The following is a 114,002-nucleotide window of genomic DNA, read 5'->3' on the forward strand; positions in this document are numbered from 1 at the left end:
GGCCGTACATATGACCGCAAGCGATCCGGAACACCTGAGAACTTCAACCTTGCAACCACGGGGCCGTCCACATATGGGTCCCGGGTCTCACTGACGTTCGCCCGGGATGACAACAGAGGGCGAGGCGAAGCCTTGCCCTCTACACGCGTCGTCCTTTCGGATGAGAGCCGCGAGGACAACAGGGACTGAGGAGCGAATGTCGCTTTACCTAAGTTCGGCATGACCACCGGGAACAGGAGCGCCATCACCTCGCTGCAATCGCCGGTGACTGGTATAAGTTCCGCGCACGGGCGGATTCTTTCAAGAGGGACATAGATGCGGGCCAGAACCATTCTTGTTGTCGATGACGATCCGCATATTCGTGACGTGATCTGCTTTGCGCTGGAAAAGGCCTCCTACCTTTACGAGGTCGCGGCGGACGGTGAGGCGGCGGTGCGCAAGGCGGCGGAGTGCGATCCGGCGCTGATCGTGCTCGACATAGGTCTGCCGGAGATGGACGGGCTGGAGGTGTGCCGGAACATACGCAAGAGTTCCGAGGTGCCGATCCTGTTCCTGTCGGCGCGTGACGAAGAGGTCGACCGGATCGTCGGGCTGGAGATCGGCGCGGATGACTATGTCACCAAGCCGTTCAGTCCGCGGGAGCTGATCGCCCGCATCGGGGCAATCCTGAAACGATACAATAACGGCGGCGGGACGCCAGTGCCGGACGTGCTGAGCCGGGGCAGGCTGGAGATGGAGCGGGAACAACACCGGGCCGTCTTTGCAGGTGCGCAGGTCAACCTGACGGCGATCGAGTTCAACATCCTGGCCATGCTGCTCGCCCGACCGCAGTTGGTGTTCACCCGCGAGCAGATCCTGCAAGGGGCTTACAAGGACAACATCCACGTGTCCGACCGGACCATCGACAGCCATATCCGCAACATACGCGGCAAGATGAGTGCGGCCGGTTGTGACGATGCGATCGAAACGGTCCACGGGGTCGGTTTCCGCCTCGGGGCGTGCGTTTAGATGTTCCAGTCTTTCCGGGATAAGTGGCGGCCGCCGCTGAGCATGATCGTTGCCACCGTGCTCGGCATCATGCTGGTGGTGCCGCTGGCGGGCATCGTTTTCTTCCGGGTCTACGAAACGGAACTGATTCAGGCGACGGAAGCGGAGCTGATTTCCCAGAGTGCCGCGATTGCGGCGGTCACCGCCGAGCGGCTCACCGAATTGGGCGGGGCGGAGCTAAAGACCGGTGCCGTTGTGCCTCTTCACAGGGTGCGGTCTTATGAGGACGGGGATTCGGATAGCCCCTGGGCGGCCATAAGACCGCAACTGGACCTGGCGAAGACCAGGGTTCTGCCGAAGCGACCGGGGCCACAGGCGGCCGATACTGCAGCCGATCCGACCTATGCGGCCGTGGGCCGTTGGCTCGACCCGGTCCTCAGGGAAACCCAGAGACGGACGCTGGCCGGTTTCCGGGTGCTCGATTTCAACGGCACGGTGATCGCCGGACGCGGCGATATCGGGCTTTCCTTTGCCGAGGTGCCGGAAGTGAAAACAGCGCTTTCCGGCCGCTACGGCAGTGCATTGCGCGAGCGCGTCGTCAACAATCCGCAGCCGATCTATTCCATCAGCCGGGGCAGTTCCGTTCGGGTGTTCACGGCCCTGCCGATCGAGATCGACGGCCGGGTTGCCGGTGTGGTCTACTCCTCGCGCACGCCGAGCAACATCTTCCGGGAGATGTACCTGAAACGGGAAGCGGTGCTCGGGGTGCTGGCCTTCGTGCTCGGTTCCACGTTCCTGGTCGGCTTCATCTTCCTGCGCGGAATTGCCGGGCCGATCCGGGCACTGACGGCCCGCTCGCTCAGGATCGGCAACGGCGACCGGGATGCGATCCGGCCGCTCGCCATCCACGGCAACCGGGAAATCCATGCGCTGTCGACCAGCCTGCTCGACATGTCGCGCAAGCTGTTCGAGCGCAACGACTACATCAACACCTTCGCCACCCATGTGTCGCACGAGCTGAAGTCGCCGCTGACTTCCATCCAGGGAGCGGCGGAACTTCTGCTCGACGGTGGCGATACGCTTTCGGAAGCCGAACGGGCGCGGTTTCTGAAAAACATTCTGGAAGATACGGAACGCGCCTCGCTGCTGCTCACCCGGCTCAGGGCGCTGGCGCGGGCCGACAGCGTGGAGATCGGTGGCAGCTGCCGGCTGACGCAGGTTCTTGAGGGTATCGGCGGACGGTTCGAGGGGGTGGAGATTGTGTGTCCGGTGGAATGCACTTTGCCGCTTTCGGAGGAAAACGCACGGATCGTCCTTGAAAATCTGATCGACAACTCCGCCCGTCACGGGGCAAGGCGGGTCTCGTTCGAAGCGGTTCGGACGGAGGAAGGACTAACGCTTCTCGTCCGCGACGACGGTGCCGGCATATCGGAGGGCAATCGGGACCAGATCTTCGACTTGTTCTTCACCACAAGGCGCGAGGAGGGCGGTACCGGCATGGGCCTGGGCATCGTCCGCGCGCTCCTGAAGGCCCATGGCGGGACGATTGATTTGGATTCGGGGGGGAAGGGGGCGTGTTTTCGGATCGTGTTGCCGGGGTGAAAAGGCCTCCGCATGGGGACTGAAAGGAGATTGTCTGGTTTTGGCTGCGATAAGGCGTCAGCCTCCGTTGGCAATGCTTTCAGCTCCTAACGTGTACTGTCTTTCACGAGCAATACTGACAAACTGAAGCCTTGACTGTGCATGTCGGCAAAGCCGTTGGTGAAGTCGAAGAAATAGAACATGTCAGGTATCGCTTCTGTCGATGTCCAGAACGCCGCTCCTTCGCCGAAGTCGGAATCGGCAATATTGGGAAAAGCAACGGCGTCAATCTTCGGACCTTCGCACGTCTCGACGAGGAGGGTTTCCAATTCTTCTCCGGTCGGGACGCGCCAACCTTCCCCTTCCTTCCTCGCATAATCAAGCGCCTCGTTCAGCCCGAGGCCGCGCGCCTCTCCGGTACAAATCTTCGCTCCTGCGTCCCATCGCATTCCGATCGCGCATCTTTTCCAGGTCAACCCATGTTCCGGGTTCGTCGCCTCATCACCCTGCAAAAGAAAGTTGGAGCCATTCCCCGTGATGCAGGCCGCATGGGCATTGGGGGGAAGGAGAAGTGATAAAAAGAGGGCTGATATGACTCTGGATCGCATGCAGATCTGCATCCCTAAACTGGCTTGCTTGAAAGTCTGAAATTGTTCGATGCAGCCCAATAAATTTGGTTTGTGGCAGAACTCGGCTCATCTTCCACGAATTCGCAAACCCTGAGCCTGCTAACTCGCTGTTCTGCGCCTTGCGCACCGTTTGCCAGGGCGTAATGAACGGCTGCTTCGAAGGCGCAAAGCTGTCGTTTGAAAAGCTCGCTTTTGAACGCTTTCCGGCTGACAAGGCAAAAGCCGACGGGGAGGCTCGCACCCGCCCCTTGCGAGGCTTTGCAACCCTGACTCGCCAGCCCGTCAGGGGGCTGACCCTATGAGCAAGCGACACATCATCAGTGTCGCATTTCCAATCGGCCAGATGTGAGTCCTCAGGAGGTTGTTCATTCGGGCCGGAGCGAGGAGACCGGAGTTGCCAAAGTTGTGGGTTATGGCGGACAAGCTGCACAACCTGCAAGTCGCGCCTCTGGCAAGACCGGCTTCGGGGCGGACTGCGGCACTCATATCGGAGGGTTCCTCGACGCTCTCGTGCCCGGCTGTTAATGTGCGGTCGGAGAACGCACCAGACCTCACGGGACACTTGCAAAGCCCATGACACAGCAGAACGACGACGGCGCGCACGGAATCACCGGGCGTTGCTATTGCGGCGCGACGACGATCAAGGCGCCGGGGAAGCCACGGACCGTTGCCTATTGCCATTGTGCGGATTGTCGGCGCGTTTCCGGTGCGCCGGTTGCCGCGTTCGCGGCTTTTGACGAGGGGGCGGTGACGTTCAGCCCGACCGAGGGGCGCAAGGTGGCTGTCAATCCCGGGGTGGAACGCACATTCTGCCCGTCCTGCGGGTCTCCGATCACTGGGCGCTACGATTACCTGCCGGGCCAGGTCTTTGTCTCTCTCGGTATTCTCGATCAGGCAGACGGCCTGGCGCCGGAGCTTCACGCCCACGCGGCGGAACGCCTCAAATGGCTGCATATCGACGACGATCTGGAGCGTGTCGGGGCAAGTTCGCGGGAGCAACTCGCGCAATCGTGACGATCGCCATGCGGACGAAGCCTTTCGTTCGACGGTTCGTCTCCCATATGAACGGAACTTTACCGCACTTCCATCTTCCCAGGCCTCCCGGTTCCTCCGATGTCCCGTTCCATGTCCGAAATCGCTTTTGTCCGGCTGACCGAGGTGTCGCCCGATGAGATTATCGCTCATATGTCAGACCCGCGTGTCGGCGAGCACATGCCGCTTCTGAAAGGCGCGTGGGACCGGCAGGCTTGCGATACCTTCATTGCGGCCAAGGAGGCGTGCTGGCACCGGGATGGCCTTGGTCACTGGGCGATCCTTCGGCACGGCTTCTATGTGGGATGGGGCGGGTTTCAAAGAGAAGGCGACGAATGGGATTTCGGCCTGGTTCTGAAGCCTGAAAGTTTCGGATTCGGGGCGCGCATTGCAGCCAAGGCACTCGCTTTTGCCCGCGGCGACGACCGCATACCCTTCGTCACATTCCTTCTGCCGCCGTCAAGAAAACACTGGCGCTGGCTGGACAGGCTCGGTGCCGTCTTTGTCGGAGAGGTTGATTATGACGGCAGTACCTTTCTGAAATACCGACTGGATACGATGTAACCGCTCGCCGGTGGCGGTCAGGTATCGGCATTCATGGCGTCCTCCCAGAGGGTGCAGCGGTTTTTGCCCGCGGTCTTGGCGGCATAAAGGGCCTTGTCTGCGCGGTCGATGGATCGTTCCACCGGGACGCGCGGCTGGAGACCGGCAACGCCGAAGGAAGCGGTGACGTAAATGGGATCATCGGCGCCCACAAACTGAGGCACTTTCGCCAGTGTGTTGCAAAGTCGCTTGATGACGGCCAGTCCGTCGACATCGGTCGTGTCGGGAAGGACGATCAGAAATTCCTCGCCGCCATATCGGAAGACGGCATCATAGGGCCGCAGGTTCTGTCCGATATGGCGGGCGAAAGAGATCAGAACCCGGTCTCCGGCAGGATGGCCGAAGCGGTCGTTGACGATCTTGAAATTGTCCAGGTCCATCATGGCAAGACAGCAGGCCTGGACGCCCCGCTCAACAAGCGCCTGGTGTTCGCGCAGTTGGGAAAGCATATGAGTGCGGCCGGGTATGCCGGTCAGAGGATCGATGGCATAGAGCGTGTCGTCGATATCCTGGCGAAGCGTGGCGATTTCCATACGGAGATTCTTCAAGGCGCTGACGAAATGCTGGTACTCCTTATGGGATACTCCCTCCCGGGCAGCCAATGCGCGTAGCATGTTCCGGGCATGGGTGTGCATACGTTCGTGCTCGGCACCCAATTCGCGGAAACCCGGCCGTTTGGCAAGGGCGGTCGTGACGTCGTTTCCGGAAAAGTACCACTGGCCGAGTCGACATCGGTGGTGGGCGTCTTCGCGCAGGTCATCTCCGTCCGGCGGCAGGCCGCAGACGAGCGTTCCGATCAAGGCGTCGAACCATTGCTCGTGATTGTAGGCGCATCGGTCGATCTCCGCCGCTGCAGCGCGCAGGTCCTCTAAATTGAGACTGTCAATCGCCATAACCGTCCCCTTCGATGGTTTCGGGAACAATTATTCTGGCAGGGCGATCTCTCCGAAGTCTTAAAACGGCATCGGCGCCATCCGACACAATCTCCAAGACGAACAGGCGGGGTTTCTGAAGGGTGGAGCAATTGCTGCATCGTGTGCGGATCCTGGCCCCTAGACAGGACAAGCCGCCGACAGGATGCAAGTTGCCGTCGGCGGTTCCAAGATGAACCTGAACCGGAAAGGTTGACTGTCATGAATTCTCTTCTTGCCTCGCTCGCCCTGAGCCTTCCGTTGGCCCTGGCCGCTGCCGCAGCACCGGCGGTCGCGGCGGAAACCCTGCCGAGCTTCGACAAGGCCCGCACGGCGGTGGTGATCACCGATCCGCAAAACGACTTTCTTGCCGAGGACGGCAAGCTTTACGGGCTGCTGGCCGACAATATGAAAGAGCTGGACACGGTCGCGAATATCGAGGCCCTGATGAAGGCGGCGAAGACCGCGAAGATGACAATGGCGGTAGATCCGCTGGTCTATACTCCTGGCGATGTGGCGTGGAGCCGTGCCGGCGCCCTGCAGCGCCAACTCCTGGACATGGGCGCGTTGCAACGGGTTTCGGCCGAAGCCTTCGAAGGTTCGGGGGCGGATTTCTATGCACCCTACAAGCCGTATATCCACGACGGCGAAACCATCGTGGTGGCGCCGCACAAGATGTACGGACCGGAAAGCAACGATCTGATCTATCAGCTCAGGGCACGGGGGATCGATACCGTGGTTCTTGCCGGTCTCGTCGCCAACCTGTGCGTGGACTCCCACATGCGCGCGCTGATGGAAAACGGCTTCAAGGTCTATGTGGTCAAGGACGCGGTCGCAGCACCCGGAGAAGATGCCTATAACGCCGCGCTGGTCAATTTCTCCATGATCGCCAATGGCGTGCTGACAACTGCGGAAGCGACACAGGCTTTGAGCCGCTGAAGGCCGCCGATGCCGGACGGGGGCCTCAACTCGGCACGGCGACGACGGGCCGGCCCTGTGGCGGGTACCGTCTCTGCGCAACGTGGCCAACACCGCGCCTTACTTTCACAACGGCTCGGTTGCGCCCCTCGAAGAGGCGATCCGTGTGATGGCAGCGACACAGCTTAACAGGAGGCCGGAGGCGAAGCCGAAGGGCGAGGTGCCGCCAATCACCTGGGACCCGGCCACCCGGAAGGTCACGCCCTACCGTCCGAGGGTGTTGACGGCAGCGGATATCGATGCGATCGCCGTATTTCTGCGCGGCCTGTCGGTCGGTGGGGGCGCGACAGGCCAGGCGGCCGAGTTTAAGTCGCGTGCAGATGTGGCGACCTCCTTGGAAACTGATTCAAATTTATCGGCTAACCGTCTGTATTGAAAAGTAAGTTAGTGCGATGGGCGCGTTCTCGCAGCCCATTCGAGTGCTCGATCGTATCGAGCGGTCCGCCTGTTGCGGATTACGGGGAGCGGGACGCTTGCCACCACAATGAGGTCCTAATCCGTCTCTAATCCTGTACGTCTTCTCAGGAGGAGCGGGATGAAGCGGCGGGTATTTCTGATCGGATCCGGTGTCCTTGCTGGCGGTGGCCTTCTAGCGGCTACGGTGCCTTCCTACCGGATGCAGGCGGCGGTTCAGGTTGCGCAATCGACGTTCGCCGGACCCTCTGCCCCTCCGGAACCTGAACCTGCTGAAACCGGCTGGCAGCAACCGGAGCCCTGGGCGGCAAAGCTGATTGCCGCGGCTGAAAGCCAGATCGGAGAGACGGTGACCTATGATCCCTCCTATGTTTCCCTGCCGTTTCCGAATGGCGATATCCCGCGCGAGCGGGGCGTTTGTACCGATGTGGTCGTGCGCGCCTATCGCGATGCCTTCGGCTTTGACCTTCAAAGGGAAGTCAACAGGGACATGAAGGCCCATTTTGCTGCCTATCCGACAATCTGGGGGCTCAAAGACCCGGACCGGAACATCGACCACCGGCGGGTGCCGAACCTCCAGGCCTTCTTCAAACGACACGGGGCGGCGCTGGCTGTCAGCGGCAATCCGGAAGACTATCAACCGGGCGATGTCGTCTCACAGATGCTGCCCGGCAATCTGCCTCATATCGCGATTGTCACCCATCGCAGGTCGAAGGACGGAGCAAGGCCGTTGCTGGTTCACAATATCGGCGCCGGCACGCGGCTCGAAGATCGGCTGTTCGAGTTTCAGATCTCCGGGCATTACCGGTTCAATCCGGTGGTTTAGTCTGAGGCGGGTCGCCGGTATGTTGTTGGCTTCCCTCTCCTGGCAACTAGAACCAGCAGCTCTGCTCCAGATCCATCACCTGGATCGAAAGCATTTCCCAGTCGATATCGGCCTTGATGGCCGCGAAGGCCGTGGCGTTATGAGCGTCCATGAAAAGATCCACGAGCTCTTCGTAGCCGACAAGGTCGCCGTTCTTGAACGGATTGTAGTCTGGATCGACACTATGGAATTCCGTCCGGTCGAGGGTGAGACGACGTGACTTGAAATAGGCCGCAACCGTGTTGTCCATTAGCAGAAATGCGTCGAAAAGATCTTGGAAGGGGGGCCTCAGGACCGTGTCGGTTTCTCCGGCCTTTCGTTGAATGATATAGAACGGCCCGCTGCAGGCATCGATGTTGCCCGGTTCGAGCGTGGCGATTGCCTCGATCGTAGTGTTGGTGACAGCCGGCGCGGGGGTGGAGAAGGCCACGACTGCCAGAAAGAGCTTAGTTGCTCGTATTATCGAGCGGATTGTTTTTCGCATTTTTCCATTTCCGATAAAGCAGGAAGAGCAACCAGGAAGCGGCGGTCTGGATAATGGCGCCGACGAAACTGTGGGGGAGTTCGTCGGTAAATCCCGTGGTGATGTGAATGTTGCCCAGTATGGCGGCGGTTATCAGCGTAGACACGGTGATCGCGATGATCGCGCGCAGATAGACCGGGCCAAGCCGGGTGGAAAACAGGCAGACAAGGCAGATGATCATCCCGACCGGGTCGAGTAGCTTTGCGGCGGAAAATGCGAGAAAATACAATGGTTCCCCCTCGGGTTCTTGTTATTCGACCGGACGTATGACGCTCAGGACCTTGGCGATGATGCGGACTTCGGCGGCTTCCTCGCTGTGGTCGTTGAAGATGATCGGATCCTGAAAGCGCGGATCATTGGATTCCGGCCTCAGCTCGATCCGGTTCTTATGACGGACGACACGCTTGGCCGTACGCTCTATCGTATGGCCGCCGTCCCTTGAGCGTTCGACGACAGCGACGTCGCCGGACTTGAGTTCAATGCCCGCCTGCATGAAGTCGAGGCAGAGGATGAGGTCGCCGTCCCGGGCGATCCGGTTCATGCTCTCGCCGCGTATGCGCAGAAGATACTGGGCGTTGGGCGGAAACCGACAGTCACCACCGGCAAGGGTGGACTCTTCCGATTGCTCGGTCTCGAACAGACCTGCTTCCATCCACAGCCCGGCTGCGACTTCTCCCTTGATTTCAAGAGCTTTTGGACTGGTTCTGGTGGGGGCTATATCGAATTCGGTGACGAGGGTGGGGGCAAGGTCCAGGATCTGCTCGCGGGTGATCGGCGGATCGCCCTGGCCTTCCAGCACGGGCAGCAGCTTGGCGACGAAATCCGCCGGCAGGGACGGCTTCACGAAATCGGCGCTGAAATAGCGCTGGATGGACGAGGCGTTGCGATAGCCCATCCGTCGCGCGATTTCCCGTAGCGAGAGGCCGCTCTGATCCTTGAGGGCGGTCAGACGGGCCGGAATATCCGTGTCTGCGTCCATGGCATGCGTGCACCTTTTTCCAAACAATGTACGTAATTAACAGAAAAAACGTATGGTGTCTACGTTGACATAGGAGAAGCGTAAATGTACGAAATTACGTACAATCTGATCGGCAGGTGGTAAATCTGATGCTGGATAGCCTGGGTATTGAATAATTTCTCGGGAGTTAGCAGAGATTGCGAGTTGGAGGTCTGCGTCCAAAGATGGATGGGTTTGCGTCAATGAGATAGGCGAATTGCAGTTCCGATCGTACGAATATGCGTAATTTCTTTGCGGCGGTCAAGCAGTGGGGCTGTTCGAAAGCTTTCGCTGCAACTGGCTTTTACAAGGAGTGCAAAATGAACGAGGCATGCACGGCCGAAAAGTCTGTCGTCGGTAGGGTGTCGCCGTCACAAGGCGCAATGGTCCTGGAAGGATGCGATGACAGTCTCCAGTCCGAATGCCGGGAACGTGAAGCTTCGGGTTTCGCGTCTCTTCAGTTGAACTTTCAATTCGATTTCCTTGCCGCCCTGAAGCGCGCGGACGATTTCGCGCGTATCGCTGTCTGCCGGTGGGCCGAGAAAGATCCCGTCGGCGGGATTCGGACTGATGTTCAGCGCGCCGACTTTCCTTCCATCGAGGGACAAAGTGGCCTTGAGCGGTTGTTGCGGGACCGTATCGTCAAACGGGGCGAAGACGACCGTCCACTCGTTTTCTCTGCACTGAAATCCAAAGGTGTTGCCCGCGGCATTATGAGACCAGGCGGAATAGACGCCAGGGATCGACGCAAAGCCTTCCTGGCCGTCTCCTATCCAGTCCGTTCCCAGAGAGGCCCGCGTCCATGCTGGCCAGTTGCAGGCATTCATCAGCGGCGGGATAGCATCCGCAAGCTCCTCGATCGCGTATTCGGCAAGGAAAACCGGATCTGCTTTGTCTCCCTGCCAGATCACAAGGCGTTTGCCATACGCCAACTGCAGGATGAAGTTCTGGGCGTCGCTGCCATCCCTACTAAGGGTCGTACTCCCGCGTCCATACTGAGCGAAAAAACTGCCGGTTCTTGTGTCATCGATCGCGTAGTCCAAGAACAGTTGTTCTCCGATCCGATCCTCCGGAACCTCGGGCGGATAACGGAGCATGACAAATGTCTCCATGCCGGTACAAGACAGGTCGAGATCCGAAATAACACCGCCGAAAGCCTTGACGTTCGGCCCAAGGGCGCGGGTGGAAAGAAGGACGGATTTTCCATCTTGCGACCGGGTGACATTCCAGTTTCCGTTGCGGGGCTGCAGTGCCTTTCCGGGCGCGCCAGAAAGGCTGTCGTAGCAGTCAAGGCGCGCGGCATTGTCCTGGATCGTGGCGCAATCGGAGCGTTCCGAACCGGCTGCGAAGACGGTTGCTGGCCACAGCAAGGCGACCAGCGCGGCGATCACCAAAATACTCCGCATTCGGAAACTCCGAAGTTGATTCGATCTCAATCATACCGCCGTGGTTGCGTGCATGCGACCGGGATCGGGCATTTTCATGCAAGGAAGACTGACTGGCGAAAAGACGAATATGGGACGCGCTCGTCCTTTTCGAAGGCGGCCTGAATGGACTTGCTTAGGTTGCTCGCCGTCATGCCCACAGGAGTGGACCTTGTGCTCGCCGTTTATTGTTTCACCTGGGGACTTGCGCGCCGGAGCCGCAACGAAGGTTCGGACAAGTGGGGATGCGAATGACGGAAATCCAGGACCAGATCGAGGAAGCCCGGCGACGGGTGGAGATCTGCCGGCGCCGAGCCGAACGAGCCGGGGCTGGGATAGAGGCCGAGCTTGCCCTGCAGAGCGCGCGTAATCGTTTGCTGACGATGGAACTGCGGGTGCTTCAGCGGGTGGTGGCGTCGCAAAGGAAACTCTGCAGGGGGCCGGACGGACCACTTGTGGCGGCGGAACCTGCAAAACCTCAAAAACACAGGCGGATGAGCGCCCGGGAGCGGGCCGAAGCCGCCTTCGCGAAACTTCAAAAAGGAGGTGCCTGATGGCTTCAGGAGGACATGTGGACCGGATTGCCGGGGAATTCGGCGTCCATTTCATCAGCTTCGAGCGGCGGATCACCGGGGCACACCAGTCGAAGGCGCGCCGGACCTGCCATACGCTTTTGAAGAAGAACGGCGAAGACCACCTGCGCCTGGTGTTCGGTCTGATCAATGCGGGGAAAAACCGGGGCAACTGGTCTGCCCGCTGCTTCACCGCCGTCTCCTGGCTGGTGCTGAACCGGTCGGACCTGGCGGATCGGGCCGATTTCGTCGCTCTGTTCGATCGTATCGACCTGGACGCCTTGCAGGCGGTCGCCCGGAAGACCGACCCGAAGGCGCCGACCAAGGCGATGACCGTGCTGCTTTCCTACGAGATGGACCGGCTGGCGGCGGGAGGCGAGATGGCGGCCTGAATGCGCGCGGCCAGTATTAATTAAACACGACAATGGAGAGATCGATTTGACCATATGGACCCCGGAAACCGTGCTGGCCCGGCTGATCGAGGCGGCGGAGGTGATCGCGATTACCACGCGTCGCGACGGGCACAAGCGGCTGCGGACACTGTGGCCGGAGTGGCAGCGCGATTATGCGGGCAAGATGCGCAAACCCCGGCGGACGGCAAGCCCGGCGGAGGTGGCGCGCGCGGAGGAAGCGATCACCTGGTATGAGTTGATCGAGGATCAGGAGAGCCGCTGCGCGCTGCAATTCCAGGTGCTGAGTGCGGCGACCGGCGTCAGCTTCTCCAAGGTGTGCAACAATTTCGGCTGGAAGCGCACAACGGTGATCAGCCGCAACTCGATTGAACTGAAACGGCTTTCGGAAAAGCTGCGTCTAGACCGCGTTCCCGTGCAGGCCCCGGACCCTCGACATCTTCGTCAAAAGGGGGCAAAACCCGCACCTATCAACGGTACCTTGGAGAAATGCGCCACGCACTGGCGCAACTTCGAGCCGGGGCCATTCGATCCGAAAAACTTCGATCCGGCCTGGGCGAAGGCGCAGGCGGAGAAGCGCCGGCGCAAGCTGCTCGGGGCGGAGATCGAGGAAGGATCGGGGACAGGGTGAGTGAGGAGACCCGGACGCCTTAAACCATCCGTTTGATTGAGAATGCTTCTTATTCTGAGGTCGATCTCACTCAAACGGAATGGCGTACATCCGGCCAGCTTCGATCAACATTGGTGCCATCAAAAACAGCGCGCAAACCTGGAAAAGCATTCCAAGGAGCAGCATTGATCCGCGCGGCAGATCATCGCCCGCGGAGCCAACGAAAATGCCAAACATCGCGCCGGCGAAGAGCTTCAAGCCGAGCGCTGCCGTCATAAACCCGAGCGTGAGGGCGAAGACGTTCAAAGGCGCAAATGGCTCGATGAACAAATATTCGGTGAGAAACATGGTCGCGATAATCCCCAAATAGATCGCCGTTCCCGTGCGCGGAAGAAACGCGATCTTGAAGGCCTCGCCCATTCTCATCTGATCATAGCCTCTGCATTGGTGACTGATCGAGGGATCAACTCAGCTTTATATTGACATATAGGTACCTTTTCCAAGGCTGGAAATATTTTCGACCGGAAGCGCACAACGGTGATCAGCCGCAACTTCGTTGAACCGAAACGGCTTTTGCCAAGGCTCTGTCTAGATTGCATTTCCATGCATTCCGCAACCCCTCGACACCTTCGTCAAAAGGGGGCAGAACCGCACTCATAAACGGTATCCTGGAGAACTGCGCCACTCGACAGGCCGATCTGGAGGCAGGGCTCGATAGGCTGCAAGCTTTCGGCTCAAACAACCAGGCTCATGGAATACTGGGTCCCAGCCTGCGCTGGGACGACATCTGAGTGGCGGGCAGGGCAGTGCCTCACACGTTTCGCTCTGGAAATGAGGTGGCCCCGGCTCGAGGCCGGGGAGACGGCCGAGGGGGAGGCGTAGGCTTCGGTATTCTTCTCTTCGGGCGAGAAGCAGCAATAGCAATCTGAAGGATCGCTTCGGCGGTCCTTTTTTATTGGAAAAGGGAAACAGGTCATGCGGGCCAATGAGAATGAGATCGAGCAGATGATCGAACGGGAGATTTTTCATCATTATCCGGGATCGACGGTGGTCGGTTGTGTGCTGGTGACGGGCTTCGGCTACCAGGCGCACGGGTTTTCCATCGCGGGCGACCCGGACGGGTTCGATCTGGAGCGGGGCATGGAGATTGCCCGCAGGAACGCGCGTGGCCGTCTCAACGGGCTCGAGGCCTATTGCCGGCTGAAAGAAAAGGCGGAGATCCAATGAGCGAGACGATTGACTTCAGCGTGACCAGCGACGGCTGGACCGAGGTGGCGAGCGGGTCGGAATTCGTGACGGTGGCCACCAACGGCCGGGAACGGTTTGCGGTCCATGTCGGGAGTGCTGCACCGGCGCTGACGGCGCCGTTTCTGGAAGGCGCGCCGTGCGAGCCGGTTTCGCTGACCGGCCTGGTCGCGAGCGACAAGGTCTATGTGCGGGCTGCGACCAGCCCGGCGCGTGTTGTGGTCCTGCGGAGCTGATCCATGACCGGTCTTGTTTTCGGCCGGCCAGGACCGGCCATGGGACTGCGGTTCGGACCGAAGCGCAGCCGTTATGTGGCGGACGCGCCGGCGGATTTCCGATTTACCGATGTTCTGGCACGGGTGAATTACATGCAAGTGCCCGCGCCGGATGCAGTGGCTTCGGCCTTCACCCGTACAAACACGCGCTACGGTGAGGATGCGTTCGGAACTCTGGTGCCGTTTGCGGCGGAAGAGCCAGCGATCCTCTCCGGCGTCGGATACTGTCACAATGAGGGTTGGACCAACGAGGTGGTCGATCCGATGGCCGCCGGCGCGGCCGTCGGCGTGGTCGGTTCCGGCGGGAGTCTGCCCACCGGAAGCGGGACCGGCAATATAAGTACAGTCGAGGTGCTTTCCGTCGAAACAAGAGCCGACGGCCTGACCTGGGTCACCGTCAGCCTGACCAAGGGCACCGTAGCAGCGGTGACCTATCCGCGCCTGTGGTTCGTAGCCAATGTCGCGAGTTCGGCTGGGGACGACTGGTCTGCCCAGGTGCGGCTGAACCTCATCTCCCATTCGGGCGCGGCAGGGGCGATTCAGGCGCAGCTTGAGGGATCTTCGGATTTCAGGACCCTGGATCTGATCGACCTTTCTCCCGGGGAGCAGAAGGTTTTCCTCTCCGGGCAGAATGACGGCACCTCGGCTGTGGTGAAGTTCCAGATGGGGGTCAATCTCGAGGTCGGGGAAAGCTGGAACTGCGTCTTCGAATATGCGCTGCCGCAACTGACGAAAACGGCTTATCAGATGCCACCGGGTGTCGGCACGACAGCGGCTGACAGGATGATTTTCGACGCGGCTGACATAGGTCTCGGGGTCAATCCGTCGGTAACCGGGTTCACTGTGGTCTGGCGCGGCACCTTGCGGGCGAGTGCAGCGGATTACGCCCGGGCCTTCGAGGTCGCCTCTGACATCGACAATCGGCTGGCCCTGGCAAAGAACGCTTCCGATCAGTTGACCATTCTCTATGCCGTTGGCGGTGTCTACGGGTCGGCAGGTCTGGCAGCAGGGCTCGGCCAGGAAACCACCGTTGGCGTCACCTGGCGAGCGGATGGATCCATGACGATCGCCGAGGCCGGACAGCTGCAATTGACTCGAACGGTCACGCCATTTGAGGCGGTCATCAGTACGCTCAGTGCCGGCTGCGGCAGGACGGGCGCGGATCTCTTCAACGGCGAAACAGGTCGGTTCCTGTGCCTTCCTTCTGCAATCGACGATGACGAACTGGCTGCTTTGGTGCAACGGGCGGCGGCATGAGGGTTACATTCCTGAATGGGTGAAGAGATGTCAGAGCCTGAAGGCTACGACGATACGGGCAAATGGAAGACGTCCAAGGCGCGCAAGGAGGCCTGCGCGCGGTTCTGCGACCATATCCGTCAGGGGTTTTCCATGGACTGTTTCCCGGAGGCGAGCGCCCGAACGATCCGCCATTACGCCAAGGCCTATCCGGAAGATTTTCAAGCGGAAAAGCTGGAGGCCGCAGCCCGCGAGGGACTGCTGGTGTGGGAGCAGCTCGGACTTCAGGGGGCGAAAGGCGAAATCGCGAAGTTCAGCGCCACCGCCTGGATGTTCAACATGAAGAACCGGGCAGGCTGGCGGGACCGGCAGGAGACGCGTTCCGAAACGGTGGCGGCCGACCAGACGCCGGCGAAACAGACGGTGAAGCCACGACCGACCGGAGAAATCGCCTTGTCGATGATGGCGCTGATGGCGCAGGCCGAATACGAACGGTGGACGGATGGCGACGACGCTTGAGGCATTGATCGCGAAGATCGACGCCATGGCTCCAGGTGACCGGCTGGCGCTGCAGACGGGGCTGGACGAAGCGGGCGTGCTGGACCAGTTCGCCCACTGGCAGCCGCAGGAAGGGCCGCAGACGGAAGGGTATTTCTCGCTCGCCGACCTGACGCTTTACGGAGGGGCGGCGGGGGGCGGCAAGACCGACCTGATCGCGGGACTGGCGCTGTTCGCACACCACAAGGCGGCGATCTTCCGGCGTAACCTGACCTCGCTGAAAGGCCTAATCCTGCGCATGAACGCGATCATGCGCGAAGCTGGGCTCGGCCGGATCACCGGCGCGCCGCCGCGCTGGATCGGGCCTGACGACCGGATCATCGAATTCGGTCATCTGGGCATGCCGGGCTCGGAAGAGGACTGGCAGGGCGTCGACCACGACCTGAAGGCTTTCGATGAGGGCGCGCAACTCGATCCGCGCAAGATCATCTTCGTGCTCGGCTGGAACCGGAGCACACGGCCCGGTCAGCGCTGCCGGGGGCTGATTGCCAGCAACCCGCCGCTTGGTGGCGAAGGGGATTATCTGCTGGAGTGGTTCGGCCCCTGGCTGGACCCGTTGCATCCGCTTTACGGTGCGGCTCAGCCGGGCGAGTTGCTGTGGGCCGTCTTTATCGACGACGGGGATGCGATCCGCACGGTCTGGGTGGACGGGCCGGAGCCGGTGGAGATCGAGGGCGAGTTCCGGACACCCAAGAGCCGGACCTTCATTCCAGCACGCATGGGCGACAACAAGTACCTGGGCAAGGACTATGAGGCCCAGATCGACCAGATGCCGGAACCGATGCGCACCGCGCTCAAGACCGGCGATTTCGTGGCCGCGCGTCAGGATCACGACTGGCAGGTGATCCCATCAGAATGGGTGGAGCTTGCTTTCCAGCGCTACGACCAGGGTGTGGATGCGGGCCTGCCCATGGACGTGATCGGTGTCGATGTCGCTCAGGGTGGCAAGGACAAGACGGTGCTGGCGCCGCTTCACGGGCGGCGGTTCGAGGCCAATATCGTGCGCCGGGGCGCGGACACCCGCGACGGGGCGGAAGTCGGTGCGCTGGTGATCCGGGAACGGCGCGACGGGGCGCTGATCGTGGTCGACTGCACCGGCGGCTGGGGCGGCGATACGGTCGGGTTTTTATCTCGCGAGAACGGTGTGCCGGTGGAAAAATGCGTGTTCTCGGAGCATTCGGGAGAAGCGGCGGCCGACAGCCGGATGCCGTTCTATAATCTTCGGGCCCAGCTTTACTGGCGTTTTCGCGAGGCACTGCATCCGACCAGCGGAGCGGGGATCGCGATCCGGCGGTCGAGCGTGGTCAAGGCACAGTTGACAGCGTCGCGATGGCTGGCACGCGGCAACAAGATCCTGATCGAAAGCAAAGAGGACATCAGAAAGCGGACCGGCGCGTCTCCTGACGAGGCCGACGCGATGGTGATGGCATGGGGATGGCGGGACAGGGCAATGCTGAAGCGGGCGGTCAAGATGCAAGCGAAAAGCCGGAGCGCGCCGATGGAAGACCCGCTGGCCGACTGGTGATCCGCGATTTGTGCGTGCGCGATGCGTCTTATATCGCGGCCAATATGCGGGCCGCGGACCTGCGCGAGATCTCCTGCCTGTGGAAGCACTGGGACACGCGGGCGCTTGCCATCTGTGCCATGGAGCATTCGGTGCCGGGCATGGCCTGGTCGGTATGGCTGAAAGGCCAGCCGGTGGCGGCCTACGGCTTCAGCTATGTCTCGCCGTTCGACCCGGACCACTGGCAGGCCTGGGCGTTCGGAACCGAGCGCTTCCGGCGCGCCGTGCCGGTCATGACCCGGCATGTCAATTCCATCAGGGACCGGGTCCGCAAGGACTGCCGGCGGATGCAGGTCGTCACCCATACGGAGCATGACATCTCACATCGCTGGCTCGAAAGCCTGGGCGCGCGGCGGGAAGGGGTGCTCAGGGCGTATGGGCGGAATGGTGAGGATTTTGTCGTTTATGCGTGGGTGCGGGGCGAGGAGAGTATTTAGGCGGTATCTTCCATTTCCCTCTCCGCCTGAAAGAGGGAAATGGAGTCTCAAATGGCTGTGCAGCTTTGATTTAACTGAGAAAATCAAAATCAGAAGGATAAAGTGCACTTCGGTTCTACTGCCGCTGAAACTCTTCAAGACTTAGTTGGCAAATTCTAATCGCTTAACCGGGTCAGGTTAGCAGTGAAGTTAACTCCAGGAGCTTGCGGCGAAGTTCCTTTGCAGGCGATAGAATCTCCGTTTGACTGTCCAACTAAATTGATTGTGACTTTATCAATGCCAAATACTGAGACGATGTTTCCAATTTGCGTATGTCGATTTGTCACAACAGTAGCGGTCATATTGTCGCCATCGACGTCATAAGTGCCGGTGTAGTACAGCCCGGCATCTCCGCCCCAAATCTTGCCGTCTCGGGCGTAAATAACACCAGTTCCCACTCCAGCTTGGGTCTGAAAGTGTACGCTATAAAGTCCGTTGCGCATGTTAATTCCTCTCGATTGAAGCGCAATTCTAGTACCCTTATAAAGGGTGTTGGTCAAATGCGTACCAGTGATAATTGCCGTTGTCAGCAGGTGTTGACCCATACGGAGTATGACACTTCACACCGCTGGCTGGAGAGCCTAGGCGTATAGCATGCAGGCCAGCCGCATGGCTGACGAGCATCACCACAATAGCAACGTTGCGCTTGCGGGACGCACGCTGGGCTTAGAAATGACTCATGCGGTCAATCGTGTATGGAAAGGGTATTAGCAGCGGAGTAGTTGAGTAAATGTAACAATCATTGGTATATAGCGTCCTCAACTTCGCTTCAAATCGATTCCATTTAGAAAATCGCATGGCACATTCACAAAATCCGCAAGTGCCACCCAAGCGTGGGCCGCATTATAGGGTGCCATGGAGGTCTATCGATCCCAAAAACGTGATTGGCCACACAAATTATCTAAATTTGCTAGGTCAATACAAAACTGCCGAAAAAGAGGCAAAGGTAAAAAGAGATCGGTATGATCGTGCGAAAACTAAATTCGATGTTGATGCAGCTTTGGAAATAATTGATGAGTGCATTAGCGATGATGCAATAGACCGCGTTATTGATGACTTAGAAAGAACACAAAAGCCACCTAAGATCGCGTTTCCTCATCCTGAATGGGACGCAGGAACAGGCGAATTTAATCCAAATTCTCGTCCGACTAATGCGTTGCCGTTTGCATTTGCTCAAGTCTTGGCTGAAATCTTAGACTGTGAAGTTGACCTAGAAATCGGTCAAATCGCGAGACCTGGACGGAAAAAATTAACGAATCTTCAGAGATTCGTCTGGCAAGCTAAGTTTGAGGGTGACGTTAGCGAAGAGCACGCCTATATCCTGGCTGACGATATGTTCCATTTCGGTGGAACGCTGGCCATGCTACGAAGTTACATCGTAGAGAATGGTGGAGTAGTGATTTCGGCTACATCGCTAGCCACAAAAGATGGAGCGCATAAGCCGTTTCCAGTTGAAGATAACACGTTAGGCGTGCTTAGATCACTTTATAGTGCCGATATCGATGAGTTTTGGCGCGAGGAGATAGGACATGAGACAGTTTGCCTTACTGAAATTGAAGGCGCTTTTCTCTCCGAATGGGGGAGCAAACTCCCCGACCTCGCAGATGGGGACACCTTACTTCAGCGACTCCGAGAAGAGATTAATAAAACAAAAGCGACGTGAGGCCCAAGAGGTCGTAAAAAATGCTACACGCGAACGTGGATATAAGGTCCACCCGCGAATTTTAGAAAAGAAAAAAGTCAGCGCGTAGCCGGTACACGGCTACCGCAATACCACAACTGCAACCTCTTTCCATTTTTCTCAGAAGAAGCGCGCCCTTGAGAACGATCGTTCCCTAGGACACGAGAGATGTTGTTTGTAAGCCTGACCATATGCTTATGGTCGTTCGGGTTTTCTCCCCGCATTTCCGCAATTTTGAGCGCAATTCGGCGGCTTGTTACAGGTTCTGTAGCGGTTCTGAGTATGGTCGATACAAGTTTGCCTATTTCTCCACGCTGGTACTTCCGGTTTCCTGCGCTCGCTTCCATGAGAGCATCGTAGTTAGCTTCGAATCCTAAAAGCCTAAGGGATAACGGTCAATTGCAGCGATGTCATGACCGGCGGTAGCGAGTTGGCTACTCAGTTCGCGAGCCTCGTGGCATTACTCAACGCGCGTAAATAACTAGCCTCGAATGGTCTGACTGTAGGATTTGGCTTCAGAAGGCTTCATACGAAGCATTGTAGAGAACCGGCGAACTTGGTGCTCTTGATACATAAGGCCGTCCGCTCTCGGTCGTCATCCCCAGTAAACGAAGCGCGATCGGTGATCCAGTAACCCGGAGCCTCTCGGTTTCAACAACTGACTTCACGGAATACTGGGTCCCGGGTCTCACTGACGTTCGCCCGGGATGACAACCCGGGGCGGGGCAAGGCTGTGCCCTTTCCGGCCCCCTTTCCCACTCAACCATTTCAATATGCGAGGTGAACCATGTGCCTGTTTGGTGGCAGCAAGTCGTCTACGGTGGAGGAAACGCCGCCGCCGAGGAAACCGGATCCGGAGCGGCAGGCGGCGAATTTGCAGAAGAACGAGGCCCGGCGGCGGGCGGCGGCCTATAATCGGACCAAGACGACGCTGACCAGTCCGCTGGGCGTGTCCAACTATGGCCAGTATTCGCGCGGCGTGACCGTTCTGGGTGGCGCGTGATGGGTGTCGTCGACGATCTGAAACGAGAGCTTGCCGCCGCTCGCGGCGAGCGCCAAGGCTACGAAAACGACTGGCGCGACTATGTGGACTATACCGCGCCGGACCTGGACCGGGCGTTCAACAGCGTCTCCGGCGTGCAGGTGTCGGGGATGGCGGCGTGGAAGCGGTCGGCGGCGCGGGAACGCTCGCGCAGGCTTTACGACGGCACCGCCGTCTGGCTTTTGGACCGGCTGGTGTCGGGCATCGAAAGCCTGACCATGCCCAAGGGCTTCAACTGGCACGGCATCGGCTTCGACGATCCGTTCGCCGCCGAGCCGACGCCGGAGGAGCAGGAATATTTCGAGACGCTCCGGGATCACCTGTTCCGGATCCGTTATTCGGACAAGTCCGGCTTCGCACTGGCGAACCGGTCGTCTCTGGTATCGACGGTGAAACTTGGAACGGGTGTTCTTTTTCCGGCGGAAAACGAAGCGCAGCTTGCCAGCATCCGCACCCCGGTCTTCTACCGCTACGTGCCGCTGCACGAGGTTTATCTGATCGTCGACGCGCAGGGTAATGACTGCGGTTTCTTCCGTGTGCGCTCGTTGAAGGCCTGGCAGGCGGCGAAGGAATATGACGGCCAGCTGTCGGAGAAGGTGAGGGCGGACGCGGAGGATGCGAGCCGGCGGAACAACGATTATGTGTTCGTTCATGCGTGCGTGCGGCGGGAAGGTGGCTATCCGGGGGCGGCGGACGTCAGGCGCTCGCTCTACGAAAGCATCCATTTCGAACAGGACAGCGGTCATATTTGCCGTCAGGGCGGGTTCTTCGAATATCCGCTAGTGGTGCGCCGCTGGGACCGGGACAGCCTGTCGCCCTACGGGTCGCCGCCGCAGGCGAAGATGATGGGCGATATCAAGTCGCTGCAGAGCCTGGTGAAGGACAGTCTGGTCGCCAGCGCCCAGGCGGTGCGGCCGCCGCTGGCGACCCACAAGAACGAGCGGCCTCTGGATCTCAATCCGGGCCGGGTCAATCCGGGGCTGATCGACGAGCAGGGGCGCAGGCTCTACGGGGCGATGATCGACACGGTGAATCCGGGAGCGGCTTTCGGCGAGATCGACCGCATCCGGGAAGCGCTCAGGCTCGGGCTTTACGGCGACCTGTGGCAGACGCTGCTGGACGGCAACGGCCGCACGGCGACGGAAGCGACGATCCGGGCCCAGGAGAAGGCGGACATGATCGGTCCGTTCACGACCAACATCCAGGCCGGTCACGGCGTGCTGTTCGACCGGGAGATCGGCATTCTCGGCCGGCGCGGAGCCTTCGAGCAGGGCTCGCCGCTGGCGCCACCGGAAAGCGTCGCGGAGACGGAAATCTCGGTGCGGTCGACCGCACCCATCGACCAGATGCGCGAGGCAGGTCATTTCGAGGGGCTGGCGAGTTTCCGCCAGTATCTCAACGGGGCGCTTAGCACCAATCCGGAAGCGGCCGACTGGCTGGACGAGGACGAGGAGCGCAAGCTGGCGCAACGCTCGCTCGGCCTGCCGCAGAAACTGCTGCGCCGGCCGGAAGAGGTGGAGGAAATCCGGGCGCAGCGGGCCCAGCAGCAGGCGCAGCAACAGCAACTGGCCGCCGGCGAAAGCCTGGCCCGTATGGCAAAGGACGGTGCGCCTATGGCCAAGCTGCTCGCGGAGCAGGGCGGCGGTGCGGGGGCCGGTCTGGAAGAGGCGCTCGCGGCCGCCCAGGCGGCGGGCGGTGGCGCGCAGGCGGGCGGGCCGGGAGGCAGCAATGTGGCATAGCCTCAAGCGGCGTGTGCGCGGGCGGCAGGCGCAGGCACGACAGCTGGAACGGTCCTATCGGGCCGTTTTTTTATGCCCGGACGGTGAGACGGTGCTGGCAGACCTCGCCGCGGACTGCGGCATGTACCAGGCGCCGCCGGGCGACGTGACGCCGGAACAGCGGGCCTATATGGACGGCCGCAAGGCGCTGTTCGCCCGCATTCTCGCCTGTATTCGCCTGCCATCGGAAGAACACGCCGCGCTGCAGGAAGCGGCGCGGCTGGAAACCCTCCCACTGAACGAGGACGATTGATATGGACAGAACCACGGACGGAGAACCGGAGATCGGGGACGCGCAGGGCGGGAGCGGAGAGGCGTCGTTTTCCGGTGGCGTGATGGGCGGCGATCGTGTCGATGACCGGACCACGGAAACCGGCGCGGAAGGGATGATTTCCTTACCCGGCGAAGATGCGACGGCGGAGGAACGCGCCGAATTCTACAAGGAGATTTCGGGCACCTGGACGCCGGCCGACGGCTACAGGTTCGCCATACCGGACGGACTTCCGGAGAGTTTTCCCTATGACCAGGACTTCGCCCGCGAGGCGGGGGACTGGTTCAAGGAAGCCGGCCTTCACCCGAGTGCGGCGCAGGCGCTGCACGACAGGTGGGTCGGCAAGATGGCGGAACTGCACCAGCACGAGGTGCAGACCGCAAGCGAACGTGCACGAGAGCAGGCAGAAGCGGTGGAACACGCCCACCGGGCGCTTGTGAGGGAGTACGGCGACCCCGGCAGCGACGGCTACAGGAATGCTGTGGCCAAAGCCGACCGGGCCATGAACGGGCTGAAGGCCGAGGGCATCGACGTGACCGGCTGGTTTGCTGAAAAAGGCATTCTGTCGGACGCGGATGAACGCGGACTTCAACAGGTGGCGGACCCGGTCGCGATCCTGCTGCTCGCCTTCCTCCACGACAAGGCCTTCAGGGAAGACGGCCTGACCACGGAAGGCAGCGGCAACGCCAGAGGCAACCCGTTCGATCTCAAGACCACCGACATCGGCCGGCAGACCGAGATCATCCGGTCAACACCGGAACGCGCCAAGGCGCTGATCATCGCTGCCGGCCGGGATCCCAAGAAATTCAATCTGTGAGGCCTGAACCATGGCATCGTCTACCATCGCGGACATCATCGAGCCGCGTGTCTTTACCCCCTATATGCAGGAAAACCGGCCGGAAAAGCTGGTCATGATGGAGCGGTCCGGCATCCTGTCGGCGCCCGACGAGGCGCTTGCCTCGCGCTTCATGTCCGGCGGCCGCAAGATCGAGGTTCCCTACTGGAACGACCTGGACCGCAACGAGCCGTCGATCATCAATGACGGCGACACGGCCATCACGCCGGAAAAGATCACCGCCGACGACCTGATCGCCTACAAACACCGCATGGCCAAGGCCTGGGCGTCCAAGAGCATCACCGGCATGGTCGCCACCGGCGATGCCCGATCGCCGATGGAACAGGTCGCCAGTAGGGTCAATTCCTACTGGTCCTGGGTCAAGGAAATGCACATCATGAACATCGCTACGGGCGTGATCGCCGACAGCGTGGCGAACCACAGCGGCGATATGGTGTTCGACGTCTATCAGGACGTAGCGTCGCCGGCGGCCTCCAACCGCATCTCCTCGGCGGCGGTGAACCGTGCCCGGCTGACCATGGGCGACGCCATGGAGAACCTGCGGGCCATCGGCATGCACACCCATGTCTATGCCACGCTGCTGGACGACGAGAAGATCGACTTCGTGCAGCCTTCCGACCTGCCGTTCCAGATCCCGACCTACATGGAGATGACGGTGTTCTACTCCGACTTCTTTCCCGTCAGCACGGGAACCAATTCGGACAAGTACACCTGCTTCCTCTACGGCGCAGGGGCCTTCAAGCATATCGACGAGGTGCCGAGCGAGCCGACCATCTACGGCAATATGGGCACGGAAATCACCCGCGATCCGAATACCGGAAATGGCGGCGGCGAGGACCAGCTGATCACCCGCCGCTACGAGCTGTTGCATCCGGCCGGGATGTCGTGGACCTCGGCGTCCATGGCGGATGCCAACGGAGCGACCTTCTCGGAGCTTGCGACTGCGGCCAACTGGACCCGCAAATACATGCGCAAGAACATCCCGATCTCCGCGCTGGAAGTGAACGTCTAAGGTTCTCAGAGGGGTGGGATCGAAATACCCCTCTCCATTTGGTTGAGGCCAATTGGATAACAGAGCACGGCCTTGTCCCACGCACAGTTGTCATCCTCGCGAAAGCGAGGACCCAGTGCGCCGTGCCCTTTCGGTTCAAGCAACCAGCCTCACGGAGTACTGGCTCCCGGCTCTCCGCTTCGCTGCGGCCGGGATGACAATTGGGGCGGAGGAGACGCAATTTTCTCCGTCCGTCATGCCATGACTTGATCATCGCATCCATGCCGTTGCCGTGACCCACGCGGCTGCTTTGCTGTGTGGCACAGGAACGGCATGGATCCCGGATCGGGGTCCGGGATGACGGTCTGTGGGTAGAGGCAGCGCCCCAGATCATTTCTTTAGACGGGAACTGCCTCTCCAGCCTTCCTTTCGATTTACGGAGACACCAATGATCAAGACACAGCATGAGCGGCACATGGATCGGCTGCGGAAGAATGTGCATGCGGATCTGGCCGCGCTGATGCCGGAGAAGACCGCACGGGAGAAGAAACGGGAGGCGGTGAGGGATGCCGTGTCTTCCGCCTGGAACCGGCGGCAAAAGCGACAGGGCGCAGCCGCTGCGGCAAGCAGCCTGCCGGAAGGCTGGCGCAACGAGCACTGGAAGACGTTGCAGAAGCTGGCGGAAGACCTGACCGGGCAGAAGGCGGAGACCAAGGCCGAGGCGGTCGCGATCCTCGAGTCCTGCGAGGCCGGTCAGGCAAGCTGAGCCCGGCGGCGCGAATTCCATGAAAAGGTGAGAGAGAATGGCAGGCACGGTCAATACCGATGTCGATATGGCGAACCTTGCCCTGGCGCACCTGAAGGAGCCGGGCATTCAGGCCTTCGATTACTCCAGCAAAGCGGGACGCTGGTTCAACGCCAATTATACGGCCAAGCGGGACGTGTTCCTGGCAAAGCACGATTGGGACTTTGCCATGAAGCTGACGGCCCTGGCAGCGGATACGCAGGCCCCGCCTTTCCGCTGGGACTATCAGTATTCCCTGCCGGCGGACTGTTTGCGGGTGCCGCAGCAGACGGAAGAGGGCGGACGCAACGGCCGGTTTCTGGACTATGAGGTGATCGGCCGGAAGCTGATGAGCGATGTCCAGGCGCCGTTCTACCTGCGCTACGTGCGCCGGGTGGAAAGCGAGGCGGAATTTTCGCCGTTGTTCGTCGATGCCTTCGCCTTTTTCCTGGCGGGAAGCCTCGCCCATGTGATCACCGGCAAGAACAGCTTCGCCCAGACGTTGCTGCGGCAGGCTGAGATGGCACTGGATGACGCGAGCCTGAGCGATGCGATGCAAAGCAGCGTACAGCCTGCGGCCGAGACGGGGATTGTGACCATCCGATGAGCTATTACCTTCAGGCGACTTTCAGCCGGGGGGAGCTGGACCCGGAACTGGTGACCCGGCCGGACCTGGAGCTGTTCCGGGCAGCCCTTGCCGAATGCGAGAACTTCATCACCCTGAAACGCGGCGGGTTCCGCCGGCGCGGCGGCACCCGGTATGTCGGCGAGGTGCGAGACAGCGGCGCAGGTGCCTGGCTGATGCCGTTCGAGTTCGGCAGCGGACAGAACTATATGCTGGAGGCGGGAAACCACTATTTCCGTGTCTATACCAGCGTTGGCCGGGTCGTCTCGGTGGAAGTCTCGACGCCGTACAGCCTGTCGGTGCTGCCGGACCTGAAGTTCGTGCAGTCGACCGACACGCTGTTCGTCACGGGCGGTGGCATTCGGCCTCATGCGATCAAGCGCTACGGCGAGACGTCCTGGGCAATCGAGCCGATGGATTTTCACGATGGTCCCTATCTCGAGGTCAATATCAGTTCCACCAGTCTGACGCCGGCAGGCAAGGGCAACCCGGTGCCGACCATGACCAGCAACACGGCGCCGTCCGGCGTGGTGACAAGTTCGGGGGCGCTCGCGGATGCCTACAGGGTCTTCAACGGGGATCCGGACAAGGTCATCCTGTCCACCGGCGGGATCGGCTGGGTCGCTTACCAGTTTCCGGTCAATGTCGTGATCGACGGATACATGCTGCAAGCGCCTTCGGATAACGGCAAGAACGACGACATGCCGGCGCAGTGGGCCATCGATGCGTCAAGCGACGGCAACACCTGGTCGGTGCTGGATACCCAGGATGCGGAAGCGGACTGGGCGTCGTCCGAGTGGCGGTCCTATTCGTTCCCCAATAAAACCGCTTACAATTTCTATCGGTTCCGATTCAACAAGGGTGGGGGATCGACGTCCGACGACGCGGCGATCGCGCAGCTCGTTTTTCACCAGGCGGCAAGCGACCAGACGCCGTTCGACCTGACAGCCTCCAATACGGGCGGCATCAATGGAGGCGATGGTTTCGGCTCGTCAGACGTGGGCCGGCATATCAGGCTGCGCGGCAGTGACGGTTTCTGGCGCTGGGCGAAGATCGACAGCGTGTCTTCGTCGACCGTGGTCAAGGTGCGACTTTACGGACAATCCTTGATCGATACCTTTGCGATGGGCATTTGGCGGCTCGGGTCGTGGTCGGACCGAACCGGTTGGCCGGGGGCCGTTGGCTGGCACAAGAACCGGTTGGCCTTTGCCAGCACCGCCACGGAACCGCAAACCGTCTGGGAAAGCCAGACGGACGATTTCACCAACTTTGCCGTTTCCCAACCGCTCGTCGCCTCGAACGCGGTTTCGGTCGGCATCCTGTCCGGCCAGGTCAACCGCATCAACTGGCTGAACGACGATGATGATCTGCTGGCCGGAACCTCCAAGGCGGTGCGCGCCATCGGCAGGGCCACGTCCCAGGATCCTTTCGGACCCGAGAACGTGGACCAGAAGCCGGAAACCAATTTCGGCGCCAACGGCATCCAGCCGATCAAGGTCGGATCCGTGCTGCTTTATTTCGGGCGCTACGGCACGGATATGCGCGAGCTTGCCTATGACCTGCAGGCGGACGGCCGGGTGTCACAGTCGGTCAGCGAGACCCAGTCGCATCTGTTCCGGACAGGCATTACGGGCGCTTGTTACCAGCAGTACCCGGATTCGATCATCTGGCCCTGGGATCGGCAAGGTAAAGCCATCGGTTTCACCTATGAGCGCGAGCAGCAGGTCTTCGGGATGCACCGGCACGGTTTCGGCGGGGTGGTTGAGTGCATGGCTGTCATTCCGGGCGACGGTTTCGACGAAGTCTGGATGATCGTCCGGCGTGTGATCGGCGGTCAGACCAAACGTTACATCGAGGTGATGCAGAAGCCCTTTGTGGGCGGGCTGATCGAGGATGCCTGGCATCTGGATTGCGCGTTGCGTTATGACCATACGCCTGTCAACACGGTGTCCGGCCTGGACCATCTGGAGGGCATGGATGTGATCCTCTACGCGGATGGGTCCGATTACGAAGGAACCGTGTCGGGCGGTACCGTCAGCCTGCCGAACGGGCGGACCGCGTCGAAGATCCTGATCGGTCTGGACGTGACGGCGCGTGCGAAGACGCTACCGCCCCCGGTCAACGCCCAGGACGGAGCTTCCGTCGGCCGAAAGATGACCGTCGACGAAGCAAAGATATCCGTTTTCGAGACCGGGGTGCTGCGGGTCGGGGCGGAAACGACCCATGTGGATGCGCAGATCTTCTACCGCGCCGGCGACACGTATGGCGAGCCGGCGTCGCTGCGCACCGGCGTCGTGGAGGCGGATGTGGATCTGCGCTGGGAAGATGGAGGCCAACTGGTCTTCGAGGCCAGCGGAGGCAAGCCCTGCACCGTTCTGGCGGTGAACTACAATCTTTCAATGGAGCCATGACCCATGTGCACACCGGCAATAGCCGTCGCGGGCGCGCTTCTGGGCGGCGTCGTCCAGGCGGCGGGAATGCAACAACAGGCGAATGCCCAGGCGGACGCGGAGGAACGCCGCGCGAAATTTGCCGAAAGGCAGAAGGAAGTCAACCAGACCCAGGCCTCGTTCGACCGCAAACGTACCCAGCAACAACTGGCGCGCATCCTCGGCAACAACCGTGCGGCGGGCGCGGAGCGCGGACTGTCGCAGGCCGGTTCGCTGGTCGACGTGACGGACGACAATATCCTTGAAGCGGCCCAGGACCTGGAGGCGATCCGGTTCAAGACCGAAGGCGAGCGGGACAATCTGACCTATGAGATGCAGTCTGCCCGTGCACGCGCGGACTCGGCCCGGCGGGCCGGGCGCCTCGGCGCCTTCGGGGCTGTTCTGGGCGGGGTGACCAGTGCTGCGACAACGCTTGGGAAGGCTTATTACTAGAAGCCTCTGGCGGGCGAAGGCCTGCGTCCCCCACATTCGGTAGCCGGTGTTGCCGGTAAATAGCAAAAGCCGAAGAAATGACAACTGCGCGCGGAGCAAGACTGCGCGCCGTACCCGCTGTCTGAATTCCAACATTATCCAAATGCCCCGACGGGCACCGAAACGAGGTTTTCAATGGCAACTCTTGCTCGATTTAGCGGGACACAGCAACTGCCGGGCGTGCGCCGGCCGCAGGTGATCGCCGACACGGCCGTCGGCGAAGCGACGACGGGGCTGGGTCAACAGATCCAGAAGTCGGCTGCGCAGATCGGGGAACTGGCGCAAGCTCGCAGCGAGGCGGAGGATCGCCGCGAGGCGGAAATCCGCGCGGCCCACCAGTACCAGATCGATCATTTCGAAGGCACCAAGCGGTTGGTCGCGTTCAAATCGTCCTTGCCCGAGATCGAGGCGAAAGCCTTGAAAAACGTGAAGCCTGGTGGCGCAGGCTTGGCAGCCGGAGTGGTGGAGGCCTACGACAACGGGGCGAAGCAGGTTATCGCCAATACGCCGCCATTGGCGAGGCCAAGAGTTCAACAAAACCTGGAAGCACAGCGCCCCCTAGTGATTGCGCGTGCCAAGAAGACCGAACGAGTTCAGCGGGTTCAGCATTACCGGGACGGTGTTGCCGAAGTGACAGCTACTGTCAAAGCGTCTGTTACGGCCGATCCGGCGAGTTATGACGCTGCACTCGATGTTTGCGTACAGACGATCTCCGAAAGCGGACTGGCGCCGACTGAAAAGGATATGCTGATTGGGTCCGTGCAGCGGGAAATGCAGCTGAAATTTGCGGAAAGCCAGCCGGCGAAGGAAAGGGCGAAGTATTCCGGTGAGGTCAAGGAGGATGGCGGTAGCTTCCACGAACGCTACATGGACAATCTCAAAGCTGTGACGAGGGCGGCGGTCGGCGAGGAGGCCTGGGCCGCCTTGTCTCCCGGTGAGCAAGCAGCGCTTGTTTCGATTACGGGTAGTGAGAATGTAATCCCGGAGAGTGTTCTTACGGCAACCTTGTCTCTCGAACCGGAAAAGATCGCCACGGCGATAGAAGGCTTGAAAGGCGAGAATGGTGGAAAGAATAGCGACCGAAGGCAGCAGGAAGCCGATCTTGTTCGCGGTGATCATCCTGTCTCGAATGGGTCGCCCGATGAGGACAGTGAGCGGTTTTACACGCGTTACTCGGAAAATCTTGAAGCTGTTGCGAGCGCGGCCGTTCGCGAGGAGACTTGGGCTGCCTTGCCGCCGCCGGTGCGGATGGCACTCGTATCCATTGTCGACAGTGAAGGTCAAATTCCGAGCGGCATTCTTGCGGCGGTTCCCTCCCGTGATCCCGAAAAGATCGCGGCGGCGATTGAGAGCCTGAAGAACGACAACGGCGGAAAGAATGCGGATCGCCGGCAGCGGGAGGCCGATCTTGTTCGCAGTGGGCATCCCGATCAGGATCTGCCGCCGGAAATCCGGGAGCGCACCGATGCACTGACCCCGAAAGACAGGGCTGAAATCAGTGAGCAGGGGCGGCGCGATCAAATGAAAAACGCGTCGGACAAGCAGGAAAGTTTCAGCCGGCGAATATTGGAGAGCCCGCTGGACGTCGATCCCGACGAGTTTCGCGACGATCCGGATCTCAGTGAAGGACAAATAGGAGTGTTGAACCGGCTCTATGAGCGGGAGATGGATGAGCAAGCCAAGAAGACGGAAGCGTCTCACTGGTTTCAACTGGCAGGGAGGGCAAACCCCTTAGATGAAGATGCACGGGAAATGGCGGATTTCTGGTGGAAGGCAGAAGCTTCGCATGCTGAAGACCGGGATGCCCTCGCAAACTCAATCGTTACCGACAAAGGCCTCATCCCCCAATCGTATGTGAACGATATCAAGGCCGGATTCAGTAGCCAAGACTGGAGAAAGGTTGCCTGGGCCTATCGGCGGGCATCGGAACTTTACGATCTCGACAGGTTGGCGGTGGAGGGCAATGCAGATGCAGAAGTCCTGATTGAAGCGGTCAGGAATTGGCGCTTTTACACCACTGAAATGGGGCTTTCAGCTGAGGAGGCTGCGCAGCGTCTGATCGAACTCCGTGATCCGGAGGCAGGACCAAAGCTAAGAGCATTTCAGAAATCTTCAGTTGTTAAATCTGAAATCAATAGTCTTACTCTTGATCGTCTCGAACTTTTATTCGGATCTTATAATAAACTTCTGTCTGTTAAGGGCACTCCCGCCGAAGTGAGGCTCGGTATTACTCCTGAGCGTGCGTTCGAAGCACTCAAAGATTACAGGAAAATGTTTCTACAGGCGATTCTTGAGACCAAGGGTGATATCCCGCAGGCTCACATGCTGACTATGAGCCGTTTTTCAACCGTCTGGAGGCCAACCAAGTTTCCACCGCCTGTTGACAAGGCATTTATCCTTGACCGGACCGGTTTCAAATACCCCGCCGAATGGGCCTATGCGGATTTCGGCGATAGCTACGCCTATCTGAGTGATGCTGCCGAAAGCAGGCTTGCCGAAATGGGTGTCGAATATAAGAGATACGGCATCGTCAGCAACAGGCACACATTTGAAGACGTACGTCTGGGCCGAATAAACGCGGATGGTTTCGGGCCGCGCATGACGCTGATGTACGAAGATAAATCTGGAATACATGTCGCGCCAGGTGATTTTCGCGTCAATATTCGAGATGCGATTGATAAATACTCTCCGACTTTTCCCGGGCGGGCCGGGACGGAAAGCGCTTCGGAATATCAAGCCCGTCTGGGGGAATTTTCCGACTTCGGGAAATTGGCTCAGATTTCCTATAACAGCCCGAATATAAGCGGAAATTCTTCCAAGCAAACTCCTTCCGGCTATTCGCTTTTAGATCAAGCGACATCGCGCAAGAATGGTTTTAACGGAGCAGCTTTCTATAACCCGTCAAATAATACGCTTGTTGTTGCGATCGGAGGTACAAATCCATGGAATCCGGTTGATGGGGGACAAGATATACTAGGTGTGGCTACAGGTGGCGCGACCAGCCAATATTTTCCGGCTTTGGAACTGACAAAAAAGTCCATCAATACCTTGAAGGAACGGGGCATCCATAGTCCGAATGTCGTGTTCACCGGGCATTCGCTGGGCGGGGTCTCGGCACAGTGGCTTGCCCAGTCTTATCCCAATTCAAAGGCTGTTGTATTCAACTCGCCCGGAATTGGGGGCGCATGGGGCGACATATTTGGTGCTCCCGGTTCGTCTAATCCGAATTCAAAATATAATTCAAATGTAACTTACGTTTACTCGGAGAAGTGGGGGCGGGCTGCTCCCATACATGCGGTGGGTGTTCATGTGCCCGGCAGTAAAACGATAACGATCAAAGGTACGTCTGGCCATGAACTCGGCAACCTTCTTGAAGCTATCGAATCCTACAGACTTCAGTATGGCAAGGCACATCCGTCGCCGGATAGGGCGCGAAAAGCAGATCGGTTGCGTTTGCCATTGAAGCCGGGCGGAACTGCCCGCGACGGCGGTCGATTTGACTGAGCGTGCCCAGCAGACTGCGGTCCGTGGATGCCGGATAAACGCGGACACGTCTGCCGGCGATGCAGCGAGGGTACTTGGCCGGCAAATCCAGCAATTCGCATTGCAGATTGATGCATTGGTGCTGCTCCGCAGCTAAAGGGGAAACAATCATGTCTCCGGAAGAGAACGGCCCGGGTTCGGTCGGTCAGAATGATCATGCGCTGTGGGATATGAGCGTGCCTGTCGGCGGGTTTGCAGAGGCACCTGGTTTTGGAAGAACGCCTGACGCAAGTTTGTTGCATGGAGGCGCTCCTGACACATGGCCCGCATCCGAAGCCCCGGATTTCGACAGTCATGAAGACAACCATGCGGATTCCGGGTTTGAGCGGATGAAGCGGTCTTTGCTTGAGAGTTACCAGGACTACCCCGAAGCCCGAAAGCGACTCATGAAAGCCCGCAGCTTTGAGGGACTTTATGTCGCCAAGGCCGATATTGATCGTGAATTGCTGGATGACAAAGTCAGGGCAGCATTCGGCTTGTTCTCGGCCCCGGATGTTATCGGAGGGATTGCGGATAGGACAGCTTCAGCACCTGCCGAGATCTTTTTTCAGAGTGGTGAGGAGCCCGATAGCTTCTTCGGGAACGCCCAATCGAAAACTTTCGGCAACAGGTTGGACGCGGGTGCGCCAGGGGAGACTTTGCTCGCAAACCGGAAACTGCGCGAACCGGGCGATCGCATAGCCAACATTAACGGGTCGGTTCTGGCCAGTTTCCTGCTTGGGGGCGCGGAGGCAAATATGCTGTCTCCTGAAGACCTGAGCAGGGTTGCGAAACGCTTCGATGAGGCGTTGGACCCGCTGGCGAAAGGGCGGTCACGCGGACGGGCTCCGTCTGAAACGGTGAAACCGGAATATGCGCGTGTCGGCGATCCGAGTGTGGAACGCGCCCTGGAGAAGACCGCAGCCGGCCTTCGGAACGGTCGCCGCGAAGCGGTGGTGCCGGCGCAATCGGCTGCGGCCAGGAAAATTTCACTTCAACTGACCAGCAGCGAAGCGGCCGCGAAAGGGGAACTCGAGGGACGTGCCCTGGGACAGGCCGCAGCAACTGCCCTGGAGCGACATCAGGCTCGACAAGCGGATTTTTCCCTGGGCTTGTGGAAGCTTTACGAGGACCTTTCGCAGAAGGACCAAAGCGTTATCTGGGACCGGTTCAAGGCGGATGTGACCAAGGCGTACCGCGGCGGTAGTGCAGGATCGGCCGGCAACGAGTTTGTAACACGTGCGGCCAGGGCGCTGAACGATATGGTGGTCGAACCTGCTGTCCGGCAGATGAAAGACTTGGAAATGATTGCGAGGGATACGAGCCCCGGCCTTTTATCCCGTGTCATAGACCTGACAAAGGTGATCGCGGGAATGGAAGTGTTCCGGGACATTGTCAGCGAATGGGCCAGCAATGCGATCAGCAATCAGATCCAGAACATCATCGACCCTCGATCCGATGAAGACGAAGTTGCGCCCCCGCATTCCTGGAACCGGGATGAGGAGTCGGGTTTTCTGAACGCCGCGGACAGGGCGGCCTATGTCGACGAAGTCGTCGACGGCATCGTCGGCAATGTGACGGGGCGGGCGCCTTTCGAGGGGCCGGACTGGGTGGTGCCGGTGACGCATGGTCCGCTGAAGGGACGGCTGTTCGACATTCCCGATGCGCTGATCGACGATTTTCTGGAACACGATGTGGAAGTGATCGCGGATACGTTCACCCGCAAGACCGCGCCGGAGATCGAGCTGACGCGGGCCTTCGGCAGCGCCGGCATGGAGACGGCCTTTGCCGACCTCAAGGCCGATTACGATCTCAGGATCGCGCAGGCCGGTTCCGACGAGGAGCGGCAGAGCCTTGAGGGCGAATACGAGCGCGTGTCGAAAATGCTGGCCGATTTCAGGGAAGGATTGCGGGACAACACCCGCGTGGAGCAGACGGCTTCGGTCTGGAACAGTGCGACGCGGGCGGCCCGTGCGCGGAGCAACGCCGGGTCCAGCGGTGACGGGATGTCCGGCCCTCTTGCCGAGGTGGCGCATATGGTCGCCGGGCGGGGCGTGACGGGCTTCATGAAAGATGCCCTGCCGGACCTGGTGTCCGGCGCCAGGGCAGCCCGGATCACCCGGCAGGATGCGCGTGACTTCTCGGCTATTCTGGAGACGGTCGCGAAGGCGCGCATGGCAAGCCTGACCGGCCTCACCAATCCGTTCGCGACGAAAAGCGCTGCGGAGACCCTGGCCGACAGCCTGGATGACCGGTTCTCGCGCGGAAGCGCGATCAACTGGTGGAACGCCACGATGAAGGATGCGCTTTCCGTTTACACCATGAACCGGATCGCAAAGACCGTCATAACTGCCAGCGAGGGGGCCGCCAGCGAAGGCGCCGGCAGCCGTGCCGGCGAGGACGAGACCCGCGCCGACTTTGGCACGCTTTCCAGGCGCCGGCGCGGGTATATGGACAGGCTCGGCATCGACGAAAATATTGCCATTCAAATCGGGGACCAGACCCGCAAACACGGCGCACGGGAAAACGGCATCTGGGGCCTAAACCTGGCGAAATGGGACGATGCCGGAGCTCGCCGGGTCATGCTTGACGCCATCGCGGAAGAAGTCGACCGCGTGCCTGCAAGGGACGGCGGATCAGACATGCCGCAGTGGGCGCGGTCGAACCTGGGGCAACTGGTCATGCGGTTCAAATCCCATCTGCTCGACGCCCATCAGGGCGTTCTCTTCTCCCGCCTCTCCGGGCGGCCGAAGCATCTGGCGGAGTTTCTGACGACAGGAGCCTCGATGGGGATGTTGAACGTCTATCTGGATCACATCGCCGAAGGAGACTTCGAGGGGGCGAAACGGTTGATAGAACAGCCGGAGGACTGGATTGTGGATGGGCTTGGTCGAGTTGGTGTTTTGCCGGTGTTGCTCGGACAATAATGATTAACAGAAAAGAGGTTCAAGATAATGCCCAAAGAATTTGCCGGGTTCCTTGTCGCTGCATTCGTCATGATCCTGGCGGGGATTTCTTACAAGCTGATTACCAAGAGAGAAGAGTTCAAAAAGCTCAGAGATAGCGGCCAATCCTTGAGGTTAAATATAGCTGTTCTTTTATTTGCCTTTTTCAGAGAAGAGGATGACGAGTTAAAAAAAGCTCATGAGAAACTTGCAATTATTGGAATTCTGCATGTGATATTGGGGACGGCCTTTGCGGTATTGGCTGGCGGTATTGTCAATTACTATCGTGGGGAATTCTGATCGTGATGCGGAAGGTTCCAAGTTTATCTTCACTCATTGATCAGCTGGATGGACCGGTCACGAGACAAGTCCTGTCGGATCTCGCAAGGCAATTACCTGATGGTTACGCCTTAATCTACGGGAAATCCATCGGCTTTGATGCGAAGGTGGCACCAATTGGCGTTGAGGGCGCGTGGACCGGTGCGTACTTTCCAGATGGCACAATTGAAAATTTGTCTACTGGGAGCGTGACGGCCGGCATAGACGGCTTGCCAGTGAGCTCCTCCGCCGAGATTGGGATTGCCTGGGTCGGAGACAAGGGCGTTAAGGCCCTAGAAGGGCTGTCATTGACTCTTGAAGGGGGGATAGTAATTGGAATTGGCGCTACAATTCCTATCTCTTGGGAGAGCGCTTCGTATGCATTGAACTTATATTCAGCATTGCATAGTGGTAATCTATATGCATTTTACAATATTTTTAAAAATTACCCGGAAGGAAGCTCAATACAAATAAGTTCAGGCTTGCAAGGCGGCGTGAGTCTGAAGGCCTCTTATACTCTTCTTGGCGAAGAGTTACACGCGAAGTTTATAGGGTCACATCCCTATGAAAGTTTCGACAGTTCTCAATACAATGCGATGCTTGATTATGTTGCGCAATCGGGGCAGCCTGCGACAATCGGCTGGGACTTCGACTATGACGGTGTCCAATATTCCGTCACGCAGAAGGTGACCCCGATCGGCGAAAAACGTGGGATCATTACCGCCAACATTCGAACAAAAATCTTCGACGTCACGCACAATAAGCAATTTATTTATCCCGGACAGTTTGAGGCATTTGGGCTTCAGAAGAACGAACGTGTATCTTTGCGAAAAGACCGTGTGAATGAGCGCCAAACGTACGTGGAGCAAATTGTCCCTGCTGATGGGGTGGATGGTTCGGAAGATGCCAATGGGACGAAACCCCGGACAGGCACATCGGAAGCATTTGATCAAGGCAAACCGATTGTCATTCCCCGGTCGACGTTCAATCTGTTCAGCGATCTCACGATGATGACCACCGCGGCACTTGAGCGGGAGCAGCGGGAGAACCGCCTAGCCTACAATGACCTGACGGACGGTGAGGCTTATCGCGTTCTGACGGATGGGGCCGGGCAGGCTGCCTCCAGGTTCGAGCCCGGGAACCGGCCCGACTTGGACGTGGCGCAGACCGGCGATGATGTTACGCTGCATGGTGGCGGCAGGTTCGTGCCGCGGGGCAGTTCAAACCCGCGCGATGAGGTGACCGAGAGAGCCATACCCGAACCTAGGGTCAAACCCGAAACTAACCGCATGTTGCCCGACCGGAGCATTCCCGTACCGACTGCCAAACCCGACCTGTACGGTATTCCGCCTGATAAGAACATTCCCATCCTGCGAACCAGGCGGGATCTGACGGCTGGGCATTAAGACCGGTCCCGCTTAGGTCGCCGTCTTTGCGATCACATCCACTGCGGCCAGCCCGCAATCACCTTTTACCCCGCTGCGGCGGGGTTTTCTTATTGGACAGGACCCTCATGACAATTGGCGTTTTGACGGCCGGGCGCGCGCAGATCGCGGGCGACGGCGTGACGGATCGTATTGATCTGGATTTCCAGTTCATCGACCAGAACAACCTGGAAGTCATCCACGTGGACGGGAACGGCAAGCGGACCGAATGGATCTACGGGCTGTCGCCGGGGGCGTGGTCCTATACCGGGGGCAACTTTGCGAACGGAACCGTGCATTTCACCGCGACGGATCTTCAGGGCGGGGAGCAGCTGATCGTCTCGCTTACCAGCAGCTACAGCCAACCTTACGCCTTCGACGGCGGTGAGATCGATCCGGCGGTGATCGAAAGGGCGCTGGACCGCAGCGCGATCGACATGCAGTCGGTGGCGAACCGGGCGCTGTTCGAAACGAACGGGGTCTATGACGTTGCGGGCACGCCCGTGACGGGGCTACCGGATCCGCAGGACCCTCAAGACGCGGTGAACAAGCGGACGCTTGATGCGGTGACGCCGGTTCTCAATGGCCTTGCGGCGAGTGCCGCCGCCAGCGCTTCGGAGGCAGCAAGCTATGCCGCGCTGGCGGACACCGCCCTGGCCGATGCAACGGACGAGGCGGCGGCGGCAAAGACGGAAGCGGACCGCGCCGCGACCCTGGCGGCCGGCATGGACGCCTATCGGGACGCGTTCCAGACCTACGGATACCTGGCGGACTGGGGGACGATCGCGGAAACCCCCGGCGACATTCTTGACTATGGAGACATCACGGCATGAGCACGCGCATTCAAAGACGTGGCGGTACGGCGGCGGAACACGAGAGCTTCATCGGCGCTCCGCGCGAAATCACGGTGGACACCACCAACCACAACCTTCGCCTCCATGACGGAACCACCGCCGGCGGACATCCCGTGGTCATGAAACGGGACGCGGGGGAGCTGGGGGGCTTCAGGAACAAGATCATCAATGGCGACTTCGAGATCTGGCAGCGGGGGGAAACCGGGTTTGCTTCCACTGGATACTGCGCCGACCGGTGGTACTGGCGGCCGTCGACCGGAGGAACCGGAACGGTTGTCAAGTCTGGTGTCAGTCTCGGCGGCATCGCCGAAATACCCGGCTCTCCGAGACACTATGCCTATATCAACCAAACGGTTGCCGGAGCGGAGACCTGCTATATCGAGCAACGCATCGAAGGGGTGGAGACACTTGCCGGACAGGAAGCAACCGTTACAGCCTATGTGAAACCCGATGCGGCGACCGATATTGGCGTTAGCCTGGTTCAGTTCTACGGGACCGGCGGAACACCATCCGGGCAGGTTTATACCGAGATCCTGCCCGCTGCATCATATCCATCAGGCAGTTGGACACGGATCCAGGTCCGGTTCACGCTTCCCTCTGTTTCTGGAAAAACGCTCGGTTCGGACGGCAATGACTATGTGGCGCTCCGGTTCAATTTCGACCCTACCGTGGTTTTCACGGTGCGCATGACCCATGTGTGTCTCATCAAGGGCGATGCGACCACGGAAGACGATCCTTTCGAAGCGAGGCACAAGCAACAGGAGCTTGCTTTGTGCCAGCGGTATTACTGCAAATCCTATGAGATCGATACGGCTCCGGGAACGCTCACGAGTATCGCCAGCCTTATGCTAAGGAACGTAGCCGGGACGAATGTGCAGGGCACGTTTGGTTTCGTACAACGCTTCCCGGTTGCTATGCGTACTCTGCCAACGCTCATTGCTTACTCTCCCCAGAATGGGGCCTCTGGGTTTGGGTGGGACGCGGCGAACAGTACGAACATCACTTATGGGTTCAGTTATGCCTCTGCGGTCGGATTCAACCTCGAAAATAACTCCGGTTTCGCCGGAGGGAACGGCTACTCACTAGTTCATTGGACGGCAGACGGGGAGCTATAGGCATGGTAAGGATTTAAAGTTCCCTGGGTCCGGCTCGATCTCTGAGGCCGGGTTGTAAAGGCAGAGCTATAGCTATCGTGATCTATTCGATAAAAATGGCAAAGGACGCTGAGGTTTTTTGGAGTAAAATTCTAGCCCCCATTAGCTTTTATTCGGGAAGATGTAGAGTCGGTCCTTATGCATCTTTCTGGGTGAATTCGGGTGACGGATCATCCCAAGGGATTCTAGAAAAACGGAAGCCTCGTTGACAGGACGCCCGAAGTTTTTCTCCTCGTTCCCAGCCTGCTCGACAAGAACGGCAGGCCTACAGCGGAGTAGGGTTTCCTTGGCGCCACTCACAACTGGCCCCTCAAAGCCTTCAACATCGATCTTGATGAAGTCCACATCATTCAGGTTCAGGCTATCGATTGTGATCTGCTTGATGGGACCGACTTTACGATATTTCTTTGTAGCGAGGTGTCCTGATTCGACATGAGAGAGTTGGCCAAATTTTGTGTAGAGGGTGAGATAGGTTTCTCCGATCTCTTCACCGACCACCATCAGTTTTGCCTGAGCATCCGGATATCCGACCAGGTTTCGTTTTAAGGCCTCATACAGATCCGGGGCGGGTTCGAACGCCTGCACAGTTTCGAAATGGTTTGCGAGGACAGTTGCGGTCGTCCCGATATTTGCACCGACATCAAGTGCACAGCGGAGTTTTGGAAGTAATTCGATGACCTGCCGAATCTTTGTGGAATCTTGATCTGGCACTCCTTCGATAAAATTTAGCTTTGCATATTTGTGAGCCTCAGTGAGCGGTACCCAGAATCCGTCTATGAGGGAAATATGGCGGAGATTTTTACGCCGAAATAGATGATCAATCACTGCCCCAAGGACAGAAGTGCTTGTTGAAACAGCTACCTTTTTAGTGCTCAAAATTCGGACTCCAAGTCTACTTCTCTGCTGGGATAAAAACCAACCGTAACCTCGACTTACAATAACGTCGGGAAACAATCCAAGGCAAAACTGTGCTGACCTCCAATTGCCGGATGATGCTCCGGCGTTCCTGGAGCATCCGCTTGATGCTGCTTGTCGTGCTTCAGTCCAGTGTCGAGGCCTTCCTGCCGTTGCTAAGCGGCTTTTTTCATTCCGCCCGGCCTGTTTTTCGCGCAGTTCGGCCTAACAGACGGATGGGCGTTTGTGGTCCGGTTGCTTGCGCAGAAGGATTTCCGCGATGAGGACTAGAACGTGTCTTGCCAGTGCTACGGCGACCGGAATAATTGCTTTTGTCAGGGTCCGGAAGCGGCCCCAGATGACCGTTGATAGCGCACCGATGTGGGGTAACATTGGTGTGCTTTATGACATTCCTGCGCAGCGTCTTGTCTAGGAATGGCGAGGGTTCAAACGCATGAACAGTGTCGAAAAACTCAGAAAGTCGCACAGGGGTCAGGCCGATATCTCTAGTTCAAACAAAGTGATTGCCTAATTTTTCCAACCCGTCAGATGATTAGCCGATTGGCTTGTTGTTCACGAGAATGGAGTATAATTCAGTCGCTTGAGGGCTGGTTCGAAAAACCTTCTAAATTTCGCATCAGCGCTTTTGCGGAAGAAGAGCTCTTTCCGTAACCCGCCACTAACCTCATATCCGAGATCAAGCAGATACTCGATGATTCTCGCGACGTAGATGTATTCGTCAGATGTGCGCCGGCAACATTCAATGCAAAGTACAGGAGAGTTACGCTCAAGCGTCTTGCGGGCGCCGCGGAGCGCCTGCAGTTCGTGGAATTGGACGTCAATCTTGACGAAATCCACGTCAGCAAAATTGAAATCGTCGAGCTTGGTAAATTTCGCTGTGGTCGTCTTTGTGTATTTCACGCCACTACTGAAAAATGAAGCGCTTCCAATGGCTTCTTCATTTACATAAACGGTGTTCGTGCCTCTTTTGTCAGATAAGCCGACCTGATGCAGTGTGTAGTTGTTCTTGTCTGCAAGATTTAACTTCAAGCACTCCGCGTTGTCTTCGTACATCTCGAAACAATCAACATGCGCAAATCGATTGCATAGGTCCCGCGACCAGAAGCCGACACATGCGCCCATATCGATAGCCCGGCGAAATGAGGTCACCTGAGAAAGTGCCTGGTCGCGCTGTTCCTTCTGATACTCGCCGTTTGCCGAAGCTTCCTTGCCGGTAGTTAGGACTTCTTCGAAGTGAATCTCATTCTGAGGGAGAACCCAGCCTTTTACGGTCTTCGTAGGGATCAACTTTTGGGCTCCGGATGCTGAATTTGAAGTAGCCGGAAAGCTACCTGCAACCAATGCTTACCGCAACCTTTCCGAAAAGGAACTTCCTTTGCTGATCCCTAATTGGCGGATGGTGCTCCGGCGTGCCTGGAGCATCCGCCTGATGCTGCTTGCCGGGTTCTTGTCCGGCGTCGAGGCCGCCCTGCCTTTGCTGGGCGGCTTTTTTTTCATTCCGCCCGGCCTGTTTGCCGCGTTGTCCGGCCTGACGGTCGGAGGGGCGTTTGTGGCCCGGCTGCTTGCACAGAAGGATATCCGCGATGAGGACTAGAACGCGTCTTGCCGGTGCCGCGGCAGCCGGTGCGATTGCCTTTGTCGGGGCCTGGGAGGGTCTCCGGATGACGGCCTACAGGGATATCGTCGGGGTGCCGACGGTGTGTTACGGCGAGACACGCGGTGTGCGCCTGGGCGATCGGCACAGCAAGGCGGACTGCGACGCAATGCTACTTGCCTCCCTTAGACGCCACGAGGCGGGGATGCGCAGGTGTCTTAAGGCGCCGGACCGCATCCCGGAGAAAAGCTACATCGCGTTCGTGTCGCTCGCCTACAATATCGGTGTCGGGGCCTTTTGCCGATCGACGGCGGCCCGAAGGCTGAATGCCGGGGATGTGCGCGGCGCCTGCGACGCCGCGACCTGGTTCAACAAGGCCGGTGGGCGCAGGATCAAGGGGTTGGTGAACCGGCGGGCCGCAGAGCACGATCTGTGCATCGAGGGGCTGAAATGATGGCGGGTGTGATCCTGCGCATTCTTTGGCACTTCCTCAGCAGCCGGGCCGGCGTTGTCGTTCTCATCGCAACAGCCCTGTTCTCCTGGCACACAGTCGACAAGACCAGCGCTGTCCGCCGTGCCGTTGCCGATTATGTGGCCGATGTGGAGCTATCCGCCAAGAACGCGGAACTGGCCGAGCTGAAACGGCGATCGGCCGTTTTTGCATCCGCCAATAAAATCCTTCTCGACCAAGTCGCCCAAGCAAACGCAGATGCGGAAGCCGCCTACCAGGAGCTGGAGCATTATGTTTCAACCGTCGCTGACGATTGCGCTGTTGATGGCGCTCTTCTTGGGCGCCTGCGCCACCGATAAGGAGCGTGCAGAGCGTGCGGGTGCCGCTCTGGGCACCTTTGAAGCCCAGAAGGTAAGGCCCAACCTTCCGGACGATTGCCGTAAGCAGGAACGCTCCGGCGTACGTATGGGCGAACCGCTGGACACGGCCCTGATCCGCACCGACCGGGCGCTCGGCCGGGCCAACGCCCGCGTGAAACGCTGCGCCGACTGGCATGATCAGGTTGGCGCGGGAATTGATGAGGGGGCCAAATGACCGAAGAAGACCTACATGACATTGCCCGCAATGCGGGCAGGGAAGGGGCAAGGGAAACCCTACGCGCCCTGGGTGTCGATGCGGACCATCCGCTGGAAGCTCAGAAGGACATGCATTTCCTTCGGGATCTGCGCAAAGGCACCAAAAGCATCAGGGGTAAAGCCATCAACACGATCGTCGGGGCGTTGGCACTGGCCGGTTTGTACAAGATCTTCGACGGTTTCCGGTGGGGACCGTGAACGGAATGGTTCGTATACTGGAATACCCGGACCTTGAGCGCAATTCGAACTCCGCACCCTTCCGATCTTCGTTCTTCGGGAGGTGAAATTGCCTGAAACCGCTTGGTGGAAAATGCCGGCTGACTAAAAAATACGCCTTGATCTGCGAGGCTTTGCCGCGTACACGAACCTTACCGGAGAGGTGGCCGAGTGGTCGAAGGCGCTCCCCTGCTAAGGGAGTAGACGGGCAACCGTCTCGAGGGTTCGAATCCCTTCCTCTCCGCCATTTCCTTTTCATCGTCATTCATGGCGGCTAACACCTTGAACGGACTGGTGGTTTTCGCGGTTCGAAAACCTTGATTCCGGGCATATGGCAACGGGGCTGCGAAGACCAGTTTTAAGAGGGTCTGACGGTGGGCCTGATGTGGTGAAACCCAGAGATTCCAAGGGCTTGCAAGGAACGTCAGAGCGGTTCGAAATTTTTCATCGAAGTTCTGTCCGATGTCAGGCTTTTTCGTCAGGTTCTCGGCAATCAGCGCTTTTTCGGCTTCCAGCTTTTCCAGCTTGGTTTCATAGGCCTTGATTGCGGAGGGGCTGGTGGTCTCGATCAGCCTATCCGTCAGTTTGCCGATTGTCGTGCCGATGGCCGCAAGCGCCCGCTTCTGCTCCTGCCACTTTTCCTTGAAGCGCTGAAGGCGATTGTTCCACTGATCGTGGAGCATGAAACCAACTATGGTGAAGACTTCTTGCGAAGGCTGCATCTGCTGGATCAGGGCTTCGAACTCCCCTTCCAGAACGTCACGGCGGATGGACTTGCGGCGCTCGTCACAGTCCTTGTTGAAGCATTCATAGTACGCGTAGCGCTTGTTGCGGCCCTTGGCCCAATAGGCGGTCAGGGGATGGCCGCAGCAATCGCAGGTAACAAAGCCCCGGAGTGGAAACTCTTCGGCGGCGTCGGCACGGGCCGGGGCGTGACTGCCTTCGTTGAGCCTTGCCTGAATGCTCTGGAACGCCTCCCATGAAATCAGGGCTTCATGCTTGCCCTTCATCAGCGGCACATCCCAAGGCTTGTACTCGTAATAGCCCGCGTAGATTTTGTTGGTCAGTAGGTTCTTGATCCGCTGCGGGTGGATTTCACCGTTGGTGTCGCGGGCGAAGATCGGGTGCGGCTCTAAAAAGCGCTTTACCTCCGCCTGGGTCTGAAAACGTCCCGTGGCGAAGCCTTCCAAAGCCTCCTGAATGAGGCTGGCATTGGGCTCGTCCCGGACAAGAAACTTGCCGCTGTGACCCTTCACGCGGGCGTAGCGATAGCCTGTCGGGGCCCAGAACGCGAAATAGCCGTTCATCAGGCGGGCCTTCATGCGGTGGCGCACCTGCTCGCCGTTCTTCTGGCGGTGGTGCTGCGCCATGCTGGCGACGATGTTTTCGAAGAGAACGCTATCGGCATCCTCGCCGAACTCGATGGAGGGGCTTTCCAGCCGTGCTCCGACTGACCCGAAGGCATTGCGCAGCTTGCGGTGGACTTCCGTGTCGCGGGCAAGCCGGGAGACATCGTCGATCAGGACGACAGGCTCCGCCGAACGGTGCTTGCGCAGCCAAACCATCATCTCCTTAAGGCCCGGACGATCCGCAAGGCCCCCGGATACGCCTTCATCTTTGAAGACTTCGGCAACCTCATGATCCTTATAGGCCGCAAAGTCGCGGCAGCGGCGCTCCTGGGAGGCCAGGCCGTCGCCCTTCTTCATCTGGGATTTGCTGGAAACGCGCGTGTAAATGACGGCAATGCTCATAGGGCCTCCTCTTTTATTGTTGTTCCTTCCGATACTAAGGCAAGCGCCTCCTCGATGGCATCAAATGCCTGTTTCGTGATGGCCAATTGCAGGGGGTAAGTTGGCGCGGCGATGGTCAGATCGATCAGAGCCTCGGTCATGGCCCAGAGATCGCGGAGCATTTCGTCTTCTTGTTCTCTGGGGAGGTTCAAGGGGGCGATGTGAGCGCGGTAACGCTCAAGGTCAAAAGTCATGAGAAAGCCTTTCCCGCGCGGCCCTGCCTTGCCGCCGGGCCGCACGTAATGCGGTTGAGTGGAAATGAATAAAAAAATGCGTCCGCTCCCCCGCGTGGGCTCATCAAAGGCCGAAGGCGGGCGAAAATCCGGATGCACTTGTAGGAATACTGTCTCATTTCTAGCAGGGAAATTTGAAATAGTCAATAAAAATGAATAACTTAACATAACTACGGCTATTCCTGTTCGCGCTTCCTCCTCAATGGCAGCGGTAGACGCAGGTTTCCCCGGCAATCACAATTTCAGAGAAATCCATCTCCAGATCGCGGGCAATCGCATCGTAGTCGATGTAAAATTGTAGAGGCTCCGGTATCGGCCCGAAAATCCCTTCCTCGACAAATTGCTCGGCCAATTCGCGCATGCTGGAAACATAGAAAATATCTACATCCGCGCCGTCCGGATCGCTCAGAACGCTTTCAAGGTCATAGCCACAGTCACCAACGGCAATGATCAGCTTTTGCTTGTCTTGCTTGTCCAGATCCTCAATGGCTTCGAAGAAGCTTTCCAAATTGGCCTGATTGACACCGAAAGCCTTGGCCAGTTCGGAGTCGATTTCCTCGCCATCGATGAATTGGATTTCGAATTCCTCGACGGGTTCCCCATAGCGGTTCACCGCCTTGATTGCCTTGTCCTGATAGTCCTCAAAAGTCTCGAAATAAAAGCCAGATGCTGAGATGTCATAGGGCTGGGCAAAAAGTGTCGTCATGTCATCCTCCAAAAATAAGAAATGGGTTGCGCTTGCAACCCTGCTTCCGGCGAGGATGGGATACGGGAGAGATGTGCAGACGTGGCGGGCCGGGCTGCGGGGAGAGCGGATCGTACCGATCTGCGAAAACGCGGCCCTGACCGTCCCAGTAGGCTGCATATTGAGGGGTAAGGGCAAAGCCCTTCGACCCGATTCCTCTTAAAACATCAGGGATCGAAGCCGAATGGCCAAGATCGGCAAAGACGAACTTGGTTCACGAGAGCTCACCTGGTTGCCGCTTAAATCCAAGAACCTGCTTTTCTATATGCTTTTCTTCGCCAAGACGGTCACAAAATTCTGCAGCTTAAAAATTATCTTTAAGAACTTCTAACAGAAAACAATTTTACTCGACTCAGCTAGAGTAAGGCGGTGTATTTCCTAATTTTTCTGAGCACAGTTGGTGGAACCTCGTTAGCTTGCCAGGTCCTTCAGCTTTCACTCATGTGTTGTAAATCCTTCAAAATACAAGTTTTTACTGAACTTCTTGCAATCAGTCACTGATTGCGAAATAGTTATTAAAAAGCAAATACATAAACTAAAAGGTATGGCGGTTTCATGCGCCAAACTGGACCAAGATCGCATGACGAACAGACCGTATTTCAACAAATCGATTATGGAGCTGGAAAAGGCTTTTAAGGACAACCGCAGTGATCGAGAAACGCTCAATCGCTTGGTTCACGAACTTGGTTTCCGCAGCACGCAAAGAGCTCTTGCTCTCAAGATGAAAGTCGAGGCTGCGAATACTGGCCAACTTTCCAAACCTGCCACTCAAAAGACAACTCCCAAGCAAGAAAACAAAACAAAACAGCACGAACCTGTGCTGCCATTCGACGATCCTCCAAAGCCCTCCGAAACCCTCAAACCGCCTGAACCAATCAAGTCTGTTATCAAACCCGTGGCCAAGCCACCGATCACAAATGACGCGCAAGATATTCTGCGCGCGTGGACGGCTTTGGAGGTGTTGTCACCGCAGGGGTACAGACGAGAAACTGACTTGGTCGCCGGTGATCGCAAAAAGATTGCCCGCTTCGACGAAGCGCCTCTGCCATGGGAGCTGGGAGAAAAGTCTCTCCCCAAAAAGCGGCTCTATTACGAGCTGATCCTCGGGGCGATAGAGCTGGCTCCCGCTGTTGAATCGCTCCTGAAAGTCTATGCGGATAAGCGTCCCGATAAACCCAGCATGCGGGGGCATAGTCCGGTAGCCAGCATTTTGCTGGACAAAGACGGAAGGCCACTTGAAGAGGACACCGGTGCGGCGATTTCAAGCTTCGCCTGGGGCGTGCCTATCGCCTTGCAGGGTGATCTTAAAAAACTTGCCGACTGGCCAGCGCAGGAAAAACTCCTGATGGCTGCCTTCCGGAAGATTCTGATCAAGTATGATCGGAATAATGACGTGATACCTCTCACCAAGAAGCACATTACCAAACTATTCGATCATCTCGTCAGCGCATTGGACCTTGGTGGTCATGCGGTGAAAGCGCCTTATTTCGCGTTGCGGCGCTATGAGTTTTTTGCCAGCAAGACGCCACCCGAACCGGGTTTGCTGAATTCGTTCTTCTTGGAGGATTTGGCAGCTGCCCGCGTGTTGGCACAAACGGGGAATTTGCCCGAAGCGCTTCAATATTACCTTGGCATCAAGAAACCATCGCATCGCACCAACTTGCTGGAAGACGATGCGGGTCTACAGGACTTGTTGCAGCCCGCATTAACGCCGTCCGGCAAGTGGCCGGGCAATGGCCGCTTTCCGTTGGCTTTGTTACAGCAAGCGGCAGTCAATGCTACAAATGCCGCGCGTCTTAAAACCAGTATCCTCGCCGTCAATGGTCCGCCTGGCACTGGTAAGACAACATTGCTTCGCGATGTTGTGGCAGCGCGGATCATCGAACGCGCGGTGGTGATGAGTGAATTCAATCGCCCATCACAGGCGTTCACGCCAACCAGTCAAAGCCTTCAACGCAGCGGAGCGAAGATCACGCTTCATAAGCTGGACGAGCGTCTCAAAGGTTTTGAGATGGTTGTCACCTCATCGAACAACAAAGCCGTCGAGAATGTCAGCGCAGAACTTCCCGCGCTGGACGCAATCGCGGCGGACGCGCCCGAACTCCGATATTTCAAGAGCGTTTCGGACAACGTCCTTGAACGTGAAACGTGGGGTATCATTGCCGCTGTCCTAGGCAATTCATCAAACCGCTACCTGTTCTCGCAAGGTTTCTGGCGAGATGAAGAGAATGGTCTATCCACCTATCTCAATCATGCCAGCGGCGTACCGCAGATTGTATCAGAGCCTCAAGGTGGCGGCCGTCCTCCGCTAAAGCGAAACCGTCAAATCATCGACTGCGAACATCCACCATCGAACAACCGCGAAGCTCAGGCGCGGTGGGAAAAAGCCCGCTCCACCTTCAAGACCAAATTTGATGCTTTCAAGCGAACGCAAAGCAACCTACAAAAGCTTCATGTGCAGCTCGTCCGCCTGGCGCATGTCGCAACCGAAATCAATAATCTCGCTTCAAGGCTACCTCCTCTTGAAGTAGATACGCGGACCATAGAAAACGACTTCGCGACTGCTCGAAACGAGCAACAGGAAGCTGAAATCCAGATCAGAGTTTCCCGGCAAGCGCAGGCTTCACATTTTGCATTACGCCCTGGCTTTTTCGCGCGGTTGTTCAGAACGGCTCGCTTCCGAGCTTGGCACGGCGAACAGCAAAGCCTTTCAAAGAAAGCCTACGGCGACCAGCAGCTATTTCAGAACCGCAAAAAAATTTCCGATGATCTTGGCGCCGAGCTGGCTACGAAAAAAGAACTGATCGCACAGACACAAAAATCTCTGAACACGCTGCGCGCTGAAAAATCCGATCTTGAGGCAAGCCTAAATCAGGCGCGCGCAGAGATCGATGTACCTATTCCTGATGCTGGCTTCTTTGCCGGAGCGCATGAAGACATTCAAATGGCCAGCGTCTGGTTCGATAAGGCCGCGAGCCGGCAGCGCGATGATGTATTTGAGGCTGCTATTCAACTGCATCGCGCCTTCATTGACAGTGCAGCCGATCCGTTGCGACAAAACCTCTCTGTTTTTGTCGAGACTTTCGGTACACGCTCACTCGGCACACCGCAAAAAGATGCACTGATCGCCGACCTATGGTCATCTTTCTTCCTGGTCGTGCCGGTGGTCTCGACGACATTTGCATCGGTCAACCGGATGTTCTCACGGCTGCCGACGGAAGCCTTGGGATGGCTTCTGGTAGATGAAGCAGGACAAGCTGTGCCGCAGGCCGCCGTTGGCGCAATGATGAGGACAAAGCGTTCGGCTGTAGTTGGCGACCCGCTTCAGATCGAACCTGTCGTTACGCTCCCGAACAGCCTTACGGAAGAGATATGCGCCTTCTTCGGCATTGACCCGCTAAAATACAATGCGCCTGAAGCTTCCATACAGACGGTGGCGGATGCGGCCAGTATGTATTGTGCCAAGTTCCCGATCGGCAGCGGCCACCGCGATGTTGGCGCGCCGCTTCTTGTACATCGGCGCTGCGACAGTCCAATGTTCGATATCTCGAACGAGATTGCCTATTCAAACCTGATGGTGCAGGCTAAAAAACCGTCAAACGCAAATCCGGTCCTTGGCTACTCGTGCTGGGTAGATGTTGTCGGCAAACCCGGTCCTGACAAGTGGTGCGCTGATGAAGCAGCAGTGTTGATAGACATGCTGCAAAGGCTTCGCGCGAGCGGAGCTGAAGCGGATCTCTATGTTGTGACGCCTTTTGTCATCGTGCAGGATAATCTGCGCCAGGAACTCCTTAGCAGCGGTATTTTGAGCGGTTGGGTCGACAGACCTGATGCTTGGGTTTGGGAACACGTCGGAACAGTTCATACCGTTCAGGGGCGTGAAGCCGGAATCGTCTTCTTCGTCCTTGGCGCACAAGCTTCCTCACAAAATGGTGCTCGCAATTGGGCCGGCGGCAGGCCAAATCTCGTCAACGTTGCGGTTACCCGTGCAAAAGCTTCGCTGTATGTGATCGGCAATCGCAGCCTTTGGAAAACGGCGGGAGTATTTTCGGTGCTGCACAGGTATCTTTCTGATTAACTATTTTACTTTGGGCAGAAAAAACTATGAAAAAAAATATTGCCGGAGGAGCCGCCACAGCCAGTGGGATAAATTATCAGGCGGCAGTCGCGGCTCTCGGGTTAACTCATATTGCAACTGGAAGATGGCTGCCTTGGCTTGGCAATCTTAGCACCGCACTACCGCTTGCGTTGTCCGCGGAGACCAGTGGCGGCGGGGATGATTTTCGAATTGACCTTTCCGACAAATCCCATCTGGAGGTGCAGGTGAAACGGGGCCTTGCTCGTGGCGCTAAGCTTTGGTCGGCCCTAGAAGCCTTAGCTAAGAGCATTGTATCAGACCCTTTAGAATTTGGCCTTCTTATTGTTTGTGACAGCTCTTCGCAGACGATTAGAAAGGAGTTGTCTCGCGATATTATTCGTATGGGTGACGGCCGATTTGACAACCTGAAAGGCATTTCACTCGAGTTCAAGCAAAAGCTTGAAAATAGTGGATTGAAAGTAAGAGACGTATGTTCGCGGCTTCGTGTAGTGACTGTAGACGCCACTGAACTCACTTCCCCAAGCGTTCAAACAGCTATTCGGGACTTGGAGGATATTTGCAAGGATAAGAAAAGTGCGGAAAGTGCCTGGTCCGCTTTATATATCGATAGCGGAAAGATCATCGAGACCAAAGGTCGACGGGATCTTATTTCCATTGGTCGCGTATTGGGCACAAATGCAATCGATCTCGGGCGTGATAGCTCCCAACCTGTTTCATTTATCGCATCCGTAGCTCAATGGATAGTGACTAACAATTCTGATCTAATTATTCCAGGAATGACCCGCCCGCTAGCTCTAGAAGAAGCTTGGATTAAGACCAGTGTAAAAGTACAAGAAGCTCCAATTAGCCAAGCCACTTCCGACCTTGCGGAGGCACTGGAGCGCTATCACGGCTCGGTAGAGGCTACGCGTAATGATTCCTCATTTGATATAGAATGGCTCGGGCGATTTGTGCCGCACCTTGTATTGATCGGAGGGCCCGGCGCAGGGAAATCAACTGCAGCCAAAGTGATAGCACGAAAATATGGTCTCGACGGCTTCCCCGTTTTAAGCCTTCGCCTGCCCCGACTAGCTACACGTTTGCAGCGCGGAGATGGCCTCTGGGAAGCGATGCTCGCTTTAGGTTTGGATGGCTCAGGTGTGAACCGCAATGATGCTTCTCCGACTTTTCCATGGGTAATAATCGCGGACGGATTGGATGAATGCGGCTTTCAAAAAGCTGAAATTGCTGCAGAACTGACGAAGTTTTCAAATAGCCACCCGCACATCAAGATTATCGTCACTACCCGTCCCATAGGTTATGATGTTCCGCACTTTCATGCTTGGCGTCATTATCGAATGCTAGCCCAGGACGACAGTAATGCGGGACAAGCGCTCAGCGACTTGGTTGGATTAATCAGCAACGGTTCGGTAACTATTCCGGGACGTCTGCATAGGCTCGATGGCGTGCCGAAGGATTTATCGAACGCGATCAAGCGAACTCCACTGATCTTAGTCTTGAGCGCGGTGTTACTAGCAGATGGGCGGCCATTTCAGAAGAACCGCGCCGCTCAGTACAGTGCGATTATCGAGCGTATTCAAAAGACAAACGCGCCGCGCGCTGATGACGGCGGCATGTCTGAATCTGTACTTAATTATGTTCTCAATCTCATTGGCGAACATTCGATTGCATTTCCGTTGAGTGATTCAAAAAGCACCACAGAGTTCGTGACTGGCCAGCTGAGCGTTGCATTGGGAACAACAGAGTTGAAGGCTCAGGATTTTGTTCAGAAGGCCGTGGAGTATTGGACTGATGTAGGTTTATTGGAAAGGGTCAGTCACGGAGATCAAGAACTGCTGACCTTCATTCATCGCACCTTTGCAGAGTTTTCCTCAGCGAGATTTCTCGTCGAAAGCATTAAAGATTCCCAAAAGCGCGACGAGTTACTTAGCGAGCGCATGGCTAATAGCAAATGGGAAGAGGTTGTTGAATTTGTAAGTATGCTCGGATGGGGAGATGCAGTGGTCTCTCGACTACTCGCCGATTTTGAAATTACGTCTGTCTGCGCTCCAAAGGTTGCGCAATCTCTTCGTATAGCGGCCTTCGGAAATCAGAACCTGTCAAACGAGGTGTTGTCTCTAGTTTTTCAACACTCATCTGAACTCAGTATGACCGGTCGGCGAGATCTAGTAACGCTTATTGCAACACCGTTAATTGATGCCGCTGCCCGTTACCAAGACTATACGAGGTCGATCGGCCAATCACTTGCCAATTCGCAATTCATTTGGAGCCGACTGCTGGGGCACAGTCTTTTGCTGGCTAACGACCCGTCTCCAATGGAGGTTGCCAATGCACAAGATGAATTATTACAACTGCGAGTCACGATAGAGGAAGATAAGCCAGAATTAACAACGGGTTTTATCGCGATAGATAAACCATCTCCCGTCGGACTAATTGAAGCCTTTGTAGTTAGGCTTATCGACCAACTGGCTCTTACCCTTCCGAAACCTGAGCTCATCGAAGCAGTTGCGCCAATTGTTGAGCTGAGGGACAAGTACAGCCTTGGATTTTATGAAGCTATCAGCAAATGTTTTCAGAGACATGAGATTCATGAGCAGGTAAAAAAGGCTGATTTTGGGATCTCCGGCTTTGATAAGAACTGGATCGAAAATTTCAGCACAGGGTTCAAGGACAATTTGCTTGGGGTTTTTTCCCCAATAACTAGCCTTCTGACAGTAGGGCAAAGAAAGGTAATTATTCCTTCAGTAGAAGAAAACTTTTTGTATGTGAGTGCTATTTTGCAGATCACAGGCTTCTGGAATATGACACTTCATGAGGTCGCGGGTGCAGGGTCAGGTGAACTTGCGGCTGCCGAGCAGGAGACAATGAGATGTTTTGTTCATGCTGCTGGTATTCCCTTGGATAGCCTCGTTTCAGAAGTGGCAGCATTAGAAAACCAAATTAAGCAACAGGCCGACCTTTCCGCGCGTCTGTTTGAGAGAACCGTTCGCGTTGATTGTGACCTTCCCGATTGGCACTCAATCGCCACTCCACCTGCTGATCTGAATAAGCTGGAAAAATGCGTCCGCGAAAGTTCTTACTGGATGGCGCGAATAGCAACTGCGCTTATTGAGGATCAAGCTACTGAGAGCGAACGAGAAGAAATAACACGGCGGGCTTTAAGTGAAGACGGCTATTATGCAGTGGCACTTGCTTCTCATCTCGCTTTATCTCTTCCGAAAGATAAATCTTTGGTGGTCTTGATGGAAGCTGCAGGTGGCGAGCGAAAACATGTAGGCCCAGTTCTTGACGCTCTCTCAAAGGTCACCGTATGGAATAAGTCATTACTCGAAGTATGCCGCATTCATCTGCTTAGTGCTGATGTCGAAAATGCTGCAGCAGCCGCAAGCCTGATGTTAGAGATAGCGGCGCCACAAGAGCCTTCGGTTATTGAACTTTCACGTGAGGGCTATGAGTACTGGCTTGAGCATGAGGAGCCATACCCTGTGAAGGGTGGAACGGTCCCGACAAGCCCGCGTGATAGTTTAGTAAAACTTGTTGAGCTCCAGTCGTGGTCTGACAAAGATATCTTTCAGGCAATTACTGACCCGAGAACAGATGTTAGAAATTTCTCTGTTCAAATAATGATTAAACAGCTCGGCAATACAAATTCTGCACGATGCCTTTTCGTTGAATTGTGTATCAACGAAAAGCTTTCACAAGATACGGTTCGAACTGTTCTTAAAAGCACCCCGCCATTCAATGAATATGAGGTCAAGGAACTTTCGAAATTATTGAAAAACAAAAGCCCGCGATGGCGATATGTGGGGCTGGAACTACTGCGCCCAGAATATATGAAATCACATGAAGCGCTAGCGGTTATTGATGAAATGGTTGATGAGACTGTTCCTGAAATAATCGCTGGACTAGAACAGGCTCGGCAATGGGCTAAAAATCAGGCTGCATAATCTGATGACTAGGGCCTCGTGTAATCTACGAAAAGTTTTTTGAAGGGCGTTCAACCAGCCTGGCGATTGTGCATTTGGCACCGGTGGAGAGGCATACTTCCAAGCCCTGCGAGTAGTTTCAAGGGGCGCGATAGCTCTTTGATCGGGTTCAGCGTCGATACGCTGGCGCTCATCCAATCTGCGGAAGGTTGGTCATGGGGTCCAGTGGGAGCACGACGGCTCCCTGGCGGAGATGAAACGTCCGGTCGTTTTGCTGGCGCTTGAAAGGCTCGATGCCTGGAATGCGTCAATAGCCGGGAGGGATGCAACGGGAGGCGCGCAGCGGGCCTCCCTTGCCAAGATGTGGAGACGGCAGACTCCACACATCTTGCATACCGCGTGAACCACCGGAGAACGCACATCTCGCATACCGCGTGAACCACCGGAGAACGCACATCTCGCATACCGTGTGAACCACCGGAGAACGCACATCTCGCATACCGCCCTTTAGGGCACAACCGCGTTAACGACCTCATGCCATGGTGTTACGCTGCCAGAGAAGCGTAACAGAGAATAGCGCAAGAAATCAGGTCAGCTCCGGACGGACGCTCACAATTAACCAATCCCAGCAGTAGGCCTACAACTGTCCACTTCGGCGCTAAAAAGTAGGCGAAAGTCAGATGGCCTGCTATGTTGCGCAATCGAGGCGTGCATATTAAGAGTTTAATTTTGAGTGCTTTGGGGGAAGCAATTTAGTGAAACACAAAATTCCGGCTCACGTCCGAAAAAACATGGAAAAAGGCAGATTCCAATCTACTGTCGGGAGTTCGATCAGAAGAGTTTTTCCTGAAGGAACTGCAAAATCTTTGGTATCTGACCCGAGTTGGCACTTACCACCGGGGACACCGCAAGATATTTTTGCGGCAACGGGGCTATTATTGGAAGACTCGGGTGCGTTGGCGTTTTTTGGCGCGGGACTTAATCGCTCCCATAAAGAATATCCGAAGCTTTTTCTAGATAGCAAAAGCTCAAAGGAAATGCAGGAGATTGGCAAGAAATGGTCACAATTCGTCGAAGAAATACCAAATGAAATTTCCATTCTATGGGAAGATCTATTCAATTATTGGGAGTTTCCCTTAAACCATAGAGCCTATAAATTCAATAAAGAAAGAAAGAGAAACGACCAATACTGGTGGCTGGTCGCTTATAAACTTTTTGTAATTTCGGATACCGCTTGTAATGGCATTGGATTTACGCCTTTTGACTTAAATGAAAAAACTTTTGCGGGTAATTTTTGGCGCTTGCGTGTACAGGAAATCAATCAACGCAAGAAGTTAAATGGCTTTGCGAAAAATGTTGAGCTGCAAAGCTCTTTAGCACCCCGAGCGGATCCGGACGTTGTGTGCGTCCAACCCAAGTCGCTTGTCCCGACCTTGGGTGCGGGTACAAGAGTTTTTTCTAGGAACTTGGCATTGCTTAGACCTCGCGGTCTCGTGCGTACTCAATGGTCGGTGCAAACGAGTGTGGCCACTGTGGAAACCGATCCGGGCTTGAATATCTTAGTAATACCCTTCCCCTATGACTATGAAAAAAATGAGTTCGATCTGTTTCGGCTAAACGACGAAACAACTGAAAGATCCATAAATGTATTTCGGCTCAAACAATCCTGGCTCGAACGTGAAAAATTCTCAAAATTCCTTTCAGTTTGCTCTGAACTAATTCGGGAGTGCATTGATGAGCATGGCAAATCTGTTCATGCTATCGCATTGCCTGAGTTGGCTCTCAACCAAAAAAGCTTCGAAGAGTTTTCCGTATTGGCTAAGAAAATGGCTCCCAGCCTTGAATTTATTATTTCAGGGTCAAGTGAAAACTGCGAACCACAGCCTAAGAAGGGGAACTACATCTGGATAAGGAAGTATGTGGCAAGAAAGGAAGGAAGACACAGTACGGAAGATGGATTTTTCGATATTAGTCAATCGAAGCACCATCGTTGGAAGCTCGATGGTGGGCAGATCCTAGACTACTCGTTTGAGCATGGGGCCGACGGCGGATTGTCTGAATTGGAATCGTATTGGGAGAACTTTTCTGGACGCGCTCGAGAAGTCAACTTTCTTGCATTTCGACAAAACTCGGCTTTTTGCGGCGTAGTCTGTGAGGACCTGGCCCGAAGTGAGCCCTGCCACGAGATTATCCGTTCTGTGGGTCCTAATTTGTTGTTTGGACTGCTTATGGACGGCCCCCAAATTGAGCAGCGCTGGGGAGCGAAATATGCATCGCTCTTCGCTGCTGACCATGGCTGTGCTGTAATGACTATAAGTTCACGCGCATTGGTCGCCAAAAGTCAGGAAAAGCGGGAAACAGATAAGAACTTCTCGGTGTTGTATTTTCGCAGTCCTTATATGAAAAATTCGCTCCCATTTGAGTGCCCCGATCCAAACTCCGCTGTCTTTCTGAGACTTGTGCCTGATACGAATGCTAAACCAAGGCTCCTTATCGATGGCCGTGAAAAAAGTGTTGTTGATTGGGTACTGGACCGCAATTTCCATCCAAGGATAATAAAGAGCTCTAGAGGAGCATAGGATTGGAATAATTTTCTAATTTTTCTTTTTTATTAAAAAGTATTTGGAATTTTTTTTCACCAACGTTAAGATAAAGTTTGGAACTTTAGTTGTGCAATTTACGTTTAATTAGCGGGCCGTATGCACAATACGGAGGCTTCTGCGTGTGACTTGTCAAAGTGCGGATTTCGCCTAATTTCACACCTATATGCCTCTGGGGCTCGAATGAAGCTCGCTGAATATGAGGACAACATGCCGTTATCATTTAATGATGTATTGATGGAACAGATTTCCGAAACAGTTGTTGAGCTGGACATCGAAAACGATGTAAAGCAAATTGTGCTTGATCAAAAGCGCAGAGGTTTTTCCACCGAAGAGATAAATGAATTTATGTTGCGCTCCTATGGATTGGAAGTAGACTCTGCTTCGTATGAATTAGAGCCTTCCAACACTCTCGATTTGACACCAAGCAACTAACAAAGTTGTCTGAGGAATTTTCAACTTTAGCTGGCACGGATATCATCCGGTGTCAGTTAGTCGAACCCCGTCAATCGCACAAATTTAACCCTGCCATTCTGATCGCTGATCCCGCAAATAGGCGCCGTTTTTATAGCCGACTTTTTGAACCACTGCGCGGCAATCTCGGCCATATCTGCGTTAGGCAGGGCGTGTTGGGATGGTGTGCATATGCTTGGCAGTCATTTCTAGCGTTGATTCAACGTAGAAATCACCTTCCATACTAAGATCCTTCAGAGAAGAAGGCATTTGACCTAATGGCTTTTGGAACATTTTTGGTCGAATATTGCTATTTTTTACAATTCTTATTCGATTGAAAGCGGGAGTTATAAAGTCGATTAGATCCAGTTTCATGCGAAAGACGCAGAGCATATCGGTAATGTCATCGCGGCGTTTTTCGGCCCTGGCGAGACACCCGCTCTGCCGATTGGGGATGCGGCGGACGGGCGCCTCATGGGGAAGACCTACTGCCACATACGCCTTGCGATGGCTCGGTCTTCGGGGCCGATGGCGTTGACATAGATGGCGGTGGTGGAAAGATCGGCGTGACCGAGCCAGGATTGCAGTCGGGTTTCCGGTACGGCGGTGATGATGGCGTGAACGCCCATCGTGTGGCGCAGGCCACGGGCGCAACCTTGAACGCCGGAAATCCCGGCTTCTTCCATTACAGTGCGGACCAGCCGCCAGCCCTTGGTTCTCCCAAACGGCCAGAGCAATGTGGTTTCGGGATCGTCGGCGTTTTGTAAGGTGCGCAGGCCGTGCGCTTCGTCCAGCCGAGCGATGAAGCTGCGGGGAACAGGCACAGTACGGAAGTGCCTCCCTTTCAGCCTTCCGCGCTTCTTGGCGCTGCGGATTACGATGAAACCGTCCTCAAGCTGAACCTGCAAGGCGGCCATAGACAGCGCTTCGCAGGGACGGCAACCCGTCCAGTAGATCATTTCAACGAAAGTGCGCTCGGCGGGCTGTTCCAGAACGGATAAAGCGGGATAGAACCGTTTGCGCTCTGTGGGGGTCAGATATTTCCGTTCGCCCGTGATTGTGTAGAGGCTCATTCCTTTGAAAAAGGCATCGCTGGCGGTCATGGCGGTTCACTCCTCGTACCCCGCCGGAAAGTAAAGCTCAGCGCGGGGAACAGTTTAGATATTTTTGTTCCAAGGTCCCATACCTCTCTGTGTTTCAATGGCTTGGCGGATGTTCACGCCTTAACCCATGCCACTAAACAGCCTTTATTGTAAGCAATCATCAAGTAAATTCAATGAGAAAAACAAAAATATCTATTTTGTTCTCTGAATTCATTCAAAAAAAATGCAAAATCGAGAGCTGTTATTGCTTTGGTAATTCTGTATTCATTGTGTTATTCGAGCCTGTCTTACGCAGAAGACATTTTCAAAAGCTCGGAATTTCTGAAATGGCCTGAAGGTAGCCGTGCCTCCTATATCAATACGACTATCGGTACATTAGGGGCCGTATCTGCCTTCAATGATGAAATACAGGCCAAATGTATTGGCGAATGGTATTTCAAACACCGGAAGGAGCGCGAAGCTGAGCTCTATGAGATCATGCGCAAGTATGACGAATTCCATCCTCGAGGTGTCATTATCGCGGTCCTGCAAAAGCAGTGCGGCTCTTTCACTTATTCTAGTCGCTGATATGGAAAAGAGAGCGGTCATGGGTCGTCCATGACAGCCATGCACTATCTCACTAGTCGAACTTTGGCAGCTCGACGGCCATAGTGTTGCCGGGCTGCTCGGCAATTTGCGGCAGCTCATGTTGAATGGCTTCCGGCATAGGCTCAGCTAACTTTTCCTGAATTTTCATCAGATCATCGGCGGAGAAATCCGGGTCTTTCATTTGGTTCTGCATGTCGCCGATTTCGGTCTGATATTCGCGGATATCCAGAACTGTTTTATCGCTTGCCCGCATAGGGTCACGCAGTTCCAGAAATTCCTCGCGGGTTAGTTCATGGCCCTTCCACTCGATCTGCGCGGCCACATCATCATTGATGCGGTGATCATGCTCATCCCAGACGATGCCGCGTTCATCCCGGAAGACATGTCGTCCATCATCCAGAACATAGGCGCGCTCTAATCCGTGCTCATAAGCGGCCCGGTCGCGTGCTGCGGCTTGCTCGGCCTTTTCCAGGGCGGTTTCAGCCGCCTGCGCCAACTCCTGCAAGCGATTTTGTGTTTCAACATAAATCCGGGAATATTCGGGATTAAGCAGGAGCATTTCTAGCGTCGAAAGCTGATGATGGCCTTTCCCCTTCCGTCCTTCGCCGCGAATGGCATCGCGTGTTTCGGCGCTCAGGAAGCGTTTTGTTCGGCCATTGTCGTAGCCGCCGAGTTCGGCATTGAGATCGTCGATGTCTTGCTGGCGCGCTCGATCTTTCTGCGCCTGTACGATCTCGTTAAACTCGCCCAAATAATCCACCATCAACAAATTTCTTTATAAATTTCATAGCCTTAAAATATTTGTTATTATACCATTTTTTAATTCAAGGTTGCAAACTTTATGGGTAGATGACGATTTCTCATGAAAATTCTATGCTAGAATGGAAAAGGCAAAGAGGAGCCTGATGGAACCGATAAACGTTGCCCTAGTACAAGAGCGCCTTATTTATCTTTATAATACCAAATATGATCGCGGCTCTATACGAACTATTTTACGGGAGATCATCAATTCTCAGTCGACATCATATGAAATCATTGAGAGTAAGATTCCTGAAGAAATTGAGAAGGACCAATACGATAATCTATACGATCTGAAATATGACGCTTTTAGATCATTCTTATTTAAAGTAGCAACCTTTATTGATGAGGAAAATATTCAAGAAATCAAAAATTTTCTTATCGAGAAAAATGTTTTGCACGCCAAGGAACTAGAAAAACTTCCGAATAACCCGTTTTTTACTGCTAAGAAACCTCCGAATCTCACTCCGACAGAGATGCGAGAGATGCTAGAAGCGTTTCCGGTGGGTGAATTCTGTCATTCTGAACGGAATGACGTATCCTTACAGTTGAGTGAGCTTGTCTGCGTTCGTCCCAAGCGCTCCAATCAGTTTAAAGTAAGGCATATTCGAGCTGAATATGATCAAAGAACCAATGAAGATGAGAGCAGTTTTCAAATTAGGTTGTCCCAAGGACGTTGCGATAGAATAGAAAAGTATTCAGGAATTCTGTTTGTTTCTGGAAAGAATACATACTCTCTGGTCGAGCGATCCAATGCGGACCTCACGCTCGATATGGCCTCCGTCAACATAGAATTGGAAACTGAAGTAATAAAACTTTCCTACATAAGGGGCAGCAATTATCGATTTTTCCCCTTAAGCTCGCAATCAGGAGAAAACTTAAAATGCATCAAAGCTTTGATAATTAAAGCAAATCAATTCTTATTTGATAATTCCTTCTATAATATTCATAATATTTCTAGTTCAATTGATATTAACATTGGTTTTATTATGAGTATTGAGAATGATTTTCTTAAAGCGGCATCTGAAGATGATGTCCCCGGTTTAGTGAAATGCCTGCTCTCGGGAGTAGATGCGAATTGTCGTTCAGAGGAAGATGGAAAGACCGCGTTTCACAAGGTCGCGCTTAACCGTTCATATGTTTCATTGATGCTATTGCGGCCTGAGCAAGATGACATATCGACAGTACGAGAAAATATTTTGTCGTCGTTTGTTCCCGAGTTTGGAAGCCTTGAAGAGGTTGAGCACAAGTGGTTGGAGGCTATTTCCTCGATAAACCCCTTGGTTTTGGACAAAGACGGATATTTGCCGTCCGGAAACGTACCGTCTATTCGTCCATTTGATGGTTCGACGGACGGACAAATAGGGTATGACTTTGCGAAACGCGTGATGAATATAGAGGCACGTGTTGCCGATGAAGCCGGGGTAGACTATTTCGATTTTGCTTTGTCAGGGAACGACATGCCCTGGCCATCACTTCAAACCTAACGAGCATGAATCGCATAAACCGCCCAGTGCGCTGGTTGAGAAAAATCAGCTACTGAGCTTCCCCCTTTGAAATCGCCCTCCAATGTCATTTTTTTGGTAGGCCTCAGTGTGAGGACGTTGCTTTCCGGGATATTGGCCTTGGGCTCTGCGGTAACGGCTCCCCTCCTCATATTCCTTTGCAGTAGGGTCAATGCAGTCGGAATACGCTGAGGGTTTTCGGAATATTGGTCTGCCAAGTTTTCTATGGTTTTTGCCGCAGTCCCCACTGTTACAGGCCAATAGGTTGCCGCTACGGATTTTGCTCCAGCCCAAAGGAGACCCGCAGCAAGCCCATACGCTTCGTTCTCCTGAAATACTTCGTATATGCCACTCTCACACGACCCCAGGAAAACGGTAGGATTGTTTTCCAGCTCCAGCTTGTAAATTTCTTCGAGCATCAGGCGCTCTTGATTAGACAAGATAAAATAAGACGTGGCAGGCGCGGCTTGCTCGCACCTGGCATGACAGAAAAACGATGCCAGCGAGCATTTCCGAAGAAATCTGACAATTTCGTTTTTGGAAGCGTTTTCTCTGCAAAGGTCGACAAATCCTGGCAACTTATTTGCTGGATTCGTTTCAATTCCAAGATCGCCTGTGGGATTGGTTATTCCAAAGCGCTTGGGGCTATCATCTGGCGCCGCTCCAAATTGATAAGAATACTGCGTTTGCTGCTTTGGCCGGAAATTCTCGTGGGCCATTGTGTCAGATACGGTGACAGTCCAGTGATCTGAGAAACAGTTCCATCCCTCGCGCTCAGAATAGGAGCCTGCCGACTGAAGAGGCAAAAGTCCTAACAAGCCTGTCGGTAAAAGGTGGACATGTGTATCTGGTTCTATTCCCAACTCAATCAGGCTCTGGTGGATTTCTGCCATTAGAGCATCCCAAAGCCAATTAAGGGTTTGAGCTAATACTGCGTTCCAATTTTGAAAAGCCGCTTCAAATTCGTTTCCGACTGCTGTGTTGAGGCTGGTTGCAAATTGATAATATTCATTCAAATAACTCTCTGCACCAAACATATTATTCAATAGAAATTTACTATCAAATTTATCTGTTGAGTAGGTCTTTATATGGTTCTCATCACCCTCTCGCCAAAGGACTGTCCAACTAACTCCAAAATCACATATTGAAATACTGATATTGACCCGCTGCAACGTATCGCTGTTTAAGGCCAGCTGACCTGACAATGATCTCTGGACGAAATCGCTATCGCTGGAGTTTTGTGTCGCAATATATTTCCAAAACAGTGAGCGAGTGCTTTCTGCGGCCAATACCGCTTTGTGCGGCTCGTCCAGTTTGGAATAGCAATACGCTGACAGATCGCCTATGCGCTCAGCATGATTGGCATAATTCCGTATGTCCTCCTGAGTTTTGCATGTACTCAGATAAGTAGCCTGAAACGTTACGAACTTTTCAAATAAATCCGTGGCAGCCTTCCAATTATTGCGCGCCATGTTCGCGAGGATCGAAGCACGGACAACTGAAAGCCGCGCCTCAAACGGAGCGTTCGGGAAATCCATCAAAGCAGATGCACTTGAAAAAGCTATCTTGGAGAAATCCTCATCGGAGGGATCAATAATGACGCCGCTAGCTGCTGCCTGGGCGAGGGACTGCAATAAGGTTTGCCTCAAAGTTACTTGATTTTCTTTTATTTGCGACGCGGTGGCGATAAGCATGCTACAGGCATCTTTAGTCAGAGATATGTTTTCTGTTTTCTCTCCGATTTGGGCTTTGAGGCGTGCCAGTTCGATTTTTGAATCAATCCCTAGTCGGAAAAACCGTGGCGCCCACAGTAACAACAGAGCTTCAAGATTTTCTATAGCTCTTTGAGAGTAAGAAACATCGACCCTATTCCAAGGCAAGCCATTAATCAGGCGGCACGTTTGTGCATTTAGGTAATATGCTCTAAACTTGATGAAATCATTCTCGAGAATCTGGCTAATATTATTCTTTCTACCTTCAACATGGGTAATTATTCTCTCAATTATTCTCTTTATGTCCGTTAAATTTTTCTCCTGTCCCCTATTGTATATTTCTGAGTTTAACTCCCAGTCCAACACATGGAGGCTGGCCTCGCATAGGGATAAGTTCAAAATCAACTGTTCATCTTCTGCAAGCTTTAGCTTCAGTACGTTCCGGATATTACTTTGCACCTTCTCGCATAGCCCTTTTCGAGTGCGTGGCTGCACCCGAGGACACGCTCCTAAAAGGGCTGTACTCTGCGTAAAACTGGACCACGCAAGGTCCGTTACATTTTCTACAGGGTCAGTGAAAAACTGGTCCCTTAAATCTTGTACATAGTTCGATTTTTCGAGCAGAAAATCGACAATTTCAGGATTGTCGTGGTTGAGTGCCGCCTGAATTTCCTCAGCGGTTTTTACCAGTTGCAAACGGGCCCAATATACAGGCGACCACTGTTTGAATTTCTTCGACAAAAAGTCCGTAAGCATTTTGAAAGGCTCCCGAGCTGAACCGGAGTGTGAAGAGCGGTGAGCAAAGTCACGGGAGCAGCACAAGGTGGTCGAGTGACAGGTGCCCCACTAGGCCTGAGTTAAAAATCTCATTCTTGAAATCTAAGGTTGCCGAGTCCGGAGCAAATAGCCTTTTAACTCCGGAATCAAGGCCTCCAGCGGTGGGATATTGAAGCCGTCAACGCGGCTCCACCCCGGGTTGATGTGATTTGAACCCGTGAGGGCTGGCCAGTTTCTCCATAGACTTGGAGAAGCAAGGAAATGACATTCCTTCCTTATCAGAACAAAGGCACCGCACTAGACGCCAACAAATTTGGAGCAATCATCGCCCTGAAGGACAGGGAGCTACTTCTGAGAAGCCGCTACCAATGTCTTGCTCAGCGCTCTGCTGCGGTGCCGATCAGCAGCCGCGAGTTTCCGAACTGGATGGCAAGCGTCATCTTCGATTTCAACGATGACATCCTGTGGCCGAATGGCCGCGAGTTCGAAGTCGGTGACGAAGATATCGACAAAGCCTTCAACAACGACGGGTCGTTTCGCTGGATCAGGTCGTTTCGCAATCGGGCGCATATTCCTCTCAAGCAGATTCCGCACAGGAACCTGATCCCTAGGCTTCGGTTGATTGATCTGACATTCCAGATCGCCGACCGAATGGAACTTCTTCCATAAGCCTGCCCAGCGAAGCGAATTAAAACCCGCACTCTCACTTCAGAAGCCCGGCCTTCGGGCTTCTCCTTTTGGAAAGGAGTGATCTGATGTGGAATGGATCAAAAACCAAAGGCGAAAGGAACCAAGCAGCCCAGTCGATCATCATGAGTTCGGCGACCGGGCTAGCCAACGTGGTGGCTGTGATCGTCACCTTCTTTCTGACGCCGCTCGCCTATGACGTGACCGGTGTCTGGGTTCGCCAGTTCACTGCCGCCCATTATGCCCCGGACCTTGTGGGTCTTGTCGACTTCCTTTGGGGGGTACTGCTTGTCGCGGTCATCTTCTTCGTATCGCGCATGACCACGGGCACACTAATCATCATGGGGGCTATCACTTTCATCGCCCGTTTCATGGCGGGATAACGGCGTCCAACAGTCGAATAGAAAAGCCGGGAGCGCTGGTGCGTTTCCGGCTTTTTGCTGTTTTCTTTGCATCGTGCTTTTGAAATGGCGTATAGTTTTCAAATGTTTGAATATTTGATTGCACGTGAAAAAGAAGAAATGCTGCGGGTCAGCTCCCGTGCTCTTTCCTTCCCCGATGGACAGTGCCGGAAGATCGAAGCATTCCGGTTGGTGTGGACATGGTTCGACCGTGTCGTTGCCTGCTCCTGGGCCCCGGACGAGGATGAACTATTGGAGATGACGCTTAACTGGGCCGATGAAAAGTCTGTTCCAGTTGAGGAAGCCCTCGGGCACCTGCTGGATTACTTCGTGCGGACCAGCGAGGAAATGGGCATGGACATTACCGACGATACGCTCAAGCTCTCTGTCGCCCGCCAGCAAATGGAACGCTTCCATGAGCGCAAACAAAAAAGATAGGGGCGGACCCCTATCTTTTGAAAAGTCATGAATAGCGGGAGCTATCGGCTGCGGTCGAAATCGACTTTTGCCCTGCCACGCACCATAGCCTTTGCCCGATCTTGTCGAAGGTTCTTCTGCGCGCTGCTAAAGGCATTTTGAATTTCCGTTATTCTGCTTTCGCGTGCCGCCTCGATCCTTTGTTTGACCGTCACTTCAGTTTGGCCGCCGGGGGTGAGGTGATGTTCCACCACGGGCTTCGGACGGCCCGCGATCAGTGCATCACGCTCTCCCTTTGTGGCGATGGGACGGACAGGCCGCGCCGGAGCGCTGCCCTTCGTCGTATCCGTCATCTTTCCTGCTCCTTGCTATCGCGGGATTGGGAATTGCCGCCACCTTGCTTCATAGCATTCACGCGCTCCTGCGGGGTTCGCAGGGTCACTTTTCCATCCACGGGAACGGAATCCAGGATCAGGTTGAAGCCCTGACCGTCCTTGTGAGGGAAAGCGGACCCGACCCGGTTAAAGTAGGATTTGCCACCGTCCTTCTCGCGCACCTGATAGGCAATGTGACTCGGTCCGGCAGATTTGCCGTTTTGGTCGTCGCTCATGTCAATGTCTCCGGTTCAGATTTGAGGCTTAAAGCCTTCGACATAAGACCAGAGGCCATTCCGGCACTGGGGGAAATCTCGGACAGAATACGGGGCGGGTTCGGTGATCACCTTTGCCCAACCCATGCCGAACCATTTGGCAATGCGTACGCGGTCGGTGGGCGGATGATAAGGATTGGGCAGGTATTTTCCGGCCATTTCCTTTCGGGTGAAATATGGATATTTGTTCGCCCGGATCGGCGGCAGGTCTTTGCCAGAGATGAAGATGATTTGCTCGTCTTCCGGCATATCCATGATTTCGTCCGCGCTCATCAACGGGCGTTGCTGTTTGGTCCGGCTTGTCGACGCATGGCTGTAGTGGGAGATTTTGTGGGCGACCTCCATCGGGTCGGCACCGAAGATAACCTGTGTCAACGCCTCCTGCCTTTGCAAACGCGCTTCGCTTTGTTTTAGCGTGTCGTCATAGCTGAGTGTTTCCGTGCCAAGCATGGAGGAAATCAGCCGTGCGGTTTCGTAGTCCCTCACGCCGAAAAACTGGCGCATCTGCGCCGACCCCAGAAAGCCTTGCAAGGCCGGAGCGCCGTAGTTCCGCTGTATCTGGCCGATGTCTTGAAATATTGCCCAAGTGCGAATGCCAGCACCCCGACCGTAAGTGTAAGAACGCAAGAGAGCTTCGAAGTGCCCCAACTGGCCTGCTTCGTCGACAAGGAGAAGAATGCGGGGGCCGGAGGGGTCGCGGGACTTGAGCAACATGATCACCGTGAAAAACAATCTCAACACGGGCGACCAAAGCGAGAGATATTCCGCCGGAACATTGAAGAAGATTTTCGCGACCCGGCGGGGGTCGCTCAGAACGGACAGGTCGAAGCCATCTCCTTCCAAGGCCGCTAGGAGTGCCGGGTCATTGAGGAAGGCCGTGTTGGCATATATCTCTCCAAGGATGGAACCGAACTCCTTGGGGGTGTCCTGCTGCTTCACCAGCATTTCTCCGGCAATCCGGCGAACATGCGCAAAGTGCGATGCAAGCATGCTTTCGATATAGGATGCCCAGGCTTGCGGGTCGGCCTCAATCTTGTTGATGACCCGAACCATGGCAGGCAGGGATACTTTGCCGTTGCGCTCGACTTCATACGTGAGAATGCCGCCAAACCATTCCTGCGCTCTCAGCTCGAAATACCGCCCGTTGCTGGAATGCGATGCCGGGATCAGGCTTTCCGCGATAAACTGGCAGTCCGCATGGAAGTTCGGAGACCGGATATCAAGAATAGCGAGCGGGTTGCAGCTCTGACCTGGCAATCCCGCGATGCCCATGGGATTCCAATTATAGGCATGCTCGCCGTTGGCCGTATGCGCGATCATGGAAATTCTGGAGATTTCCCCGCGCGGGTCGAGGATCGCCATCCGCTGCCCACGTGAATTGCAAACGGCATAGGCCAGATCATCCCGGAGTTTCCCTGATCCAGCCCCGCCGATGGTGATCATTGGCGCATCGCCGTCGAGATACAGGGACCGGGCACCGAAATATCCAATCTGCGGTCCTTTTGGATGGAATAGCCCCGCTCTGCGTAATTCATGCAGCTCTGCCCAATGAGCGCTACCAAACCGGAATTCTTCATTGAAGGGGGACATGTAAACCTCCTTGTTTAGCTGAAACAAAAAAGGGCGCTCGAAAGCGCCCTTTACTGAAACGTATCGATGTTAGCCTGCGAGGTTTCCCAGAACGGCAAGAATGATGAAGATCACCACGATGCCCCCGAACAGTGCCCCCCAGTCAAACGGCGGCTTCGGCTTCTTGCGATAGATGCCGTAGCTGCCGCCGCCGACGCGTTCGTACTCGTTCTTCTTAGCCATGACCAAGCTCCTTTCAGTTGCGCTTCAGGCCTGAAAAATTTCGTTTTGTGCCTGAACCTGAGCTTAGGTTTATGGGATTGCCTTCTTGGCTCAGGGCGTAGGTTCGGAGGCAACCCGGAAAAAGTTCCGGAGGCGATTTTCTGGACGGCTATCGCTCTCTATCGGGGCCTCTATCCGACCGCGACCGGGTATTGCCTGACCGGGTACGAAGACGCTCCAGCCGATCTTCCATTGATGGCGGCTTTGTCTGTTTCGGCGGGTGCTGCGCCCGCTGGAAAGCTGCATTCGCTTCGCCTGTCCGGTCGTGCATTGGCGTATTGAGCGTAGGACGTTCGATTGGAGTCTCGTTCCGCTTCGGCGGTTCTGCCTTTAGGGCGGGCGGTGCCAATTCCTGCGAAGGTGTGCGTTGCATCTCACGATAACGCCGTTGGTCGTCGCGAATGTCGGCAAGCTGGCTCTTGTGCCGATCCCGAAGCGCCTTCAATTCAGTTTGCAGTTTTCTGCGGTCCTGCATCTGTTGGAAGATCAGGGCGTCTTGCTGCTCTCGGTCGTGCCGTAGGGCTTCCAACGCCTCGGCTTCGTTCTGCCGCTGGATTTTCGCACGCTGCCCGGACACGCGTTGCCATAGACCTTTCAGGCCCGAATTGATCCGCGCCGATCTTTCCCGCGCTTCCTGCTCGAAACGAAGCCTCTGGCCTTTCTCAAGGCGCTGCCGCTCCGCCCGGTGCTGAGCAACCATCTTACAGCGCTGCTCGTCCAGACGCTGCTTTTCCTTTTCGTTGTGGCGTTTGGCTTCCTGCGCATGGCGCTGAAACGCGCCGCGCATGTCTTTGGCGGTTTGGACCTTGGCTTCCTCGACGCTCGGAAGGTTTTCAGGCTCGCCAAGCTTAGCCCGGACCTCTTTCGCCTTCTTGCCTGTGTACCGGGCAATGGACAGCACTTCACCTTCATGAGTCACAGCCACATGGCCGCGCCGATCCCCCTTGGCAAGGGTTAGGCCGCGCTCGCGCAGAGCATGGTTGAAGGTGGCGGCATTGTCACTGATCGCCCAGGCATCCTGAATGGCGGTTTTAATCTCGCGGGCGTCTTTGCCCATGCGTTTGCATTGCTGCCATTCGGCCAGAGAGAAATTACGCGGATCGCGCTCGCTGCCCTTGGCCAGTCCCGCAGGCATCTTCCAATCCTGCTCCAGATGAATATCCCGGCTGATCCCCATCAGCTTCGATTTGTAGTGGCTGAGGTTTTTTGCGGTCATGGTATCCGCATCGATCCGGGACCAGACGCAGTGTGCATGACGTCTGCCGTTCTTCTCATGGAAAACCACCACACGCGGCTGGTCCTTCAGTCCCGTATCTGTCTCGATCCGGTTGATGGTTTCCTCAAAAACGGAGATTGGCACATCCCGGTCTTCGGGCGGATTGAGGGAGACGGAGAAGAGATAATTCTTGCAACGGGTGCCGGAGGCGCAGGCCTGTGCCTCCTTGAAGGCTCCGGTCACATCCTCTGAGACAAAGCCCTTCACCTCATGAACAGTGACATGCTCGTTGTCGATCTGATTCAGGAGATGGGTGGCAAGCTGCTTGCCGTTCCCGCGTTCACTGGCAACAAACAACATGGCCTAGCGCTCCTGAATCCCGAGCGCGCACATGAGGGCGGATTTCATAGTGGCGATGTCGCGACAGCCTGTCTCAATCTGGGCTTCGGTTTCCTCGGAAATGGGCAAGGTGCCGAGGCGGACGCCACGGGCCAGTTCCGCCATGCTCTGGGAAAGGCCGGATTTTCCGAGCAAGGCGAGCGCCTGAGCCAGGTCTTTTCTGTCCTTCAATGGTGCAGGTGTGTTTGGCTTTCTTCGCTCTGCGGCCTCTTTTAATGCGAGATCACGCAAGAACGTACTTATTGGCTTCGTGCCCGCCTTTACCGTCAACAGCGCATACTCGTCCGGCTTGAGCCGGATCGTGATGCGGTGGTCGGTCGTCTTGGACATGGGCGGCTACAAGGTCTCCATAAAAGAAAACCCGCCGCTCGGTCCGAGGGCGGGTGAAGTTAAATTTGAATAAGTGTGAAGCTCAGCGTGGGCTTAAGTCGGGCGGATCGTTCTCGCCTGGAAGATCATCCACATTGAAATCGGGCAGCGTGCTCAAAATCGCTTCCCAATCCTCAAGCTCTTTGAAAAGATCGTCCAAAAGGTTCGGATTTTCTCCTAGGAGCTCCGCCATTTTCTGCCGTACTGGCCGCAGGTTGGTTTCCCGATGACTGTCGGCCGAACCCCTGACTTTTGAACCTATTGGCCGGCATTGGGTTTCGAAGCTTTTCATCTCCGTCCTGTTCGCAGTCCCTGCCGGCGGAACCCAAGGGTCCGGGCAGTCAGGCAGCCTGATCAGTCTGGCGGTTTTTCTTCTTCAGAAATCTATGGAAATAATAGCTTTTCCGAGCTTGATTTCTGCGCTCGTATCGAAGGATATTCCAGATTGGTCAATCTATGGTGGATGGTAGGCAGTCGTGGCAACTATTTTCAAGAATCCCAATCTGCAGGATTATTTCCTCCTGTCGGACGAAGTCGACAATAATGGCGCGTCCCGAAGCTTCACGAGGGAATACGAAGACGGAAAGGTCATTCACTTTCCGAAGCTGAAAGCTGATCTGGATTTTGATTTCTGGGATACCGTTCCGACGGATACGTATCCCGCGCTGAAGAAGCTCGGTGCCACGGTGAACCCGAAGAACTTCGCCGAGTTCCGGAAAATGGACGAGAGCTTCGCGGCCATGAACCTGCCGACAGGTGTCGCCGAAGACCTGAAGCGGCATATGAGCCGGTTCTATGAGTCGATCATGCCGATCTATGAGGGCGTATTCGGTGGCTATGAATTCAGCAAGCGGAAGGTCGTCTGGCGGCTGACGGAAACGCTGAATGAGAATATGCACATCGATGCGTACAAGCAGGAAAATCCTAACCACTTCGCCCGCATGTTCATCAACTTGGATACGCAGCCGCGGATCTGGCAGACGAGCCTGACGATCGACGACATCTTCAGGATCCGTGCACCCGAACTCACCGATGCGCAACTACGGGACATGACCCCCGCAAAACTCTGGATCGAACTGGCGACACACACTTTCGGAGCAGGCACAGAGCAGTGGTGGGACAGCTATCCGCATCATGTCGCCTATTTCGAACCAGGCGATGTCTGGATCGTGGATAGCCGTCAGGTGGCCCACCAGATTTTCTACGGCCGCAGGGCGATCTCGATCGACTTTTCCGTGCCTACAGAAAAAATGCATAACCCGGAACGGCAGTATCTCAATCTGCTCGAGAACTTCCGTAAAACAGAACTCGAAAAGCGCGGGCTTGAATACGTCCAACGATCGGATGCCGCCTGATTTCAGGTCCAACCGTTGTTTTCGGTTGGCAAGAACGGAATGCCCGGCGATTGTCTCCTATGCCGGTTCCCGAGTTCTTGCATGTGACGCAAGCTCCGGGAACCGGCGGAACCGCGCGATGAAATATCCGGGTTTGCCGTTTCGACGTTTCCTTCAGCCAGGTCCACTGACATCCAACACAAGCCATCCGGCAATTACGGAATACTGAGCTCATGCCCCTCGTTTCATTTTCCTATCAGGACGCAATCGCCAACGGCAAAGGCGACAATGCGCGTTGGCCAAGGGATCCTGAATCCCAGGAAAAGCGGCTGTTGCCGATGTGCCGCCCGAGTTTTGAGCCCAGTTTCTCCTTTACCCGGGACGATCAGGTTTTCACGATCGGTTCCTGTTTCGCCCGCAACATCGAAAAGCACCTGATCGCGGAAGGGTTCAATGTCGCTGCTGCCGAATTCGAGCAGATGTGCGCGCGAAACGGGGTCAAGACCAGACCGTCTACGCTGAACAAGTTCTGCGTTTTTTCCATACTCAACGAGCTGAAATGGGCCCTGGTGCCGGGCGAGGAGTTTCCCGAAAAATCCATTACCGAGGTCAAGGAAAACAAGTTCCTCGATTTGCAGCTGGCACCCGGTCTTCTGCCGGCAGACTGGGACACAATGCTGGGTATTCGCAACACAGTGAGCGAATACATCAAGATGATCAGGACATCGAAGGTGATCGTGGTCACGCTGGGTCTGGCCGAAGCCTGGTTCGACAAGGAGTACGGTCTTTACACCAACTCCATGCCGCTGCGCCCGACGGTCGCCCGGGAACCGGACCGGTTCGATCTTCACGTGCTCGAGTATAACGAGATTGTAGATTGTCTCCGGCAAATCCTGGCGCTTCTCGAGGAATACGGTCACCCGGATTTCAGGATGCTCCTGACCGTGTCTCCGGTCGCCTTGTCGACAACCATGTCCGGGCGCGATGCCATGGTGGCGAACAGCTATTCCAAGTCCGTGCAGCGGGCGGCGGTTGAGACGATTTTCCGCGAGAATGCCCGGGTCGACTACATACCGTCCTACGAGAGCATCACGCTGTCGGACCGGTCGCTTGCGTGGCGCGAGGACCAGGCACATGTGTCGGACATCGCGGTCAGACTGAACGTATTGCGCATGCAGTCGGCCTATACAGCTTCGGAAGGCGAAGCGACGGAGTCCGGTTCCGCAGACCGGCGGGCCGAAGCCCTGCGGCTCGTCAGTTCCGCGATGGACCTGGAAAAAAAAGGCGACATCGACGCCAGTAATGCGGCTTTTTCGAAGGCCGTCGAAATCGACCCCGACGAAATGCTGGCGCGGGTCAGGTGGGGGGAGTCCCTGTTTCGGCAGGAGAAGTTCGAACAGGCCAGAGAGCAGATGGAAGTGGGGTTGAGGCTCGGCGGCAGGAGTTACAACCTGCCTTACCTGTTGGGGCGGACTACCTTCCGGACCGGAGATATTGCGGCTGCCGAGACGTATCTGAAGATGGCATTGGAAGACCTGCCCGACCAGGCAGGTGTGTACTATCTTCTGGCCAAGACGCTCATCCGGCTGAAACGGCCTGGTGACGCGATGCCCTACTACGAAAAGGCGCATGCGCTGGCGCCGGATAATGCGAGCATGGCTGCCGGTCTGGAAAAATGCCGATCGGCACTCGCCGCTATTTAGGGGCGTTCTAGTGTGGAAACCGATTCAATTTCCTATTGTAAGCCATTGAAATAAAGGAGCTATCGTTGTCTCGTGAGGGCTTGGTGGTTCGCCAAGACTCCTACTTTGGCGAAGTGGATCCCCATTCATCGAAGGGCGGGAATGGGTACTGGAAGTTTCCCGTCTTGTGTCGCCGGTCGATTGTTTCCTGAATGAAGGCGTCCACAATGAGAGCTAGCCGAAACGCGCTTTCTTCATGCAGCTTCAGCGCCATTTCCCGCAGTTCCGGATCGTCGGTACTGTCCGGATCGTGGAGGATGGCGTGGGCATTGATGATGGCTCCCGATGAGGAGTGCATCATGTCCATGAGCCGCTTCATCTGCCGGTCGTTCATTTTTTCTTCGCTCCGTCGAATATCGCGATGCAATCGCTGGCAAACCGGAACAGCCTGTTACACCAGCGCGCCGTGCTGTCCCCGTCGAGCATGACCGCCATACGCTGGATTTCATCGGCCTGTCGTTTCAGGCTGTCTATTTGCTCGCGCTTGTGCGGGAACAATTCGATGAACACGTCGTCATAACGCAAGATCATCTCCGCCACCTTCAGGCCGCTGCCGACCATATAGGCGCGGTGCTGCATCCGCTTGACCGGACCGAATTTCTCTGGCTCCGGATGTTCCAGTAACTGGTAAAACCCGATCACGTTGATGCAGGGCTTCTGAAACAGGGCTTTGAGTTCGTCCCGGTGTTTTTGCGACATGACGGCCTCGAAAATCCGTTCGAAAGACCCAAGGCTAAAGGACTGCCTGAAAACTGCAAGCAAGCACAGGATTCAATTTCTCTCGACCTGCAATTCCGGTTTCACAGCCACGTTCCCATGGATTGCGCCTCTGTCGCGTCTTCAGCGCATGGAGAAGGGAACGACCCGGCGGGTCGTCGGATCGACAAGGAGTTCCTTGTCGAGGGCGGGAAAGGCCCGGTCGGCGCAATTGTTGCGTGGACAGATGCGGCAATTGATGCCGATCCTGTCCGGAAAAGCCTTGGCCTTATCGCTTGGGATCAGGCGATCCGCGTAGACCAACATGTCGGCGTATTTGGCTTCACAGCCGAGGCCCAGGGCATAGCGCCGTTGATGGCCGGTGTAGGAGCTGGCCTGCTTGGTGACACAAGTTGCAAGGCAGACATAGGACGTGTTGTCGGGCATTTCGCCGAGCTGGACGGAAAATCGGCCTTCGGGCTTTTCGAAGGCTTCGTGCACGTTCCACAAGGGGCAGGAACCGCCGTAACGGGCGAACTGGAACCGGGTCGCGCTGTGGCGCTTGATGATGTTGCCGGCGCGGTCCACTTTCAGGAAATAGAAGGGTACACCCTTTTCCCCGCTACGCTGCAGGGTCGAGAGGCGATGGCAGATCTGTTCCAGGCTGGCGCCGCTCGTGGTGGCGAGCCGGTCCAGGTCGTGACGGTAGTCCCGGGCGAGCGCTGCGAATTTGCGGTAAGGCAGAAGCAGGGCGCCGGCGAAGTAGTTACGCAGCGCCAGGCGGCAGATATCGCTCGCCGGGGCGGTTGCGAAACTCGCCGCGTCCAGATGTGCGGCGATCAACGGTTCCGCGGTCAGCTCCGCGATCACATTGCCCAGGAGAAAGGCCTGTGAGGATCGGGGCACTGCGCGGTTGAGAACGACGAACCGGCGTTTCGGGTCGAAGCTCATGATCGCTTCCTCCTCGGCCCGGGCACCGTCCGACACCTCGACGATGACATTGTGTTTCGCCGTCAGCCAGTTCGCCAGGACGGAAAACCGATCCGCGTGCCACGCAAGGCCCAGCTCATTCGCCAGGCTTTCGGCTGCAGTGTCCAGGTCATCGACATAATTGTCGGTATAGTGGAAATAATCCCGAACCTCTTCGTAAGGCGAGGTCAGGCGTTTGGCGGGTTCGGTTTGCTGGCCGTGCATGACTATGGCGTCGTCGATGAAGGCCTGCTGCTCACTCATGTGGCGCAGGGCGCCATAAAGATCGAGAACAGCACGGGCGAAATCCGGCGTATGAATGGCCACGCTTTTCAGTTCCTGCAGGCCGATCGAGCCGGAGTGGAACCGGGTGTCGGCAAAGGCTTCCGAAAGATCGGAGACGAGGCGGTCGAGATCATTCGTCTCGAAACTGGAGAGATCCGCGCCGAATTCGCGGCTGACGGCGATCAGAACGCTGGCGGAAATCGGCCGGAGGTTGCTTTCAAGCTGGTTGACATAGGAGGGGGAGAGGTTCAATCGACGGGCGAAATCGACCTGGGACAGGTCCGCGTTTTCCCGAATTTTACGAAGAATGTGCCCGGCAAACAGTTTCTTGGTCATACTTTCAAGCTCGTTTGCGAAGAATTTGCAAAATTAGGTGTAACATTTTCACACTTTTCTTCCGGCAAGAAAAGGTCAAAAATCCGCGCCGATATCTTGCTGTAAACAGCCCGCACCAAGTGTCGGCAAAGAGCAAAGGGAGAGAGCAATGGGACGGTTCGAGGGCAATCTGATCGTGGGCGATTTCAGCGCCTATACAGGGGCGGCAGTGCCGCTTCGCCGGGTGAGCATGCCAGAGGTGTTTCCCGGGCTGACGACCCGCCAGAGAGAAGTACTGGAAATGCTGTCGACCGGGCTAACCGACAAGCAGATCGCCTATGAACTGGGGATCAGCACCGCCACAGTCAAATGCCACACACGGGCGGCCGTTCAGCGTATGGATGCGAAAAACCGGATTCACGCGGTGGCGCTCTTCGTGCGAGGTCAGGTTGAGCGTGAACAGGGGCTCTGATCGGCGGTCGCGCGTGGCCTTGGCCGTTCCAGGACGGCGGGGTTTTATCTCAGGTCTATCCGGCAGGAGCTATCTGGCTTTTGCTGGTTATCGATGTTTCGGCGCCCGTTAGCCTCAGGCAAGTGGTGTCGCGTGCCCATGAAGCCATATATCGACTTAGGTTAGTCACAAACCCTGATTTAGTCCTCCCGGACGAAGCGCGAGCGGAGATCCGGGATCGGCGAGCCGAGGTGTTCGTTATCTGAATCTCATTGAAATGGTGAAGCTTTTGCCTGCGCCGCCCCGGCTTGCGCTGTCGCTTGGTCGGGGTGGTTACGGTGAGGAGAAAGGGCTTTGCCAGCAGCCTGGGCTTTTTCGTAAGGCGCGACGACACCGCGGATGGCTTGACACATTTTCTCGAAAGTCGGATTGTCCGACAATCGGATACTTGGAGGCTCCGGCTGAGGAGCCGCGCCGATGCGGGAAGGTGAAAACGGATTGGCGTCCTTGGACACCCATCGGGTAACTGGGCGTCCAGCCGCACGGAAGGCATGTCGCTGGATCCTTACCGCCTTGTCTCCAGCCTGTGAGGACCACCATGGATTTCACGATTCCTGCGCATATCGAAGACTTGCGCGAACAGATCGCCCGGTTCGTCGAAACCGAATTGCTGCCGGTCGAAGCCGATCGGACCAACTACGATCCACATGAGAATATCCGTCTGGATGTCCTCGCCGCCAAGCGGGCGAAGGCGCGTGAGCAGGGGCTCTGGTGCCTGCAGCTCGCCCCAGAGACCGGCGGACGAGGCGTCGGCCGTGTCGGCATGGCCGTCTGCTACGAGGAAATGAACCGCTCGATCTTCGGGCCGGTGACTTTCAATTCGGCAGCACCCGACGACGGCAACATGATGGTCATCGAGGCGCTCGGCACGGACGGGCAGAAGGACTGGTGGCTGAAGCCCGTCGTGGACGGCAAGGTCCGTTCCGCCTTCGCCATGACAGAACCTCATCCGGGCGCCGGTTCCGATCCGGGCATGATGCAGACCGTGGCGCGGAAGGACGGCGACGACTACGTGGTGCACGGCCACAAGTGGTTCATCACCGGTGCCGACGAGGCGGAGCATTTCATTCTGGTTGCCCGCACGTCCGACGATGCGCGTCGGGGCCACACCTGTTTCCTGTTCCACAAGGACGATCCGGGCTGGGAGATCACCCGGCGCATTCCGATCATGGGGCCGGAAGAACATGGCGGTCATTGCGAGATGATCTTCGACGGGCTGCGGATCCCGGGCCACAACGTGGTTCTGGAGGAGGGCCGGGGACTCAAGGTCGTGCAGACCCGCCTTGGCGTCGCGCGTTTGACCCACTGCATGCGCTGGCTCGGCCTTGCCCGGCGTTGTGTGGAGATCGCCACGGAATACGCCTCCCGCCGGGAAGGGTTCGGGGTCCGGCTGGCGGACCGGGAAAGCGTCCAGATCATGCTGGGTACCCTGTGCGCCGACATCGAGGTCGGGCGTCTGCTGGTGATGAAGGCCGCCTGGGGACTGGATCAGGGCAGCTACGCCCAGAAAGAAGTGTCCATGGCCAAGGTCCATGTGGCCAACCTGCTGCACCGGGCAGCTGATGCCGCCATCCAGATCAACGGCGCACGCGGCTATTCCAAGGATACCGTCCTGGAATGGATCTACCGTTATGCCCGGCAGGCGCGCCTGGTCGACGGCGCCGACGAGGTGCATCGCATGGTTCTCAACCGTTATCTGGCGAGCGAGGGACGCGCGTTCTTCCAGTGGCCGGTCGCGGAGGCATAGGGTGGGCGATACCGATTTCGATCCCTGTGCGCTGCGTGACTACCTGCGGCACCGCTTCGGCGCGGGCGACCTGTCGCTGACCCGCATCGGCGGAGGTCAGTCGAATCCGACCTATGTGGTTGAATACGGCGGGCGCAAAATGGTGCTGCGCAAGCAACCCAATGGCGAAATCCTGCGCGGCGCCCACGCCATCGACCGGGAGTTCCGGGTCCTGAAAGCGTTGGAGCCGACGGATGTTCCCGTTCCGGGTCCGGTGCTGTTTGAGAAGGATGCATCGATCCTCGGGACGCCGTTCTATTTGATGAGCTTCGTAGAGGGCCGGGTTTTTTCCGACTGCCGCCTGCCGGAGTTTTCGCCGGAGGAACGGCGCGCGCTGTATCTTTCCATGGCGGAAACGCTGGCAAAGCTGCACCGGCTTGTCCCCGGTGATATCGGTCTGGGCGAGTATGGCCGGCCGGGCAATTATTTCGCCCGGCAGATCCACCGCTGGACCTCCCAGCTTGAGGGCTCGCCCTCCAAGCCAGAGCCGGTGCTCAGCAAATTGGCCGCCCGCATTGCCGAGGCAATGCCAGAGGACGACGGTCTCGTTTCGATCGCCCATGGGGACTTCCGGCTGGGCAACATGCTGGTACATCCGAGCGAGCCGCGCGTGATCTCTGTTCTCGACTGGGAACTGTCCACCCTGGGCCATCCGCTCGCGGATGTGGGCTTTTGCTGCATGCCGTGGCATACGGCACCCGACGAGTACGGTGGTATTCTGGGGGACGAGAGCGAAGGGATTCCAACGGAAGCGGAATTCGTCGCTCGCTATAGCGAGGTACTGCCAAATGTTCCCGCACCGGAGCGGTTCCACGTCGCCTTCGCGCTTTTCCGTTTCGCGGTGATCTTCGTCGGCATTGCGGACCGGGCGGCGGCGGGGACCGCATCGGACCCGGAGGCTGCGCGCTTCGGCCCGCTCGCCCACCGGTTTGCCGTTCGCGCCTGGGAGGCGCTGGGCGAGACGCAGCCCACAGCTGCTTGACGGCCAACAGGGCAGGATCATAGTCGTAAACTTTCCCGGAGGATTGTCGGGTGCAGGATGAAAAGAAGGGACGAGCGATACTCGGGCAGATCGACAAGGATCCGGGCTATGTCCGGGTCGCAAAGGCCATCGAGGCGGAAATCGTCGCCTGCCGGCTGAAGGTTGGCGAATTGCTACCGACCGAGGCGGAACTTTCAGGCATGCTTGGCGTCAACCGGTCGACCGTCCGTGAAGGCATTCGCGCCCTTGAGAATGCGGCACTGGTTCGCCGCGGCGAGGGCAAACGACTGGTCATCTCAGCACCGGAACCAGAAGTCATCACCAAGGTGAACGCCCGCGCCATGCGGATGATGCGCGTAAGCTTCCTTGAGCTGTGGGACGTGCAGATGAAGCTGGAGCCGTTCGCCGCACGGCTCGCCGCCGAACACAGAACGCCCGAACAGGCAGAGGCCCTTCAGGCCAATGTGGCGGAATTGAAGGTCAATCTGGACAACGACGCCTTCATCATCCGTTCCGATGTGGAATTTCATGCACTGATCACGGAAGCCGGAGGCAACCCGGTCCTGTCGCTCGCCACCGCGCCGATCGGACAGCTTCTCTATTCCGCAACCGTCGATCTCTACGCCAGGGTTCCCCAGGCGCGTCATCGTCTTTTAACGGCCCATGAGGCGATCGCCCGTGCGATTGCCGACGGTAACGCGGATGAAAGCGAAAGCTGGGCAGCCAGGCACATTCAGGATTTCAAACGAGGCTACGAAGTCGGTGGCTTCGACATGACCGCGCAGCTACCCATGCGCGGCTGACGGAGCCAAAGGTCGGAAAAAAAGGCAGCCTCGCCCGAGGGACGAGACTGCCTGTTACATTTACCCGTGTTTTTGCCAGGTCTGGGGAACGATATCCCTTCTAATTCTTTTGTGCCGAAGTCGAGCCAGCTGCAGACTTTGTCCGGCTTGATGCGGGCCGTGCCTTTGTTGCGGCAGGCTTGGTTGCTGCTGCTTTCGAGGGGGCTTTCGCTGTTGCCGGTTTTGCCGCCGGCGTCTTCGCGGGCGCCTTTGCGGCTGCGGGCTTGGCCCGTGCCGATCTCGCGGGTGCTTTCGGTGCCGCCGTTTTGGCGGACGCCTTTGTCGCAGCGGGTTTGGCAATTGCCGGCTTCGCGACCGTCTTTGCGGCAGCGGACTTGGCCTTTTCGGTCCTCGAAGGCGCTTTCGCTGCGGTTGGCTTGGTTGCTGCCGGCTTTGCTGTGGCTTTTGTTGTAGCCGCCTTGGCCGTCGCCGTCTTCGCAGGTGCCTTTGTCGCGGCAGACTTGGCTGTTGCCGCTCTGGAGGGAGCCTTCGCCGTGGCGGTTTTGGTTGTCGCAGGCCTGGTCGCCGCTTTCACTGTTGCAGGCTTGGCAGTTGCCGGTTCCGCGGCTGCCTTCGGCGTGGCGGGCTTCCTTGTCGTTGTGGCGGCTTTTCTTGCGGCCGCGGTTCGGCGGGTAGCCGGCGCGCGGCGGGTCGTCGAGGCGGCTTTCGCCTTCGGCGTAGCTGCCGGTTTGGCTGCTGCTGGCGTCTCGGCTTTTTCCGGCTCCATAGTGGCCACAAGCGAGCCGACGACCTTTTTCATATCCTCGGAGAGTCGAGCTGCGCCTTCTTCAACCATCTTTGCCGTGGAGGCGGTAAAGCCGGTTGCCGCATGCATGGCGCCGGACGCGCCGGCTTCGATCAGCTTGCCGGCATTGGCGCCAATCTCGCTGCCTGCCTCGGCAAGGCCTGTCAGGGCGTGCCAAACCGCCGATCCGGTGTCGCCTCCGGCCGCGGACGTCTTGGAGGCGATCGATGTTACGGTTGCCGAAGCGGCCTTGTAGACGTCCTCGCCGACATCGGCCACGCCGAGCACAACGCCTTTCGCCGCCGCCTTGGCGGCTATCAGAACGCTGCTGCCGGTCTTCGGTCCACCGGAGAGGACGCCGGAGACGATGTCATGGACCTTCTTCGGCAGATCGCCAGCGATCTCGCCGCCCGCGCGCATCTTGTCCGCAACCGCCGTTCTGACGGACTCGGAGATCTGCGTTTCCTTCTTCTCAATGGTTTTCAGAAACTTGATGGTATCCTTTTCAAGATCCCGGGCTTTCAAAGAGTTTTTTTTCTTCGGGGGCGCCTTTTTAGCTGCCGGCGACTTCTTCTTTTCTTTTACCGCTTTTTTGGCCATCTGACGTTTCCTTTAATACAGGCGCCTATCCATACACTCCTGGCGCAATTCGATAGTTGGCTCCGCAAAATAGGCTGCAATTCCTAAGACAATGATAGTGCAATGAATGCGCTTTTCCTTTGACCATAATCAAGGTTGTTCAAGGCTGAATGTCGTCAGGTGCATTAGAGGCGATGCTTGAAAGCCGGCCAATCGGATTTCGTCACGTCGGTACCCGCGCCATCCGCAGATATACGGGACGTATTATGCCGAGTCTGATTTCTGCTACACTTGCTTCAGATCGGTTCGGCGCGCAGCCCCTTGACGATTGCCCAGCACATCAGGAGCAGTACAAGCGTGAAGGGCAGGCCAGTGGAGATCACCATGGCCTGCAACGCGCTCAGGCCGCCTCCGATCAGGAGGACGATGGCAACCGCGCCCTCAAACGTTGCCCAGAACACCCTCTGGGGCACCGGGGCATCGACCTTGCCACCTGCCGTGATCGTGTCAATCACCAGCGAGCCAGAGTCCGACGAGGTGACGAAGAACACGATCACCAGCACGATCGCAATCACCGAGGTGATCGACGAGAGCGGCAGCCCTTCGAGCATGGCGAACAGGGACAGAGGCGGATTGTAATTGTCGATCACTTGCGCCTTTACCGCCGAGGTCGCCGGGTCGGAGATCACCTGGTCCACCGCCACGCCACCGAAGACGGCCATCCACAGCACACAGACGAGGGACGGGATCAGGAGCACGCAGACGATGAATTCGCGAACGGTTCGCCCGCGCGAGACCCGGGCGATGAACATGCCGACGAAGGGCGACCAACTGATCCACCAGGCCCAATAGAAGGCGGTCCAGCCCTCGCGGTAGGCGTCGTCGGTGCGGCCGACCGGATTGGAGAGCGGCAGCAATTCGCGCGCGTACGCGACGAGCCCCCGACCGAAATCGGTCAGGATCAACAGCGTCGGCCCGGCGAACAGCACGAAGAGCAGCAGCAGGGCGGCGATGCCCATGTTGATTTCGGAAAGCAGCTTCACGCCGCCGTCGAGACCGCGCAACACGGAGAAAAGGGCCACGCCGGTGATGACCGTGATGAGGGCGACCTGAACAGGGATGCTGATCGGCACGCCGAAGACGTGATTCAGCCCCGCATTGGCCTGCTGTGCACCGAAGCCAAGCGACGTGGCCAGGCCGAAGAGCGTGGCAAACACCGCCAGGATGTCGATCACATGGCCTGTCCAACCCCAGATGCGCTCGCCGAAGATTGGATAGAAGGCGGAGCGGATCGTCAGGGGCAGGCCCTTGTTGAAGGAAAACAGCGCAAGCGCCAGGGCGACAACAGCGTAGATCGCCCAAGGGTGCAGACCCCAGTGATAGATCGTCGCCGCAAGCCCCATCTCTTTTGCCCGTTCCACGTTCTCGGCGATCAGGTTGCCGTCGGCGTCGAACGGGGAGGGTGTGCCGAGCGGGCTGGAGATTGCCATGTGGTAAACGGGCTCCAGAACGCCGAAGAACATCAGGCCGATGCCCATTCCGGCGGCAAACAGCATAGCGAACCAGCCGGTATAGGTGTAGTCGGGTGTCGCGTCCTTGCCGCCCAGGCGGACCTTTCCCCAGGGGCTGACGATCAGGAACAGGCAAAAGAGCACGAAGATATTTGCCGCGCCCAGGAAGAACCAGTCGAAGGTGGAGGTCAGCCACGGCCTGAGCCAACCGAAAAGCGCGCCTGCCTGTTCAGGCAGCGCCAGGGCGTAGAAGACGAAGGCCATGATGGTTAGCCCCGAGACCATGAATACGGGGTTGTGGACGTCGAAGCCGAAAGGCCCCAGCTGGCCCTCGATATTGTCCTGCCCGATCTCGTAATCGGTGTCGATCAGCTCCGTCTGTCCCTCCGGGACGGGAATGCCTGCGACCTCTTCAGCATCGGACATGTGCTGCTCCTGTCATTCGTGTAGGGTGGTGCGTTTCAGGCGGCGCTCAGCCGCGCACCAAAAAGACCGATGCCTTCGCGTGGCTGGCCAGGTGGCCGCCGTGCGAGGCCCAGATGTAGTCGGTCAGGTTCGGCACATGGGTCGCCATCACCACCAGGTCGGCACCGAGTTCCTCGGCCGCCTCGCTCAGCTTGTGATCGAGATCGATGGCCGGATCGTTGGCGACGATCGTATGCGCCCGCGCCTGATGGCTGCGGGCCTTTGCCTGCTCTTGCGCGAATGCTTGCAGTTTCTGGTCGTATTCGGCTGGGTTATGCCCCAATTCGCCTGGCTCGGGGCTGGTGATCCCGACATAGATCACCTCCGCACCATAAGCCTTTGCCATATCGGCCGCGATGGTCAACGCCTTGCCCAGTGCGGGCGCGTGACGCAAATCCACCGGAACCATGATCGTGTCGAACATCGTCTCTATCCTCACGTTTCCGTCAGGGGAGCCTACGCGAGGGGGGGAGGGATGTCCACGAGTAGCAAGTTGGAGGTGTGGAAACGCAGGGTTTCGCAGTTTTTTGGTGCTTGTTTATTGGAAGCTAGCCTGAAAGCTGGTTGCGGTCAGTGTTACATGGGCGTCAAGTGGAGGACGCAGTTCGAAGGCTTTGGGAGATCGCGCAAATTCGTAGAGACGGAAGAGGTACCAGTCCTCTCGCCGGGCCTCGGCGACCTCCAGTTCATTTCGCGAGATATGGAATGGGGTGCGTTCCCAGCCGTTTGTGGTCTTCACCTCGATCAGGCGCTCGCGTCCCTCTGGCGTGAAGCTGAAAATATCGTAGCCTGCGCCATCGCCGTCTTCTTGGGAAACCCAGCGAACACGCTTTGCGAGATCGCCGCGTCCTTGTTGGTGGAGCTGGGAACGCTCATGGTGAAACACAAGCGCCTCACCAGCTCGGTCCAGTACCCTGTTGCGTTCATCTCGACCGGCAACGTCGAAGCGTCGGGCGACGGCCTGCATTTTTTCGAGTTCCTCCGGAGGAGGCGTGTTCCGTAGTGTTGGGGCGACTCCGACGAACAAGGACGAAGTTTCCGCCATCCCGCTTTGATGGGGGCGACAGACAGCTGTTTCCCAATCTGGATGTTGCGCAAGCCAGCGTGAGATTGCTTCCGCAAGAGCCATCTGAAAGTTGAAACGGGGTTGGTAGCCTTTGACGATGGGCAGTCCAAAACCCTTGGCTGCTGCCGAAACGTTGCAGTGTTTAAATTCGATCGCGCCGCGGCTGCGTCCGATCTGTTGCTGGACCAATCGGTTCTGCGCAGCCTTGTTGTAGGAACGCCCCGAGAGCTCATCATTGAGCATCGAAAAATAAGACGCCACAACGGCGTCGTTTTCCGTATCTGACCAATCGTCTGAACTCATGATTGCCAAGTTATTCCGACACTCAACCTGTGTCATGCCGGAAAATGCATTTCAAAATTGCTGGCTGACGGAATTCTTGCGTGTTGCCCCGAATGGTCGACCTAACGCTTCCCGGCCCGCAACCCATAAACAAACCCGGCCAGAGACATCAGTGCCAGCACGCCCCAGGTGAGGGCGTAGGCGAGATGGCTGTTGCGGAACTTGATGACGGTGAGGCCGCCGATGGGCAGGGCGTCGTCTGACGGTCCAGCCTGTGCGTCGATGAAATAAGGGGCCACCCGCGTCAAGCCGTCCGTTTCGGCGATGGCGGCAACATCGCGGGAATACCAGCGTCCCGCTTTCGGATCGTTGGAGCGCAGGAAGGCGCCGCTAGGCTGGCTCATGCGCAGCAACCCGGCGACCTGGACGGGGCCGGACGGATGGGAGCGTTTTTCGGGAGCCTTCTTGTCGGTTGGAACGAAGCCGCGATTGACGAGAATGATCGTGCCGTCGTCCTGCCGGAGCGGCGTCAGCACCCAGAAGCCGGCGCCGTATTCGGTCACCGCCTGGACCAGCGTTTCCTTGTCGCCGAGATACGTGCCCCGCGCGGTCACATGGCGGTATTCGTCATCTTGCATGGTGACGGCTGGCCACTCGGCTCGAGTGGGAGCGCGGACGGGGGCGGCGTCGACCCGGCTTTCGACTCTGGCGATCAAGTCCAGTTTCCAGAAGAGCCGCTGTACCTGCCAGATGCCGAGCGCTGTGAAGGCTGCTGTCAGGATCAGCATGCCGGCAGAAAACAGGATTTTGGCCCGCCGGAATCCGGCGGACCTTTCGTCGGGGGTGCCTTGAGCGTTCACAGGACAGTCTTTCTCATGGCCTGCCAGCCTCGAGTCAGCCTTGTCAGGGCAGCGCCTTGATCATCTCCGGGGACATCTGCGGCATCATGTTCGTGTTGAGATGATACATCACCCAGAACGAACCGCAGAGCATGATCCCGACCAGAATCAAGGTGAAGATCAGCGCCGTCATGGACCAGCCGCCCTCGACCCGTGTGTTCATATGCAGGAAATAGATCATGTGAACCACGACCTGTACCGCTGCCAGAAGGAGGATCAGGACGGCGGCGAAGAGCTTGCTGTCCAGAACGTCGCCCATCACCAGCCAGAACGGGATGGCGGTCAGGATAACCGACAGGATGAAGCCGGTCAGGTAGCCCTTGAAGGTGCCGTGGCCACCGTCGTCGTCATGGCCGTGATGTCCCCCATGCGCGTGTCCGTGAGCGTCGTCGTGGGGCTGTGCGGAGGAAATCGAGGTCATCCGAGGACTCCCAACAGGTAAACCAGGGAAAAGACGCCGATCCAGACGACGTCGAGGAAGTGCCAGAACATGGACAGGCATAGAAGCCGGCGGCGGTTCTCGGGGATCAGTCCCTTGACAGACACCTGGACCATCAGGGTCACCAGCCAGATGATGCCGAAGGTGACGTGCAGCCCGTGAGTGCCGACCAGCGTGAAAAAGGCCGACAGGAAGGCGCTGCGGTCCGGTCCGGCGCCTTCGTTGATCAGGTGATGGAATTCGTAGAGCTCCAGACCCAGGAAGGTGAGCCCGAACAGGCCGGTGATGACCAGCCATGCGAGCATGGCGTTCTTCCTGTTGCGGTCCATCTCCAGCATGGCGAAGCCATAGGTGATGGAGGAGAACAGCAGCATGGCCGTGTTGACCGCTACCAGCGGCAGATCGAACAGATCTGCCGGGGTGGGTCCGGCCGCATAATTGTGACCGAGCACGCCGTAGGTGGCGAAGAGCACCGCGAAGATGAGACAGTCGCTCATCAGGTAGATCCAGAAGCCCAGCATGGTGCTGCCTTCGGGATGGTGCTCTTCGGTCAGGTAGAACTGGTCTGCCGGATATTCGTCGAGTGTTGCGTTGCTCATGATGTCGCTTCCTGTGCTGTAAGCAGGGAAGTCCGTGCGTCTTCCGTCTCCCGGACCGCTTCGGCCGGGATGTAGAAGTCTCGCTTGTAGTTGAAGGTGTGGCCGATCGCGATCACGAAGAGGGCGACGGCCGAGAGGGCCACGAGCCACCACATGTACCAGATCATGCCGATGGCGAAGGCGATGCTGATCATCCCGAGGATGAAGCCCGTGCCGGTGTTCTTCGGCATGTGGATCGGGATGAAGCCTTCCAGCGGACGCCGGTAGCCGCGGGCCTTCATGTCATGCCAGCTGTCGTGGTCGTGCACCACCGGCGTGAAGGCGAAGTTGTAGTCCGGCGGAGGCGAAGAGGTGGACCATTCCAGGGTCCGGGCGTCCCAGGGATCGCCCGTTTCGTCGCGCAGTTCGTCCCGCTTCCGGAAGCTGACGATCAGCTGGATGATGAAGGAGGCGATGCCGAGCGCGATCAGGAAGGCGCCGAAGGCGGCGATGATGAACCAGATATGCAGAGAGGGATCCTCGAACTGGCTGACACGGCGCGTCACGCCCATCAGGCCCAGAACGTAAAGCGGCATGAAGGCAAAGAAGAAGCCGATCTGCCAGAACCAGAAGCTCATCTTGCCCCAGAACGGATCGAGCTTGTAGCCAAAGGCCTTGGGGAACCAGTAGCTGACGCCGGCCAGCACGCCGAACACAACGCCGCCAATGATCACGTTATGGAAGTGGGCGATCAGGAACAGCGAGTTGTGCAGCACGAAGTCCGCCGGCGGGACTGCGAGCAGGACGCCCGTCATGCCGCCGATCACGAAAGTGACCATGAAGCCGATGGTCCACAGCATGGGCGGCTCGTAGCGGATCCGGCCCCGGTACATGGTGAACAGCCAGTTGAACATCTTGGCGCCCGTCGGGATCGAGATGATCATCGTGGTGATGCCGAAGAAGGCGTTGACGCTCGCCCCCGATCCCATGGTGAAGAAGTGGTGCAGCCACACCAGGTAGGACAGGATCGTGATCACCACTGTGGCGTAGACCATCGAGGTATAACCGAACAGGCGCTTGCCGCAGAAAGTGGCGACCACTTCGGAGAAAATGCCGAAGCAGGGCAGGATGAGGATGTAGACCTCCGGATGACCCCAGATCCAGATCAGGTTCACATACATCATCGGGTTGCCGCCGAGATCGTTTGTGAAGAAGTTCATGTCGAAGTAACGGTCAAGCGTCAGGAGCGCCAGCGTCGCGCTCAGGATCGGGAAGGTGGCAACGATCAGCACGTTGGTGCACAGCGCGGTCCAGGTGAAGACCGGCATTTTCATCAGAGACATGCCCGGCGCGCGCATCTTGACGATGGTCGCGATCAGGTTGATGCCCGACAGGGTCGTGCCGATACCGGCGACCTGCAGTCCCCATATGTAATAGTCGACACCGACGTCGGGACTGTAGTCGATCCCCGACAGCGGCGGATAGGCAAGCCATCCGGTCTTGGCGAACTCGCCGACGAACAGCGACATCATGACGATGACAGCACCGCCCACCGTCATCCAGAACGAGAAGTTGTTCAGGAACGGGAAGGAGACGTCGCGCGCGCCGATCTGCAGCGGCACCACGTAGTTCATCAGGCCGGTCACGAAGGGCATGGCCATGAAGAAGATCATGATGACGCCGTGGGCGGTGAAAATCTGGTCGTAATGGTGCGGGGGAAGGTAGCCGTCGCTGCCGCCGAACGCCCAGGCCTGCTGGATGCGCATCATGATGGCGTCGGCGAAACCGCGCAGCAGCATGATCAGGGCCAGCACCACATACATGATGCCGATCTTCTTGTGGTCGACGCTGGTGAACCATTCCTTCCAGAGATAGCCCCAGAGGCGGAAGTAGGTGATGAGGCCGAGCACGATCAGTCCGCCGGTTGCGACGACCGCGAAAGTGACCACCAGGATCGGCTCGTGATAGGGGATGGACTCCAGCGAGAGCCTCCCGAAGATGAATTTCATCAGGCTTGTGTCTGAAAACATGACGTTGTCCAGGTTCTACGGCCTAGGCCGTCGTCAGATACGGTCGCGGCGGATTGAAAGAAGTCCGGCCGCCGTGGGAACGGTTTCGTTTCGGGCCTCGGCGCGGGGAATGTCCCTGGACGGCAGGGTACAGCGGCCGAAGATGTCCGGGTTCAATCCGCTCCAGGGCGTGTAGGGGCCGAGTTCCGCCAGTTCCTTGTTGGCCTTGTCGTCGAAACGGTTGTCGTATTCGAGCCGCTTGCGGTTTTCCTCGCTCTCGACACCGCCGCCACCCATCTGGTCGATGTGCATCATCTCGTTCATGCACATTGTGCCTTCACGGGTGCACATGTTCAGGATGGACTCGTAGAGCCCGTTGGCCACCGAGGCGTAATAGCGCACAGGTTCCCGCTCGCTCGGCTTTTCCAGCTTCAGATAGGTGTCGCGGTTGAGCGCTGTGCCGTTTCGCTTCACCCGCTCGAGCCAGCTTTCAAAGCCTGCATTGTCGTACCCGTGAAAGCGGAACCGCATGTGGGAGAAGCCGGCACCGCTGTAATTGGCCGAAATGCCTTCGAAGTCGCCCGGCTCGTTGATGACGGCGTGGAGCTTGGTCTCCATGCCGGGCATGGCGTAGATCTGGCCCGCGAGCGCCGGTATGTAGAAGGAATTCATGACCGACGAGGCGGTGATCTTGAATTCGATCGGCCGATCCACGGGGGCGGCCATCTCGTTCACTGTGGCAATGCCGTATTCCGGGTAGAAGAACAGCCATTTCCAGTCCAGCGCCACGACCTCAACGGTCAGCGGCTTGACGTCTTCGGGTACAGGCTTGCCCGCCGCGATACGATCGAGCGGCCGGTAGGGGTCGAGCTTGTGGGTGCTGATCCAGGTTACGGCGCCGAGGATGATGATGATCGCGAGCGGCGCCGACCAGATGATGACTTCCAGGCGGGTGGAGTGGTGCCACTCCGGGTCGTAGGTGGCGGCCTTGTTCGAGTGGCGGTATCGCCAGGCGAAGAAGATCGTCAGGCCCATGACCGGGATGATGATCAGCAGCATCAGGACGGTGGCAATGAGAATAAGGTCGCGCTGCTGAAGGGCAATGTCGCCGGAGGGTGACATGACCACCATATTGCAGCCCGACAGAACGAAGGGCACTGCGAGCACGCTGAGGAGTCGCAGGAGCTTGAACAGCCTTGGCATGGTGAAGTCCAGATAAGTAGGTAGGTTCCCGTATTCGACTAAAGAAGGATTCGATCCAGGCCGATGGGGTGTTTTGTCGCGGCGCAGCAAAATTGGTGCGGTGCGAATGCCTGACCTTGGGTGAGATTAAGCTGGCAAAAGGGCAGAAATTGGCCGGATGTGCCGATATTCGCAATAATGCAGAGGGGCGCGACCGGATGTCGCGTTATGGCCTTGATTTTGATCAAAGAAAAATCGGGGGCTTGGGCAAAACGCGCTTGCGTTGCCGTCCGCTTCGTCCAAACATTGGCAAAGAGAGTGACGGACCGAGCGGCAAGGAGGAGGCCAATCGTGACTATGTCGGCATATCCAACATCAGCGGATTTCGAGCGCGATGCGCGCCGGATGCATGACGATGCGCAGGTTTCGGCCGGCAACATCGCAATGGGTGTGATCATCGGAAGAACGTCGGAATTCTTCGGCTTCTTCGTCTATGGCATCGCCTCCGTGCTCGTTTTTCCACGGCTTGTCTTCGGTTTCGCCGCCGATCCGCTGACGGCGACCTTCTATTCCTTTGCCGTGTTCGCGCTGGCTTTCCTGGCGCGACCCGTGGGCTCCGTCGTCTTCATGTGGATCGACCGTTCCTACGGTCGCGGTACAAAACTGACGATTGCACTGTTTCTCCTGGGCGGGTCGACCGCTTCCATCGCATTCCTGCCAGGATACGCCACGGTCGGGGTCTGGTCCGTGCTGTTGCTGGCGCTGTTCCGGCTGGGGCAGGGCTTCGCGCTGGGCGGCGTATGGGACGGGCTTGCGTCCCTTCTTGCGCTGAACGCACCGGCGAACCGTCGCGGCTGGTACGCCATGATCCCGCAGCTCGGCGCGCCGCTGGGCTTTGCGCTCGCCAGCGGTTTGTTTGGCTACTTCTATGTCAACCTGTCGGACGCGGATTTCCTTTCCTGGGGTTGGCGCTATCCGTTCTTCGTGGCCTTCGCGGTCAACGTGGTGGCGCTGTTCGCCCGCCTGCGTCTGGTCGCTTCGGGGGAATTCGGCTCGGCGCTCGATCGTGACGAGCTGCAGGCCGCGCCTGTGCTGGAAACGCTTCGTGTGCATGGGCGTGATGTCCTGCTCGGCGCCTTCGTCCCGCTGGCAAGTTTCGCCATGTTCCATCTGGTGACGATCTTCCCGCTGAGCTGGGTCTATCTCAACAACGGCCAGTCGGCGGGCGATTTCCTGTTCGTGCAGATCGCGGGCGCGGCGGTTGGTGCGGTGACCATCATTCTGTCCGGGCTGCTGGCGGACCGGATCGGCCGGCGGGGGCAGCTTCTGATAGGCGCCATTGCCATCGCGGTCTTCAGTTTCGCCACGCCGTTCTGGTTGGAGGCGGGCGCGGGCGCGCAGGATGCCTATATCATCGTCGGCTTCGGCATTCTCGGCCTGTCCTTCGGTCAGGCGTCGGGTTCGGTCTCGTTCCGGTTTGCCAGAAAATATCGTTACACGGGTGCTGCCTTCACCTCCGACCTGGCCTGGCTGGTGGGCGCCGGCTTCGCCCCGCTGGTTGCCCTTGGCCTCGCCACAGAGTTCGGCATCTTCTTCATCGGCGGGTATCTGATATCCGGAGCGATCTGCACGTTGCTCGCCCTGACGCTGAGCCGTGCCCTGGACATGCAGAGCGACGGAAGTTGAGCGGGGGACGGTCTCGTCTCCATTTTCCGATGTTGATGAAGCAATGCCTGCCGGCGTTGTCCGGCAGGCGAACTCACGTCGTTAAATCCGGGAGCCTTGGTGCCCGGCCTCGCAAACGAGCCGGGTCGGAACCATTTATCCTTATTGGTTTATTTGCCGGGGATTGCGGTATTCCTGACGCCAGCGCTTCGGTCACGGCTATTGTGACAAGTTGATTAAAGAGCGCCGTTTTAATTACGTGAATTATGAAGTTTTTTTGCGCGATATGCCTTGAAACTGCAACTATGTAGCGAGTAATATAACGCTACGTAATTTTTGCCGGATTGAAAGAAACGCTTTCAGTGGCGATCCGACCGCTCGATCGGGGGGCGGGGCGTGAGGGATACAGCTCTGAGTGGGCCGCTCTCACTTTTTCCAACGCTAAGAGTAAGCTCATGCTCATAAATGGTTTCAAGACTGCTGTCGCGATTTTCGGCACGGTTCTGGCGTTGTCCGGATCTGCCGCCGCACAGGACCAGGTCCGACCCAATATCCTTGTTATCTGGGGTGATGACATCGGTTGGCAGAACGTCTCCGCCTATGGGATGGGAACCATGGGCTATACGACACCCAACATCGACCGGATAGCCAATGAAGGGCTGAAGTTTGTCGATCACTATGCCCAGCCGAGCTGTACGGCGGGCCGCGCGGCCTTCATCACCGGCCAGTACCCGATCCGTTCCGGCATGACCACGGTCGGCCAGCCGGGAGCGACCCTTGGATTGCAAGCGGCCTCGCCGACCCTGGCCGAAGAGTTGAAGAAGGTCGGCTACCGGACCGGGCATTTCGGCAAGAACCATCTGGGCGACCGGAACGAACATCTGCCGACGGTTCACGGGTTCGACGAATTCTTCGGCAATCTCTATCACCTGAACACTCAGGAAGAGGCCGAACAGCGGGATTACCAGCGCTTCGGCAAGGCCTTCTCCGGCAATCTGGATGACTATGAAGCCCGGTTCGGAACCCGCGGCGTCATTCACAGTTTTGCCTCTGAAATCGATGATCCTACCGAAGATCCGCGGTTCGGCCGGGTCGGCAAGCAGACCATCGAGGACACCGGCCCGCTGACCCAGGAACGCATGAAGAATTTTGATGCCGCCGAGGTTATTCCGCTTGCGGAGGAATTCATGCGCAACGCCAAGGAAGCCGGGGAACCGTTCTTTGTCTGGCTCAATACCAGCCGCATGCATCTCTACACGCGTCTCAATGATGAATGGCGCTATGCCGCCGAGACCTATACGTCGGAGGCCGACTATTACGGTTCGGGCATGCTGCAGCATGATCACGATATCGGCCTCGTCCTCGATTGGCTGGATGAACAAGGGCTCGCTGAAAACACCATCGTCTGGTACTCGACCGACAACGGACCGGAGCATTCCTCCTGGCCGCACGGCGGCACTACGCCCTTCCGCGGCGAGAAAATGACCACCTACGAAGGCGGTGTCCGTGTGCTTTCGATGCTGCGCTGGCCCGGCGTGCTGGAAGCCGGCAAGACCCTGAACGGCATTCAGGCGCACCAGGACATGTTCACATCTCTCGCCGCAGCAGCCGGCATCGAGGACGTCAATGCCGATGTCATGGAGAGCAAGCAGCAGTATATCGACGGCGTGAACAACCTGCCTTACTGGAAAGGCGAGCAGGATCAATCCAACCGGAACAGCATCTTCTACTATTACGAGGACAAGTTGACGGCGGTCCGCATGGGCCCGTGGAAATTCCATTTCTCCACCAAGGAAGATTATTACGCCAACGTGGTTCCGCGGACGATGCCGCTGATATTCAATCTGCGGATGGATCCGTTCGAGAGCTATGACAGCACGGACGCCTACGGCCACCTGACCCAGAAGGTGTCCTGGCTGTTCCAGCCCATGAACGTGCTGATGCAGGCGCATCTGAAGACACTGGCCGACTATCCGCCGGTGCAGGGTGGCGCCAGCTTCGACATGTCAAATGTGGTGAAGGAGTTCCTGGAAAAGGGACAGCCGTAAATCATGTGTGAAACGGGACGGGCGCATTGGCGTCCATCCTCGATGCATCTGCCTGCATTGGTTCGTACGGGTCAACCGTGCGGCCGTATTCCGGCAGCACAATTGACTTTCGTGATTGGGTGCGGCCATTGGAGAGGGGATAAGGGCAGGGGATGAAGAGGGGCTCTCTGGCAGCACTAGCTGCCTTCGGTTTTTCCGCAATCGCCGGATCCGGGTCCGCGCTTGCCGCTGAAAGCGGCGTCGGGTTTTACCTGCTCGGGTCCAAGGGGCCCTTTGCGGCGGTTCTTCCGGGTCCCGGTGTCTACTTCCAGAATGATGCCTATTTCTATTCCGGATCGGCCGGCGCCAGCCGGGACGTGCCCATTGGCGGCAGGATCGTCGCCAATATCGATGCGACCGCCTATATCGATCTGGCGACCGGGCTGTGGGTGATCCCCGGCGATTTCTTCGGCGGCAGTCTGGCGTTCCAGGCGACTTTGCCCTGGGGCGGGCAGAACGTGGACGCGTCGCTCGCGCTTGCCGGCGGCGGTCTCGGCGCGGGCGTTAGCGATTCCGTGTTCACGATCGGCGACCCGGTCCTGGGCGCATCTCTCGGCTGGCACAATGGCAACTGGCACACGGTGACCGGCTTTCTGGTCAATGTGCCAATCGGCGATTACCAGGAGGGCGAGATCGCAAACGTTGCCTTCCATCGCTGGGGGCTGGACCTCAATGGCGGCGTTACCTATTTCGATCCGCAGACCGGATGGGAAGTGTCAGGGGTCGCTGGCTTCACCTTCAACGGGGAAAATCCGGCGACAAACTATACGACAGGAACGGAATTCCATTTCGAGGGTTCTGTGACCAAGACCTTTTCGCCGCAGCTCAATGCCGGGCTGGTCGGGTATTTTTACCAGCAGGTCACCGGCGACAGCGGGACCGGTGCGAACCTGGGCGATTTCCAGGGTCGTGTCGCCGCGCTCGGCGGCACCCTGGGATATAATTTCCAGATCGGGTCAACGCCGGTTTCGACCCGGATCAAGGTCTACAGGGAGTTTGCCGTCGAAAACCGCCTGGAAGGCACCGCAGGCTTTCTGACCGTCACCATTCCGCTCGGGGGGCCGAAACAGTAGGGCGATGACTTCCGCCCGTTCGGCTCAATCGCCGCCGAAAGCTTCGTCAACTTCATCGATCATCCTCGCTTCGCACTCCTCGTAGCGGGGCGAGAAATGAAACGGTTCCACGCGCGCCGCCCCGGCACGGCGCGCCAGGGTGCCCGCCTGGGCTGTGGTCAGATGGCCGTGATGTGCGGCGAGCTCGACATCTTCTTTGGCAAAGGCGGCGTCGATGAAGAGGATATCCGCATCGCGGGCAAGCGCGACGATGGCCGTCTCGTTGGCTGGCGTGAAGACCGCGTCAGTGACGTAAGCGACCTTCTGGCCGGGCTCGATCGAGACAATCTCCTCACGCAGGAAACCAAGCGGCAGGTCGTCCGGGGCCCCTTCGTCCCGTTCCACGGTGATCGGGGTGTCGTCAGGCCGGCCTTCGTGGATGGCGGTCTTTAATGTGGCAAGCCAGGGACCGGTCGTAAGGCCTTGTTCCTGAATCCTGTTTTTCCAGACATTGACATGGGTGCTTTCCTGCAGGGCGAAGCCGAGGCAGGTCGAGTGGTGTTCGAGTTCCGCGTAAGTGACGGTAAGCGCCGGTTCGGCGAGAAGAACGCCGTTTTCGACCCGTCCGACCGCCAGATCCTCGCGGGCGAAGCGGCGCGAGAAGCGGAACTGCGCCATACGAGTCTCCGGCCCGGCACAGGCTTCGGTGACGGTGAAGACGAGTTCCGTCTTGAAACGCTCGACCAGGTCCCAGGTGTAGGCGGCAAGCTTCGCCTCGACCCGGTCGATAAAGCCTGTCGGACCGTAAAGCCGCACCTCCCTGTCGCGCCCGACCAGCACCCGCAGCAGACGGTCGAAGCCAATGAAATGGTCGATGTGGGTATGGGAGACGAAGACGTCGCTCAGGCGCAGGATCTGCCGGGGCGAGAGGGTGTGAATATCCCCCAGATCGAACAAGATCGCCCGCCGTTCCTGCAGGAAATCGATGAAGAGCGCCGGATCCCCGAAGCGGTCATTGACGAGCGAAGGATGAAACTTGGGCCGCATGGCGGGAGCATAGACTGGAAATATACGCGGTTCCATTTCCTTGGTACCCATCGGGCTTAACAAGGGGAATCGGACAGGCAGGAACGGATTTCCGACTGATCGGGACTTAGGATCGACAACCGCCATTTCCGACTGCGTGGAGTTACCTCGATTTCTCGCTTTCGGCAGAAATCCAGCGTTTCCGCAGCTTTTCGTTGCGCATTGTGTTACGATCAATCCAGCGCTATGCGGCGGCAGAGCCGAAGCCGGCAATTTTCACCGGGTTCCTGCAAAGCCATTTGAGATCCGTCCTTGCGCATGAAGCCGTTTCAGGGAGGAAAGGAAATGGGTTTCACAGTCAAAAAGTCCGACATCGAAGACTCACTCAAGCGGAGCGATTTGAGCCTGCTTCTGCCCCTTTATAATATTACCGGGGGGGACCTGAGCCGCTACCTTTCCGTTCACCTGACACCCGAAGGCACTTCAACGGATTGCTACTCCCGGGCGGAGATCAAGCTGGATGCGACCTATTCCACCGTCGCGTCGGATACCTCCGATCTCAAGGACGTGCTGGCATTCCTTTCGAAAATCATCTCGCTTGCGTCCAGCAATACGGTGCCAGCACCCGGTGTCATCATCAATGCGGTCAAGGATGGCGTTGCAACGCTCGAAGCCATCATCGAGGATGAAAACGTCACCGGTACGCCGGTCAAGATGACGTTTCCCATCACGGCCTGCGGCACAGACCCTGTGGCTCTGATTGCCACATTGCGTATCGAGGCGCGGGGACGCATCTCGAATGCGGAGAAGGACGACGAATACGATCCGAACGATCCCGGACAGGCCTTTGCCAAGGCTCATATGGTCTGCAATATTGGAAATGATCCGCGCGAAGCAGATCGGACGGTCTCCGGATCGGATGCGGAACAGGCCAACATCCGGCAATATTCGATTTCGAACTGGGCACTTCTGCGAGGCACGCAGACGGTCATAGCGGAAGTAACGCCCCATTGCCGCGTCACCGATGACGTTACGGTCTGGGACGAAATAGCGGGTCTCACGATCTATTGGGTACAATTGATCCTGGAGACTGTTCCGCCCGAGCGGTACCGAACGACGTTCTCCGAAAATTTCCTGAATTATCTCAGGCGGGAAGGGGTTTCGATACCCGATCCGAAAACGAAAAAAGAAGACAAGAAAGCGGCAAAGGCGGCCAAGGCCAAGGACAAGAAGGCGGAACTGCCTGCCGGGAGCCGGAAGTCGACGGGAGCGGTCAAACCATCCGACGGTGATGCTGTCAAAACCGAAATTGAAAAGCCGGCCGTGAAGGTGGAACCCGTCGATTAGTGCTACGTTAGAAGACGAAAGACGGACGCAAAAACTGATCGGATGAGTTTTTCCTGGACAGCGATTTCGTAAAACCCTGACTGTCCTGCCGGGCGCAGAAACGATCGCAGAAACGCCGTATCCTGTTATGATCGAAAGCGTCCATGGCGCTGTCCATCCATGACATGACCCGCGATTTTACCGGGTTCGGCAATCCTCTTTCTTCAGTATTCCTGCATAAAGGGTTCCTGAACCTCCGTGGAGAGATCCGTGCCGCGGACGAGATCCAGGAAGGCCGTGGCGGCAGGAGAGAGTACGTGGCCTGCACGCCAGATGATGCCGACCTGACGGACGAGTTCCGGGTCAGTCAGGGGGCGGTATACGAGTCTTTCGGAGCGCAATACCGGCAGGGTCAGTACAGGCAAGGCAGTGACGCCGAGCCCTTGCGCAACGAAGGCGCCTGCAGTCGCCAGGTGGGCGACTTCGAACCGCGGACGGAACAGGAGATTGAGTTGGGAGCAGGCGGCGTCGGTGAGATTGCGCACACTTGTCCCGCGAGCCATGGCGACGAAGGGCAGATCCACCAGTTCGCTCCATGTGTAGCTCCGCCGCTCAGAAAGCGTACCGCCGGCCGCGCCCACGGCAACGAACCGGTCCGACAGGAGATTGCGGAAGGAAATCCGGTCGGATGTTTCCACCGCACCCGCGGTAAAGCCCAGATCCGCCTCACCCTGTTCGACGCTGCGAATGACGCTGTCTGACAGGGCGTCGTTGATCTGGACATCCACATCGGGATGTTCCGCCAGGAAGCGGGCGACGATGGAAGGCAGGAGGCCGGCGGTCACGGAGGGAAGACCTGCGATGGTCAATCGTCCCCGGCGGGCGGCGAGATAGGCGTCGAATTCCACGCTTACGCTTGCGGCAGTATTGAGGACCCGCTCGGCGAGGCGCAGCAGGGTTTCCCCTTGCGGCGTCAGCGATACATTGCGCGTGTCCCGGTTGAAGAGCCGCGTCCCAAGCCGCTCTTCCAGACGGGCGATCTGCCGGCTCAGGGCGGAGGCGGACAGGCCGATGTCGTCGGCCACGGCCCGAAATCCGCCGCCTGTGGCAAGCGCGCAAAAGACCCGCAGTTCCTCGAGATCGAATTTGTTGCGTTCCATGCAACAATTATTTCCAATAAATCACTTCACGCAACAAAAGACTTGTAACAGTCTGGCTGTTGCGCAGGTTCCATCGGGAACTGAAGAAGGACCGGGGAGGGAGTGATCCCGAGCCTTGCTGTTTGCGCCTTTAGTTGACTGCCCGTATCGCGGGCCCCTTGGGAGGAATTCTTACATGCGTTTTTCACATTTCGCGCTTGCGGGCGCCCTTGCGCTGGGCCTCGGCCTGCCGGCAGCAGCCCAGGAAAAGCTGCTCATCGGCTCCACCTCGGCGTCATCCAGCCATTACGGCTATTTCGTCGCCGTCGCCAAACTGGTGAACGAAAAGGCCGACGGTCTGGAAGCGTCGGTCGTCGAAACCGGTGCCACGCTCGACAATCTTCGCCGTATCCAGCGCGGCCAGATCGATCTCGGTCTGGTGACCACCAACGTCGCCCAACATGCCGTCGCAGGTACCAACAAGTTCGAAGGCAAGCCGATGAAGCTGGGCCTGCTGTGGGTCTATACCGGTGCACCGCAGAACGTCATTGTGCGAGCCGATTCCGAAGTGACCGGCCTCGACGGCCTGAAGGGTGTCCGCTTCAACCCGGGCATCAAGGGTTCGGCAACGGAAGCCACCACCGAAGCCGTGTTCAAGGCACTCAGCCTGTCGGCCGACTATGTGCGTGGATCGACGACGGATATCGTCGGCATGATCAAGGACAACAGGGTTGCGGGCTATGTGAAATCCGGGGCAGGGCTGAAGCTCGACGGCTCGACGCTCGACATCGCCACCTTTACCCCGATCCGCGTTCTCGGCCTGTCGGATGCGCAGAAGGCAACGCTTTCAGAAAAGATGCCTGATGTCTCCCTGGTCGACGTTCCCGCGGGAGCCGCGGAAGGCATTCCCGCCTATTCCACCTGGAGCTTCGGTGTCGGCGTGGCAGCGGGGCCGGAACTTTCAGAGGACGCCGCATACAAGATTGTCAAGGCGGTCATGGAAGACAAGGACGTCCAGGGCGCGGCCATGGCCTCGGTCAAGGGCGCGGATCTGGCCAAGCTTACACTGCAATATGCCACCATACCGCTCCACCCGGGAGCTGCCCGGTGGTATCGCGAGCAGGGCATTGAAATACCCGCCCGCTTGCAGCCGGCCAACTGAACCGCTGGTTCCAGGAGCATCGCCGTGCTGAGCCGCTTTCGTGACGGACTGGCCCTGTTGACAGGCGCCTTCGTCTTCTACACCGCCGCGACAGGTCCGTTCGAAAGTCTGATCCAACGGGCGATCTTCCTGGCGCTCGTCGTCTGCCTGGGCCTTGCGGTCTATCCGCTCGGCCATGGCCGGCGGTGGCGACCGCTCGGCCTTGCAATCGATCTCGCCGCCGCCGGCATTTCGCTCGTCGCCTGCGGTTACATTGTCGTAAACTACGATGAGATCATGACCAACCTGCCCTGGGCGACATCCCTCGATATGGTGCTGACGGCGGGGCTGGTCATTTCGGTTCTGGAAGTCAGCCGGCGGGCGGTCGGGATTATCTTTCCCGTTCTTGTCGTCATCGGCCTGACCTATGCGCTCCTCGGCAACCATCTTCCCGGCGCGCTCGCCCACAGGGGCTTCGACGGCGCTTTCGTAACCGAGACGATTTTCCTCGGCGATCTTGGTATCTGGGGCATGCTGACGGGGGTGGCGGCGACCGTCATCGCGTCCTTCGTCCTGTTCGGCTCATTGTTACTGCATACCGGCGGCGGTCAGAGCTTCATGGACCTCGCCATGCGTATCGGTGGACGCCAGGCGGGCGGAGCAGCCAAGATAGCGACCATTGCGAGCGGCTTGTTCGGGATGATTTCCGGCTCGGCAGTCGCCAATGTGGCAACCACCGGGAACTTCACCATTCCGATGATGAAGCGTCTCGGCTATCCGCCGGCTTTTGCGGCGGCGGTGGAAGCCGTTGCCTCCAGCGGCGGGCAGATCGCGCCGCCGATCATGGGTGCGGCCGCCTTCGTCATGGCCGAAATTCTCGGGGTGTCCTACCTCAAGATTATCGCTGCGGCAGTCGTGCCGGCGCTGTTGTTCTATCTCTCGGTGTTTGTCACGGTTCATATCGTCTCGGTGCGCAAGAACCTGAAGCTCGTGCCGACGGATGAGCTGCCGGCCTGGTCTGCGATCCTGGCCCCGCGGCGGGTGTTGCCGATCCTGGCCGCGCTCGGGGGGGTCGGTATAGGTGTGTTTCTCGGTCGCTCGGTCGCCACCGCGGCTTTCTACGGCGTCGTCGGTCTGCTGATTGCCTTTGCCGCCACGTCCGCCGGCAAGATGCCGGTCAGGCAGATGCTCAAGCTGATCCTGAATGGGGTTTCCGATGCAGGCAAAGGCATGGTGATCATCGGCGTTTTATTGGCGGGCGCGCAGATTCTCGTTTCCATGATCAACATGACCGGCATCGGCGTCACGCTCAGTTCCATGATCGTATCAATGGCGGGGGACTCCGTCCCGCTGGTCGCCCTGATCGTCGGCGGGGTCTGTCTGATCATGGGGATGGGTCTGCCTACCACTGCTGCCTATGTGCTGGTCGCCGCGGTGCTGGCGCCGGCCATGACCGCGGTCGGCATCGATCCGCTTGCGGCTCATCTCTTCGTTTTCTATTTCGCCACGATTTCGGTGATTACGCCGCCTGTCTGTGTCGCGGTCTTTGTCGGTGCGGGGATCGCCCAGACGAACTGGTTGCCGGCGGCCTTCGAGGCGGTTCGCCTTGGGGCGGTGACCTATGTGGTGCCGTTCCTGCTGCTGCTCTATCCGGGCATGACGGCGCAGGGCGGACTGCTGGACCTGGGCGATGCGTTACTCTCCGGCCTGGTTCTGGTGATCGCCATTCCGGCTATCCTCAGTGGTCAGAGGCTGTTTGCCATCCGCAGCCTGGATTTTGCCGTGCTCGGCATCTGTATCGCGCTTGCCGTCTGGCCGCAGCCGGTCGCACCGCTCATCGCAGGGCTGCTGCTCGCGCTGTCCTGGCACTTCGGCAAGCCGCGCCGGCTAGCCCTGGAAACTGCATGATGGATCTTCTCAGAATAGGCACCGGGGCGGGCTTTTCGGGCGACCGGATCGAACCTGCGGTCGATCTCGCCGAAAACGGTGCGCTCGATTATCTCGTATTCGAATGCCTGGCCGAACGGACCATCGCTCTGGCCCAGCAGGCCCGCCGGGCCGATCCGGGGGGAGGGTATGATCCCATGCTGGAACGACGCATGCGCGCGGTCCTGCCGGTTCAGGCGCGCAACGGGTTCAGGATCATTTCGAACATGGGGGCGGCCAATCCGACAGCCGCGGCCCGCAAATGTCTTGAGATTGCCCGGGAACTCGGGATCAGCGGTCTGAAGATCGCCGCTGTGACCGGCGACGATGTGCTGGCAGCGGTGTCCGGGTCCGACTTTCCCATTCTGGAGACGGGCCAGCCGGCCAGCGGGTTTAGCCGACCGTTTCTCTCCGCCAACGCCTATACCGGTGCTGGACCCATTGTGTCCGCGCTTGCTGCCGGGGCGGATGTGATCCTGACGGGTCGGGCCGCCGACCCGGCCATGTTCCTCGCTCCGCAAATCCATGAATTCGGTTGGAGCATGGACGATTGGCAAAGTCTTGGCCGCGGTACGCTTGTCGGCCATCTGATGGAATGCGGAGGGCAGGTGACCGGCGGCTATTTTGCAGATCCCGGTTTCAAGGACGTGCCGGATCTCGCCAATCTCGGCTTTCCGATCGCTGAGGTGGCGCAGGATGGTAATGCTGTCATCACCAAACTCGCCGGGACCGGCGGTGCGGTTACCGAGGCCACCTGCAAGGAACAGCTTCTTTACGAAGTCCACGATCCGGCGGCCTATTTGCAGCCGGACGTGATCGCGGATTTCTCAGGGGTTCGTATAAACCAGGCCGGGTCGGACCGGGTCCGGATAGAGGGGGGGACGGGGCATCCAAAAACGGGTACCTTGAAGGTGTCGCTCGGCTATGTGGATTCCTATGTCGGTGAGGGACAGATTTCTTATGCGGGGCCGGGGGCTGAAGCGCGCGGCCGACTGGCACTCGAGATCCTTGAGAAGCGATTGGTGGCGACCCACCATCGTTTTTCCGAAACCCGAGGCGAGCTCATCGGGATCGACGCCATCCTGAGCGGTGGAACGCCCGGCGACTATGCAGTGCGGGACGTACGGCTTCGTTTCGCTGCGCGTGCGGACAGCCTTGCGGACGCGCGCATAATCGGTGACGAGGTTGAGAGCCTCTATCTTAACGGCCCTGCCGCCGGGGGCGGTGCCTCCAAGTCCGTGCGCGAGATCGTCGCCATCGTCTCCACCCTGATTCCGGAGAACCTTGTGTCTCCGCACATCGATTTTCTGGAAAGTTGAGCCATGCTGCTGCGCGACATCGCCCATTCGCGGACCGGCGACAAGGGTAACATCTCCAACATTTCGGTCATCGCCTATGACATGTCTCACTGGGCGCTGCTCGAAACCGAAATGACGTCGGAGAGGCTGCGCTCACATCTGGATTGGATGGAGATCGCCAACGTCGAGCGTTTTATCCTGCCTCAGCTCGGCGCACTGAATTTTGTCCTCTATGGAGCGCTCAATGGAGGTGTCACTCGCTCACTCGCCCTTGACGCGCATGGAAAATGCCTGAGTTCGGCAGTTCTGGAGATGGAAATCCGGAAATAAGGAACCGTCTTTTGATGTCTTCCGGCGCAGCTGAACAGACAATTTGAAGGTCTTCTTTCGGCCTTTCGTAACCGTATTTGACCCTTGTCAAAGGTACAGAGCTCTTGTTCGAGTACCATTCCCTAGCGTAACGTTAATGCGACGTCACAACGGCGTGCTAGTGAGACCGTGCTGAAGCCGGATGTTCCCGCAAACCGGGAACCTCGTTTCCGCGACACGGGAGGGAACCTGCCCATGACTGCGAGTCTGATCGTTCCGGCAAATATTCACAATTGTTCTGTCTTCTTTCGCGGTCTCGCCGCTCGAGCGGGGTTTCAGACAGGGCCGACATCAATACCACACCGGCCGCATTTCGCATTGAAAGTGCTGGTGCTGGTCTCCAGTATTCTGGCCGGCGCATCCGTGTCGATGATACCTCGGGCAAAAGCCCAGGACATGCAGCCGGGGGATGCGGTCGTTACGAGATTCTCCGGGACGATCGAGCAGGACGGGCGCCGGATTATCGATCCGGACGGAGCCGTTGCCAGTATTCTTGACCTGCGTCAGGCGGGCGGGCCGCCGCGGGGCGAACACTGGTTCGATGAAATTCAGAGCGGAGCGGTGACGGCTGCGGAAATCGGTCAGGTATTCGGTGTCGCTCTCGACGATGCGACGCCGCCGAATATCTATGTCACGGCGACCGCGGCCTTCGGACTGCACCGCAATGCCGACAATTCCGACTGGATGGATGGCATGTGGGGCGAGGGAGGCGGTCCGGGCACCGTCTGGAAGCTCGATGCGGCCAACGGCTATAGGCCGGAAATCTTTGCAGACATCACGACGGATGGGCGCGCAAACAGCGCCGCCGCACTCGGTAACATCGCCTTCGATCGCTGGAACAGGCAGCTTTACGTTTCGGATCTGGAAACCGGCTTGATCCACCGGCTTTCGCTCGCCGATGGCGCGGATCTGGGAACCTTCGACCACGGAACCGGCGGCCGGATAACCTTTAAGGATGCGTCCGACGGACAGTTTCATTCGCTGGAACCTGTTGCGTTCGATCCAGCCAGCAGAGCGCAGATCGACGATTGTCCGAGCGGCGATTTTTCCCGAACGCCTTCGTGCTGGAATTTCGCCGATTTCCGCAGGCGTATCTGGGGCGTCGGCGTACGCCAGGATGCGGCCACGGGCGAGGTGCGTCTCTACTATGCCGTCTGGAGCAGTCAGGGGTTCGGAAATCCCGATTATGCGGCTGCCGGTGACGATGAGAAGCGGAATTCTGTCTGGTCGGTGGGGATCGATCAGGAAGGAGACTTCAATCCGGGCTCCGTTCGCCGCGAGTTCTTCCTGCCCGATTTCTTCCGTTCGCCTGAAGCCATCGCGCGCGCCGGGCGCAGCCATCCGGTCGCGGATATCGCGTTTCCGACCGTGAGCGAACAGAACGTAATGCTGGTGGCCGAACGCGGCGGGGTGCGTAATCTCGGTCTGGCTGCGGAAAACGCCTTTTCCTATCCGAACGAAGCCCGTGTCCTGCGCTACGAACTGGGCGAAACCGGTGCCTGGCAGGGCGCAGGGCGCTACGATGTCGGTTACTATGATCGGGGTGAATCCGGTCCGCCCTATATCAGGGCCGGTGCCGCCGGTGGCGTTTCCTTCGGTATGGGCTACCGGGAAAACGGCGACGTCGATCCCGGCCAACCGGACAGTTTCGTCTGGATGTCAGGTGACGGGCTCTGCTCTCCGCAGGGACAATGTTTCGATTCAAGTGCCAACACGCACGATGACGGCTCCGAGGTCTCCGGTCTGCAAGGCCAGGCGGCACGGCCCTATGAGGCGTTCGAGCCAGTCACCGCGTTCCGGCCCTATCCCGCTCCGGGGCCGGTCACCCCTTCAACCGGCCCGGACAGCGCATTCATGGTCGATGTGGACGTCAATACGGATGCCAACGGGGATTATTCTGAAGAAAGCCGGACGCGGAACGACGCCACACGTGTGGGCGATGTCGCCGTGTTCCAGCCGCTCCCTGCAGATGGGGAGCTGATGCCCGTGGACGAAGGGCCGGTCGTAGCCGAATGGCCTGATGGTCTGCCCGAGGAAGGATGGATTCCTGCACCTCCGCCTGATGATGGCTGGTTCCTGCCGCCGCCGTTCCCGCTCGATACGGACCTTGCGATCCGCAAGACCGGCCCGGCGCAATGCCAGGAGGGCGTGGAATGCACCTATGTGATCCGGATCCGGAATGTGGGATCCGTCGCCTATACCGGCCCGCTGGCTATTTCAGACACCATGCCGGCCGGGGCAACCCTTGCCTCGACGTCGCCCGGCTGGCACTGCGTGCCCGGCGGAGCGACCTTCCGCTGCATCACGAATGCCCCGGCAATTCTGGTGCCGGGTGCGACCGCGGCGATCGAGGTCAACATTCTGCTGCCCGCCGATGTTCCCGGTCCGAGCGTCCAGAACTGCACGAACATTGACTGGTTCGAGATGGGGACCGACGACGGCCCTGGCGACGGCAACGATGATGACTGTGTCACGACACCGGTAACGCAAGGGTTTGATCTGGGTATCGAGAAAATCGGACCTGTTCAGTGCGCGGAAAATGCCGATTGTACGTTCCATGTCGCCGTGACGAATTTCGGGCCCGGAGAGTTCAGCGGACCTTTGGCTCTGCGCGATATCATGCCGGCGGGTGCGACATTCGTGGCTGCTGTGGGTTCGGGTGGAACCTGCACGCCGTCCGGCGGGGACGTGAACTGCCTGACCGGAAATATCACGTTGCCATCAGGTGCAAATACCGGCCTGATTATCAGGATCCATCTTCCAGGCGGAATTGCGGGCGGTACGATTACCAACTGTACCGAAATCAATTGGGCGGCCATGACCTCCAATGATGGTGCCGCAGACGTCCATCCGGACTCCGATTGTCATACGGTCAATGTGATCGGCGGAGCCGGGTTCTTCGATCTGTCGATCGCGAAACGCGGTCCGGCCCATTGCAATGCCGGCGGCGATTGCGAATACGAGATCACCATTGCCAATCTTGGGCCCGACGACTACACGGGCGAACTGCATATTCAGGACAATCCGCCGACGCCAGGTCTTACCTACACAGGTGTTGCAGGGCCCGGCTGGGGGTGCGGTGCCGCCGTTCCCGTCAACTGTAACCAGGCGGGTGGACCCCATACCCTGCATCCCGGGGATACCCGGACCATGCACATCACGCTTCATTTCCCCAATCCGGTCGCAAGCAATCCGGTGTTCAACTGCGTTGAATTCCGCTGGGGCGCGCCAGGGATGCCCATGGATGACAATCCGGCGCCTGGCGCCGGAGACGCCAGCGATCAGAATTGTGCTGTAACGCTGGTCGATACCGGTTTTGATGCGGAAGTTACAAAGACTGGGCCGGCGGACTGTTACGAAGGCGCGGCCTGTGATTTCACGGTCAGCGTAACCAACAACGGGCCGGGCGCAATCGATGGCATCATGGCCATAACCGATACCTTGCCGGCGGGAGCAACGCTGGAAGGTGTTGATGGGCCATTTTTCTGCAACAGCGCGGCTCCGGGGACAGTCACCTGCTTTTTGACCGGACCCATTGCTTCCGGGGCGACAGATGACATTACGGTTCACACGCGTCTTCCGGATCCGGTCGCGGGTAATACGGTGGAGAATTGCGCGTCGATAGACTGGAGCACAATGCCGCCTGCTTGGATTGTCGGTACCCATTACACAAGCGATGACAACGCCGCCAACGATGGACCTGCCTGCGCAACGGTTCACGTGTTGGCCGCCGATCTGGCACCTTGGGGAGCGACGACCTGCCAACTGGGGTCTTCCTGTCCGATCGAGGTTCAGGTGGACAACCGCGGCGGACGGCAGTTCCAGGGGGCCGCAGGCCTGCACGGGATGCTCGATCCGGCCGTGACCATCAGCAGCATCGAGAGCCAGACGCCCGGTTTTGCTTGCAATGTCACCGGCACCGGACAGTACGAGTGTGAGGGCTCCAACCTCATGCTGAAACCGGGGGCTTCGGCCAAGATCCGCATGGTGCTCGAAATCCCGGCTGACTTCCCCCATCGGCGGATCATTCACCGCAAGGAAATGATCTGGCCGGATCAGCAGGTGAAGGACGATAAGCCGGAAAACGATCGTCACACGAGCACGATCATGATCATTCAGCCTGAAGAGCCTCAGGAAGAGGCCAAGCAACCGGAAGAGCCGCAGGAAGAGCAGCCGCAGCCGGTCGAGCCGACGCCTCCGCCGGCCGTGACCGCAGAGGTGCCGGATCTGTCGGTCGAGAAGAGCGCCGGGCAGGGCCGTTGTAATGCCGGTCAACCGTGCGACTTCCGGGTGACGATTACCAACAACGGTTCCGCCAGCTATGTCGGGCCGCTGCGGGTGAGCGATGTGACCGATCCTCCCGGACGGCTGATGTCCTCCGGACCCAGACCCTGGCGTTGCGGTGCAAGGGGCGGCGGCTATGATTGTACCCATCCGGCAACGACGTTGGCGCCCGGCGAGTCCGTTGACCTGTCCCTGACAATCGCCGCCGGTCGCGGCAATCGAGCGCGCAGCCTCAGGAATTGCGCGAGCCTGGCCTGGAACATTGCGGACCAGGTCCGGGCGGTCCAGATTGCCCTGAACCGTCTCGGCTTCTCGGCTGGGCGGCCGGACGGTCGTGTCGGGCCCAATACCCGAGGCGCCGTGCGACAATTCCAGGAGAGCGCAGGTCTGCCGGCTACCGGACGGATCGATGAGGCATTGCTGCGTCATCTGTTTGCTTCTTGGGGCGATGGCGACGGAAATGCCGCAAACGATAACAGTTGTGTCACGATCGGCCTGGATCAGCCGGTACAGCCGCCACCGGTCGCCGAACCGCCGCTCGCCTGTCCGCCGGGATATGCGGCCTATCGGAACAGGAACCAGGTTCCGCGGAGTTCGGAAGTCCTCCGTCGGACCCGCGGCAATCAGGTCCTTTACTGTGCCCGGCCCCTGCCGCGGGCAGAGACGTGCCCACCGGGCTTCCGTCAGGTGAGCCGTCAGCGGGCCAAGGATCTGGTGCGGCAGGGTTGGGATATCCGGCAGGTTGGCAACCTGATGTGCGCCCGGCCGGTCGAGCGTCCCGCGCTGCAGTGCCCGGGCGGTTACAAGCCCTATCCGAACCGCAACCGGATTCCGCGCGGTTATGAAGTGCAGACCGTTCGCGGCAACGGCCAGGTTCTCTATTGTGCCCGGCCGCGGCCGCAGGCGGAGACCTGTCCGTCCGGCTACCGGCAGGTCAACCGTCAGCGGGCCAAGGCGCTGGTGCAGCAGGGTTGGGAAATCCGGCAGGTCGGCAGCCTGATGTGCGCCCGTCCGGGCAGGCAGGTTACGCCGACCCAGCCGACCAGGCCCAACTGTACTGGCGGCCGGGTCTGGGATGCGCGCCGAAATTCGTGCGTCTGTCCAGGGAACACCCGTTGGGATCCGAAACGGAACCGCTGCCTCCAGCCCCAGGTGCTGCGGCCCCAGGTACAGCCGCAGGTGCAACAGCCGCAAAGGCAGCCGCAGGTCATCAATCCCCAATTGCAGCTGATTGTGCCTCGGGTGCAGTAGCGGGTAAATGACAAGGCCTGCGGGCGTAAAAGCTCGCAGGCCTGAGGCGCTCCTCAGGAAAATCGATAAAACTCTCCGCGTCCCTTCGGGAGAGAACGGAAGCTCCGAATTCCGTTTGACTTGGGAGCCGAACCCTAAAGCACGTCGCGAAAAAGTGGATACCGGTTTTTCGCGATGAGACGTGCGTCAACAAATAGCGAGAGCATGTCACGTGAATGCGAATGAACGCGACATGCTCTAGGTGGCCACGCAGACCACCAGGATTCTCGCATCCTCTTCGCCGGCCGAAGCGTAAAGGTGGCCAAGCGAGCTGTCGAAGTAGATGCTGTCTCCCTGTTCCAGATGGACGGCATCCCGCCCTTCCAGGAAAACGGTGATCGAGCCTTCCAGAACGGTCAGGAACTCCTGGCCGGGATGGCGAACGAACTGTTTGAAATCCTTGAACTCCCGGGCCTTGAGCGAGCCCATCATCGGCTGCATGGCCTTGTTCCAGATTTCCGGAAACAGCATCTCGTAGACGTAGTTTTCCGTGTCCTGGCGCTCGAACTCGCCTTTGCGGGCAACGGTGAAACTGCCGGTTTCGAAATCCTCGCCCTCCGCATTGAAGAAGGCGGCCATGTCCACGCCGACGCCCCTGGCAAGCTGCTCCAGCCGGTCGTAGGTGAGGGCGATGAGGCCCCGTTCGGCCTTGGAAATCGTCGAGATCGCAAGCCCGGAGCGTTCTGCCACCTGGGCCAGGGTCCAGCCGTTGTCCTGCCTCAAATCGCGCAACCGGCGGCCGAAGGCCTGCCGGGACGATTCTTCATTCGTGGATTCTATCTTCATGGCGGCAATCTAGGGCTACGCTCTCTTTCTGCCAAGATTTTCCGATTGGAAATTTTTTCTTTTCCAATCGGAAAATCGATGTTAGCGTTTTTCAATTCGGATGGAGGGGATGGCTGTGGCGGCAGATGTGAAGCAGTGCGATGTGGTCGTTGTCGGGGCGGGGATCGCCGGGGCGTCCGTCGCCGCAGAACTGGCCGGGTCCCGCAAAGTCATCCTGCTGGAGCGCGAAACGCATCCCGGCTATCACACCACCGGCCGCTCCGCCGCCGTGTTCACCCGCGCCTATGGCCCGCCAGTGATCCGGGCGCTGACCCGGGCGTCGGAAGCCTTTCTGCGCGGGGAGGACGGTTCGGCGGGACCGGCTGAAAGCCAGCTGCGCCCGCGCGGCGTTCTCTTCCCCGCACGGTCCGACCAGATGGACAAGCTGGACCGTATGGCGGAGGAACTCGGCGATACCGTTGTGCCCCTCAGCGGCGGTCAGGTGCGGGAGATGATGCCGATCCTTCGGGAAGGCTATGCGGCTGCAGGGCTGTATGACGCTTCGGCTGCCGATATCGAGGTTCACGGTGTCCACCAATATTACCTAAAGAAATTCAAAGCTTTGGGCGGGGAATTGCAGACGGGCGACGAGCTTCTCGGCCTGACCGCCACCGGCGGCGGCTGGGAGGTGGCAACACGCTCCGCAGTTATCAGGGCAGCTGTTGTCATCAATGCGGCCGGCGCCTGGGCGGATGAAGTCGCAGGTCTTGCGGGCGTCGGGCCGTTGGGCCTCGTCCCGAAACGCCGCACGGCGCTTCTGGTCGCGCCGCCGGAAAACAGCGTACCCGATCCGTGGCCGATGACCGTGGATGTGGAGGAGCAGTTCTACCTGAAGCCCGATGCCGGCAAGCTCCTGATCTCGCCCGCGGATGCCACCCCGTCGCCGCCCTGCGACGCGCAGCCCGATGAAATGGACGTGGCAATCTGTGTCGATCGGATCGAGACCGCCTTCGATCTCGCCGTGCGACGGATCGAGCACAAATGGGCAGGCTTGAGAAGTTTTCTTCCCGACGGTTGCCCGGCCGCCGGCTATGACACCCACGCTTCCGGTTTCTTCTGGCTGGCCGGGCAGGGAGGGTACGGTATTCAGTCGGCACCTGCTCTGGCGCGTTCCGCAGCTGCGCTCGTTCTGGAAAATCCGATCCCTGCGGATATCGTGGATGAGGGCGTGGAGGCATCGATCCTGGCGCCCCGGCACGGCAAGGTGGCCGCATGATTTTCGTGGTCCTCCTGTTCGCAGCGGTGTTGCTCGTCTCCGGAGCGGCCATCGCGTATGTGATCGGCGGGGCCGCCGTGCTGGCCTTCTTTGCTACGGACAACGCCCGCTACCTGGCGATCCTGCCGCAGCAGATTTTTTCCAGGATCGACGTGTTCGCGCTCATGGCCATGCCGCTGTTTATTCTGGCGGGCGAACTCATGAACCGGGGCGGGGTGACCGGTGCGCTGATCAACCTGTCGATGGCACTGGTCGGGCGCCTACGCGGCGGGCTTGGCCATGTGAACATCATGACCTCGGTCTTTTTCGCCGGCATCAGCGGGTCTGCGGTCGCCGACGCGGCGGCCTTGTCCAATACGCTCGTTCCGGAAATGACCCGGCGCGGCTACTCGCTGGCATATGCCAGCACGGTAACTGCCGCTTCGTCGATCATCGGGCCGATCGTCCCGCCCTCTATCATCCTGATCTTCTACGGCGCCCTCATGGGGACGTCGGTCACCGCCCTGTTTCTGGCCGGTATTCTGCCGGGATTGTTGCTGGCAGCGGTGCTTATCGCGGTCAACGCGGTCTTTGCCTGGCGGCAGGGGCATCCCCGTCTGGAAAAGGAGGAGATGCCGCCCTTCTTGCGCACCATCGCCCATTCGCTTCCCGCGCTTTCGCTTCCGGTAATCATCCTCGGCGGAATCGTATTCGGCTGGATGACCCCGACCGAAGCGGCCGCGGTCGCCGTGGTCGTCGCGTTGGGTGCGGGCTGGTTCTATGCGGGGATCACTGTCAAGACCGTTCTGGAAGCGCTTCGCCGCACGGCTCTTCTGTCCGGTTCGATCTTCCTGATCATTTGCTCCGTTTCCGCTCTCGGCTATCTCGGGGCGCTGGAGCGCATTCCCGAGGCGATCCTGGAAGCTGTGACCGACCTCGGTCTCGGTCCGGTCGGCTACATGCTGGTCATGAACCTGATCTTTATCGCTGCCGGAATGGTGCTCGACATTCCCGTGGCGCTCGCGCTTTTGGTGCCGTTGCTTGCCCCGGTGGCGCTGCAGCAGGGAGCGGATCCCGTCCACCTGGGCATCGTGATCTGCTTCAACCTGTGTATCGGGCTGATCTCGCCGCCCATGGGCGGCTGTCTTCTGGTGATTTCGGCGGTCACCGGCATCAATTACTGGAAATTGGCGCGGGCGATCATACCGTTCGTGCTGGTGGAAATTGTCGTGCTGGGGCTGTTGATCGCGGTGCCGGACATCAGTCTGATGCTGCCGCGCGCCTTCGGGCTGGGCGCGAATTAGCTGTCCGCTCGGGGCCGACTGTTTTGCAAAGAGGGTGAACTATAAAACGGAGTAGGTAAGATGAAACACATACGGAAAATCGGCATTGCCGTCTTTTCAGCAGCACTTCTGGTGGGAGGTGCATCCCAGGCGCAGGTCAAGATTGCACTGGACAGTCCGCAGGATATGGAAAATTCCGGCAGCTATGTCTGGGCGCATACGTTCTCTGAATATCTCAACAGTCACGGCATGAAAGCCGAAGAGTTTCAGCGCGGTGCGCTGGGCGGCGATGACGAACTGTTCGACCAGGTCAGCCAGGGCGTGCTGGAAGTGTCCTTGTCGCCGCTCAACATCGTCGGTTCGATCGACAAGCTGATCTATGGCATGCGCCTACCGTATTTCTTCAAGGACATGGCCGAGGTCGACCGCGCCCTGAACGAAGGCGGAATGCTGGCGAAGATCAACGAGGCCACCACGAAGGACGGCGTGCGGGTGGTGTCCGTGAACACCGTCGGTCAGGCGTCGGGTATCTTCAACACCAAGAAGACGGTGAAGTCGGTTGCCGACATGGCGGGTCTGCGGATGCGCGCGCTGGATGAAAGCCAGATCGATCTCTACAAGGCCTGGGGTGCGACCGGCACGATCGTGAGCTGGGCGGAGGTGCCGAATGCGCTGCAGACCGGGGTTGCCGACGGTTATCTGAACCCGCCCTTCGTGCCGCTTCTGTTCGGGCACACGGATTTCATCAAGTATTTCACCGATGCGCGCATCTCTCCGGCGCTGCGGATCACCATCATTTCCGAGGACTGGTACCAGGGACTGAGCGACGAGGACCGTGCCACCGTTGATGCGGCGATCGCTGCAGCGACGGCAGCCAACCGCGAATGGCTGGAAGGCCGTACCGCGATCCTCGACAAGCTGCGTGAGGCAGGCGTCGAAGTGGTGACCCTGGACCAGGCGGCCCGCGACGAATTCCGGGCGGCGTCCGGGCCAGCCTATGACAGCGACCTGCTCACGCCGGAACAGCTCGCGGAATGGGAAGCGGCAAAGGGGAACTGAGCCTTGCGCGCACTGGCAAAAGCTCTGGACAGGCTCTCTGCCGGTCTCAACAGCATCGCCCTCTGGGGGGCGGTGCTGGCCGTGGCGGTCATGGTGGCCGCCGCGGGCTGGCAGGTGCTGGCCCGCTATGTCCTAGATGCGCCGCCGATCTGGACCGAGGAACTGGCCCGCCGGTCGATGGTCTGGGCCGGAATGCTCGGAGCCTCTTGTGCATTCAAGGCCGGCGCTGACCCGGTTCTCTTTCCCGTGGCCCGCAAGGTCACCGGGGCGGGGGGCATGGGGCTGGCGCTCATTCGGGCCTGCGGCGTTCTGGCCTTCGCCGGGCCGGTGATCTGGTTTTCCGTCTTCAACGGCCGGGGAGACATGGCCCGCGGCTTTCTGGGCCGCAGCCTCGCCCGGCAGGCGGACATGCTGGACGTGTCCATGATCTGGTTTACGTCTGCCGTTCCTCTCGCCTTTACCCTGATCGTCCTTCATCTGACGGCAGGGCTCCTTATGCGCGCGACCGGCCAGCCGGTCGCGGGTGAAACAGATTTGAAATCATAACCGGGAACCGACATGACACGGCTTTTCATTGCCGGGCTGAGCACCGAAACCAATTCCTTTTCTCCCATGCCGACCGGCATGACGAGTTTCGAGGAAGGCTCGATCCACCACGGAGACGCGACGCAGGACACCGAGCAATACTGGACCGCGCCGCTGCATATCTGGCGCAGGCGCGCCGAGGCGCTGGGCTGGGAGGTGGTGGAATCCCTGTCGGCTCACGCGCAGCCGTCCGGGCTTACCGTGAAGCCGGTCTACGAAGGCTTCCGGGACGAGATCCTGGCGGATCTGAAGGCGGCCGGCGGTGCGGACGTGATCCTGCTGACGCTGCATGGAGCGATGATTGCCGACGGCTATGACGATTGCGAAGGCGATCTGATTGCCGGCTGCAGGGCAATTGCGCCCAATGCTGTGATCGGCGGGCTGCTCGATCCCCATTTCCACCTGACGGAGCTGATGCTGGACAACGCGAGCCTGCTGGTGGCCTACAAGGAATATCCTCACGTGGACGTGCCGGAACGGGCGGAGGATCTGTTTTCTCTCGCGGTGCGCACCGTCGCCGGCGAGATTACGCCGGTGATGCGCGATTACGACTGCCGCATGATCATCGCCATGCCGACCACCAAGGCGCCCATGCGCGGGTTCGTAGACGCCATGAGCGCACGGGAGGGGCAGGACGGTGTGCTGTCCCTGTCGATCGCCCACGGTTTCCCCTGGGGCGATCATCCCCGTGTGGGAACGCGCGCGCTGGCGATCTGCGACGGCGACGCCGCCGCCGCGGCGACCGAGGCGGAACGGCTGGGGAAATCGCTCTATGCCCTGCGCGAAGAGCTTCACACCCGGATACCGCCGATGGACGAGGCTTTGGATATCGCGGCGGCGGAGCCAAAGGGACCGGTGGTGCTGGCAGATATGTCCGACAATCCGGGAGGCGGTGCGCCGTCCGATGCGACCTTCCTGTTGCGCGCCATGATCGAGCGGGGGATGACCTCCGTTGCGACGGGCCTGTTCTGGGACCCGGTCGCGGTACGCTTCTGTACCGAAGCCGGTGAGGGCGCGCGCTTCGAGCTGCGCCTGGGCGGCAAATGCGGGCCGATGTCCGGCGATCCGCTCGACCTCAAGGTGACGGTACGCCGGATCATTCCGGGAATGAGCCAGCGCTTCGGCAAGCTGTCGGCCCCGATCGGTACGGCGGTCTGGGTGGAATGCGACGGCATCGACATCGTGCTCAACGACCTCCGCTGCCAGACCTTCCATCCGGATGCCTTCGAGAAACTGGGGATCGACCTGTCGCAGCGCCGCTATGTCTGCGTGAAATCGTCAAACCATTACCAGGCCGGGTTCAACCCGATTGCCGCGCGAGTGATCGGCGTCGCCACGCCCGGCGCGATCACGCCGGACTACGCCAATATTCCCTATCGCAACCGGAAACGGAATTATTGGCCCGCCGTGGAGGACCCGTTCGCATGAGCAATTCCCTGATCACCGCGCGAGATGCGTTCGCCGCGCGCCTGCCCGAAGAGCGGATGGATCTGAACGGCCGAAGCTGGGGTGTCCGGTTTACGGGTTCTGACGGCCCGGTTTTGCTGCTCATACCAGGAACACTCGGCCGCGGCGACGTTTTCTGGCAGCAAGTCGAGGCCCTTTCGAACCGGCTGCGGATCGTCACGGTCAGCTATCCGGAGACCGGTAGCATTGCGGACTGGAGCGCGGACCTTCAGACGTTGTTCGACAGGCTGGAGATCGGCGAGGCGACGGTGCTCGGCTCCTCTCTCGGCGGCTATCTGGTGCAGTATCTTGCGTCCGAGGCGCCGGAGCGGGTCACGCGCCTGATTGCGGCCAATACGCTGCATTCGGTTGCAGGCATTACTGATCGTCCGCCTTACGCGCTTGACCTCGACACCGTGCCGGTGGCGGATCTCAGGGCCGGGTTTGCCAAGGGACTGGGCGCCTGGGCCGAAACGCACCCCGACCAGGTTGACCTGGTCGAGCTGCTACTGGGCGAGGTCAACGGGCGTATTCCGGAACCGGAACTCCGGATGCGGTTGAAGGCACTGAAGACGGCGCCGGAACTGCCGCCTGTGAAGCTGTC

General features: G+C 57.9%; 105 protein-coding genes, 1 tRNA gene and 1 pseudogene (1 of these 107 running past the window's edge). 68 read left to right on the forward strand and 39 right to left on the reverse strand.

The window, feature by feature from the left end:
- Positions 1-315: 315 nt before the first annotated feature.
- Both ACN0SO_RS23165 and ACN0SO_RS23170 read left to right on the forward strand, forming a co-directional pair.
- A complete protein-coding gene (locus ACN0SO_RS23165; protein ID WP_417681571.1) occupies positions 316-1,008 on the forward strand; it encodes a response regulator transcription factor in 693 nt (230 codons plus the stop codon).
- Positions 1,009-2,589 carry a HAMP domain-containing sensor histidine kinase gene (locus ACN0SO_RS23170; RefSeq protein ID WP_417681573.1) on the forward strand — a complete coding sequence of 527 codons (1,581 nt, stop codon included), beginning with the start codon at positions 1,009-1,011 and terminating at the stop codon, positions 2,587-2,589.
- Positions 2,590-2,675: 86 nt separating this feature from the next.
- Here the strand turns inward: ACN0SO_RS23170 and ACN0SO_RS23175 are convergent, their stop codons facing one another.
- The gene (locus ACN0SO_RS23175) at positions 2,676-3,176 is read right to left on the reverse strand and encodes a DUF1566 domain-containing protein (protein WP_417681575.1); all 501 of its coding nucleotides are present in this window, start codon (positions 3,174-3,176) and stop codon (positions 2,676-2,678) included.
- Positions 3,177-3,770: 594 nt separating this feature from the next.
- Between ACN0SO_RS23175 and ACN0SO_RS23180 the strand changes: the two genes are divergently transcribed.
- Positions 3,771-4,211 (forward strand): GFA family protein, encoded by a 441-nt coding sequence (locus tag ACN0SO_RS23180; protein WP_417681577.1) that lies wholly within the window; start codon positions 3,771-3,773, stop codon positions 4,209-4,211.
- A 111-nt stretch (positions 4,212-4,322) separates the two neighbouring features.
- On the forward strand, positions 4,323-4,793 hold the full coding sequence (locus ACN0SO_RS23185) for a GNAT family N-acetyltransferase (protein ID WP_417681578.1): 471 nt from the start codon (positions 4,323-4,325) through the stop codon (positions 4,791-4,793).
- Between the two features lie 17 nt (positions 4,794-4,810).
- Here ACN0SO_RS23185 and ACN0SO_RS23190 read toward each other — a convergent pair whose 3' ends face one another.
- Positions 4,811-5,725, reverse strand: a complete 915-nt coding sequence (locus ACN0SO_RS23190) for a diguanylate cyclase (protein WP_417681580.1) — start codon at positions 5,723-5,725, stop codon at positions 4,811-4,813.
- Between the two features lie 240 nt (positions 5,726-5,965).
- Here ACN0SO_RS23190 and ACN0SO_RS23195 point away from each other — a divergent pair, with 240 nt between their 5' ends.
- The 3 genes from ACN0SO_RS23195 to ACN0SO_RS23205 all read left to right on the forward strand — a co-directional run bounded on the left by ACN0SO_RS23195 (position 5,966) and on the right by ACN0SO_RS23205 (position 7,961).
- Entirely contained in the window at positions 5,966-6,682 is a 717-nt protein-coding gene (locus ACN0SO_RS23195) for an isochorismatase family cysteine hydrolase (RefSeq protein WP_417681582.1), read from the forward strand.
- A 148-nt stretch (positions 6,683-6,830) separates the two neighbouring features.
- Positions 6,831-7,097: a hypothetical protein gene (locus tag ACN0SO_RS23200; RefSeq protein WP_417681584.1), complete on the forward strand. Its 267-nt coding sequence runs from the start codon at positions 6,831-6,833 to the stop codon at positions 7,095-7,097.
- 159 nt (positions 7,098-7,256) lie between these two features.
- Positions 7,257-7,961 carry a DUF1287 domain-containing protein gene (locus tag ACN0SO_RS23205; RefSeq protein ID WP_417681586.1) on the forward strand — a complete coding sequence of 235 codons (705 nt, stop codon included), beginning with the start codon at positions 7,257-7,259 and terminating at the stop codon, positions 7,959-7,961.
- Positions 7,962-8,007: 46 nt separating this feature from the next.
- Here the strand turns inward: ACN0SO_RS23205 and ACN0SO_RS23210 are convergent, their stop codons facing one another.
- The 4 genes from ACN0SO_RS23210 to ACN0SO_RS23225 form a co-directional block, all read right to left on the reverse strand.
- The gene (locus tag ACN0SO_RS23210) at positions 8,008-8,484 is read right to left on the reverse strand and encodes a hypothetical protein (RefSeq protein ID WP_417681588.1); all 477 of its coding nucleotides are present in this window, start codon (positions 8,482-8,484) and stop codon (positions 8,008-8,010) included.
- A complete protein-coding gene (locus ACN0SO_RS23215; RefSeq protein WP_417681590.1) occupies positions 8,447-8,752 on the reverse strand; it encodes a hypothetical protein in 306 nt (101 codons plus the stop codon). The genes ACN0SO_RS23210 and ACN0SO_RS23215 overlap by 38 nt, the downstream gene beginning before the upstream one ends.
- A 21-nt stretch (positions 8,753-8,773) precedes the next feature.
- A complete protein-coding gene (locus ACN0SO_RS23220) occupies positions 8,774-9,502 on the reverse strand; it encodes a LexA family protein (RefSeq protein ID WP_417681591.1) in 729 nt (242 codons plus the stop codon).
- A gap of 389 nt (positions 9,503-9,891) precedes the next feature.
- Complete coding sequence (locus tag ACN0SO_RS23225) at positions 9,892-10,926, reverse strand: hypothetical protein (RefSeq protein ID WP_417681593.1); 1,035 nt, start codon at positions 10,924-10,926, stop codon at positions 9,892-9,894.
- Positions 10,927-11,195: 269 nt separating this feature from the next.
- On the opposite strand from ACN0SO_RS23225, the gene ACN0SO_RS23230 reads away from it, so the two are divergent.
- Genes ACN0SO_RS23230 through ACN0SO_RS23240 form a run of 3 tightly spaced genes read left to right on the forward strand, consistent with a single transcriptional unit; the run spans position 11,196 to position 12,557 of the window.
- On the forward strand, positions 11,196-11,498 hold the full coding sequence (locus ACN0SO_RS23230) for a hypothetical protein (RefSeq protein ID WP_417681595.1): 303 nt from the start codon (positions 11,196-11,198) through the stop codon (positions 11,496-11,498).
- The gene (locus ACN0SO_RS23235) at positions 11,498-11,908 is read left to right on the forward strand and encodes a hypothetical protein (RefSeq protein ID WP_417681597.1); all 411 of its coding nucleotides are present in this window, start codon (positions 11,498-11,500) and stop codon (positions 11,906-11,908) included. The genes ACN0SO_RS23230 and ACN0SO_RS23235 overlap by 1 nt, the downstream gene beginning before the upstream one ends.
- A gap of 46 nt (positions 11,909-11,954) precedes the next feature.
- A complete protein-coding gene (locus tag ACN0SO_RS23240) occupies positions 11,955-12,557 on the forward strand; it encodes a DUF6362 family protein (protein ID WP_417681599.1) in 603 nt (200 codons plus the stop codon).
- 66 nt (positions 12,558-12,623) lie between these two features.
- On the opposite strand, the gene ACN0SO_RS23245 is transcribed toward ACN0SO_RS23240, so the two are convergent.
- Positions 12,624-12,956 carry a hypothetical protein gene (locus tag ACN0SO_RS23245; protein WP_417681601.1) on the reverse strand — a complete coding sequence of 111 codons (333 nt, stop codon included), beginning with the start codon at positions 12,954-12,956 and terminating at the stop codon, positions 12,624-12,626.
- A gap of 555 nt (positions 12,957-13,511) precedes the next feature.
- Between ACN0SO_RS23245 and ACN0SO_RS23250 the strand changes: the two genes are divergently transcribed.
- The 6 genes from ACN0SO_RS23250 to ACN0SO_RS23275 are packed head-to-tail and all read left to right on the forward strand — an operon-like array spanning position 13,512 to position 17,851.
- A complete protein-coding gene (locus tag ACN0SO_RS23250) occupies positions 13,512-13,763 on the forward strand; it encodes a Gp49 family protein (RefSeq protein ID WP_417681602.1) in 252 nt (83 codons plus the stop codon).
- Positions 13,760-14,017: a hypothetical protein gene (locus tag ACN0SO_RS23255; protein ID WP_417681604.1), complete on the forward strand. Its 258-nt coding sequence runs from the start codon at positions 13,760-13,762 to the stop codon at positions 14,015-14,017. Before ACN0SO_RS23250 ends, ACN0SO_RS23255 begins: the two co-directional genes overlap by 4 nt.
- 3 nt (positions 14,018-14,020) lie before the next feature.
- A complete protein-coding gene (locus ACN0SO_RS23260) occupies positions 14,021-15,313 on the forward strand; it encodes a hypothetical protein (RefSeq protein ID WP_417681606.1) in 1,293 nt (430 codons plus the stop codon).
- 27 nt (positions 15,314-15,340) lie between these two features.
- Entirely contained in the window at positions 15,341-15,811 is a 471-nt protein-coding gene (locus ACN0SO_RS23265) for a hypothetical protein (protein WP_417681608.1), read from the forward strand.
- The gene (locus tag ACN0SO_RS23270) at positions 15,795-17,375 is read left to right on the forward strand and encodes a hypothetical protein (protein WP_417681610.1); all 1,581 of its coding nucleotides are present in this window, start codon (positions 15,795-15,797) and stop codon (positions 17,373-17,375) included. Before ACN0SO_RS23265 ends, ACN0SO_RS23270 begins: the two co-directional genes overlap by 17 nt.
- A complete protein-coding gene (locus tag ACN0SO_RS23275; RefSeq protein ID WP_417681611.1) occupies positions 17,372-17,851 on the forward strand; it encodes a hypothetical protein in 480 nt (159 codons plus the stop codon). Before ACN0SO_RS23270 ends, ACN0SO_RS23275 begins: the two co-directional genes overlap by 4 nt.
- 155 nt (positions 17,852-18,006) lie before the next feature.
- On the opposite strand, the gene ACN0SO_RS23280 is transcribed toward ACN0SO_RS23275, so the two are convergent.
- Positions 18,007-18,333: a hypothetical protein gene (locus ACN0SO_RS23280; protein ID WP_417681613.1), complete on the reverse strand. Its 327-nt coding sequence runs from the start codon at positions 18,331-18,333 to the stop codon at positions 18,007-18,009.
- A gap of 353 nt (positions 18,334-18,686) precedes the next feature.
- Here ACN0SO_RS23280 and ACN0SO_RS23285 point away from each other — a divergent pair, with 353 nt between their 5' ends.
- The 16 genes from ACN0SO_RS23285 (at position 18,687) to ACN0SO_RS23360 (ending at position 39,017) form a co-directional block, all read left to right on the forward strand.
- Complete coding sequence (locus ACN0SO_RS23285; RefSeq protein WP_417681615.1) at positions 18,687-19,553, forward strand: hypothetical protein; 867 nt, start codon at positions 18,687-18,689, stop codon at positions 19,551-19,553.
- A gap of 805 nt (positions 19,554-20,358) precedes the next feature.
- Positions 20,359-20,574, forward strand: a complete 216-nt coding sequence (locus ACN0SO_RS23290; RefSeq protein ID WP_417681617.1) for a hypothetical protein — start codon at positions 20,359-20,361, stop codon at positions 20,572-20,574.
- Positions 20,574-22,352, forward strand: coding sequence for a portal protein (locus ACN0SO_RS23295; protein WP_417681619.1), 1,779 nt, complete (start codon positions 20,574-20,576; stop codon positions 22,350-22,352). Before ACN0SO_RS23290 ends, ACN0SO_RS23295 begins: the two co-directional genes overlap by 1 nt.
- Positions 22,342-22,644: a hypothetical protein gene (locus ACN0SO_RS23300; protein WP_417681621.1), complete on the forward strand. Its 303-nt coding sequence runs from the start codon at positions 22,342-22,344 to the stop codon at positions 22,642-22,644. The genes ACN0SO_RS23295 and ACN0SO_RS23300 overlap by 11 nt, the downstream gene beginning before the upstream one ends.
- A gap of 1 nt (position 22,645) precedes the next feature.
- Positions 22,646-23,479, forward strand: a complete 834-nt coding sequence (locus ACN0SO_RS23305) for a hypothetical protein (RefSeq protein WP_417681623.1) — start codon at positions 22,646-22,648, stop codon at positions 23,477-23,479.
- 10 nt (positions 23,480-23,489) lie between these two features.
- Positions 23,490-24,530 (forward strand): hypothetical protein, encoded by a 1,041-nt coding sequence (locus tag ACN0SO_RS23310; protein WP_417681625.1) that lies wholly within the window; start codon positions 23,490-23,492, stop codon positions 24,528-24,530.
- Positions 24,531-24,957: 427 nt separating this feature from the next.
- A complete protein-coding gene (locus tag ACN0SO_RS23315; RefSeq protein WP_417681626.1) occupies positions 24,958-25,275 on the forward strand; it encodes a hypothetical protein in 318 nt (105 codons plus the stop codon).
- Positions 25,276-25,312: 37 nt separating this feature from the next.
- On the forward strand, positions 25,313-25,900 hold the full coding sequence (locus ACN0SO_RS23320) for a hypothetical protein (protein ID WP_417681628.1): 588 nt from the start codon (positions 25,313-25,315) through the stop codon (positions 25,898-25,900).
- On the forward strand, positions 25,897-28,329 hold the full coding sequence (locus ACN0SO_RS23325) for a hypothetical protein (RefSeq protein WP_417681630.1): 2,433 nt from the start codon (positions 25,897-25,899) through the stop codon (positions 28,327-28,329). The genes ACN0SO_RS23320 and ACN0SO_RS23325 overlap by 4 nt, the downstream gene beginning before the upstream one ends.
- 3 nt (positions 28,330-28,332) lie before the next feature.
- Complete coding sequence (locus ACN0SO_RS23330; protein WP_417681632.1) at positions 28,333-28,800, forward strand: hypothetical protein; 468 nt, start codon at positions 28,333-28,335, stop codon at positions 28,798-28,800.
- 174 nt (positions 28,801-28,974) lie between these two features.
- Entirely contained in the window at positions 28,975-32,343 is a 3,369-nt protein-coding gene (locus ACN0SO_RS23335) for a hypothetical protein (protein ID WP_417681634.1), read from the forward strand.
- A gap of 776 nt (positions 32,344-33,119) precedes the next feature.
- Entirely contained in the window at positions 33,120-35,288 is a 2,169-nt protein-coding gene (locus ACN0SO_RS23340) for a hypothetical protein (protein WP_417681636.1), read from the forward strand.
- A gap of 27 nt (positions 35,289-35,315) precedes the next feature.
- Entirely contained in the window at positions 35,316-35,606 is a 291-nt protein-coding gene (locus ACN0SO_RS23345) for a hypothetical protein (protein ID WP_417681638.1), read from the forward strand.
- A 2-nt stretch (positions 35,607-35,608) separates the two neighbouring features.
- Positions 35,609-37,030, forward strand: coding sequence for a hypothetical protein (locus tag ACN0SO_RS23350; protein ID WP_417681639.1), 1,422 nt, complete (start codon positions 35,609-35,611; stop codon positions 37,028-37,030).
- Positions 37,031-37,137: 107 nt separating this feature from the next.
- Positions 37,138-37,881, forward strand: a complete 744-nt coding sequence (locus ACN0SO_RS23355; protein WP_417681641.1) for a hypothetical protein — start codon at positions 37,138-37,140, stop codon at positions 37,879-37,881.
- Positions 37,878-39,017, forward strand: a complete 1,140-nt coding sequence (locus tag ACN0SO_RS23360) for a hypothetical protein (protein ID WP_417681643.1) — start codon at positions 37,878-37,880, stop codon at positions 39,015-39,017. Before ACN0SO_RS23355 ends, ACN0SO_RS23360 begins: the two co-directional genes overlap by 4 nt.
- Before the next feature lie 141 nt (positions 39,018-39,158).
- Here ACN0SO_RS23360 and ACN0SO_RS23365 read toward each other — a convergent pair whose 3' ends face one another.
- Together ACN0SO_RS23365 and ACN0SO_RS23370 are read right to left on the reverse strand one after the other, a co-directional pair.
- Positions 39,159-39,932 (reverse strand): FkbM family methyltransferase, encoded by a 774-nt coding sequence (locus tag ACN0SO_RS23365; RefSeq protein WP_417681645.1) that lies wholly within the window; start codon positions 39,930-39,932, stop codon positions 39,159-39,161.
- Between the two features lie 591 nt (positions 39,933-40,523).
- On the reverse strand, positions 40,524-41,258 hold the full coding sequence (locus ACN0SO_RS23370; protein ID WP_417681647.1) for an FkbM family methyltransferase: 735 nt from the start codon (positions 41,256-41,258) through the stop codon (positions 40,524-40,526).
- 88 nt (positions 41,259-41,346) lie between these two features.
- On the opposite strand from ACN0SO_RS23370, the gene ACN0SO_RS23375 reads away from it, so the two are divergent.
- The 6 genes from ACN0SO_RS23375 (at position 41,347) to ACN0SO_RS23400 (ending at position 43,114) form a co-directional block, all read left to right on the forward strand.
- Positions 41,347-41,565, forward strand: a complete 219-nt coding sequence (locus ACN0SO_RS23375) for a hypothetical protein (RefSeq protein ID WP_417681649.1) — start codon at positions 41,347-41,349, stop codon at positions 41,563-41,565.
- Positions 41,555-42,019, forward strand: coding sequence for a lysozyme (locus ACN0SO_RS23380; protein ID WP_417681651.1), 465 nt, complete (start codon positions 41,555-41,557; stop codon positions 42,017-42,019). Before ACN0SO_RS23375 ends, ACN0SO_RS23380 begins: the two co-directional genes overlap by 11 nt.
- On the forward strand, positions 42,019-42,375 hold the full coding sequence (locus ACN0SO_RS23385; protein WP_417681653.1) for a hypothetical protein: 357 nt from the start codon (positions 42,019-42,021) through the stop codon (positions 42,373-42,375). Before ACN0SO_RS23380 ends, ACN0SO_RS23385 begins: the two co-directional genes overlap by 1 nt.
- Positions 42,341-42,610: a hypothetical protein gene (locus tag ACN0SO_RS23390; protein ID WP_417681655.1), complete on the forward strand. Its 270-nt coding sequence runs from the start codon at positions 42,341-42,343 to the stop codon at positions 42,608-42,610. Before ACN0SO_RS23385 ends, ACN0SO_RS23390 begins: the two co-directional genes overlap by 35 nt.
- Positions 42,607-42,849, forward strand: a complete 243-nt coding sequence (locus tag ACN0SO_RS23395) for a DUF6127 family protein (RefSeq protein WP_417681657.1) — start codon at positions 42,607-42,609, stop codon at positions 42,847-42,849. The genes ACN0SO_RS23390 and ACN0SO_RS23395 overlap by 4 nt, the downstream gene beginning before the upstream one ends.
- 175 nt (positions 42,850-43,024) lie before the next feature.
- Positions 43,025-43,114: transfer RNA gene (locus ACN0SO_RS23400), tRNA-Ser, on the forward strand.
- Positions 43,115-43,655: 541 nt separating this feature from the next.
- On the opposite strand, the pseudogene ACN0SO_RS23405 reads toward ACN0SO_RS23400, so the two are convergent.
- From ACN0SO_RS23405 to ACN0SO_RS23415, 3 genes and pseudogenes are all read right to left on the reverse strand, one after another.
- Positions 43,656-44,618, reverse strand: a pseudogene (locus ACN0SO_RS23405) (recombinase family protein); the annotation flags it as partial.
- Positions 44,615-45,058, reverse strand: a complete 444-nt coding sequence (locus ACN0SO_RS23410; protein ID WP_417681658.1) for a hypothetical protein — start codon at positions 45,056-45,058, stop codon at positions 44,615-44,617. The pseudogene ACN0SO_RS23405 and the gene ACN0SO_RS23410, both read right to left, overlap by 4 nt.
- A 31-nt stretch (positions 45,059-45,089) precedes the next feature.
- A complete protein-coding gene (locus tag ACN0SO_RS23415; protein WP_417681660.1) occupies positions 45,090-45,596 on the reverse strand; it encodes an antirestriction protein ArdA in 507 nt (168 codons plus the stop codon).
- A gap of 619 nt (positions 45,597-46,215) precedes the next feature.
- Between ACN0SO_RS23415 and ACN0SO_RS23420 the strand changes: the two genes are divergently transcribed.
- From ACN0SO_RS23420 to ACN0SO_RS23435, 4 genes are all read left to right on the forward strand, one after another.
- Positions 46,216-49,713 (forward strand): DEAD/DEAH box helicase, encoded by a 3,498-nt coding sequence (locus tag ACN0SO_RS23420; protein WP_417681662.1) that lies wholly within the window; start codon positions 46,216-46,218, stop codon positions 49,711-49,713.
- A 26-nt stretch (positions 49,714-49,739) separates the two neighbouring features.
- Positions 49,740-53,681, forward strand: coding sequence for an NACHT domain-containing protein (locus ACN0SO_RS23425; protein ID WP_417681664.1), 3,942 nt, complete (start codon positions 49,740-49,742; stop codon positions 53,679-53,681).
- A 734-nt stretch (positions 53,682-54,415) separates the two neighbouring features.
- Positions 54,416-56,239 (forward strand): hypothetical protein, encoded by a 1,824-nt coding sequence (locus tag ACN0SO_RS23430; RefSeq protein WP_417681666.1) that lies wholly within the window; start codon positions 54,416-54,418, stop codon positions 56,237-56,239.
- 204 nt (positions 56,240-56,443) lie between these two features.
- The gene (locus ACN0SO_RS23435) at positions 56,444-56,695 is read left to right on the forward strand and encodes a hypothetical protein (protein ID WP_417681668.1); all 252 of its coding nucleotides are present in this window, start codon (positions 56,444-56,446) and stop codon (positions 56,693-56,695) included.
- A 180-nt stretch (positions 56,696-56,875) separates the two neighbouring features.
- Here the strand turns inward: ACN0SO_RS23435 and ACN0SO_RS23440 are convergent, their stop codons facing one another.
- The 3 genes from ACN0SO_RS23440 to ACN0SO_RS23450 form a co-directional block, all read right to left on the reverse strand.
- A complete protein-coding gene (locus tag ACN0SO_RS23440; RefSeq protein ID WP_417681868.1) occupies positions 56,876-57,106 on the reverse strand; it encodes a DUF2026 family protein in 231 nt (76 codons plus the stop codon).
- Between the two features lie 92 nt (positions 57,107-57,198).
- Positions 57,199-57,816, reverse strand: a complete 618-nt coding sequence (locus ACN0SO_RS23445; protein ID WP_417681670.1) for a tyrosine-type recombinase/integrase — start codon at positions 57,814-57,816, stop codon at positions 57,199-57,201.
- 619 nt (positions 57,817-58,435) lie between these two features.
- The gene (locus ACN0SO_RS23450) at positions 58,436-59,167 is read right to left on the reverse strand and encodes a hypothetical protein (protein ID WP_417681671.1); all 732 of its coding nucleotides are present in this window, start codon (positions 59,165-59,167) and stop codon (positions 58,436-58,438) included.
- Between the two features lie 142 nt (positions 59,168-59,309).
- Between ACN0SO_RS23450 and ACN0SO_RS23455 the strand changes: the two genes are divergently transcribed.
- Complete coding sequence (locus ACN0SO_RS23455; RefSeq protein ID WP_417681673.1) at positions 59,310-60,689, forward strand: hypothetical protein; 1,380 nt, start codon at positions 59,310-59,312, stop codon at positions 60,687-60,689.
- Here ACN0SO_RS23455 and ACN0SO_RS23460 read toward each other — a convergent pair.
- On the reverse strand, positions 60,686-63,175 hold the full coding sequence (locus ACN0SO_RS23460; RefSeq protein ID WP_417681675.1) for a CHAT domain-containing protein: 2,490 nt from the start codon (positions 63,173-63,175) through the stop codon (positions 60,686-60,688). The genes ACN0SO_RS23455 and ACN0SO_RS23460 overlap by 4 nt on opposite strands.
- 282 nt (positions 63,176-63,457) lie before the next feature.
- Here ACN0SO_RS23460 and ACN0SO_RS23465 point away from each other — a divergent pair, with 282 nt between their 5' ends.
- From ACN0SO_RS23465 to ACN0SO_RS23475, 3 genes are all read left to right on the forward strand, one after another.
- The gene (locus tag ACN0SO_RS23465; RefSeq protein ID WP_417681677.1) at positions 63,458-63,865 is read left to right on the forward strand and encodes a hypothetical protein; all 408 of its coding nucleotides are present in this window, start codon (positions 63,458-63,460) and stop codon (positions 63,863-63,865) included.
- 86 nt (positions 63,866-63,951) lie between these two features.
- The gene (locus ACN0SO_RS23470; protein ID WP_417681679.1) at positions 63,952-64,266 is read left to right on the forward strand and encodes a hypothetical protein; all 315 of its coding nucleotides are present in this window, start codon (positions 63,952-63,954) and stop codon (positions 64,264-64,266) included.
- 54 nt (positions 64,267-64,320) lie between these two features.
- A complete protein-coding gene (locus tag ACN0SO_RS23475) occupies positions 64,321-64,722 on the forward strand; it encodes a hypothetical protein (RefSeq protein ID WP_417681680.1) in 402 nt (133 codons plus the stop codon).
- Positions 64,723-64,763: 41 nt separating this feature from the next.
- Here ACN0SO_RS23475 and ACN0SO_RS23480 read toward each other — a convergent pair whose 3' ends face one another.
- The 7 genes from ACN0SO_RS23480 to ACN0SO_RS23510 form a co-directional block, all read right to left on the reverse strand.
- The gene (locus ACN0SO_RS23480; RefSeq protein ID WP_417681682.1) at positions 64,764-65,054 is read right to left on the reverse strand and encodes a hypothetical protein; all 291 of its coding nucleotides are present in this window, start codon (positions 65,052-65,054) and stop codon (positions 64,764-64,766) included.
- Entirely contained in the window at positions 65,051-65,311 is a 261-nt protein-coding gene (locus tag ACN0SO_RS23485; RefSeq protein WP_417681684.1) for a hypothetical protein, read from the reverse strand. Before ACN0SO_RS23485 ends, ACN0SO_RS23480 begins: the two co-directional genes overlap by 4 nt.
- A gap of 15 nt (positions 65,312-65,326) precedes the next feature.
- Positions 65,327-66,940: a type IV secretory system conjugative DNA transfer family protein gene (locus ACN0SO_RS23490; protein ID WP_417681686.1), complete on the reverse strand. Its 1,614-nt coding sequence runs from the start codon at positions 66,938-66,940 to the stop codon at positions 65,327-65,329.
- A 69-nt stretch (positions 66,941-67,009) separates the two neighbouring features.
- Positions 67,010-67,162, reverse strand: a complete 153-nt coding sequence (locus ACN0SO_RS23495; protein WP_417681688.1) for a hypothetical protein — start codon at positions 67,160-67,162, stop codon at positions 67,010-67,012.
- 148 nt (positions 67,163-67,310) lie between these two features.
- Complete coding sequence (locus ACN0SO_RS23500) at positions 67,311-68,777, reverse strand: relaxase/mobilization nuclease domain-containing protein (RefSeq protein ID WP_417681690.1); 1,467 nt, start codon at positions 68,775-68,777, stop codon at positions 67,311-67,313.
- A gap of 3 nt (positions 68,778-68,780) precedes the next feature.
- Entirely contained in the window at positions 68,781-69,146 is a 366-nt protein-coding gene (locus tag ACN0SO_RS23505) for a hypothetical protein (protein ID WP_417681692.1), read from the reverse strand.
- An 82-nt stretch (positions 69,147-69,228) separates the two neighbouring features.
- On the reverse strand, positions 69,229-69,477 hold the full coding sequence (locus ACN0SO_RS23510) for a hypothetical protein (RefSeq protein ID WP_417681694.1): 249 nt from the start codon (positions 69,475-69,477) through the stop codon (positions 69,229-69,231).
- Positions 69,478-69,661: 184 nt separating this feature from the next.
- Here ACN0SO_RS23510 and ACN0SO_RS23515 point away from each other — a divergent pair, with 184 nt between their 5' ends.
- Both ACN0SO_RS23515 and ACN0SO_RS23520 read left to right on the forward strand, forming a co-directional pair.
- On the forward strand, positions 69,662-70,540 hold the full coding sequence (locus ACN0SO_RS23515; protein ID WP_417681696.1) for a Kdo hydroxylase family protein: 879 nt from the start codon (positions 69,662-69,664) through the stop codon (positions 70,538-70,540).
- Between the two features lie 212 nt (positions 70,541-70,752).
- On the forward strand, positions 70,753-72,222 hold the full coding sequence (locus ACN0SO_RS23520) for a GSCFA domain-containing protein (protein WP_417681698.1): 1,470 nt from the start codon (positions 70,753-70,755) through the stop codon (positions 72,220-72,222).
- A 100-nt stretch (positions 72,223-72,322) separates the two neighbouring features.
- Here the strand turns inward: ACN0SO_RS23520 and ACN0SO_RS23525 are convergent, their stop codons facing one another.
- The 3 genes from ACN0SO_RS23525 to ACN0SO_RS23535 form a co-directional block, all read right to left on the reverse strand.
- Positions 72,323-72,595 (reverse strand): hypothetical protein, encoded by a 273-nt coding sequence (locus ACN0SO_RS23525; protein ID WP_417681700.1) that lies wholly within the window; start codon positions 72,593-72,595, stop codon positions 72,323-72,325.
- Positions 72,592-72,960, reverse strand: a complete 369-nt coding sequence (locus tag ACN0SO_RS23530) for a hypothetical protein (protein ID WP_417681702.1) — start codon at positions 72,958-72,960, stop codon at positions 72,592-72,594. The genes ACN0SO_RS23525 and ACN0SO_RS23530 overlap by 4 nt, the downstream gene beginning before the upstream one ends.
- Before the next feature lie 141 nt (positions 72,961-73,101).
- Positions 73,102-74,547, reverse strand: coding sequence for a short-chain fatty acyl-CoA regulator family protein (locus ACN0SO_RS23535; protein WP_417681704.1), 1,446 nt, complete (start codon positions 74,545-74,547; stop codon positions 73,102-73,104).
- Between the two features lie 148 nt (positions 74,548-74,695).
- Between ACN0SO_RS23535 and ACN0SO_RS23540 the strand changes: the two genes are divergently transcribed.
- The 4 genes from ACN0SO_RS23540 (at position 74,696) to ACN0SO_RS23555 (ending at position 78,608) form a co-directional block, all read left to right on the forward strand.
- Positions 74,696-74,998: a helix-turn-helix domain-containing protein gene (locus ACN0SO_RS23540; RefSeq protein ID WP_417681706.1), complete on the forward strand. Its 303-nt coding sequence runs from the start codon at positions 74,696-74,698 to the stop codon at positions 74,996-74,998.
- Positions 74,999-75,575: 577 nt separating this feature from the next.
- Positions 75,576-76,784, forward strand: a complete 1,209-nt coding sequence (locus ACN0SO_RS23545) for an acyl-CoA dehydrogenase family protein (protein ID WP_417681708.1) — start codon at positions 75,576-75,578, stop codon at positions 76,782-76,784.
- Between the two features lies 1 nt (position 76,785).
- Positions 76,786-77,805: a phosphotransferase family protein gene (locus tag ACN0SO_RS23550; protein ID WP_417681710.1), complete on the forward strand. Its 1,020-nt coding sequence runs from the start codon at positions 76,786-76,788 to the stop codon at positions 77,803-77,805.
- Positions 77,806-77,855: 50 nt separating this feature from the next.
- Positions 77,856-78,608, forward strand: a complete 753-nt coding sequence (locus ACN0SO_RS23555) for a FadR/GntR family transcriptional regulator (RefSeq protein ID WP_417681712.1) — start codon at positions 77,856-77,858, stop codon at positions 78,606-78,608.
- Between the two features lie 100 nt (positions 78,609-78,708).
- Here ACN0SO_RS23555 and ACN0SO_RS23560 read toward each other — a convergent pair whose 3' ends face one another.
- The 9 genes from ACN0SO_RS23560 to cyoA all read right to left on the reverse strand — a co-directional run bounded on the left by ACN0SO_RS23560 (position 78,709) and on the right by cyoA (position 88,423).
- Positions 78,709-79,992 carry a hypothetical protein gene (locus tag ACN0SO_RS23560; protein WP_417681714.1) on the reverse strand — a complete coding sequence of 428 codons (1,284 nt, stop codon included), beginning with the start codon at positions 79,990-79,992 and terminating at the stop codon, positions 78,709-78,711.
- A gap of 275 nt (positions 79,993-80,267) precedes the next feature.
- Positions 80,268-81,908: a BCCT family transporter gene (locus tag ACN0SO_RS23565; RefSeq protein ID WP_417681716.1), complete on the reverse strand. Its 1,641-nt coding sequence runs from the start codon at positions 81,906-81,908 to the stop codon at positions 80,268-80,270.
- 46 nt (positions 81,909-81,954) lie between these two features.
- On the reverse strand, positions 81,955-82,371 hold the full coding sequence (locus ACN0SO_RS23570) for a universal stress protein (protein ID WP_417681718.1): 417 nt from the start codon (positions 82,369-82,371) through the stop codon (positions 81,955-81,957).
- 114 nt (positions 82,372-82,485) lie between these two features.
- Positions 82,486-83,316, reverse strand: a complete 831-nt coding sequence (locus ACN0SO_RS23575; protein WP_417681720.1) for a DUF3883 domain-containing protein — start codon at positions 83,314-83,316, stop codon at positions 82,486-82,488.
- 101 nt (positions 83,317-83,417) lie between these two features.
- Positions 83,418-84,155 carry an SURF1 family protein gene (locus tag ACN0SO_RS23580; protein ID WP_417681721.1) on the reverse strand — a complete coding sequence of 246 codons (738 nt, stop codon included), beginning with the start codon at positions 84,153-84,155 and terminating at the stop codon, positions 83,418-83,420.
- 43 nt (positions 84,156-84,198) lie between these two features.
- Positions 84,199-84,615, reverse strand: a complete 417-nt coding sequence (gene cyoD, locus ACN0SO_RS23585) for a cytochrome o ubiquinol oxidase subunit IV (protein ID WP_417681723.1) — start codon at positions 84,613-84,615, stop codon at positions 84,199-84,201.
- Entirely contained in the window at positions 84,612-85,232 is a 621-nt protein-coding gene (gene cyoC / locus ACN0SO_RS23590; RefSeq protein WP_417681725.1) for a cytochrome o ubiquinol oxidase subunit III, read from the reverse strand. The genes cyoD and cyoC overlap by 4 nt, the downstream gene beginning before the upstream one ends.
- Complete coding sequence (gene cyoB / locus ACN0SO_RS23595; protein ID WP_417681727.1) at positions 85,229-87,241, reverse strand: cytochrome o ubiquinol oxidase subunit I; 2,013 nt, start codon at positions 87,239-87,241, stop codon at positions 85,229-85,231. Before cyoB ends, cyoC begins: the two co-directional genes overlap by 4 nt.
- Before the next feature lie 33 nt (positions 87,242-87,274).
- On the reverse strand, positions 87,275-88,423 hold the full coding sequence (gene cyoA, locus ACN0SO_RS23600; RefSeq protein ID WP_417681729.1) for a ubiquinol oxidase subunit II: 1,149 nt from the start codon (positions 88,421-88,423) through the stop codon (positions 87,275-87,277).
- A gap of 116 nt (positions 88,424-88,539) precedes the next feature.
- Here cyoA and ACN0SO_RS23605 point away from each other — a divergent pair, with 116 nt between their 5' ends.
- The 4 genes from ACN0SO_RS23605 (at position 88,540) to ACN0SO_RS23620 (ending at position 93,227) form a co-directional block, all read left to right on the forward strand.
- Positions 88,540-88,815, forward strand: a complete 276-nt coding sequence (locus tag ACN0SO_RS23605) for a hypothetical protein (RefSeq protein WP_417681878.1) — start codon at positions 88,540-88,542, stop codon at positions 88,813-88,815.
- Entirely contained in the window at positions 88,751-90,088 is a 1,338-nt protein-coding gene (locus ACN0SO_RS23610; RefSeq protein ID WP_417681870.1) for an MFS transporter, read from the forward strand. The genes ACN0SO_RS23605 and ACN0SO_RS23610 overlap by 65 nt, the downstream gene beginning before the upstream one ends.
- Before the next feature lie 434 nt (positions 90,089-90,522).
- On the forward strand, positions 90,523-92,115 hold the full coding sequence (locus tag ACN0SO_RS23615) for an arylsulfatase (RefSeq protein ID WP_417681731.1): 1,593 nt from the start codon (positions 90,523-90,525) through the stop codon (positions 92,113-92,115).
- 152 nt (positions 92,116-92,267) lie between these two features.
- Positions 92,268-93,227, forward strand: coding sequence for a SphA family protein (locus ACN0SO_RS23620; RefSeq protein WP_417681733.1), 960 nt, complete (start codon positions 92,268-92,270; stop codon positions 93,225-93,227).
- Between the two features lie 24 nt (positions 93,228-93,251).
- On the opposite strand, the gene ACN0SO_RS23625 is transcribed toward ACN0SO_RS23620, so the two are convergent.
- A complete protein-coding gene (locus tag ACN0SO_RS23625) occupies positions 93,252-94,289 on the reverse strand; it encodes a ribonuclease Z (RefSeq protein ID WP_417681735.1) in 1,038 nt (345 codons plus the stop codon).
- 288 nt (positions 94,290-94,577) lie between these two features.
- Between ACN0SO_RS23625 and ACN0SO_RS23630 the strand changes: the two genes are divergently transcribed.
- Positions 94,578-95,579, forward strand: coding sequence for a hypothetical protein (locus ACN0SO_RS23630; RefSeq protein WP_417681737.1), 1,002 nt, complete (start codon positions 94,578-94,580; stop codon positions 95,577-95,579).
- Between the two features lie 203 nt (positions 95,580-95,782).
- Here the strand turns inward: ACN0SO_RS23630 and ACN0SO_RS23635 are convergent, their stop codons facing one another.
- Positions 95,783-96,718 carry a LysR substrate-binding domain-containing protein gene (locus tag ACN0SO_RS23635; RefSeq protein WP_417681739.1) on the reverse strand — a complete coding sequence of 312 codons (936 nt, stop codon included), beginning with the start codon at positions 96,716-96,718 and terminating at the stop codon, positions 95,783-95,785.
- Between the two features lie 175 nt (positions 96,719-96,893).
- Between ACN0SO_RS23635 and ACN0SO_RS23640 the strand changes: the two genes are divergently transcribed.
- The 5 genes from ACN0SO_RS23640 (at position 96,894) to ACN0SO_RS23660 (ending at position 106,966) form a co-directional block, all read left to right on the forward strand.
- The gene (locus tag ACN0SO_RS23640) at positions 96,894-97,859 is read left to right on the forward strand and encodes a TAXI family TRAP transporter solute-binding subunit (RefSeq protein WP_417681741.1); all 966 of its coding nucleotides are present in this window, start codon (positions 96,894-96,896) and stop codon (positions 97,857-97,859) included.
- A gap of 24 nt (positions 97,860-97,883) precedes the next feature.
- The gene (locus ACN0SO_RS23645; protein ID WP_417681743.1) at positions 97,884-99,746 is read left to right on the forward strand and encodes a TRAP transporter permease; all 1,863 of its coding nucleotides are present in this window, start codon (positions 97,884-97,886) and stop codon (positions 99,744-99,746) included.
- Positions 99,746-101,083 carry an acyclic terpene utilization AtuA family protein gene (locus ACN0SO_RS23650; RefSeq protein ID WP_417681745.1) on the forward strand — a complete coding sequence of 446 codons (1,338 nt, stop codon included), beginning with the start codon at positions 99,746-99,748 and terminating at the stop codon, positions 101,081-101,083. Before ACN0SO_RS23645 ends, ACN0SO_RS23650 begins: the two co-directional genes overlap by 1 nt.
- Before the next feature lie 3 nt (positions 101,084-101,086).
- Positions 101,087-101,392, forward strand: coding sequence for a hypothetical protein (locus tag ACN0SO_RS23655; protein ID WP_417681747.1), 306 nt, complete (start codon positions 101,087-101,089; stop codon positions 101,390-101,392).
- A gap of 363 nt (positions 101,393-101,755) precedes the next feature.
- Positions 101,756-106,966, forward strand: coding sequence for a peptidoglycan-binding protein (locus tag ACN0SO_RS23660; RefSeq protein WP_417681872.1), 5,211 nt, complete (start codon positions 101,756-101,758; stop codon positions 106,964-106,966).
- Between the two features lie 237 nt (positions 106,967-107,203).
- Here the strand turns inward: ACN0SO_RS23660 and ACN0SO_RS23665 are convergent, their stop codons facing one another.
- Positions 107,204-107,791, reverse strand: coding sequence for a helix-turn-helix domain-containing protein (locus ACN0SO_RS23665; protein ID WP_417681749.1), 588 nt, complete (start codon positions 107,789-107,791; stop codon positions 107,204-107,206).
- Between the two features lie 109 nt (positions 107,792-107,900).
- Here ACN0SO_RS23665 and ACN0SO_RS23670 point away from each other — a divergent pair, with 109 nt between their 5' ends.
- The 6 genes in view from ACN0SO_RS23670 to ACN0SO_RS23695 are tightly spaced (at most 60 nt apart) and all read left to right on the forward strand, a layout consistent with a single transcriptional unit that may run on beyond the window.
- On the forward strand, positions 107,901-109,046 hold the full coding sequence (locus tag ACN0SO_RS23670; RefSeq protein WP_417681751.1) for an NAD(P)/FAD-dependent oxidoreductase: 1,146 nt from the start codon (positions 107,901-107,903) through the stop codon (positions 109,044-109,046).
- Positions 109,043-110,329 carry a TRAP transporter large permease gene (locus tag ACN0SO_RS23675; protein WP_417681753.1) on the forward strand — a complete coding sequence of 429 codons (1,287 nt, stop codon included), beginning with the start codon at positions 109,043-109,045 and terminating at the stop codon, positions 110,327-110,329. The genes ACN0SO_RS23670 and ACN0SO_RS23675 overlap by 4 nt, the downstream gene beginning before the upstream one ends.
- Positions 110,330-110,389: 60 nt before the next feature.
- Positions 110,390-111,367: a TRAP transporter substrate-binding protein gene (locus ACN0SO_RS23680; protein ID WP_417681755.1), complete on the forward strand. Its 978-nt coding sequence runs from the start codon at positions 110,390-110,392 to the stop codon at positions 111,365-111,367.
- Positions 111,368-111,370: 3 nt separating this feature from the next.
- A complete protein-coding gene (locus tag ACN0SO_RS23685; protein WP_417681757.1) occupies positions 111,371-111,913 on the forward strand; it encodes a TRAP transporter small permease in 543 nt (180 codons plus the stop codon).
- A gap of 12 nt (positions 111,914-111,925) precedes the next feature.
- Positions 111,926-113,380 carry a M81 family metallopeptidase gene (locus ACN0SO_RS23690; RefSeq protein ID WP_417681759.1) on the forward strand — a complete coding sequence of 485 codons (1,455 nt, stop codon included), beginning with the start codon at positions 111,926-111,928 and terminating at the stop codon, positions 113,378-113,380.
- Positions 113,377-114,002: the 5' portion of an alpha/beta fold hydrolase gene (locus ACN0SO_RS23695; RefSeq protein WP_417681761.1), read on the forward strand. Its footprint extends 229 nt past the window's final position; only the first 626 of its 855 coding nucleotides appear in the window; the start codon lies at positions 113,377-113,379; its stop codon lies off the right edge, out of view. Before ACN0SO_RS23690 ends, ACN0SO_RS23695 begins: the two co-directional genes overlap by 4 nt.

Source organism: Roseibium sp. (assembly GCF_048260565.1).
GTDB lineage: Bacteria > Pseudomonadota > Alphaproteobacteria > Rhizobiales > Stappiaceae > Roseibium.

Bases quoted from the DNA above. Each gene is read 5' to 3' on its own strand.
- ACN0SO_RS23420 (WP_417681662.1), top strand. From the start codon at position 46,216: ATGACGAACAGACCGTATTTCAACAAATCGATTATGGAGCTGGAAAAG.
- ACN0SO_RS23625 (WP_417681735.1), bottom strand. From the start codon at position 94,289: ATGGAACCGCGTATATTTCCAGTCTATGCTCCCGCCATGCGGCCCAAG.
- ACN0SO_RS23250 (WP_417681602.1), top strand. From the start codon at position 13,512: ATGCGGGCCAATGAGAATGAGATCGAGCAGATGATCGAACGGGAGATT.
- cyoC (WP_417681725.1), bottom strand. From the start codon at position 85,232: ATGAGCAACGCAACACTCGACGAATATCCGGCAGACCAGTTCTACCTG.
- ACN0SO_RS23505 (WP_417681692.1), bottom strand. From the start codon at position 69,146: ATGTCCAAGACGACCGACCACCGCATCACGATCCGGCTCAAGCCGGAC.
- ACN0SO_RS23480 (WP_417681682.1), bottom strand. From the start codon at position 65,054: ATGACGGATACGACGAAGGGCAGCGCTCCGGCGCGGCCTGTCCGTCCC.
- ACN0SO_RS23650 (WP_417681745.1), top strand. From the start codon at position 99,746: ATGGATCTTCTCAGAATAGGCACCGGGGCGGGCTTTTCGGGCGACCGG.
- ACN0SO_RS23385 (WP_417681653.1), top strand. From the start codon at position 42,019: ATGGCGGGTGTGATCCTGCGCATTCTTTGGCACTTCCTCAGCAGCCGG.
- ACN0SO_RS23680 (WP_417681755.1), top strand. From the start codon at position 110,390: ATGAAACACATACGGAAAATCGGCATTGCCGTCTTTTCAGCAGCACTT.
- ACN0SO_RS23435 (WP_417681668.1), top strand. From the start codon at position 56,444: ATGAAGCTCGCTGAATATGAGGACAACATGCCGTTATCATTTAATGAT.
- ACN0SO_RS23205 (WP_417681586.1), top strand. From the start codon at position 7,257: ATGAAGCGGCGGGTATTTCTGATCGGATCCGGTGTCCTTGCTGGCGGT.
- ACN0SO_RS23345 (WP_417681638.1), top strand. From the start codon at position 35,316: ATGCCCAAAGAATTTGCCGGGTTCCTTGTCGCTGCATTCGTCATGATC.
- ACN0SO_RS23485 (WP_417681684.1), bottom strand. From the start codon at position 65,311: ATGAGCGACGACCAAAACGGCAAATCTGCCGGACCGAGTCACATTGCC.
- ACN0SO_RS23575 (WP_417681720.1), bottom strand. From the start codon at position 83,316: ATGAGTTCAGACGATTGGTCAGATACGGAAAACGACGCCGTTGTGGCG.
- ACN0SO_RS23225 (WP_417681593.1), bottom strand. From the start codon at position 10,926: ATGCGGAGTATTTTGGTGATCGCCGCGCTGGTCGCCTTGCTGTGGCCA.
- ACN0SO_RS23170 (WP_417681573.1), top strand. From the start codon at position 1,009: ATGTTCCAGTCTTTCCGGGATAAGTGGCGGCCGCCGCTGAGCATGATC.
- ACN0SO_RS23210 (WP_417681588.1), bottom strand. From the start codon at position 8,484: ATGCGAAAAACAATCCGCTCGATAATACGAGCAACTAAGCTCTTTCTG.
- ACN0SO_RS23295 (WP_417681619.1), top strand. From the start codon at position 20,574: ATGGGTGTCGTCGACGATCTGAAACGAGAGCTTGCCGCCGCTCGCGGC.
- ACN0SO_RS23530 (WP_417681702.1), bottom strand. From the start codon at position 72,960: ATGTCGCAAAAACACCGGGACGAACTCAAAGCCCTGTTTCAGAAGCCC.
- ACN0SO_RS23570 (WP_417681718.1), bottom strand. From the start codon at position 82,371: ATGTTCGACACGATCATGGTTCCGGTGGATTTGCGTCACGCGCCCGCA.
- ACN0SO_RS23525 (WP_417681700.1), bottom strand. From the start codon at position 72,595: ATGAACGACCGGCAGATGAAGCGGCTCATGGACATGATGCACTCCTCA.
- ACN0SO_RS23410 (WP_417681658.1), bottom strand. From the start codon at position 45,058: ATGTTAAGTTATTCATTTTTATTGACTATTTCAAATTTCCCTGCTAGA.
- ACN0SO_RS23490 (WP_417681686.1), bottom strand. From the start codon at position 66,940: ATGTCCCCCTTCAATGAAGAATTCCGGTTTGGTAGCGCTCATTGGGCA.
- ACN0SO_RS23460 (WP_417681675.1), bottom strand. From the start codon at position 63,175: ATGCTTACGGACTTTTTGTCGAAGAAATTCAAACAGTGGTCGCCTGTA.
- ACN0SO_RS23545 (WP_417681708.1), top strand. From the start codon at position 75,576: ATGGATTTCACGATTCCTGCGCATATCGAAGACTTGCGCGAACAGATC.
- ACN0SO_RS23360 (WP_417681643.1), top strand. From the start codon at position 37,878: ATGAGCACGCGCATTCAAAGACGTGGCGGTACGGCGGCGGAACACGAG.
- ACN0SO_RS23380 (WP_417681651.1), top strand. From the start codon at position 41,555: ATGAGGACTAGAACGCGTCTTGCCGGTGCCGCGGCAGCCGGTGCGATT.
- ACN0SO_RS23675 (WP_417681753.1), top strand. From the start codon at position 109,043: ATGATTTTCGTGGTCCTCCTGTTCGCAGCGGTGTTGCTCGTCTCCGGA.
- ACN0SO_RS23470 (WP_417681679.1), top strand. From the start codon at position 63,952: ATGTGGAATGGATCAAAAACCAAAGGCGAAAGGAACCAAGCAGCCCAG.
- ACN0SO_RS23220 (WP_417681591.1), bottom strand. From the start codon at position 9,502: ATGGACGCAGACACGGATATTCCGGCCCGTCTGACCGCCCTCAAGGAT.
- ACN0SO_RS23440 (WP_417681868.1), bottom strand. From the start codon at position 57,106: ATGCTCTGCGTCTTTCGCATGAAACTGGATCTAATCGACTTTATAACT.
- ACN0SO_RS23415 (WP_417681660.1), bottom strand. From the start codon at position 45,596: ATGACGACACTTTTTGCCCAGCCCTATGACATCTCAGCATCTGGCTTT.
- ACN0SO_RS23390 (WP_417681655.1), top strand. From the start codon at position 42,341: ATGGCGCTCTTCTTGGGCGCCTGCGCCACCGATAAGGAGCGTGCAGAG.
- ACN0SO_RS23180 (WP_417681577.1), top strand. From the start codon at position 3,771: ATGACACAGCAGAACGACGACGGCGCGCACGGAATCACCGGGCGTTGC.
- ACN0SO_RS23245 (WP_417681601.1), bottom strand. From the start codon at position 12,956: ATGGGCGAGGCCTTCAAGATCGCGTTTCTTCCGCGCACGGGAACGGCG.
- ACN0SO_RS23535 (WP_417681704.1), bottom strand. From the start codon at position 74,547: ATGACCAAGAAACTGTTTGCCGGGCACATTCTTCGTAAAATTCGGGAA.
- ACN0SO_RS23270 (WP_417681610.1), top strand. From the start codon at position 15,795: ATGGCGACGACGCTTGAGGCATTGATCGCGAAGATCGACGCCATGGCT.
- ACN0SO_RS23355 (WP_417681641.1), top strand. From the start codon at position 37,138: ATGACAATTGGCGTTTTGACGGCCGGGCGCGCGCAGATCGCGGGCGAC.
- ACN0SO_RS23620 (WP_417681733.1), top strand. From the start codon at position 92,268: ATGAAGAGGGGCTCTCTGGCAGCACTAGCTGCCTTCGGTTTTTCCGCA.
- ACN0SO_RS23340 (WP_417681636.1), top strand. From the start codon at position 33,120: ATGCTGTCTCCTGAAGACCTGAGCAGGGTTGCGAAACGCTTCGATGAG.
- ACN0SO_RS23185 (WP_417681578.1), top strand. From the start codon at position 4,323: ATGTCCGAAATCGCTTTTGTCCGGCTGACCGAGGTGTCGCCCGATGAG.
- ACN0SO_RS23165 (WP_417681571.1), top strand. From the start codon at position 316: ATGCGGGCCAGAACCATTCTTGTTGTCGATGACGATCCGCATATTCGT.
- ACN0SO_RS23290 (WP_417681617.1), top strand. From the start codon at position 20,359: ATGTGCCTGTTTGGTGGCAGCAAGTCGTCTACGGTGGAGGAAACGCCG.
- ACN0SO_RS23325 (WP_417681630.1), top strand. From the start codon at position 25,897: ATGAGCTATTACCTTCAGGCGACTTTCAGCCGGGGGGAGCTGGACCCG.
- ACN0SO_RS23320 (WP_417681628.1), top strand. From the start codon at position 25,313: ATGGCAGGCACGGTCAATACCGATGTCGATATGGCGAACCTTGCCCTG.
- ACN0SO_RS23310 (WP_417681625.1), top strand. From the start codon at position 23,490: ATGGCATCGTCTACCATCGCGGACATCATCGAGCCGCGTGTCTTTACC.
- ACN0SO_RS23255 (WP_417681604.1), top strand. From the start codon at position 13,760: ATGAGCGAGACGATTGACTTCAGCGTGACCAGCGACGGCTGGACCGAG.
- ACN0SO_RS23330 (WP_417681632.1), top strand. From the start codon at position 28,333: ATGTGCACACCGGCAATAGCCGTCGCGGGCGCGCTTCTGGGCGGCGTC.
- ACN0SO_RS23260 (WP_417681606.1), top strand. From the start codon at position 14,021: ATGACCGGTCTTGTTTTCGGCCGGCCAGGACCGGCCATGGGACTGCGG.
- ACN0SO_RS23665 (WP_417681749.1), bottom strand. From the start codon at position 107,791: ATGAAGATAGAATCCACGAATGAAGAATCGTCCCGGCAGGCCTTCGGC.
- ACN0SO_RS23640 (WP_417681741.1), top strand. From the start codon at position 96,894: ATGCGTTTTTCACATTTCGCGCTTGCGGGCGCCCTTGCGCTGGGCCTC.
- ACN0SO_RS23635 (WP_417681739.1), bottom strand. From the start codon at position 96,718: ATGGAACGCAACAAATTCGATCTCGAGGAACTGCGGGTCTTTTGCGCG.
- ACN0SO_RS23315 (WP_417681626.1), top strand. From the start codon at position 24,958: ATGATCAAGACACAGCATGAGCGGCACATGGATCGGCTGCGGAAGAAT.
- ACN0SO_RS23540 (WP_417681706.1), top strand. From the start codon at position 74,696: ATGGGACGGTTCGAGGGCAATCTGATCGTGGGCGATTTCAGCGCCTAT.
- ACN0SO_RS23395 (WP_417681657.1), top strand. From the start codon at position 42,607: ATGACCGAAGAAGACCTACATGACATTGCCCGCAATGCGGGCAGGGAA.
- ACN0SO_RS23300 (WP_417681621.1), top strand. From the start codon at position 22,342: ATGTGGCATAGCCTCAAGCGGCGTGTGCGCGGGCGGCAGGCGCAGGCA.
- ACN0SO_RS23195 (WP_417681582.1), top strand. From the start codon at position 5,966: ATGAATTCTCTTCTTGCCTCGCTCGCCCTGAGCCTTCCGTTGGCCCTG.
- ACN0SO_RS23445 (WP_417681670.1), bottom strand. From the start codon at position 57,816: ATGACCGCCAGCGATGCCTTTTTCAAAGGAATGAGCCTCTACACAATC.
- ACN0SO_RS23425 (WP_417681664.1), top strand. From the start codon at position 49,740: ATGAAAAAAAATATTGCCGGAGGAGCCGCCACAGCCAGTGGGATAAAT.
- ACN0SO_RS23630 (WP_417681737.1), top strand. From the start codon at position 94,578: ATGGGTTTCACAGTCAAAAAGTCCGACATCGAAGACTCACTCAAGCGG.
- ACN0SO_RS23500 (WP_417681690.1), bottom strand. From the start codon at position 68,777: ATGTTGTTTGTTGCCAGTGAACGCGGGAACGGCAAGCAGCTTGCCACC.
- ACN0SO_RS23455 (WP_417681673.1), top strand. From the start codon at position 59,310: ATGGAACCGATAAACGTTGCCCTAGTACAAGAGCGCCTTATTTATCTT.
- ACN0SO_RS23280 (WP_417681613.1), bottom strand. From the start codon at position 18,333: ATGCGCAACGGACTTTATAGCGTACACTTTCAGACCCAAGCTGGAGTG.
- ACN0SO_RS23305 (WP_417681623.1), top strand. From the start codon at position 22,646: ATGGACAGAACCACGGACGGAGAACCGGAGATCGGGGACGCGCAGGGC.
- ACN0SO_RS23200 (WP_417681584.1), top strand. From the start codon at position 6,831: ATGGCAGCGACACAGCTTAACAGGAGGCCGGAGGCGAAGCCGAAGGGC.
- ACN0SO_RS23235 (WP_417681597.1), top strand. From the start codon at position 11,498: ATGGCTTCAGGAGGACATGTGGACCGGATTGCCGGGGAATTCGGCGTC.
- ACN0SO_RS23465 (WP_417681677.1), top strand. From the start codon at position 63,458: ATGACATTCCTTCCTTATCAGAACAAAGGCACCGCACTAGACGCCAAC.
- ACN0SO_RS23450 (WP_417681671.1), bottom strand. From the start codon at position 59,167: ATGGTGGATTATTTGGGCGAGTTTAACGAGATCGTACAGGCGCAGAAA.
- ACN0SO_RS23175 (WP_417681575.1), bottom strand. From the start codon at position 3,176: ATGCGATCCAGAGTCATATCAGCCCTCTTTTTATCACTTCTCCTTCCC.
- ACN0SO_RS23265 (WP_417681608.1), top strand. From the start codon at position 15,341: ATGTCAGAGCCTGAAGGCTACGACGATACGGGCAAATGGAAGACGTCC.
- ACN0SO_RS23655 (WP_417681747.1), top strand. From the start codon at position 101,087: ATGCTGCTGCGCGACATCGCCCATTCGCGGACCGGCGACAAGGGTAAC.
- ACN0SO_RS23560 (WP_417681714.1), bottom strand. From the start codon at position 79,992: ATGGCCAAAAAAGCGGTAAAAGAAAAGAAGAAGTCGCCGGCAGCTAAA.
- ACN0SO_RS23495 (WP_417681688.1), bottom strand. From the start codon at position 67,162: ATGGCTAAGAAGAACGAGTACGAACGCGTCGGCGGCGGCAGCTACGGC.
- ACN0SO_RS23520 (WP_417681698.1), top strand. From the start codon at position 70,753: ATGCCCCTCGTTTCATTTTCCTATCAGGACGCAATCGCCAACGGCAAA.
- ACN0SO_RS23285 (WP_417681615.1), top strand. From the start codon at position 18,687: ATGGCACATTCACAAAATCCGCAAGTGCCACCCAAGCGTGGGCCGCAT.
- cyoA (WP_417681729.1), bottom strand. From the start codon at position 88,423: ATGCCAAGGCTGTTCAAGCTCCTGCGACTCCTCAGCGTGCTCGCAGTG.
- cyoB (WP_417681727.1), bottom strand. From the start codon at position 87,241: ATGTTTTCAGACACAAGCCTGATGAAATTCATCTTCGGGAGGCTCTCG.
- ACN0SO_RS23565 (WP_417681716.1), bottom strand. From the start codon at position 81,908: ATGTCCGATGCTGAAGAGGTCGCAGGCATTCCCGTCCCGGAGGGACAG.
- ACN0SO_RS23510 (WP_417681694.1), bottom strand. From the start codon at position 69,477: ATGAAAAGCTTCGAAACCCAATGCCGGCCAATAGGTTCAAAAGTCAGG.
- ACN0SO_RS23190 (WP_417681580.1), bottom strand. From the start codon at position 5,725: ATGGCGATTGACAGTCTCAATTTAGAGGACCTGCGCGCTGCAGCGGCG.
- ACN0SO_RS23690 (WP_417681759.1), top strand. From the start codon at position 111,926: ATGACACGGCTTTTCATTGCCGGGCTGAGCACCGAAACCAATTCCTTT.
- ACN0SO_RS23615 (WP_417681731.1), top strand. From the start codon at position 90,523: ATGCTCATAAATGGTTTCAAGACTGCTGTCGCGATTTTCGGCACGGTT.
- ACN0SO_RS23670 (WP_417681751.1), top strand. From the start codon at position 107,901: ATGGCTGTGGCGGCAGATGTGAAGCAGTGCGATGTGGTCGTTGTCGGG.
- ACN0SO_RS23230 (WP_417681595.1), top strand. From the start codon at position 11,196: ATGACGGAAATCCAGGACCAGATCGAGGAAGCCCGGCGACGGGTGGAG.
- ACN0SO_RS23335 (WP_417681634.1), top strand. From the start codon at position 28,975: ATGGCAACTCTTGCTCGATTTAGCGGGACACAGCAACTGCCGGGCGTG.
- cyoD (WP_417681723.1), bottom strand. From the start codon at position 84,615: ATGACCTCGATTTCCTCCGCACAGCCCCACGACGACGCTCACGGACAC.